We start from the raw sequence: 102,500 nt of genomic DNA, 5'->3' as shown, positions 1-102,500 counted from the left end.
CCCTGCAGGACGAGGAGGGCATGTCCGTCCTCTTCATCACCCACGACATGGGCGTCGTCGCCGAGATCGCCGACCGCACGGTCGTGATGTATAACGGCCAGGCGGTGGAGACGGGCGCGACCGAGGACATCTTCGCCCGCGCCAAGCACCCCTATACGCGCTCGCTGCTCTCGGCCGTGCCGAAGCTCGGCTCGATGGGCGGGCACAAGCGGCCGATGCGCTTCCCGGTCGTCGACCGCGCGACGGGCCTTTCGGACGTGCCGACCGAGACCTCAGACACGGTGGCGCCGGCCAGCGAGCGGCCGGTGCTCGAGGTCAGCGGGTTGACGACGCGCTTCGAGATCCGGGCCGGGCTGCTCGGCGGCGTCAAGGGCCGCGTGCATGCGGTCGAGAACGTCGCCTTCAGCCTGCAGGCCGGCGAGACGCTGGCGCTGGTCGGCGAGTCCGGCTGCGGCAAGTCGACGACGGGGCGTTCGGTGATGCGGCTGATCGAACCGCTCGCCGGCTCGGTGCTGCTCGATGGCGAGGACGTGCTGAAGCTCGACCAGCGCACCCTGCGCGACCGGCGCAAGCGCATGCAGATGATCTTCCAGGATCCCTTCGCCAGCCTCGACCCGCGCATGAATGTCGGCGCGGCGATCGCCGAGCCGCTGCTGATTAACAAGCTCGCGAACCGCACCCAGGCACGCGAGAAGGTCGCCGAGCTGCTGCGCCGGGTCGGGCTCCAGCCCGACATGGCGAGCCGCTTCCCGCATGAGTTCTCCGGCGGCCAGCGCCAGCGCATCTGCATCGCCCGCGCGCTCGCGGTCGAGCCACGGCTGATCGTGGCGGACGAGTCCGTCTCGGCGCTCGACGTCTCGGTCAAGGCGCAGGTGATCAACCTGATGCTCGAGCTGCAGGAGCGGATGAAGCTCGCCTATCTCTTCATCTCGCACGACATGGCCGTGGTCGAGCGCGTGAGCCACCGGGTCGCCGTGATGTATCTCGGCGAGATCGTCGAGATCGGCCCGCGCGAGGCGATCTTCGGCAATCCGCAGCACCCCTATACCAAGCGCCTGCTGGCGGCGGTGCCGGTGCCGGATCCGGCGCGCCGGCTCGAGAAGCGTCCGGTCTCCAATGACGAGATCAAGAGCCCGGTGCGTGCGCCCGACTATGTCCCGCCGGTGCGGCAGTACCGCGAGGTCTCGCCCGGCCATGCCGTGATGATCTGGGGCGAGGAATGGGAGAAGCCGGCGCCCGTGGCCAAGGTGGCCTGAGCGACGGGGGCGACCCGCCCCGCAACAAGTTCGCATTCCTGTCGGCATCGTCCTTCATTTGAAGGACGAATGTGGGCGCGTCTCCGCGTTAACCTCCGTCCGAAGCAGACGATCGGACGGAGGAAACGTCTTGGGTTGTCGTCCATCCACGCGCATCTGTTCGGTTGCCGACGGGCGCTGGCCTCAGGCTGGCTCCCGGGAGCGGCTCAGCTCAGCCGTCCTCGCTGTCGCGCACCGGCAGCTCGGCTCCTCGCAGAAGCGCGGCGACCTGGCTCTGCTGCCGCGTGCCGGTCTTCTGGAAGATGCGAGCGAGATGGGTGCGCGCCGTCGACATGCGGACGCGCTGATGATCGGCTGCCTCGGCCAGCGACTGGCCCGAGGCGAGCGCGGAGGCAAATCTCGCTTCCGTCTCGGTCAAGGCGAAGAGCTGTTGCGCGGCCTTGGCCAGATCGGCCGCCGGTTTGAGCGGGCTGACGGCGATCATCGCGCAAGGAGGGCCGTCCGGCATGCCATAATAGCCGGGCACGGGCAGCGGCGACACGCAGAGCGAGAGATTGGGGCCACCTGCCTCCGGGGAGCGGGCCAGGAGACGGCCGCGACCGGAAGCCGGCTCGCAGGAGGGGGCGAACGCCTCCGCGACCAGGCGCTTGAGGACGGTCTGGTCCAGCTGCCTGCGCGCGAAGATGCGGCCGGACTGCAGGCTGAGCGCGCCTTCGGGATCGGCAAGGAGCAGATCGGCGGCCTCGTTGGCATAGGCCAGCTGCATGTTCTGGTCGGTGAGAATGATGCCGACGGACAGGGCGTCGAGCGCGCTGCGCGCCATGTCCCTTTGCAGGGTCAACAGGCCGATCTGACGGCGCATCGCAGCGACGCGCGCCAGGATGGGCCTGAGGCGTGCCAGCAGCGCGGCGTCCTCCGCATCGAAGGTTTCCTGGCGGCGGCCGCGCTGGATGTCGAAGATCCAGTAGGAGGTGTCGGCCTCGAGCAAACGGCAGCCCAGGCCGCCATACATGTCCTGCGGCGCCATCCATTCCTGCCAGAGACGGCTGGCGCGCAGATGCTCGCTGCCGAAGACGGCGTGGTCGCTATAGACCTGGCCCATCGGAACCTGGGAGAGCTGCGCGGCGAAGGTCACGAAGTCATCCGCGAGCTCGCCGGCGCAGAGCTGCTGGAGCGCCGCGTCGGGGTTCGTGGTGATGGCGTCGCTCGGATCGGGATCGGGGCCGATACGAGCGAGGCAGGCCTTCGAGCCGTCGAAAAGCTGCCTCATCTGTTCCACGGCCACGCTCATGCGCTCGGTGTCGTAGGCGCCTGCCAGCAGGCTATCGATCGTCGAGACAACCGCATCGAGATTCGCGCGCGCCATAGCCATCTCCAGGGCCGTGGGATGCCCGGCGGCGTGTCGAAAACGCTCGTTGCACGAGGTTTGACGGTAACCGCCGGCATCACGATCAAGACCGGGCCAGACGCTATCGTTACCGTATTGGAGCTTTTATGGAAAGTCCAAAAACGATCCAATAAATGCCGGCGGCGTCAACCTGCCGCTGCGAGGAAATCATGCAGCTCCGCTGCCGTCGGAAGCACGTCGAAAACGCCCGTGCGCCGCGCCACCATCGCCCCGCAGGCGCTGGCACGCCGCAGCGCCTCCGGGAAGCTCCGTCCTTCGACGAGGCTCGCGGCCAGGCCTGCCGCAAAGGCGTCCCCGGCTCCCAGGCTGTCGACTGCGTCGACGGCAAAGGCGCTCTGCCGGAGAGGGGGTTCGCCGGCGCGAAAGGCGACGGCGCCGGCAGAACCGAGCGTCACGACCAGCGTGTCGGGGCCGCAGGCGAAAAGGGCTCGCGCGAGATCTTCCAGCTTCGCCATGGCGTCGAGCTCCGGATCGGGCCCGGGCCCGGGCATGCCGCTCGACTGCAATGCCAGCGCAAGCGCCTGCGCTTCGTTGGCGTTGACGATCACCGTCGAACTGTTGGCCAGGATGCCGGGAGGCACCGGCCGGAAAGGCGACGGGTTGAGAAGCGTCCTGACGCCGGCTTGCCGCGCCCGCGCGAAGGCCTCGGCGATGGGCGCGTCGCCGATCTCGAACTGCGCCACGACGAGATCGGCCCTGCGGATCGCCTCGGACATCTCGCGGACATCCTCCACGCCGAGCGACAGGTTGGCGCCGGGATTGACCGCGAGACAGTTCTCGCCGCTGGCATCGGTGAAACCGATTCCGCCGCCGGTGGCGCCGGAAAAGCGTTTCAGCATCGTTTCGGGCAGTTCGGCCCGGCACAGGGCCGGAGCGGCGAAGGCGGACAGGAGGTCGTCGCCAATGGCCATCAGGCCGTCGACGGCAATGCCCAGCCGGCGTACGCCCAAAGCGAGATTGAGTCCCTTGCCGCCGGGCTCCACAGTCAGGGCCTCGGCGCGCAGCGATTCTCCTGCGATCGGAAAGCGCGCCACCTTCGCCGAGCAGGCGACGACGAAACTGCCTAGAACGAAGATCATGCCCGCCATGCCGCTCCAGCTCCTGCCTTCCACTCCATGACGTCAACGCCGCGCACCCGCTCGCGCACCCGGTCTGCGCATCCCGCAGTGTCCGAGACGCCGCCTCCGGCCAGGCCCGCCTTGCAGAACCTGCTCGAACTGCGTGACGACACGGCAAAGCCGCTCTACCAGCAGTTGGAAGATCAGTTGGCTCAGCTGATCGGCGACGGCACGCTTCCAGCCGGAACCACCTTGCCGGCCGAACGCCAGCTTGCCGACAGACTCCATATCAGCCGCGCGACTGTCCAGCGATGCTATAACAGCCTGCGCCAGCGCAAGCTCTTGAGTGCGCATGGCCGTCTCGGCTCGATCGTCCAGGGGCCGGGGTCGCGCATGCATTCGGGGATGGACCGCCTGAAGGGCTTCACCGAGGAGATGCGCGAGCTCGGGCGGGTGCCGTCTTCGCGCATTCTGGAAAGCGCCGTGGTCGCGGACAGGTCGATCGCGTCGATCTTCGGCCTCTCGTCCAACGCGCAATTCCTGAAACTGGTCAGGATTCGCAGTGGCGACGGCGTGCCGATGTCGCGCGAGGTCGCCTGGTACAATCTGCAGGTGGCGCCGAGCCTGCCGGATTCCGATCTGTCACAGTCGGTCTACGCGCTCCTTGGCGAGCTGGGGGCACCGCTCGTCCTGTGCGAGCAGATCATCGAAGCGGCGGCGCCGACCGAGGAGGAATGCGCGGTGTTCGGTTTCGCGCAGCCCGTCCCCTGCCTGCTGATCAAGCGCCGCAGCTATGGCCAGGATGGCGAGATGATCGAATATGTCGAAGGCCTCTTCCGGGGCGATGCCTATTCCTACAAGCTCTCGCTCCGGGCCTGAAGCGTCCAGGACGCTCTTCGCAGGTTGCGTCGAAGCGCCGCGTTGCTGTGACTGAAGCGCAATCCGCCCTTGACCTTTGCCGGGCTGATGGTCGAGTCTCGCGGAGTCGCAAAGACAATCGAGGCCGGCGTCGCGGCGGCCCAGTGCTGGTTCGGCACGGCGGCTCGCAACTCCGGCCGGTGCAGACGGACTGCCTCCTTTCGACGAGGCCCGTTGCGCCCGGATCGGCGCATCCATGACGGAATGCCCCGGCGCGGCAAGCGCGCCGAAGGACCGATGAAACGCTGAAGCAGGAGGGCGCACCGTGAAGCGGATCATTGCCATCGCGCTTCTGTTCGCGGCCGGAGCCGCTGCGGACGCGGCGGAAGGACTGCCCGGAGTTCCGCGGTTGCAGGACTACGAGAAGGCGCGCAAGAGCCTGCTGGCGCAGGGCTGGCGGCCGATCACCCTGCCGGAAGCGGACGAGTGCCAGCCGGGCGACCGGCGTTGCGCCGGGCGACCCGAGACCTTCGCCTGCGTCGGTTTCGCCGGCTGCATCTTCACCTGGCGCCGCGGCGGAACGGTGATCGACGTCGTGACGCAGGGCGAGGGGAGCACCGCGGTCAGCGGCCTTCGCTGCCGCGGTGGCTGCCAGTGAGCCGAGCAGGGCGCGCCTGCCTGAACGACTGGCGTCACACCCGCTTGTAGTCGTCCTGCGAGCGGACGATGTCGTCCTCGCCGAGATAGCTGCCCGACTGGACCTCGATCAGCTCGAGATCGATCCTGCCTTCGTTGCCGAGGCGGTGCCAGGCGCCGAGCGGGATATAGACGCTCTCGTTCTCGCGCACGATCTTCGTTGTGCCGTCGATCTCCACCGTGGCCGTGCCGGTCACCACGATCCAGTGCTCGGAGCGGTGGAAATGCTTCTGCAGCGAGAGGCGGGCGCCGGGCTTCACCACGATCCGCTTGACCTGGAAGCGGCTGCCGCGATCGACGCTCTCATAGGAGCCCCAGGGGCGCATGACGCGCGCATGCTCGTCAGCGAACTTGCGGGTGGCTTCCTTGGCGCGCAGCCCTCCGACGAGGGCCTTGAGCTCATGGGCGACGTCGCGGCGGGCCACCAGAACCGCATCCTTGGAGGCGATCACGGCGACGTTCTCCAGACCGACCACGGCGGTATGGATCTCGTCGCTCGCGACATAGGAGTTGCGGGTGCCCGAGAGCGTCACGCCGCCGCGCACGGCGTTGCCTTCGGCGTCCTTCTCCGACATTTCCCAAAGCGCGTCCCAGGAGCCGAGATCGGACCAGCGGTAGTTGGCTTCGACCACCATGGCCTGGGCCGTCTTCTCCATGACGGCATAGTCGACCGATTTGGCCGGAGAGGCGGCGAAGATCGCGCGATCGATCCGCTCGAAGGTGATGTCGCCGGCGGCGTCCACCGCGATCGCCTTGGCGGCCTGCTCGGCAACCGCGGCGATCTCGGGCTCGAAGGTCCGCAGCTCGTTCAGGAAAGCGTCGGCACGGAACAGGAAATTGCCGGAATTCCACAAATAGCCGTCGGCGACGAATGTCTCGGCGGTCGCCCGGTCGGGCTTCTCGACGAAGGCCGTCACCTTGCGCACCCGGCCATCCGCCACCGCGCCCGGATTGATATAGCCATATCCTGTCGCCGGCTGCGTCGGCGTGATGCCGAAGGTGACGAGCCCGCCCGCCGCCGCCGCGGCAAGGCCTGCCTGTGCGGTCGCGGCGAAGGCGGCCTTGTCGGTGACGAGGTGGTCGGCCGCGAGCACGAGCATCACCGCATTCGGGTCGCTCGCCCGCAGGAGCTCGGCCGCGACCGCGATGCAGGGGGCGGTATCGCGCCTCATCGGCTCCAGCACGATGCGGCCGCTCACGCCGGCCCGCGCCAGCTGATCGGCAACGAGGAAGCGGAAATCCTCACCGGTCACGATCATCGGATCGGCGAAGACAGACCGGTCGGAGACCCGCGCCAGGGTATCCTCGAATGTGGAGCGATCGCCGAGCAGCGGCAGGAATTGCTTCGGATAAGCCTCGCGCGAGGAAGGCCAGAGCCTCGTTCCTGCGCCGCCCGAAAGGATGACCGGCACAATCCGAACCGAACTCGACATGGATGGCAACTCCGCGCTTTCCCTTGATCACTGACTTGACCGCAATAGCGGGAGGATCGCCACAAAGCCAGAATGTTCGCTCGTGACATCGGGCATGGCGCGATCGCTCAGACAATTCCGGTCATCTCGCGTTCATGCGGGAACGACCACAAAAAAGCGCCTGTTCCGATGCAGGAGAGCGCCGAAATGCGATCCCACTCGCTCGAGGCGTGCTTGACAAAGCGCCGCGGATGTTGCCGAAACGGGCCAACTGGCCAGGTCAATTACCGGAGATTTTCTTGTCGGATTCTTTGAGATTTTCCGAGGCCGAGATTCGCCTTTTCGAACAGCTGAAGTCTTTCGGCTATGCACCTGAAGTCATTTATGACATCGGCGCGTCAAACGGCATGTGGTCGGCGGTCATCAACCCCGTCTTCCCGAATGCCAGCTATCATCTGTTCGAGCCGCTCGCCGACGCGATGAGCACCTATAGCGAGTCGCTGGCCAAGGTGCTGCCCGCGCACCCGAATTTCCACCTCCACCGGATCGGACTGGGCGCCGAGAACGAAACCAAGGAGATGGCGATCTTCTCCGGCGGCTTCGGCAGCACCTTCCTCGAGATCGACCGCATCAAGTCGATACAGGACAGCCTCAAGGCGTCGAGCCGCCTCGACGAGATCGCCTCGTTTCCGGTGCGCCGGCTCGATGATTTCGTCGCCGAGAAGCAGATCCCCCATCCCCAGATCGTCAAGATCGACACGCAGGGCTTCGAGGTCGCCATCATCGAGGGCGGTCGCGAGACCATGCGCCGCGCCGATATCCTGCTGCTCGAGACCTGGCTCTATCGCGGCTATGGCGTAACGACCCCGCTCCTGCATGAGCTGATGGAGCCGGTAACCGAGCTCGGCTTCGTCCTGGTCGATTTCGGCGACGTCTACTGGGCCGCCAAGCACAAGCTGACCTCGATCGACGCGATCTTCATGCGCGAGGATTTCCTCGACAAGATCGAAACCTCGACCGACGGCTGGAAGTGGCGGATCTGGAAATAGGAGCGGGCGCTGCGCCGCTGCCAGGGCATCCGGCGGCGGGTCAGGTTTCCGAAATCCCCAGCAGCTCCTCCAGCTCGGCATGTGACAGCCGGGGCTGGCCTCGCCGCCACCATTGCCGGAGATGCAGGCCCGCGCGCGGCTTGCCGAGGAGCGAGCGCAGCATCAGCGCCGTCGCCTGGGCCGGATTTCCGCCGCGATAGGCCGAGGCGGCCCGCTCCATGTCGAGATAGGCCCTGAGGTTGCGAAGCACTGGGGTCGTGACCCGAGCGTCGGTGGCGAACCGCTCGGAGATCCGCCGTGCCGCGGCATCGACGAGCGGCTGATTGTTCTTGGCGCCGTGCCGTATGGCTGCCCCGATCACATCGGCGACCACCAGCTTCCCTCCCGCCAGGCCAAAGCGCAGGAACCAGTCGAGGTCCTCGAGGCGGCGAAGACCGGCATCGAGGGGCCCGACACGGTTCCACGCCTCGCGGCCGATCACGACTGTCGAGCCCGGACAGAACCAGCAGCCGCTGGCGAAGTCCCTTGGCTCGGTAGCGCCGACCGGCATCCGGCAGGCCAGGTTTCGGCTGCCGGGGTGATAATCCTGCCAGCCGGTCGCGACCGCGAGCATGGCGTCGCCGGACGAGAAGAACGGCAATTGCGCCGCAAGCTTGCCGGGCAGCCAGGCGTCGTCCGAATCGAGAAAGGCGATCAGGTCGCCCGTTGCGTGATCCACGGCGGCCTGGCGCGCGCCCGAGGCTCCGACATTCTGCGGCAGCCGCACGAGGCGAACGCGCTTCTTCAGCACCGGGGGCGGGGCGATCTCGACGGGCTCGGGCGAGCCGTCATCGACGACGACCACCTCGTCGATCAGCTCCGCTTCCGGCGCGAGCGAGGCCAGCGCATGGCCGAGCTCCCTCTGCCTGCGATAGGTGGGGATGACGACCGAAAGACGTAGCCTGCCGGTCACGCGACCAGCCGCCCCAGCCGGGCGGCGCGCTCGTTGATATGGCGGGCGAGCATCGGGGGGAGGCGGAAGGGCCAGAGCGGGTCGCGCCCCGTTGCTGCAGCGACCGTGCCGAGCGATTGTCCGGCCTGGCCGCTGCGAGCCTCGAGACCGGCCAAGTAGAACGAGGCCCAGGCGTGCCAGCGGCGATAGGCGGCGCGGAGGGCGGGGTCTTCCGCCTCAGCCATGCCGTCCCTTGCCGCCGCCAGGCATTGCCGCGCATGGGCAAGCGAGGGCGCCTGGTCGTTGAGCGTCAGCGACTGGTCATGGATGTGGTAGCGATAGAGCGGCTTGTCGGTCGTGACATGGCTCCGGCGCGCGAGCTGCGCCCGCAGGAAGAACTGGCGGTCGGAGATGGCGGAGTAGCGTTCGTCGAAGGGGCCGACGCGGTCGAGCAGCTGGCGCGACAGGAAGCGGCCGTTGGTGAGCGGCACGCCCGGCCCGATATCCTGCTCGCGCAAGGCGATCATCGCCGGATGGTCGAGGACGCGAATGGTCCCGGCCGGCGGCCCGCCATTGCGCATGATCTCGACGGCTCCGGAGACCATGTCGACGGCAGGGGCTCCGCGCAGAAGCCCGCGCACGATGTCGAATGCGCCGTCGGGCAGCTCGTCGTCCGAGTTCAGGATGCAGATCAGCGTCCCGGTCGCGCGGCGGATCCCCTTGTTCCAACCCTCATAGAGGTTCCGGTCCGGCTCGCTGACGACCCGCAGATGCGGGAACCCCGCGAGCAGCTCCAGCGTGCCGTCGGTCGAGGCGCCGTCGATGACGATGTGCTCGACACCGTCGAGACCCTGCGCCATGGCGCTGGCGATCGCGCGCGAGAGCATCTCCCGGCGATTGAGCGTCGCTGTGACGATGGAGATCTCGACGCTCACCTCGCCGGCCCTGGCTCAGGCCGCTTCCTTCCAGTTCTCCAGGAACCAGCGATAGGTGTCGGCGATGCCGTCCTCGAGGCCGATCCGGGGCGCCCAGCCCAGGCCGCGCAGGCGGGTATTGTCCGTGCATTTGCGCGGCGTGCCGTCCGGCTTGGTCGAATCGTAGTCGAAGCCGCCCTGATAGCCGACGACCTTGGCCGCGGTCTCGGCCAATTCGCGGATGGTGACGTCCTCGCCGATGCCGACATTCAGATGACCGTGGTCCGAATAGTTCTCGATGATGAAGACGAGCGCGCTGGCGAGGTCGTCGACATGCATGAACTCGCGCCGCGGCGTGCCGGAGCCCCAGATCGTCACCTTGCCGCCGGAGAGCTTGGCGTCATGGACCTTGCGGATCAGCGCCGGCAGGACATGGCTCGACTTGAGGTCGAAATTGTCATGCGGGCCATAGAGATTGGTCGGCATCGCCGAGATGAAGTCGCGCCCATACTGCTTGCGATAGGCCTGGCACAGCTTGATGCCGGCGATCTTGGCAATGGCGTACCATTCGTTGGTCGGCTCGAGCTCGCCGGTCAGGAGAGCGTCCTCGTTGATCGGCTGGGCTGCGAATTTCGGATAGATGCAGGTTGAGCCGAGGAAGAGCAGCTTGCCGACATCCTCGCGATGGGCTGCCTCGATGACATTCGCCTCGATCATCAGGTTGTCATAGAGATAGTCGGCCGGATAGGTGGCGTTCGCGAGGATGCCGCCGACCTTGGCTGCGGCGAGGATGACGGCGTCCGGCTTCTCGCGCTTCATCCAGGAGCGCACGGCGGCCTGATCCTTGAGATCGACCACGTCGCGCCCGGCCTTGATGATGGTGGCATCGCCACGCGCCTCGAGCGCACGCACGACGGCCGCTCCCACCATCCCGCGATGGCCGGCAACCCAGATGCGCTTACCCGTGAGAGAATAGATCGCCATGGTCCTGGTCCTTCGGTGAGAGAAGTGCCGATCAGATGCTGTCGGCGAAGCTGGGTCGCAATGTCGCGAAGAGCAAGGCCCCTGCTGCGCAGAGCAACGCGGCAACAAGAAGGCTGATGCCGGTCGTCGTCGCGTCGAAGGGGAATGTCGAGCCGGTGAGCGCCGTCTTGTAGCCCTCGACGACCACAGCCATCGGATTCAGGCCGACGACCGAGCGCCAGGCCTGCGGCAATTGCGCCGGCGACCAGACGATCGGCGTCAGCCAGAACCAGACGGTGGTGATGAAGGGCGCGGCGGCCTGCGTGTCGCGGACGGAAATATTGAGCGACGAAACGGTTAGAGCAATGCCGGATGAAACCGCGATCGACAGGGCCATGCAGAGCGGCAGGACCCAGATGAAGCGGAGGTCGAGCTGGCCGAGCAGGGCGAGAACCAGCGCCAGGATGGCCAGGATGGCGAGATGGACGATGTAGGCGGCCGCGACCGAGGCGAGAGGCATCAGCTCGATCGGAAACACCATCTTCTTCACGAGATGCGGGTTGCGCAGCACGGAGCTCGTCGAGTCCGAGACGCTGTCGGCAAAGGCCAGCCAGCCGACCATGCCCACGATCAGGGCCGTCCCGAAGCCGGGCCCGGCCGCGGCCCGCATGCCGAGCCCGATATCGAGCGCGAACCACATCGCCCCGATCAGGGCCATCGGCGCGATCACGGTCCATGCCACGCCGCCCATGCTGCCGGCATGGCGTCGCTGCAGTTCCGATCGTGCAAGATAGGCCAATAGCTGCAAGCGGCCGAGCGCCATGCCTGTTCGCGTCGTCCGAAGACGCCCCATAATCAATTGAAAAACCCGGGAGGGTGTATAGATAGGCGGGCGACCAACCGCAAGGCCGGGGCACCGGCGTGGTGGTCGCCCCCCGATATGGAGACTATAACGAGCGATGCAGACCGTCGCGTCAAACGACAGTTCCAGCATGATCCTCGTCGAAGACGTTCGGAAAGTGTATCGCCTCGGACAGACGCCGCTGGACCCGCTGCGGGTTGCGCTGGGCCTGCGCCCGCATCGCGCCCATAGCGAGCATCGGGCCGTCGATGGCATCTCGCTCGATATCAAGAAGGGTGAGACGGTCGGCATTCTCGGCGTCAACGGCGCCGGCAAGTCGACCTTGCTGCAGATGATCACCGGTACGCTGCGCCCTACGTCTGGAAAGGTTCAGACGTTCGGCCGGATCGCGGCGCTGCTCGAGCTCGGTGCGGGCTTCAACCCGCAATGGACCGGCCGCAAGAACGCGGAATTCCAATGCGTGCTGCAGGGCGTCCCGGCGGCGGAGCTCGCCGAGCGCATCGCCGCCATCGAGGCCTTCGCCGATATCGGCGACTATTTCGACGAGCCGACGCGGACCTATTCCAGCGGCATGTATGTGCGGGTGGCCTTCGCCTGCTCGGTCGCCAGCGAACCGGATATCCTCATCGTCGATGAGGCGTTGGCGGTCGGGGATCTCAAGTTCCAGAACAAGTGCTTCAGGCGCTTTGAGGAGATGCAGAAGAGGGGTTGTACCGTCCTGTTCGTGACCCACAGCCCCGATCTCGTCACGCGCTTCTGCACGCGCGGGCTGATCCTCCATCTGGGACAGCTGCTCTTCGACGGCTCGACGGCTGATGCCGTGCGCATCTACATGAACCTGACGACGGGAGCCAATCTCCAGACCGAGCCGGCTCCGGCGGACGAAATTCGGGAGACAGCCGTCGCGCAAGCCGCGGACGTGAAGGCAATGGCGTCCCCTGATGTCGGGGGTCCAATCGCGGCAGACTGGGCGGGGCTCCCCGATCGGCGTGCGCAGTATAACCCGCAAGAGCTGCGTTCGGGGAGCGGAGGGGCAAAATTCACCGATGCGGTCCTGCACCGCGGCGACCGACGCGACCTCGCAAGTCCAGCTAAACCTGGGGAGACCCTGTTCCTGACCACTCGGGTGCAGATTTTCGACAGAGTTGCTGCGCCCGAACTCGGCCTGATCCTGCGCAGCAAGACCAATCAGATTCTCAGCGGAGCCAGCAATCTGATGGTGGGTTCGCCGTTGCCCGTTCTCGAGCCGGGCTCAGCGCTGGATGTGACTTGGTCCTTCAGGGCGCATTTTCTGTCCGGCGACTATTTCATCGATCTCGGCATTGCCGATCTGAGTGAGGGCGACAGGCTGGTCCTCGATCTGCGCCAGTCGATGCTGCATTTTACCATCAGTTCGCCAAAGACGGTGTTTGGACTCGTCGAGGCGGAGATCGATCTTACGGATTTTCAGTGGATCGATCGTCAAAGGCCGCCCGATCTTGAGAGGTCTCGCCTGCAATTCGTCGATCAGGACATCAAAGGGCAGGTGCGGCAGTAATCCACGTCTTTGCGGTTCGTGATGTGGCCGCGGAGATGTTTCCGATAGGGGTGATTATAGATCTCCAGCAGATGCTGGGTGCGAATGTCGCCGTGTCGAAATTTTCCGTCGGCGTCCATGACGCAGAAGGGGTCGGTGCCGTCAGCGTAAAACCCTACCGTGAACCACTGATAGCATCCGACGTCGGGCACGATGCTCGGCGTGGTATTCACCGAACCTGACCATGTTGCGCGTCGATAGACCGAGACGTCGAATTTCGGCCACCGCTCCTTGACGAACGAGATGAATTCCGCGTCATCGCCGTTGTTGTCGGCAACCTTGGTCACGCGAGTCCAGAATGGAAGTCGACCTTCCGCCTTCCTGCGGTGGATGGCATCGAAGCGCTGGATCGCGCGCTCGTAGGAAATCTGCATGATCTCCTCATAGCGGGCTTTCCGATGATCGTTCAGCGAGAGCGAGAGACAGAAGGAGTTAGGCAGTTCTTCAAAGCGGTCCATCGCCGCTTCGTTAAGTGGCGAGCCGTTCGAAAAATAGATAAACTGCACATGCGGAGCGACGTGATTTATCGACTTCGTGATGTCATATATTCTCTTATCAAGAAAAGGCTCGTTGATGCGCGCAATTGTCACAAAAAGCGGAACACTCTGATCGAGATCGCCAATATTGGATACAATTTTTGCAATCAGTTCATCGGACATCTTTTTGCCCTGACGTTCGATCGAAACGTATGGGCAGAAGTTGCATGCAGCATCGCATTTTGCATAAGTTTCAAAAGATACTGTATGCGGAGTCGTCAGATAGCGATCCCGAAGGCCTAAAAAGCCAGCTTGATATGTTTCAATCGCTTCCTGAGAATTGAAATCTTCGGCGATATACTTTTTTTTCATCTGAAATTATCGCCAATTCAAGAAGCGCTTGGGTGCTTCGTCTTTGGTTGAAACCTTCAATTGCAGCCTTGACGTGTTTTTCGGCGTTCAAGGCTGGAGGCGCTTCCGTTCAATATCATCCCCAAGTCTGCGTGTCAGGTAGGCTGTCCAGCAGGTTCGGATTGTCCAAAGCCACATGGGAGCCGACGAAGACGGCGCGCGTGAGCCCGCTCCTGTTGGGCCAGGGCCTGGTCCAGTCGAGCGGGAATTCGTCATGCGCCGGCTGGGTCCGGGTGACATAGGCGTGGGCGAAGTGGCGGGTCAGCGACTCCATCACCCAGGCGCGGGTCGGCCGGCAGCCCTTGCCGTCGAAGGCCTGGGCGGGGTTGGCGGTCGGCTCGTCGATGACATTGATGGCGCTGCCGGCGTCCATCGAGACGCAGGTCTCGAGCACCATGAAGCCCGCGGTGCGGCGCGCGAGCAGTGCGATGGCGGCCTCGGGATCGCCGACATGGTAGAGGAAGCCATAGCAATGGACGAGATCGAAGCGCTCGCCCAGGCCGTCGATGGCCTCGAAAGGCGCCTCGACCAGGGTGACGTTCTCGGCCGTCGGGGACCACGAAGCCTCGATCTGGGCGCGATAGGCTTCGCAGTTCTCCGCGCGCGGCTCGAAAGCCGTCACGCGGCAGCCGCGGTCGAGATAGAAGAGCGAGTGGTAGCCGACGCCGGCTCCCGGCTCGAGAACGCTCTTGCCCGCCAGGTCGAGGCCGAGCGAGGCAAGATGCTCCAGCCGGCGCTGGTTATGGCGAAGGTAGAAGTCGGCGGAGAAAAGCGTCGAGCTGGTCAGATCGATCATGGAGGTCATACGTTTCTTCGCGTGAAAGCCGCGGCTGCACGGCAGCGCAGCGGCATATGGTCCCGCGCGGATCGGGTGGCCGGTTCACGAACCCGCTGGTCATGCAACCGGCGTCTGCCGCCTGCGCCGAGCCGCGACCGGTGCTCAGAACATCGCGGGTTCATGCGCTTTTGCGCGGTTGATGAACCAGACGTCGATCGCAACGGCCTCGGCCTTGTCATTGCGGAAGACATCGCCGAATTCATAGGGCACGAAACCGAGCGGCGAGAGAAAGCTCATCAGCTCGTGGAGCAGGGGGGTGTTGTCGCCGTAGCCCCGCTGAATCCAGGTCTCAAGCATCAGGAACTTCACGCCCGGGAGCGTCTGCCGCGCCCCTTTCAGCGCGGCCAGCTCGCCGCCCTGGATGTCGATCTTGATCAGGTCCGGCGCCGCGCACATCCGCGAGGCGACGATCGAGTCGATCGAGCGGAGCGGGACCTTCGCGGGCTTGATGTGGTCGGCTCCCGCGATCGCCAAGGTCGTGCTGGCGGAGGGGTCGTCATAGACGTTGATCGTGATCGAGCCGTCCTTCTCGCCGATGGCGATGGGATGGATGTAGGATTCCTGGTGCATCCCCTTGAGATAGCCCAGGATCTCGCGATAGCCGGGGTGGAGTTCGGCGAGAGGCTCGAACACCTCGAAGCGCGACTCGGGCAGCACTTTCGACATGATGTTGACCCAGGCTCCGTTGGAGCCGCCAACATCGTAGACGACCGGAAACGTGTAACCCAAAGCCTTGATGGCGCGCCCGACCTGAGCGTCCATATCCCCGTAATTCATGCAAATGATCCCATACAGCGCTTCGGCGCGGCACTCTTGCCTTTAAACGAACGGACTGACAAGTCTGAGGGGTCGCTTGTCGCTAGTCGGGCCGGCCCGCTCGCTCGGCGGGGGCGGATCATAGCGTTGCGCAAGATTCTCAGGCGGCCTGCAGGTATTCCAGCGCCGCATCGGCCTCGGCTACTCCACGCCTCTTCGCCAGCGTGAGGAGTTTCCTGGCCTCCTCGACCTGAGTGGGATCCGTCTTCAGAATGCAGCCCAGGAGATAGTAGCCCATCGGGTCACCGAGCTCGGCGCCCTTTCGGAACAGCTCCTTCGCCTCAGTCACCTTATGGCCCATGCCTTTTCCCTCGATGAGAATGCGTCCGGCCAGGATATAGGCTTGGGCATAGCCGCTTTCTCCCGCCTGTTTCGCGCGTGAAAAGGCAAAGCCGTTGACCAGCCGGCTATTCCACTCGAACAGTGAAAGGGCAAGGCGATAGGAGGCGAGTTCCGAGCGTTTGCGTGAGGCGCGGTAGAGCCAGAGATAGGCGAGGGCGCTGTCCTTGACGAAGCGCATCGTCAGCCGCGACGGGCGTTGGCCGGCCTTTTCCAGAAGACTGTGCCCAAGTGTCCAGAGCGCATCGCGCTGGCCGAGTTTTGCCAGCGCTTCGGTATGTGGCAGGACCACGCCCTCGGGCACCTTGCGATAGACCACCTGCGAAGCCGTCTCCTCGTCCGGCGCCATCCGGGAGCGAATGAAGGAACAGCCGGCTCCCGCGCAGACCGGATGGATGCGGTTCTCGACGATATACTGCCTGAGCTCCTGCATCTCCTTGCCGTTCCAGATTTCCTCCGGCTTGTCGCCGTCCATCACGTTGCCGACGGGCGAGGTCGCATAGCAGCACGGCTTGATGTCGCCATTGGCGTGCAGATAGAGCCGGTTCCATGGCCATCTGCAGTCACGGACTTCATGTGCCATTGCGGACTGTTCCCTAGAGCCGGATGATTTCAGATGGAATCACGAAGTGATCCCATCTGAAATCTGAATCCGTCTCTCATCAAAGAGTTAGAGCAGGATCAATGCGAAAAACCGGTTCCCACTTTTTCGCATCCTGCTCTAGATCGAGCTCGGCGCGAAGGCGCCGGTGCGGCAGCGCCTTTGCTGGTGGCTGACGTTCTCCGGCGACAGCAGCACCTCGTAGCCCTCGATGACGACGCCGAGGCGGTCGGCCTCGTCCATCGCGAGAATGATGTGCTTGTCGGCATAGTCCGGTTCGTCGTGCAGGTCCTGCTCGGCATAGTTGAAGTTGAAATTGCCCCGGCTGACCTTCCAGGTCTCGCGTGCCACATGCGGCTCGGTCAGATGCTCGAAATAGACATGGCGCACGCCCAGTTCAGCCGCCATGCGCACGAATTGCGGCGCTTCCTCGATATTCTCCCGCATCAGGACCATCGAAATGCAAACCGGCGGGGTCTCGCCGGCGAAGCTCGACGCCTGGACCAGGCGTCGAATGCCATCGAGCGTCTTGCGCATCTCCGCACCACGGATGCGCCGATAGGTCATGGGATCGGCGGCATCGACCGAGATATTGACGCGCGCGATCGGCGCCGCGTTCAGCCTCTCGACATTGCGCTCGGTGAGCAGCATCCCGTTGGTGTGAAAGACCAGCTTCGGCGATTCACGCCCGTTCAGGGTGTCGACGATGCGCCAGAAGCCGTCGGCAAGCAGCGGCTCGCCGACCCCCGTCGGATGGATCTCGTCCAGATCGTCCAGCGAGCGCAGCACGGCCTCGATCATCACGTCCGGCGCATCGCGCTTGACCAGCATCCCGTCGGTCAAGCCGTGAGGACACATCACGCAGGTCAGGTTGCAGCGTGTCGTGATCTCGAGCGTCATGGCACGCGGGCCATGCGCCAATGCGTCCGCGGGGCCGCGCTCCATCCATTGCTGCTGCGTGCCCGGCGCATTCGAGGTGGCCAGCTCGAGTTCTGCCAGGGCCTCAGCCGCGCCCTCGACACCAGCATCGATCGCGACGCGCAGATGATGGGCTGCCTGGGGCGGATCGGCGGGCAGGCCGATGCCCCAGCGCAGGCAGTTGGCGAGGAGATAATGCGCCATCGGCTCGTCGGCGCCGGCGGCCGTTCTCAGCCGCGCGACGGCTTCGGTCAAAGCTGCTTCGTCATCCTCGCGCTTCAGCAGCTCCGCTGCGAGCCGTGTCGCGGCCGGGGCATGGCCGGCATCCGCCGCTCGCGCCAGCGCCGCCTCTCCGCCGGAGAGCCCCTGCTCGGCGCAACCATGGTCCAGCGTCAGGAACCCGAGCCAATAATCGGCCTGCGGCGAACCGAGGCGCGCCGCGCGCGTAAAATATGCGACCGAATCCGGAAACCGTTTCTCGAGGAAGGCCTCATAGCCATCCCGAATGAGGGCACCCTCATCCTCCTGCGAGTGGCTGTTCAATCTGGCTTCGCTGCGATCGGATTGTGTCGATAGCATTCGGCAAGCGGTTCCTTTTCAGGCCTGGTCCGAGATTATCCGTGGTTCTCTCATAGCGAGCGCGCATCAGCGCAGACGTGGCGTGGCAATTGAGCCAATCCGCCGTCGAGGAGAACACTATAGACAAACTGGCACCCGAAAGCAGCGACTTTATGGCCCGAGCCTCGGCTCGCCGTCGCGCGCTTCGAAAAGGCGACCGCAGATCGCCCGCGGTCGCTCATGCGCTGGTGGTGTTTTGGCATGGCTCAGGGGACGGCAAAGGGCCCTTGGAAGGCCGTTTGGCGGCACGATCCTGCGGAGGCCTTGAAAACCGCCTCCGCAGGATCGAGGGTTCTGTCCGCTCAGGACTTGGCGTCTACCGACTGTATGGTGCCGCCAAGGCCCTTGCGGACGAAGGCAAGGTCGAGCTGTTCCAGCTCGCCCGAGGACGGAACCCGCCAGCCGCCGACCTGGTCGAAGACGCGGAAGCCGAGTTCGTCCATGCGGTTGCACATCTCGAGCAGCGTCTTGGCCTCCGGATGCACGCGGGTCAGAGTGAGCTCGAGGATGACGACATCGACATTCCGGTCGAGCGTCTTCAGCGCACCCTCGATGGCGAGATGTTCGGCGAACTGCACGTCGATCTTCAGCAGCCCGCGCCCGGCGAGCTTCTTTTCCTTGGCGACGGCGTCAATGGTCTTGATCTGGACTTCGACCTTGTCGACGACCGAGACCACGTCCGAAACGGAGAGCAGGGACGAGCCGTAGAGGTCGCTCGACACCGAGAAGGTCGCCCGCCCGGGCTTGTCGCCGATCGCCACCTCGACGAGTTCGAAACCGGGCTTCGCCCAGACGTTCGGATAACGCTGGAACATCGGATCGCACAGGATGTAGCGCGCCTTGTCGAAGACGCTCGCCACCGCGTTCGACCAGATCGCCGTGGACGCGCCGATGTCGAGGACGAAGTCCGGCAAGAACCCCATCGCCTTCAGGCGGTCGCAAAGCGAGACGACTTCGCCGAAATGGGCCGCGTATTGGGGGGCGACCGGCTTGTCGAAGAAATAGGCGAAGGATTTCGGATCGGTCGGAAAGAGGTTCTCGAAGCGATCATCCGGCCAGCGGCCGCCGGCGAGGATGGTGTCGAAGACGAAATTGTCGACGCCCTCGAAGGAGAATTGCGGGGCAAGCTCCGCCGCGCGCTTCCGGATGGCGTTCTGCGTTTCGGGCTTCGACAGCGCTTCGACGGCCGTTTTGAGCGATTGCGCGTCATAGGGGATGACGGAGCCGATATCGAGCCGCTTCACGAAACCGCCGGCCGCCGTGCCTTCGCGGCCGAGAACGATCATCGGAGTGCCCGCGGTCGCCAGCACGAACGGCATGCGGGTCGGCAGGCTCATGGTGCCGAGCGCCTTCTCGTGCTCGCCGGAGTCGCCGGGATCGCTCGGCACGACCACCGCGGTGGCGGACAGCACGGCCTTGCGAACGACGTCCGGATCATCGCCCTCGATCACGTTCACGCCACGCTTGGTCAGGTCGGAAAGCGGGTGCTGGTTCGTCCAGAGGCCGGGATTGGAAGAGTACCAGTCGACCTTCAGGCCCGCCGCCTCGACGACCTGGCTCAGTCGATCGAGCAGGTCGGCGCTCCAGACATTGCCGATCATCACCAGCCGCTGCTCCGCCGGCGCGGGGCTGGCCTTGGTCCGCACCATGCTCGGCGCGACCAGCGGCGGCAGGACGGCCATGGGCTTGCGGAACTCGACCTGGTAGCGCCGCTTGAGCTCGTTCGAGATGCCGAACAGGGCCGATGCGCGCTCGATGCCCTCGGCCATCACCGCGCGGCGGATGCCGCCGGCCTCCAGGCAGTTGTCGTCCATGATCCAGAGCCCGAGCGGGGCGCCGGTGATGGCCTGGGCGACGATCGCGAGCGTCACGTCGGTCTCGAAATAGGGCACGCAGAGGATCGAGCGGACGTCATAGTCGGCAAGCCATTCGGACACCTGGGCCATGATCTCGCGCCGGTCGGTCATCCCGACCGGCAGCGCGAACATCTCGCGGGCCGAAAGACGCTGGTTTCCGCCATAATTCGTGCGCGAGCGGATCGCGACGATGTCCTTCCGATTCTCCAGAAGCCGCGACAGCAGCACGCCGGTGCCATGCGCGAAGCTGATCTCGTTCGGCGAGATCACGACATCCACGAGGCTGCGCTTGGCGAGCCGAGGGGGGCGTGCAGGGGCCGCTGCGGGGCTCTCCGGCACGACATCCATCGACGGGGCGAATTTTCCGGCCTCGGGCGCGACAGGAGAGGCCGCAGCCGCGGCGACGCGCGCCCTGGACTGCTTGTTCTGCATCTGCAGGTAGGTGCGCAGAAGAAATGCCTTCACCGGTCTGGGAAGACGCCGCGCAATTGGTCGCAGAGCTTCCACGATCGTTGATTTCATAGTCTCGTCTCTCCGCGACATTTCACCAAGGCGCTGCTTCTAGGCGGTCTTTTCGACAATCTTGACACGGCTGGCGCCGTAAGTCTGCCGTGCCCAGGCCAGGACTGCGTCAGTCAAGGTCGGGTTCGACAAGAACAGAATATTCCCCCAGCTGCCCGGTGGCGTTTCTTCGATGCCTGCGGCTACTCCAAAGTTGTCGCGCGCAATACCGCGCCACATCACGATCCAGAAGGGATACTTCTTCCGGTCAATTTCGGCGAGATAGTCCTGCAGGCTGTTGCCCACTGTGCCGACATTGAACACGTAATCCTTGTCCCAGAACTCCACCATCAAGACCGCCGCATTGATCGTGGACGCGCCCTTCAATACCGAAATATCGTTGCCTTCGGTATCCGTCTTGAGAAGTCCGATGGACATGGGCGCCGCATCGCCGAAAACCGTGTCGAGCCGGCGAACCGGCACGGTGATGGAATTCGAGAAGGCGAAGCCATTGAAGCCGGGATGTTCGTTGAGCGTGGAGAACAGGGAGGCATCGATCGTATTGTCGTCAACAGTCGCAAGATGCAGTTCCGCCGAGCCGTCGCTGTCCGAACAGGCCACGGCATGAATCCGCACCTTATCGGCATCGGCCGCGAAGCGCTCCGTCAAATGAGTGTTTAGCGCGGGCAGCGGCTCGAAGGCGTGAACCGCGAAGCCGGCATGACGGAGCGCGGCCGTGAACTCGCCCCGATTGGCTCCGACGTCGAAAGCCACTTTTGGCTCGACGAATTCAGCGATGGTGGGCAATACGGCGACCTCGGGGTTGAACGAGCTCGCCGTATAGAAATGCGGCGGGAAATGCCCGGTCTGGACAGCTTCGATGACGCCGCTCCTGACGGTGTCGGCGTCCCTCTCCATGAGCCGCAGCCGTTCATTCGCGGCCGATAGCTGCGAGGTCAGATTTCGGACCGTATTCTGTTCACGGCCCGCGACGGCTTCGGCGGCGGCGACAGCGGCGGCCGTGAGATTGTCGGTCAGTTCCGCCGGGTCGAGCGGCGGGATGTCCTTGTTGGCGGACGTGATCATCTGCAAGGTCGCCTCGACGCCCGACAGGCGCTTCGAGGAGGTGTTCAGCCGCTTCGCCATTGCCGCCGCCAAGCGGTTGGTCTGCTCGAGGAGAGAGTCGATATCGGCAAAGCGGGTGGCAACGCTCTGCATCGACTCATCCGATGCGCCAGAGGCCTGAGTCAGGCGTTGCTCGATGTCGAGGTGCAAAGCAGCGAGAGCCTTCTCCTGCCGTGCGATGCTCGCCTGCAGGCGCCGATACAGGCGGACGACGAGGACGGATAGCGCGGCCAGGCCGGCCAGGGCGAGCGCGGCGCCAAATCCGACCGAAATCCAGGAAGCGAGGGTGAACACGGCGATACCGCAGATCACACCTATTCCCGCAATATTTATGTTCGTATCCCTGAAATATGACATTCTGCGACGCTAGGTCCGGGCCAACAGATCGGTTCTGACGAATAGGCCATCGACCTGAAGCATGCGCGGTGCCTGCGTGTCGGAAAAGCCCTGCTCGATCCAGATCGGCGTGAAGCCGAGATCGCCGACGGCGGACCAGATCGTCGGCAGCAGTTCCTGACCCTCGTAGAGCGGCACGAGCGACAGCTCCAACTCCAGGAACGCGACGCGATCGAGCCAGCCCGAAGCACCACGCAGCACCGGCAATTCGAAGCCCTGCGCGTCGATCTTGAGGAAGGTCCGCGAGGGCGCGATCGCCAGTTTCGCGAGTTCTTCGTCAAGCCGCGAAATCCGGATGCGCTCGGTCGAGACGATGGCGGATTCGGGCAATGCGGCAACATGGGAATCGAGCATCGGCAGGATCGAGCTCGAGACCGAGTTCCCGGCGATCTGCAGGTCGATCTCGCCCGCGGCTTCGCCGAGCGCCGAGCGGATGCCGGTCCACTGCCCATCTTTGCCCCAGCGCTGCGAGCACGCGCCAAAGGCCGTGGCCTGCGGCTCGAAGGAGACGATGCGCCCGGCATAGCCCCGATCGCGCATCCATCCGACGAACTGCCCTTCATTGGCGCCGACATCGACGACCAGATCGATGTCGAGCGCCCGCAGCCAATGCATGCGGACGTCATGCTGCGTCGCCCCGGTATAAGGGACTACGTCAAATCCGAACCGGCGCAGGAGCCGCCGCACGGGCCGGGCGACGGGCCGAAGCATGGAACGGGCAACAGACACGTCATGCTGCCGGCTTGAGATGCGCATTGGCGACATACCAAGGCGCGATGTCCTCGATCCCCTGAGCGATCGTGATCTTCGGTGCGTAGCCCAGCGCCTCGAGCTTCGTCGTGTCGGGGCAGCGGCGCATCGTCCCGCCCGCCGGCAGCGGGGTGGAGACGAGCTCCGCCTCGCGGCCGAACCAGGCGAAGATCTGCTCGACCAGGGTGCGGATCGTGATCTCTTCCCGGGTGCCGATATGGTAGACGTTGCGGTGCTCGCCCTTCTCGACCATGGCCAGGAGCCCGTCGATGAAATCGTCGATATGGACGAAGGAGCGCGTCTGCGAGCCGTCGCCCTGGATCTCGAAGGGCACCTTCCCGTCAGGGTGCTTGGCGATCTGTTCCTTGGCGCGCAGGATCAACTGCGGCAGCACATGCTCCCAGCCCATGTCGGGGCCGTAGACATTGTGCGGGCGGAAGATGATCGCCTTCTTGAACAGGTCCCGGTTGTAGTTCGCCAGCATGATCTCGGAGATCAGCTTCGACCCGCCATAGGAATAGCGCGGGTTCCAAGGATCCGGAATCGTCAGCGGCACGTCCTCGGGCGTCGGGACGACCGGCGGCGTCTGGTAGGCTTCCGAGGAGGAAGCCAGGACGAATTCGGTGATGCCGTTGCGCTTGGCCGCTTCGAGCGCGCCATACATGCCCCTGACGCCGACATCGAGCACGAGATCGGGACGATTGTAGAAATTCTCGGTGCCGTTGAGCGCGGCAAGATGAAGGATGCTCTCGCAGCCTTTCGCGGCCTCCGTCATGGCGTCGGCATCGCGGACATCGCAAGGGATCAGCGTGATCGACGGCAGGACGTCGGCCAGACGGGCGCTCGAGCCGCGCAGATCGTTGTCGACGACGCGGACGTCATGGCCATCCTTCACCAGGCGCCGAACCAGGGCGGAGCCGATGAAACCCGTACCGCCGGTCACAAGATACTTACGAATGGCCAAATCTCTATCTCCTCAGAGCCGCTCACTGCCGAGCGCGAGCGCCACGACACCGTCGGGCATGGATTCCATGATGTCATCGTGCATGTTCCAGAGATCGTAGACGATCCCCGGCCGGTGCATCGATGCCGCAAGCGCCGCCAGATCCATCTGCTGGAAGGCGGAATGGTTGTTCAGGAGGAGCACGATGTCGGCGCCCTCGAAAGCCGCGGCCAACGTCTTGACCATCGGAAAGCCGAAAAAGGCCGTGGCGGCGGCGGGCTCCACCGCGGCGTCATAGCCGCGGAACGTCGCGTCCGGGAAAGCAGCCTCGAGCTCGCGGAAGATCGGATAGGCCATGGTGCCGCGCAGATCGTCGGTCGGCGGCATTCCCTTGAAGGCCAGCCCGAGCAGGCTGATCACCGGCTTGGCCGGGAAGCCATTCAGGCGGCCGGCCCAGATCCTGGCGATGTCGGCCACGTCGGCGGGCTGCTCCTCGTTGGTGCGGCGGCCGGCGAGCGTGATCGGCATGTCGACGCCCCACTGCTTGGCGGATTCCACCAGGATATGCGGATCCTTCTCGAGGCAGGGTCCGCCGACCGGGCCGGGCAGGGCGACATTCGTGCGCGGATAGCCGAGCTTGCCAGCGCGGATGACCTCGCGGGCGGAGATGCCCATGCGCCCGCAGAGCTTGGCGATCTCGTTGGCGAAGCCGAAGGAGAGGTCGCGATAGGTGTTGTCGACCAGCTTGGTCAGCTCGGCCGCTTCCAGCGAGCCGACGACGACGGTGGTCGGGGTCATCTGGCCGAAGAACTGCTGGCAGCGCCAGCGGACGTCGGGGTCGTCGGCGCCAATGACCTGGGGCAGTTCATGGAGCTCGATCAGGGCGCGCCCCTCGAGCGTGCGTTCGGGGCAGAACGCGATCTGGAAGGATTTGCCGCTGGCTTCCAGGATCGGCTTGACCAGGTTGCGGGTCGTCCCGAGCTTGACCGTCGAACGCAGGATGATCAGGGCGCCGTCCTGCATATGCTCGACGACCTGCCGGGTCGCGTCCTGGGCCATGCCGAGGCGCGCATTGCCGTCCTTGTCGAGCGGCGTGCCGACCGTGATGATGTAGACCGAAGCCTTGACGCTGTCGTCGAGGGTTTTCGAGAAGGTCAGCTTGCCGCGCGCCACGACGCGTTCGAGCTTCTCCTTGAGGCGCGGCTCCCAGAAATGCGGCTCGCCCTTGGCAAGGCCCTCCAGCACCTCGTCACGCACCTCGGTGCCGTGAACCTGGAAGCCGGCATCGGCCATGGCGACCGCAAGGGTCAGGCCGACATAGCCCAGGCCAATCACGCAGACATGTTGGTCGGAAAAGGCTTTGGGGAGCGACACGGCGTTCTCGTCTTCTGGACTCGGGATGCTGACGGGGGAGCGTAAAAGCATTGCCGAGCGGATTTCGCAAGTGCGGTACCATGAAAGGCGGGGGTTGGGAACGAGGGCCGGCCGGCGGAAATCTCCTTGCTGTCCTCCTGCCCGCGCGGGCTCTCCTTGCTCCTTGCCTTGTCGGGTCGCTCGGCGGAGCGGCCCGGCTTCGAGATGTCGATCAGGCCTTGAAAACGTGATCCGCCGAGACTTTGCGGCGGGCACAGACATTGCGGGTATCGACGACCAGCCTGGAATGGCGAACGACGAGGTCGTAGTCGACATCGTCGTGATCGGTCGCGATCAGGACGGCGTCGAAACCTGACAGCGCCTCCTGCGTCAGGGGCACGCTTTCGCGGCCGGTCAATTCCGGGTGCTCGCGCGTCGGCCGAATCACCGGGACATGCGGGTCGTGATACTCGACCTCAGCGCCCCGCTTCTGGATGAGCTCGATCAGCTTGAGGGCCGGGCTCTCGCGGGTGTCCTCGATGTTCTTCTTGTAGGCGACGCCGAGCAGCAGGATCCGGGCGCCGCTGAAATTCTTGCGCAGCCGGATGTCGACCAGCTCGGCCAGCCGGTCGACGACGAGATAGGGCATGCCGGTGTTGATCTGCCCGGCCAATTCGATGAAGCGCGGGGTGATGTCGTATTCCCGCGCCTTCCAGGTCAGGTAGAAGGGGTCGATCGGGATGCAGTGTCCGCCCAGGCCGGGGCCCGGATAGAAGGGCATGAAGCCGAAGGGCTTGGTCTTGGCCGCCTCGATGACCTCCCAGACGTCGATGCCCATCGCCGCGTAGACCTGCTTGAGCTCGTTGGCGAGTGCGATATTGACCGCCCGGAAGATGTTCTCGCTGAGCTTCACGGCCTCGGCGGTGGCGGTGGAGGAGACCGGCACGGTCCTGGTCACGAAGGCGCCGTAGAGAGCATCGGCCATGGCGAGCGCGTCTGCGCCGTCACCGCCGATGACCTTGGGAATGGTCGCGGTGTTGAAGTCGAGATTGCCGGGGTCCTCGCGCTCCGGCGAGAAGGCGAGGAAGAAGTCCTCGCCGCTTTTCAGGCCGCTGGCCTTCTCCAGGAGTGGGCGCAGGACATCGTCGGTCGTGCCGGGATAGGTGGTCGATTCGAGGACGATGAGCTGGTCCTTGCGCAGGCACTTGCCGATCGCCTCCGTCGTCCTGACGACGAAGGACAGGTCGGGCTCGCGATGCCTGGTCAGCGGGGTGGGCACGGCGATCAGCAGCGCGTCGGGCTCCGACAGGCGGTCGAAATCGCTGGTCGCCTGGAACTGCCCGCTGCGCACGCCCTCGACGATCGGGGCGGTCGGGATATGCTTGATCACGCACTGTCCGGCATTCAGCTCGTCGACGCGCTTTTCGTCGATGTCGAAGCCGATGACGCGGATGCCCTGGCGCAGGATCATCAGGGCGAGCGGGATGCCGACATAGCCGAGCCCGACGATGCCGACCACGATCGAACGATCGCGGACGCGATCCGTAAATCGTTGCGCGGCCGGCGAATTCATGGGCAATCCTAACCTTGCGATCCGCCGCAGAATTGTCGGGGCCGTTGGCGCGCCAGCTTGTTCCAGAGTTCCCAAAGAGCGTCAACATGCGCGGACCGCGCCCGCCGTGGCGGTGACCGGAGGGTGGCGGCCGAGGTCAGTGGATCTCCGGCTCGGCGATGCGCTCCGTGCCTTCGAGATAGTCGAAATCGCAGCCCTTGTCGGCTTGGCGGATATGGGCCGCCGACATCTTGCCGTAGCCGCGGGCATAGTCGCGGTTCGGCGGCGACCATCCGGCGAGGCGCTCGGCGATCTCGGCATCCGTGAGCTCGACCGAGATGCTGCGCGCCTCGACATCGACGGCGATGATGTCACCGGTCCGGATCGCGGCGAGCGGCCCCTTGATATAGGCCTCGGGCGAGACATGCAGCACGCAGGCGCCGTAGCTCGTGCCGGACATGCGGGCGTCGGAAATGCGCAGCATGTCGCGCACCCCCTGCTTGAGCAGCTTCTTGGGGATCGGCAGCATGCCCCATTCGGGCATGCCGGGCCCGCCGACCGGGCCGCAATTCTTCAGCACCATGACATGGTCGGGCGTGACGTCGAGGTCCTCGTCGTTCACGGCGCGCATCATCGCGTCGTAATCCTCGAAGACCAGCGCCGGGCCGCGATGCTTCAGCAGCCGCGGCTCAGCGGCCGAGGGCTTGATGACGCAGCCATCCGGCGCGAGGTTGCCCTTGAGCACCGCGAGCCCGTTCGCCGTCGAGACCGCCTTGTCGAGTGGGCGGATGACGTTGTCGTCATAGACCGTGGCGAGCGCGATCGTCTCGGCGAGCGGCTTGCCGGTCACGGTCATGGCGTCGGTGTGGAGCTTGCTTTCGAGCTGCTTCAGCAGCGCTGGCAGGCCGCCGGCATAAAAGAAGTCCTCCATCAGGAATTCGCCCGAGGGGCGCAGGTTGGCGATCACCGGCACCTTGCGCGAGAAGGCGTCGAAATCATCCGGCGTCAGCGGCACGCCGGCGCGCCCGGCCATGGCGATCAGGTGGATGATCGCGTTGGTCGAGCCCGCGACCGCCATGTGGACGGTGAGGGCGTTCTCGAAACTCTTGCGGGTCAGGATCCGGTCGGGCGTCAGGTCTTCCCAGACCATCTCGACGATGCGCTTGCCGGCGGCCGCGGCCATGCGCGGATGGCCGGCGTCGGCGGCCGGGATGGCGGAGGCGCCGGGCAAGGTGAGGCCGAGCACCTCGGCATGGCTCATCATCGTCGCGGCGGTGCCCATCACCATGCAGGTGCCATGCGAGCGGGCGATGCCGCTCTCCATCTCGCGCCACTGCCCGTCGGTGATGTTGCCGGCCTCCTTCTCGGCCCAGTATTTCCAGACGTCGGCGCCGGAGCCCAGCACCTTGCCGGCCCAGTTGCCGCGCAGCATCGGGCCGGCCGGCACGAAGATGAAGGGCAGGCCGGCGCTGGTCGCGCCCATCACGAGCGCGGGCGTGGACTTGTCGCAGCCGCCGAGCAGCACCGCGCCGTCGAGCGGGTGGGAGCGGATCGATTCCTCCGCCTCCATCGCCAGGAAGTTGCGATAGAGCATCGTCGTCGGCTTCTGGTACTGTTCCGAGGCCGACATCACCGGGATCTCGACCGGAAAGCCGCCGGCCGCCCAGACCGCGCGCTTCACCGCCTCGGCGCGGTCGCGCAGATGGGTGTGGCAGGGGTTGATCTCGGACCAGGTGTTGAGGATGCCGATCACCGGCTTGCCCATGAACTCGTCATGGTTGAGCCCCATCTGCAGCGCCCGCGAGCGATGACCGAAGGAGCGCAGGTCGCTCGCCCCGAACCAGCGCCGGCTGCGCAGCGTCTCGGGCGTCTTGCGGGGAGGGGTGGTCATTGGGTGTTTCCTCGAATTCTTGGTGTTCTAACTTGGCAGATGGGCGGGGGCAGCGTCATGGTCGGGCTTGACCCGACCATCTCGGAAACCAGTGCCTTCTTGTCCTAAGATTCTCGGGTCTTCGCTATGCTCCGCCCGAGAATGACGCTCGCCTACTCCGCCGCTGCCCGCTGCGAGCCCCAGCTCCCGACGATCTTGCGTAGTTCGGCGCGCTCGCTCTCGTTCAGTTCGGGCAGGCCAGGCAGGCGCACCGGCCCGACATCCGTCCCGAGCAGGCCGAGCGCCTCCTTGACCACCGTGACATTGGCGCCGTTGCCGTATTTGGTCCGCATCGTCTCGAAACCGGCGATCTCGCTGACCAGGGCGCGGGCGCGGTCATAGTCGTTGGCTTCCAGCGCCTGCCAGATCGCGAGCGAACGCTCGGGCGCGACATTGACGAGGCCGGAGGTGAAGCCGCGGGCGCCGAGCGCGTGGAAAGGCGCGGCCCAGCCCTCGGCGAGGCCGCAGATCCAGTTCGCGCTGGTGCCTTCGGTGGCCCGCACGCATTCGGCCAGCAGCATCACGTTGGTCGAGGCGAACTTGACGCCGGCGACATTGGCGTGAGTGGCGACGCGGGCGAGGTCCTTCACGCCGATGGCGTCGGAGCGGATATAGGCGACAACCGGCACGCTCAGCGTATCGGCGATGGCGATGATGTAGTCCGCCTGCGATTGCGGCGCGGCGAAGGGGTCGAGCGGGTGATGCACCATCGCCGCGTCGCAGCCGGCCTTGGCGGCGAGCCTGCCGGTCGCGATCGCCTCGCGCAGCGAGCGGCCGATGCCGGCGGTGACCAGCGCCTTGCCGGCCGCGGCCTCTGCCGCGACGGCGTGGCTGCGCACCACTTCGTCGGTCGTCATCGGGTAGAACTCGCCGGTATTCCCGGCCGAGACGATGTTGTGGATGCCGGCATCAGTGATGCGGCGCACGATCGCGCCGGTGGTCTTCCAGTCAGCCTCGCCGTCGCCGGCCCAGGCGGTGACATGCACCCCGGAAATGCCGCGCAGGGCTTTGCGCACCGCATCCTGGCGCAAGCGGTCATTCGTCATAGGCCAGTCCCTCCGCATCCGAGCCGAACACCTGGCGCACATGGCTCTTGGCCGAGCGCACGATGTGGCTCCTCATCCTCTGTTCCGCGAGCTTGGGCTTGCGTTCGGCAAGCGCCTCGAAAATTCCCTGATGCTCGACGAAGCCCTGCCGTCGCTCGGCCGGTTCGCCCAGGAGCGCGATGCGCTGGGCGTGATCGTACATGCGCTGCCCGTCGAGCCGGCGCTCGAGATAGGCGCAGCCCGAAATCCGGTGGATCGCGCCGTGATAGGCCTCGTTGAGATTGACCAGGTCCTCGAGTTCGCTGTGCTCGGTGGCATGCGCCATGTCCTCGATCAGGCGCGACATCTCGGCGATCTCGGCATCGCTGATCCGGTTGGCGGCGATATGGGCCATGACGCTCTCGATCGCGGCCCGGCCCAGCGCCATTTCCAGCGCCTGCCGCGCCGAGAACAGCACGAAGACGCCGCGTCGCGCCTCGGTCCGGACGAGACCTTCGCTTTCCAGCTTGCGGATCGCATCCTTGACCGGCGTCGTGCTGACGCCGAGCGTCTCGGCCAGGTTGCGCTCGTTCAGCCTTTCGCCGTTCTGGAAGCGGCCGGCGACGATGGCGCGGCGCAGGCGCTCATGCACATGCTCGCGCAGGCTGCGGAGCAGATGGGGGGCGACAGGCTCGATCGTTGTGGTTTCAGTCATCACGGTCCCGGCATGCGCTGGTGCGAAAGGCCCGACTACCGTTCCTTCCGCGTTCGCGCTGCATCGCCGCACCAATCATCACAAACATCAAGCCCGGGCAAGTCTGAAATTTCAGATTTCAAATCTGGAATCCTGTGCTATGTCCTCTGCCACGAGCCCGGAACGGGCCGAGCCGGCCGCTGAGCCGGTCTGCAGCTTGGGAGGATGAACCTGATGAGAATGACGCGCCGCGCGGTGCTGGCCGCCGCAAGCCTGATGATTGCCCCGGCTGCCCTGGCGCAGTCGGATTATCCGTCGAAGGTGGTCACCATCGTGGTGCCCTTCGCCGCCGGCGGCACGACCGACCTGCTCGGGCGCATCCTGGCCGAGCGGCTCGGTGCACGCATGAACGGTCGCTTCATCGTCGAGAACCGGCCGGGAGCGGGCGGCAATACCGGCGTCGCCGCCGTCGCCCGCGCGCCTGCCGATGGCTACATGCTGACCATGGGCACGGTCTCGACCCATGCGATCAACCCCGGCGTCTACGCCAAGATGCCCTACGACCACATCAAGGATTTCGCGCCGATCTCGCAGGTCGCGAGCGTGCCCAACCTGCTGATGGTGAATGTCGACCTGCCGGCCAAGACGGTGCCGGAGCTGATCGAATTGCTGAAGAAGAACCCGGGCAAATATTCGTTCGGCTCGTCGGGCGCCGGCACCTCGACCCATATGGCGGCGGAGCTGTTCAAGGTCTCGACCGGGACCGACATGGCGCATGTGCCCTACCGCTCGAGCGGGCAGGTGACGCAGGACCTGCTCTCGGGCCAGATCCAGCTCACCTTCGACAACATCACCATCGCCTGGCCGCATGTCGAGGCGGGCAAGATCCGGGCGCTCGCCACGGCGACGCCGCAGCGGCTCGCCATCGCCAAGGACATGCCGGCGCTCTCGGAATTCATCCCCGGCTACGACGCCAGCTCCTGGCACGGCTTCTTCGCGCCCTCGGGCGTGCCGCAGGAGATCGTCGCGCGGCTCTCGAAGGAGACCCAGGAGATCCTGCGCGAGCCGGCGGTGATCGAGCAGCTCAGGAAGCTCGGGGTCGATCCGGTCGGTTCGACGAGCGAGCAGTTCAAGGCCCATATCGCGGCCGAGACCAAGCGCTGGGGCGAGGTCGCACAGAAGGCCGGCGTCAAGATCGAGTGAGGGCTAGCTCGACCGCCGCTTCGCGAGCCCTCATCCTGAGGAGCCGCGAAGCGGCGTCTCGAAGGATGCTCCAGAAGGCTCCGATGACGACTGGAGCATCCTTCGAGACGCGGCCTTACGGCCACTCCTCAGGATGAGGGCTGAGCTTCTTTTCCTCCGACAGCCAGGATTTTCAGAGCCATGACATCGACCGCACTGACGCCCGAGAACCGCAAGAAGCTGGCGCGCGTGTCCAGCGCCACCTTGACCACCGCGCTGTTCAAGCGTGGCTTTCGGAACGTCTTCATCCAGGATGTCAGGCCGCTGAACCCGGCGGCTCCGCGCATGGTCGGCGAGGCCTATACGCTGCGCTACATCCCGGCGCGCGAGGATCTCGACCATCTCGGCGTCTTCGGCGATGTCGAGCACCCGCAGCGCAAGGCGATCGAGGCCTGCCCGCCCGGCCATGTCATGGTGATCGACAGCCGCAAGGATGCCCGCGCCGCCTCGGCCGGCGGCATCCTGATCTCGCGGCTGATGCAGCGCGGCGTCGCCGGCGTCGTCAGCGATGGCGGCTTCAGGGATTCGCCCGAGATCGCGGCGATGCCGTTCCCGGCCTATCACAACCGCCCGAGCGCGCCGACCAACCTGATCCGGCACCACGCCGCCGAAATCAACGTGCCGATCGGCTGCGGCGACGTGCCGGTCTTCCCGGGCGACATCGTCGTCGGCGATGGCGAAGGGGTCTGCGTCATCCCGGCCCATCTCGCCAACGAGGTGGCCGAGGAGGCCTACGAGCAGACCGCCTATGAGGACTATGTCGAGGAGCGCGTGCGCGCCGGCGACGGCATTTTCGGGCTCTATCCGGCGAACGAGGCGACCAAGGCGGCCTTCGCCAAATGGCGGCCGGGCTGGTCCTGAACAAGGCTTCCGGCGCCGCGGGAGATGGTGCCGGCAGCGATCACCGCAACGACAAGATCCTGGGGAGGAAACAAGAATGGACACGTCTCGTCGTCATCTGCTCGGAGGCGGCCTGGCCGCGGCAGCATCCGCGCTGGCCGGGTCGGCTCTCGCGCAGGCTTTCCCGTTCAAGCCGAACCAGCGCTATCCCGATCCCGCGGTCGAGATCCTCGATCCGGGCTTTGCGAAATACCGGATCTATTCGAGCAGCGTCGAGCAGCTCGCGACCGGCATGCGCTGGGCCGAGGGACCGGTGTATTTTCCCGACGGCCGCTATGTGCTGCTGAGCGACATCCCGAACAACCGCATCATGAAATATGACGAGGTGAAGAACAGCTTCACCGTCTTCCGCGAGAACGCGAACTTCGCCAACGGCAACACGCGCGACCGGCAGGGCCGCCTGATCACCTGCGAGCATTCGGTCATGCGCCGCGTCACGCGGACGGAGAAGAGCGGTAAGATCACGGTGCTGGCTGACAAATATGACGGCAAGCGCCTGAACGCGCCCAACGATGTCGTGGTCAGGTCCGATGACACGATCTGGTTCACCGACCCGCTCTTCGGCATCAGCGGCGAATGGGAAGGCTCGCGCGCCAAGCCGGAGCAGGCGACTACCAATGTCTATCGCATCGGCAAGGACGGAAAGCTCACCGCGGTCGTCACCGACCTGGTGAACCCGAACGGGCTGGCTTTCTCGCCCGACGAAAAGAAGCTCTATGTCGTCGAATGGCGCGGCACGCCCAATCGCAGCATCTGGAGCTTCGACATCGATGCGCAGGGCGCGGCGTCGAACAAGACCAAGGTGGTCGATGCCGCCGATTTCGGCGCGCTCGACGGCTTCAAGGTCGATCGCGACGGCAATCTCTGGTGCGGCTATGGCAGCAACGGCGCGCTCAACGCCGAGGCCACCGAGGCGGGCGGGCGCAAGGTCTTCGGCCTGAGGGGCAAGCCCGAGGATCTCGACGGCGTGATGGTGTTCAGTCCGGCCGGCAAGCCGCTCGCCTTCATCCGCCTGCCCGAACGCTGCGCCAATCTCTGCTTCGGCGGACCGAAGGGCAACCGACTCTACATGGCGAGCTCGCACTCGCTCTATGCGCTCTATGTCGAGGCGCACGGGGCGGTGTGAGGGAACAGGCGGGGGTGAGCGCGCACGAGCGCCCGTGCTGCAGGCTCATCTTCCGCGCCTACCCCGCAAGCATGGAGGCAAGCAGGCGTCTGCGGCATGGCGGCCAAACCGGTCCTGAGCCTATCATCCATGCGATGGGGCGAATCGGCTGGAGATCGCCATGCAATCTGCGCTCAAGCTGGTGCTGGCGCCCGTCCTGGCGATCGTCCTGTCGGCAAATGCTCAGGCCGAGCCGGGCAAATCCTGGCAAAGCGCATCGCCCGCCACAGCCGGCTGGGGCTCGGCTGCGCTGACGCTCGGCGAGGATTACTTCAAGGCTCAAAACCCCACCGCGCTGATGATCGTCCAGGACGGGCGCATCGTTGCCGCTCACGGGGATGTCGGCCGCAAGGTCAATCTCGCCTCGGTCCGCAAAAGCCTGCTCGGCGCGCTCTTCGGGATCGCCGTCGCCGAGAAGCAGATCGCCCTCGGCAGCACGCTCGCCGCGTTGGGGATAGACGACAAGCCGCCCGGTCTCTCAGCTGTCGAAAAGCAGGCGACGGTGCGCGACCTTCTGATGGCGCGCTCCGGCGTCTATCACCCGTCGGCTTACGAGACCGGCGCCATGCGCTGGAGCAGGCCCGAGCGCGCCAGCCACGCGCCTGGAAGCTTCTGGTTCTACAACAACTGGGACTTCAACGCGCTCGGCACGATCTACCGGCGGGCGACCGGCAAAGACATCTTCGAAAGCTTCGCGCGCCGGATCGGCGAACCCGTCGGCATGGAGGATTTTTCGGCTCGCGACGGGCGCTATGTCAGCGAGCCGAGCTCGATGCATCCGGCCTATCCGTTCAGCCTGAGCGCGCGTGATGCGGCCCGGTTCGGCCTGCTGATGGCCAATGGCGGACGCTGGCAAGGCAGGCAGATCGTGCCCGAGGGCTGGGTCGCGGATTCGATGACGCCCTATTCGGCGACCGATCGCTCGGACCGTGGCTATGGCTATCTCTGGTGGACGCTTCGGGCAGATCAGTTCGGCCCGCGGGCTGCGATGGCCTCCGGATATGGTGGGCAGGCCATTGCCGTGATGCCCTCGAAGCGGCTCGTCGTCGTCCAGACCGTCGACCTGAAGAGCGGCAAAAAGGCTGTCCGGACGAGCCGCTTCGTGGATTTCCTGGGCAAGCTGGTTGCCGCTGCCCCGTAGAGCAGCGGCATGAGAGGGGTCAGACGGCGGCCTTCTTGATCGCGTCGAGCGTCTCGCTGCCATGCTTGCCGACAAAATCCTTCTCGACCTCGGCGGTGACGAGCTTGGCGAAGGAGTCGCGATCGGGCGCCTCGACGGCCTGCATGCCGGACTTCTTCAGCTCGGCCAGGCTCGAGCCCTCGGTGTCCTCGTTCATCTGGCGCTGGGTCGCGGCGAGCTCGACCGCGATGGTCGCAAGCAGCTTCTGGATCTCGGCCGGATAGGCGTCGAATTTCTGCTTGTTCATCACCACCGGGCCGGTGGTGAAGGCGTGGCGTGTCAGCGAGAGATGCTTCTGCACCTCGAAGAACTTGGCGTTGAGGATCAGCGTCACCGGGTTCTCCTGGCCGTCGACCGTGCCGGTCTCGAGCGCGGTGAAAAGCTCGGTGAAGGCCATCGGCGTCGGTACGGCGCCGAGCAGCTGGAAGGCGCGGATATGGGCCGGGTTCGGGGTGGTGCGGATCTTCAGCCCCTTGATGTCGGCGGCGGTCGCCACCGGGCGGCGGTTGTTGGTGAGGTTGCGCCAGCCGATCTCCCAGGTCGCGAGCGCCTTCAGGTTGGAGCCCTCGAGCTCGCGGCGCAGGCCGTCGCCGATCGGCCCGTCCATCACGACCGCCGCATGCTTGCGGCTCTGGATCAGGAAGGGCAGGTCGAGCACGTTGAGCTTCGGCGCGAGCCCCGTGAAGAAGGGGTTGCCGGTCAGGCAGAGATCGAGCGAGCCGCCGCGCACCGCGCTGATCGTCTGCGCATCGGAGCCGAGCGAGCCGTTCGGGAAGACCTGGACCTCGAAGCGGCCCTCGCTCTCCTTCTTGACGCGTTCGGCGAAGAGCAGCGCCGCCTTGTGCCAGCTGTCGGATTCAGGGTGCGGGTGGGCGAAGCGCAGGCGCGTCGCCTGGGCGAAGGCGGAATTGCCGATCGAGAACAGCGCGATACCGGCGCCGGCGCCCTTCAGGGCGGTTCTGCGAGTGAGCGTCATGATCAAGTCCTCCTCTTGCTTTCGGTTTCTTGCTTGGCTGGCGCCGATCAGCGCCCGTAGAAAAACTTTGCGGGGATGGTGACGATCTCCGGCACGAAGATCAGCAGCGCCAGCACGGCGAGCTGGGCGAACAGGAACGGCATCACGCCGCGAATGACCTTGTCCATCGAGACGTTGCCGACCGCGCAGACGACGTTCAGCACGGTGCCGACCGGCGGCGTCAGCAGGCCGATGGCGTTGTTGATGATGAACATCACGCCGAAATAGACCGGGTCGATACCGGCCTGCTTGACGATCGGCATCAGCACCGGCGTCAGGATCAGCACCGTCGGGATGAAGTCGAGCGCGGTGCCGACGACGACGACCAGCAGCATCATCGCGAGCATCAGCATGGTCTTGTTGTCGATCAGCGGGCCGAGCAGGCGCGAGACCTCGCCCGGGATGTCGGCGATGGTGATCAGCCAAGCCGAGACCAGCGCGGCCGCGACCAGGAACATCACCGCAGCCGAAGTCTTGAGCGCGGCGAGCATGGCCGGGCGCAAATGCTCGAGCTTCAGCTCGCGATAGATGAAGCCGCCGACCAGCGCGGCATAGACGGCAGCGACGACCGCCGCTTCGGTCGGCGTGAAGGCGCCGGCCTTCATGCCGCCGATGATGATGAAGGGCAGGCCGAGCGCCCAGATGCCGTCGAGCGCGGTCTTGCCGATCTCGCGCAGGCTGGCGCGCTGCGTGCGGGCGACCGGTTCCTCCTTGGCCAGGAAATACCAGGTCGCGACCAGGGCAAGGCCCATCAGCAGGCCGGGCACGATGCCGGCGAGGAACAGGCGCGTGATCGAGACGCCGGCGGCGACGCCGAAGACGACGAAGCCGATCGAGGGCGGGATCACGGGGGCGATGATGCCGCCGCCGGCGATCAGCCCGCAGCAGCGGTCGAGCCGGTAGCCGGCTTGGCGCATCATCGGGAGCAGGATCGCAGCCAGCGCCGCAGTGTCGGCGACGGCCGAGCCGGAGATGCTCGCCATGACCAGCGCCGCGATGACCGCGACATAGCCGAGCCCGCCGCGGACATGGCCGACCAGCGTCATGGCGAGCCCGATGATGCGCTTCGACAGGCCGCCGGTATTCATCAGCTCGCCGGCGAGCATGAAGAAGGGCACCGCCATCAGCGGGAAGCTGTCGGCGCCGTTGACGAGGTTCTGGGCGAGGATCTGGGCGTCGAAGGTGTCGAGCTCGATCATCAGCGCGACGCCGCAGACGAGCAGAGCGATCGCGATCGGGACGCCCAGCGCCATCGCGCCGAGCAGCGAGCCGAGGAAGACGAGAACGGTCACGAGCGGCGCTCCTCTGCCTGCTTCGCCTCGAAAGCGGCAAGCTCCTCCGATTCCGTGCCGATGATCAGCTCGTTGTCGGGAATCCGGCCGGTCAGGAGCTTGGCGAGCGAGATCAGGTTCAGGGCGGCGATGCCGGTGCCGCAGACCAGCCCGGCGATATAGGTGATCGCCATCGGGATGCCGGTGACCGGTGCGATATTGTCGATGTTGATGACGCTCTGCTTCCAGCAGCCGATCACCACCAGCACCATGCAGAGCAAGGACAGCCCCTCGGCCGCGAGGCGGCACCACCAGCGGCCGTTGCGGCCGAGCATGGTGACGACCGTCGTCATGCCGAGATGGCCGCCATCCTTGGCGACCAGGAAGGCGCCGCCGAAGGTGAGCCAGACGAAGATCATGCGCGAGGCTTCCTCCGAGACCGTGATCCCGGAATTGAAGCCGTAGCGCAGCACGACATTGCCGAAGACCATGGCGATCATCACGACGAAGCCGGCGATCAGGAGGTTTTCGACGGCACGGAGCAGCCAGGCCTGCACGGTCATGGGCGATGTCCTTTCGAGGCCGGCGGGCTTCGCCGCCGGTGCCTTTGGAAGATCCGGCTCAGTTGCCGGAATTGGCCTTGGCGATCGCGCCGTAGAAGGACGAGACGAGCTCGTCGCCGAACTGCGCGGCGTACTTGTTGATCACCGGCTTGAGCTTCTCGCGCATCAGGCCGCGCTGTTCGGGCGTGACCTCGGTGATCTGCATGCCTTCCTTGGCGAGCGCGGCCTTGAGGTCGCCGTTGAGCCGGCGGCTGGTCTCGCGCTGGAACAGCGTCGCTTCCTTCGCCGCGGCCTCGATGGCGCCGCGGTCGGCCTCGCTCAGCTTGTCCCAGAACGGCTTGCCGGCGAGCAGCACGAGCGCGTCATAGGCATGGCCGGTGGTCGACAGGTATTTCTGCACGTCGAAGAATTTCTGGGCGTGGATCACCGTGAACGGGTTTTCCTGCGCATCGACGGCGCGGGTCTCGAGCGCGGTGAAGAGCTCGTTGACCGCCATCGGCACTGCGTTCGAGCCGAGCCCGTTGAACATGTCGATATAGAGGTTGTTCTGCATCGTGCGGATCTTGATGCCGGAGAAGTCGTCGACCTTCTCGATCGACCGCCGGCTATTGGTCACGTTGCGGAAGCCGTTCTCCCAGAAGGCGAGGCCGATCAGCTTCTTCTCCGGCAGCTTGGCGAGCAGGGCCTGGCCGAAGGGCCCGTCGAGCACCGCGTCGGCCTGCTTCTCGCTGGTGAAGGAGAAGGGCAGGCCGATCACGCCGAAATCCTTGACGAGATTGGCCAGTGTCGCGGTCGAGGGCACGGTGAAGTCGAGCGTGCCGCCCTGCAGCGCCGAGGTCATCTGCACGTCGGAGCCCAGGGTCGCGTTGGAATAGACCGTGACGGTGACGCGGCCTTCGGTCCGGGTGCCGACGAGCTCGGCGAACTTGCGCGCGCCGATGGTCTGCGGATGGGTGTCGGGCAGGCTGGTGCCGAGCTTGGCCTTGACCTGGGCCGAGGCAGGCGACGTCGTCAGTGCGCCGAGCAGCAACGCGCTCGCGAGCGCGCCCCAAAAGCGATTCAGCTTCACGCGGTCTCTCCATTCTGGACTGTCTGAGCGGATGCAGGCCCGTACCAGCGGGCCGCATTGTCGTGGAAAAGGGCGAGCCGCTCCTGCGGCGAGCGCGTGCGTGTCGCCGCCTTGAAGACGCTGAAGATCGTGTCGAAGGAGCCGGTCAGGCTGTCGACCGGGAAATTGCTGGCGAAGGCGCAGCGCTCGACGCCGAACGCGGCGATGACTCCGTCGATCACCGGCTGCTGCAGTTCGCGCGTCCAGGGCTGGCCGGGCACGCCGATGCCCGAGATCTTGGCGGCCGCATTCGGCAGGGCGGCGAAGCGGTCAAGCGCGGCGCGCCAGGCCGTCAGCGCCTCCGGGCTGCGGTCGGACGGCAGGCCGGCATGGTTGAGGATGATCGTCGTGGCCGGGAAGTCGCGGGCGAGCTCGGCCGCCTCACCCAGATGCCACCAGGGCGTCTGCAGGTCGAAATGCAGCCCTGCCGGCCCGAGGCGCGCGAAGCCGTCGCGCCAGCGCGGGTCGCGCATCGAGCCCGGCGCCGCGAAGCGGGAATCGTGATCCTGACGCGAGGTCGCCACCGGCTTGTGGCGGACGCTGCGCACGAGCGGCATCGCGCGATAGGCCGAGACGACATCCGCCACATCCTCGCGATCGAGCCAGATCTGGCCGATCAGCGCATCTGGGAGGCCGGACGCGGCTGCGACCTCGCCGGCCCAGGCCATCTCGCCGACCGGGTCGGCCGGGTCCCACTCGCCCTCCATCAGGACGCTGCCCACGACGTTGTGGCCAGCCGCAACCCGGCGATAATCCGCCGGCATGAAATCACGGCGGATCGCCGAATAATCGCCGTAGCGGAAGCCATCGACCGGGCGGTCGCTCAGCCACGGGTGATAGTTGCGGGCGAGGTCGAAGAAATGATGGTGGGCGTCGATGATCGGCAGATCGTCATCGGCGCCGGATGCGAGGAAGCGGGCGCGCTGTTCGGGGGACGCGATGGCCATGCGTCCTCAACCTCACAGGCCGCGGACCCGGCGGCGCCGGGCATGCGGGGTGGTAGTGGGCAAAGGCATGCGCCATAGCCGTGCGGCGGGGCACGTCATCGCGATCTCCTGGCGGTTTCCTCTGAGGCTTTTCGCAGCGCCGGTGACGTAACGATGCCTGCTTTTTTGTATGCTGCATACTGCACATCAAATGCAGCGAGTCAAAGCAAATGGCGCGCGCTCAGCGGATTTGCTGCGCGCCCGGCCGCCGGGGTCGGGCTACGGCCCGATCGCCGGGCTCAGCCGTAGAAGGCGCGGTACCAGGCGACGAAACGCGCGATACCATCCTCGATCGAGGTGCTGGGGCTGAAGCCGACCCGGGCGGCCAAGGCGCTGACATCGGCATAGGTCGCGACCACATCGCCGGGCTGCATCGGCAAATGGCGCTTGATCGCGGGCCTGCCGCAGGCCTCCTCGATCACCGAGATGAAGCGGTCGAGCCTGACCGGGGTGTGGTTGCCGATATTGTAGATCCGGCAGGGAGCGGCGGCCGTGGCGGGATCGGGCTTCGACGGATCGAAATCGGGAGACGGGGCAGGCGGGCAGGCGACGAGCCGGACGATCGCCTCGCTGACATCGTCGATATAGGTGAAGTCCCGGCTCATCTCGCTCTCGGCATAGACGTCGATCGGCCGGCCTTCGAGGATGGCCTTGGTGAACTTGAAATAGGCCATGTCCGGCCGGCCCCAGGGACCATAGACCGTGAAGAAGCGCAGGCCCGTCGCCGGAATGCCGTAGAGATGGGCATAGGAATGCGCCATCAGCTCGTTGGCCCGCTTGGTCGCGGCATAGAGCGAGACCGGGTGGTCGGCATTGTCATGCTCGCTGAACGGCACCTTGGCATTGGCGCCGTAGACCGAACTCGACGAGGCATAGATCAGGTGCCGGACCGGATGATGCCGGCAGGCCTCCAGCACGGACAGGAAGCCGTCGAGATTGGCGGTGGAATAGGCGCGGGGCTGCTCGATCGAGTACCGCACGCCGGCCTGGGCCGCGAGATGGATCACCGCGTCGGGACGAAACCGGGCAAAGGCAGCTTGCAGGGCGTCATAATCGGCGATGTCGAGCTGTTCGAAGGAGAAGCCGTTGCGCGGTGTCAGCCGGTCGAGCCGCGCCTGTTTCAGGGCGGGGTCGTAATAGGCGTTGAGGCTGTCGATCCCCAGCACCGCGGTCCCCTGCGCGAGAAGCGCCTCAGTGACATGGAACCCGACAAAGCCGGCGGCCCCGGTCAGCAGGACCCGTTGCGGTGAGGCATTCGTCATTCTCGGGCCGCCGGATCGCTGCAATGGTTTGGGGAGAGGAATTCATACCGAGCCCCCCGGGAGCGGACAAGGCGGTTGCCGCGCAGGTGGTGCGGTCAATAACGGGTTAATCCCTATCGCCTCGGCCGGCGCCGGGATCGCAATCTCTCGGCAGGGGCGATCGCGGCGGCCCTGGCGGAGGCTTCCGCGATCATGCCCGATATGTGGAGCGGCATGGCCGGCAACGCTCATACCATGGCAGCGGCTATCGGCGTGGACGCCGATAGCCGAAAGCTTGCGAGGCCTCTACCTCGCTCCGTGATCAGGTCACGGCAACAGCGACATCCCGTTCGCCTTGCCGGCGACACTGGCATTGATCGGCCGCGAGACTGGCTCGAGGCGGTTGATGGCCCAGATCGCGGCCTGGGTCCGGTTCTGGACCTGGATCTTGCGCAGGATCGCCTTGATATGGACCTTCACGGTCGCTTCGACGATATCCAGGCTGCGGGCGATCATCTTGTTGGACTGCCCGCGGACGAGGCATTGCAGAATCTGCATCTCGCGAGCGGACAGGGTGCGTGACGAATGGGATATCGGCGGAATTTCCGCAGCGATTTCGTCGGCGATCTCGATGTCCAGACCGTGATCGTTGACGATGCGTGTCAGGATGGCCGAAGGGAATATACTTTCCCCTAGCATGACCAGTTCGAGCGACTTGATCAAAGTCGAGCTGCTGATGGTCTTCATCAGATATCCACGCGCCGACAATCTGAAGGCGGTATGGACCTGATCGGGATTATATCGATCGGCGAGGACAACGATCTGCGTGTCGGGAAAACGGGTCCGTAGCGCTCGGATGTTCTTTTCAAGCCAGGTATCGTCGTCCTTGGCGCCGACGATGATGAGTTCCGCTTCGACGTCTGGCAAAGTTGCGGCGTCGAGTTCATCGACGCTGGAGGCCATCGCTATCACGAGGAAACCTCTCTTCGCCAGCAGCTTGCACAATCCTTCGCGAAATAGTGTGCTTTGCTCCACTAATACTGTAGGGATGCCACGCATCGATGCCCCTCCTCAACAGAACTATGGGCCAACCGCATCTTTTCGTCGCTATATGTTCTTGGATGGACCAAGGGGAAATAATACATAATTCAAAAGGGAATTCTAGATACATTCTATTAGGAAATCGTGCACCCTAATGTTGTATGGTTTTGATTCTGTCTTTGGTCAATATATTTGTGTTTGTTTTCAGAATTTGGTGCACTTAAAGCTTATTGTATCAATATCGTACTGGTTCTGATGGCTCGTCGTTGCCATTCAACATTAAACAAGATTAATCGATTGCTGTGTCATGAACGCATGACATAATAAAACCTGCATCGATCGGGATTGTACTTTAGAGGGCCTCCAGACTCTGGTGCCGTTCTTGGTAAAATTTTCCATCTGATAGTATACAACAACCGCTGCGAGTAATCGCATGGGTTCGGTTTTTCGTGGGAGTACCTCCAAAGGTGAAGGTCCGAATCCCAGCAAGAATCGGTTCAGGCTAACTCATCACGGGGATGTGAACTCGCCAAGAATCCTTCGGGCCGTGACTGGCCGGACCACAAGCAATTCCTTAACTCAAGGTAGCATTCCCCATGGGAATATCTTGTTTTCCGGCAGCTGGAAGCGCGAGTACGAAGCGCGCCAACAGTGGAGGAAATGGTGGTAGCGGGAGAGGGACTCGAACCCCCGACACGCGGATTATGATTCCGCTGCTCTAACCAGCTGAGCTACCCCGCCCCAAGGACCGGCGCGCCGAACACGGCGTCCCGTCACGGACGGCGCGGTATAGGGGGCCGGCGCCGCTGCCGTCAAGCCTTGCTCCGTCGATTGCGTGCTCCTCCTCGCACCGTGACATGCAGATGACGACGGACTTGCTGTCCGTGGTGGGTTTGCCATGCGCTGGCTGCATTCCTGCGGACTTGAAGCCGGAATGCGGCTCCATAGCTTCGTAGTGCGTCGAGGACGGGGCTGGAACTGACGCGAATGACGATAGGCGTCGTCGCGGATCAGATTCCACTCGGTGCGTTCCGGAGATTGCTCCCATGACGACGTCGATCATATATACTGCCGGCGGCTCCAGCCGCCCGGCTTTTCTCGCAACGCTCGCCGCGACGGCGTTCGCTGCCGTGCTGCTTGGCGGAGGAGCGCCAGCCCGCGCTGCCGAGGCCGCGCAGGAATGCGCCTATCGCTACCCATCCGGCATCATGGGGCAGGGACAGGCGACCGTCGCCGAATACTGCGGCAGGCTGCGTTTCTGCCAGACGATGGCCGACCGGAACGACGGCAGCAATCTGGCGCAGATGGGCTGCTTCGGGTTCGCGTCGGACGGGACCACTGCGGGCAGGCGTCGCTGATCGGTTCGCGCCCGGCCGGTGTCAAGCCGCGTCCGGGCGTTTCCGCAGTCTCACGACCTTGAAATAGCCCTTGCCGACATGGACCGTGTCGTAGCGGTTCGTGCTCGCGGCCCAGTCCGTCAGGCGGCGGACCTTGAAATCCGTGCTCCACCCGACTGCCTTGGCGAGCGGGGCCAGCATGGCCCAGAGCGGAGCCGTGATGGCATCATCATCGACGAGCCGGCTCGAGATGATGATCTCGCCGCCGGGTTTCAGCACGCGGTCCATCTCGGCGAGCGCCTGCTCCGGGTCCGGCACCAGGGTGATGACGAACTGCGCCGTCACCGCATCGAAACGCTCGTCGGCAAAGCCGAGCCGGCAGGCATCCATCACCATCAGGCCGCGGACATGGCCGAGCTTCTGGGCCGCGACCTTGCGGCTTGCGACCTTGAGCATGTCGAGAGAGAGATCCGCGCCGAGCACGCGGCTGCCGGGCGTGAAATAGGGCAGGGTCAGGCCGGTCCCGACGCCGATCTCGAGGATGTCGGGGCCGCAGGCGCAGGCCGCCGCCACCGCCTCGCGCTGCGCGCGGGCGAGCAGGCGCACGTAGATCCGGTCATAGAACTTGGCCCAGGTGGCATAGACCCGCTTCTGGCCTTCCAGGTCATAGGTGACGGGCATCGGGCAGCTCTGTCGTGTCAGGATTGGCTGGGAAGGGCAGGCGGCTGTCGGCGGTGGCGTCAGGAGGTCGCGAGCGCCAGATCCGGGCCGGGTGCCATCATTCGCGTCGCGGGCGAGATGATGGTGCCGCCGCCGAGGACGCGGGCGCCGGGCTCGGCCCGGTCGTAGATCACGCAGGCCTGTCCGGGCGAGACGCCTTCCTCTTCGCCGGCGAGCACCACCTTGAGGCCGGCCTCGTCGCGCAGCAGCCGGGCCTCGCGTGGCGCACGCGTCGAGCGCACGCGCACGGCGATGTCCAGCCCCTCCGCCGGCAAGGCGTCGAGCGCGGTATCGCCGAGCCAGTTCAGGTCGCGCAGCCGGACCTCGCGCACGCCGAGCGCCTCGCGCGGGCCGACGATCACGCGCGCCGCGTCGGCATCGAGCCGGAGCACATAGAGCGGCTCGGCGGTGCTGATCCCCAGCCCTTTGCGCTGTCCGACGGTGTAGCGCAGCACGCCCTCGTGGCGGCCGAGCACGCGCCCGTCGAGATGAACGATGTCGCCGGGGCGGGAGGCGCCGGGCTTCAGCCGCTCGATCACATCGGCATAGCGGCCGTTCGGCACGAAGCAGATATCCTGGCTGTCCGGCTTGTCGGCGATGGCGAGGCCGAGTTCGGCCGCGAGCGCGCGGGTTTTTGCCTTGTCGATCTCGCCAAGTGGAAAGCGCAGCAGGTCGAGCTGCTCCTGGGTCGTCGCATAGAGGAAATAGCTCTGGTCGCGCGCTTCGTCGGCAGCGCGGAAGAGGCCGCGATGGCCATTCTCCAGCGGGCGGCTCGCAACATAGTGGCCGGTGGCGAGCGCATCGGCGCCGAGCTCGCGCGCGAGGCCGAGCAGGTCGCGGAACTTGACGGTGCGGTTGCACTCGACGCAGGGGATGGGCGTCTCGCCAGCGAGATAGCTCTCGGCGAAACGCTCGATCACCGCGTCGCGGAAGCGGCTTTCATAATCCAGCACGTAATGCGGGATCCCGATCGTCTCGGCGACGCGCCTGGCGTCGTGGATGTCCTGGCCCGCGCAGCAGGCGCCGGCCCGGTGCACCGCGGCGCCGTGGTCATAGAGCTGCAAGGTCACGCCGACGACGTCGTAGCCCTCGCGCTTGAGCATGGCTGCGACCACCGAGGAATCGACACCACCCGACATCGCCGCGACGACGCGCGTCGCCGCGGGCGGCTTGGCGAGGTCGAGGGAGTTGCGGGCGGCAGTCATGGCGGTTGCGGTCTTGTCCTGGGCGGAGCGCTCTATGTGGCGGCTCTATATCGGTTTTGACAGGTTGCGACCAGAGAGCGATCGGCAAATCATGCCGACCTGCCGTCGGCACGAGGGTTCTTCTTGCCGATGGCGAACGCCGCTCGGCAAGCTAAGCCATTGAAATGATGATGGCGTCGGTCTGGCGCGGGACTTGCTGGCCGCGTAGCCGGGCGTGCCTTGCGCCTCACCATGGATCGCCTGATGTCAGCCGTATCGTCCTCGACCTCGACGCCCAGTCCGGAGCCGGCGTCGCGCCGCCGTGCCGCGGAGCGGGAGGCGGGCGGCGAGGCCGCGCCGTTCAGCCTGCCGGGGGATGCCGGAGAGGACAAGGGGGCAGCCGCCGGCACCGCAAAGACCGAGGCTGGCGGGCAGCCGGCCGAGCCCGGCAAGGCGCAAGCATCGAAGAATGCGCCTGCCGTGCCGGTCGTTGTGACGCAAGCTACTCCGGCTCCCGGAATCGGCACCGTTGCTTCGCCTCCGGCCGAGGCGAAGCCCGAGCAGACAACCCCGAAGCAAGATGCCGCCACGCTCTTCGCCATCGCCGTGGCGGCGCAGGGGCCGGCCAAGGATGCCGAGGCCAAGGACAAGCCGGAGTCCGCGGAGGCGAAGGAGCCGGTCCCGAACGGCGAGGCCGCGGCGACCGTCGACGCCACCACCCCCGGCACTGCGCCCGCACCCGCGGCGGTTCCGGCTGCGCCTCCGCCAATCGTTGTCGCTGCGACGATCGTCACCGAGGCCGTCGATCCTGTGCCCGCCGCGAAGGCCGCGATCGGCATGGCGGTGGCGGCCCCGGTCAAGAGCGTGCCGGCGGGCGGCGAAAAATCTGCGGTCGCTGCCACCGCGCTGCCGCTGCCGGCAGATGCCAGCGCTATTGCCGTGCCCGAAACCGATAAAAACGCCAAGCCGGGCGCGAAGCCCGATCCCGCTGTCGCGGGCATGGCCAAGGACGCTGCCGTGGCGGCGACCCCCTCGGCTACGGGAGCGGCCGCACCCGACGATTTCAAGCCGCTCGAAGCCCTGCAGCAGGTCCTGGCGCCGATCGACCTTTCGGCGCTGGCCCAGCCGCGTGGCGGCAGGCCGGAGGCGCTGCCTGGCCAGCCGGACCTGGAGCAGGCAGCCGCCGGGGCGCAATCGCCGGCCACGGCGCATCAGCGCGGCATGGCCGACGGCCAGCCGACCCCGCTTCACGTCGTGCCGATCGAGATCGGCCTGCGCGCGCTCGCCGGCAGCAAGCGCTTCGACATCCGGCTCGACCCGGCCGAGCTCGGGCGCGTCGACGTCAATCTCGAGATTTCCGAGAAGGGCGAGGTCAGCGCCCGGCTGGTGGTCGACCGCGTCGAGACCTTGCACCTGCTCCAGCGCGATGCGCGCACGCTGGAGCGGGCCTTCGAGCAGGCCGGCCTCAAGGCGGCCGATGGCGGCGTCGACATCACGCTGCGCGATCCGGCCGATCAATCGGGCTTCCGGCAGAACCGGCACGAGGACGAGGCGTCACGCCGCGCCCTGCCGACGACCGCGTCCGACAGCGGCGAGGACACAGCCATTCCGGCGCAGCCTGCGCCCGTACGCCGCCTGGTCAGGCTCGGCGGCGTCGATCTCAGCATCTGAAGAGGGCCACGGATCATGACCGTCTCGAACACCTCGTCGAGCACCGCCACCAATGGCACGAACTCGACCGTCACCGGCCAGTCGAGCTCGATCGCCAATAATTTCGACCAGTTCCTGACGCTGCTGACGACGCAGCTCAAGAACCAGAGCCCGCTCGACCCGCTCGACACCAACCAGTTCACCGCCCAGCTCGTGCAATTCGCCGGCGTCGAGCAGCAGCTCAAGACCAACGAGACGCTGAGCACGCTGCTCAGCCTGAACTCGGCGCAGATGGCGACCAGCGCGGTCGGCTTCATCGGCTCGACCATCACGGCCGACGGCGCGACCACGAAGCTGACCGAGGGCGCGGCCGAATGGAAGATCAACGTCCCGCGCGGCGGCGCCGCGACGATCACCATCAAGGATGCCAATGGCAGCATCGTGCGGACGGCGACGACGAGCCTCGTCGCCGGCGACCAGAGCTATAAATGGGACGGCAAGACCTCGACGGGCGCTGCGGCGCCGGAGGGCGCCTACACCATCACCGTCGATGCGGTGGACAGCACCGGGCAGGCGATGACGGCCAAGACGCTGATCAGCGGCGTGGTCGACGGCGTCGATTTCTCGGGTTCCGTGCCGGGGCTGAAGATCGGCGGAATCACCGTGCCGATCAGCAATATCAAGTCGGTGGTGCGCACCTGATGCGTGAGGCGCGCGAAGTGGAGACCGGGGCCTGGAAGACATCCTCCGGCTTTGGCCCTTTCGCTTTAGGCAATTCTTAAAGCGCCGGGCTTATGGTCAACTCAACTAGGTCTGTTGAGTTGTGTGAGTGTACCATGACCGAGCCTTTGCGACCGCGGGTGAAGTACGTGATCGGACCGGACGGAAGTCCGCTGACGATCGCCGATCTGCCGCCGATGAATACGCGCCGCTGGGTCATCCGGCGCAAGGCCGAGGTGGTTGCCGCGGTGCGCGGCGGGCTGCTCAGCCTCGAGGAAGCCTGCCAGCGCTACACGCTGACGGTCGATGAATTCCTGAGCTGGCAGATGTCGATCGACCAGCACGGCCTCGCGGGGCTGCGCACCACCCGCATCCAGCATTATCGCCAGTAGCCGCGCCGACGCGGCAATCGCTGCTTTCAACGAAAGGCGCGCCGCAGGGCGCGCCTTTCGCGTTTCAGTCGAGCTCGAAAGCTTCCTTGTAGTCGCGCTTCAGGCTCTGGTCCTGCTCTTCCTTGCGCAGGATGCAGTTGCCGGCCACGAGCAGCTCGATCTCGGAGCCCATGAAGCAGCGGAAGGCGTCGGTCGCGTTGCAGACGATCGGCTCGCCGCGCACGTTGAAGCTGGTATTGACCAGGACCGGACAGCCCGTCAGCGCCTTGAAGCGGCTGATCAGCGCGTGGTAGCGCGGATTGGTGTCCTGATGCACCGTCTGGATCCGCGCCGAATAGTCGACATGGGTGACGGCCGGAATTTGCGAGCGCGGCACATTCAGCTTGTCGATGCCGAACAGGGCCTTCTCGGCCTCGGTCATCTCGCGGCGGAGTTCCTTCCGGACGTCCGCGACCAGCAGCATATAAGGCGAATCCGCGTCGATCTCGAACCAGTAGGCGACGTCCTCGCGCAGCACCGAGGGCGCGAAGGGCCGGAAGCTCTCGCGGTACTTGACCTTGAGATTGAGCATCTTCTGCATCTGTGGCGAGCGCGGATCGCCGAGGATCGAGCGTCCGCCGAGCGCGCGCGGGCCGAACTCCATGCGGCCCTGCATCCAGCCCACGGCCTTGCCCTCCGCCAGGCCGGCTGCGGTGGCCTCGATCAGGGCCTCGTCGTCGAGGACCTCGAAACGGGCGCCCGCTGCGGTGAGTTCGGCCTCGATCTCGGCCTGGGTGAAGCAGGGGCCGAGATAGGCGCCTTGCATGGCGTCGCCGCCTGTGCTCCGGGCGGGGCGCGGCCGGCCGGCGAAGAGGTGGTAGCCGGCGAGCGCCGCGCCGAGCGCGCCGCCGGCATCGCCGGCCGCCGGCTGGATCCAGAGCCCGTCGAAGACATTTTCGCGCAGCAGCTTGCCGTTGGCGACGCAGTTCAGCGCGACGCCGCCGGCGAGGCAGAGGTTCTTTTGCCCGGTCTCCACCCGCACGGCGCGGGCGAGGCGCAGCACGATCTCCTCGGTGACGGCCTGGATCGAGGCCGCCATGTCCATGTGGAACTGGGTCAGCAGTTGCTCGGGCGCACGCACCGGCTGGCCGAACAGCGCGGCGAAGCGCTCGTTCGTCATGGTCAGTCCGGTAGCGTAGTTGAAATAGCTCTGGTCGAGATGGAAGCTGCCATCCGGCTTCAGGTCGACGAGCTTGTCGAGCATCAGGGCGGCGTAGCGCGGCTCGCCATAGGGGGCCAGCCCCATGACCTTGTACTCGCCGGAATTGACCTTGAAGCCGATATAATAGGTCACCGCCGAATAGAGCAGCCCGAGCGAATGCGGGAAATGCAGCTCCTTGTGGATCTTGAGGTCGCTGCCCTTGCCGACCGCCAGCGTCATCGTCGCCCATTCGCCGACGCCGTCCATGGTCAGGACCGCGGCCTCATCGAAAGGCGAGGGATAGAAGGCGGAGGCCGCATGCGAGAGATGGTGCTCGGTGAAGAGCAGCTTCTCCGTGTCGAAGCCGGGCGCGATCTTGCGCAGGTCCTTGGCGATCAGATGCTTCTGGAACAGCTTTTCGCGCAGCCAGAGCGGCATCGCCATGCGGAACGAGGTGAAGCCGCGCGGCGCGAAGGAGAGATAGGTCTCGAGCAGGCGCTCGAACTTGATGAAGGGCTTGTCGTAGAAGACGACTGAATCGAGCTCTTCGAGGCCGCAGCCGGCGACCGAGAGGCAGTACTCGACCGCCTTGTGCGGAAAGTCGGCGTCGTGCTTCTTCCGCGTGAAGCGCTCCTCCTGCGCCGCGGCCGCGATCACGCCGTCGACGACGAGCGCGGCGGCGCTGTCATGATAAAGGCCCGAGATTCCCAGGACGCGCATGCGGGACCGGCTAGAACAGCGTGTAGACGAAGGGCGCCACGGCGCTGCCATGGGTCAGCACCAAGAGGCCGCCGAACAGCAGGCTGATCAGCAGGATCGGGGTCAGCCAGAACTTCCTCCGGGCCTTCATGAATCGGAAGAACTCCTTCAGGAACGACATCAGAACTGGTCCTTCATCGAGGCGGGCTCCGGTCCGGGCGGGGTCCGGGCAATCCAATAGCTTTGCGCCTGCGGCTTGCGGCGCAGCGCCAGGAAATCCTTGCCCAGCAGCCGCGCGAGCAGGCCGATCGGCGTGAAGACGACGAAGAACAGCAGGCCCAGCACGATCGGGTTGACGATGCTGGCGAGCAGCAGTCCGAAGCGGGTCCAGAGCTTGTTCAGCGGCGCGAGCAGTGCGGCGCGCACCAGAGCGACGAGCAGGAACGCCAATGCGAGCCCGGCGAGCCAGGGCCAGGCCCGCCCGTGATGCCAGGCGTTATAGAGCCCGAGCAGAGCGAACAGGCCGGCGAAGACCAGTCCGAAGGACCGGTCGCTCGAGCCCTCGACCGGACCATGTCCGGCGCGGAACTCGTGATGCTCGCCTTTGCCCGCCACCCGGTTCTCCTCCGTCGTCGTGTGCTGTCTAGACGATAACCGGGGCGGGAGGAAACCGGGCTTGCGTGCGCCGAAGCTACAAAGCCGGCGGCGGAGCGGGGTCGGCACCGAGGCCACGCCCCAGTATTCTTTACCGCGCCGCACCGGAAATTAACCGCTTGCTAACCATGCACCGGGAAAAACTTGCCTAGTGAGCCGCGTTGCGCGCGTGGCCGCTGAAGCTTTGTGGAACGGATGGCGGCGTGAACGGACTCGTCGAGCAATTCACCAGATTCGGGGCGGCGCGGCTGGCGGCGATGCTGGCCGTCACGCTGGCGCTCGTCGGCTTCTTCGGCTTCGTGATGCTGCGGATGTCCCAGCCGGCGATGAGCGTGCTGTTCTCCGATCTCTCCAGCCAGGACGTCAACGCGATCCTGAAGGATCTCGACACGCGCGGCATCAAGTACGAGCTGCGCAGCGACGGGCAGACCGTGCTGGTCGCCAAGACCGACGTGCCGCGCCTGCGGCTCGACCTGGCGGGCAAGGGCATCCCGTCGGGCGGTGGTGTCGGCTACGAGATCTTCGACAAGGGCGATGCCTTCTCGTCGACCAGCTTCGTCCAGAACATCAACCATTTGCGGGCGCTCGAGGGCGAGCTGTCCCGGACGATCCGCTCGATCAGCCGGGTCCAGGCGGCCCGCGTCCATCTCGTCATCCCCGAGAAGCGGCTGTTCGAGCGCGACCGCGAAGCGCCGCGGGCCTCGATCGCGCTGAAGCTCGCCGGCGAGCTCGACCCGGCCCAGGTCCGGGCGGTGCGTCATCTCGTGGCCTCGGCCGTGGACGGCCTCAAGCCGGAGCGCGTCTCGATCGTCGACGAGCGCGGCCGTCTGCTCGCCGACGGCGCCCAGGGCGAGCAGGGGCTGGTCGGAATCGGGCTCGACGAGCGCCAGATCGCGATCGAGAAGCGGATCAAGACCCAGATCGAGGACATCGTCGCCAGCATCGTCGGGCATGGCCGCGCACGCGTGCAGGTCTCGGCCTTGCTCGACAGCAACCGCATCGAGAGCCGCTCCGAGACCTTCGATCCTGAGAGCAAGGTCATCCGCTCGAGCCAGAACCGGACGGAGAGCGCCACCACCAACGAGGCGCAGAACGGCGCCGTCACCGTCGGCAACGAATTGCCCGGCGCGCAGCAGAATCCGGCCAATCCGGCGCAGCGCGACAGCTCGGCCAAGAACGAGGAGGTCGTGAACTACGAGATCTCGCGCACGACCCGCACCGAGGTCCTGGAAGGCGGCCGCGTCAAGAAGCTCTCGGTCGCGGTGCTGGTCGACGGAACCTATAACCGCCCGCAGGGCGGCCAGGCCGGCGAGGTCGGCTATCAGCCACGCAGCCAGGAGGAGCTGGAGCGGATCACGCAGCTCGTGCGCACCGCGGTCGGCTTCGATCAGGCGCGCGGCGACAAGGTCGAGGTCGTCAACCTGCGCTTCGCCGATGCGCCTGCGCCGGTCGAGGAGCTGAACGAGCAGACGCTGATGCAGCGGCTGACCTCCTTCACCAGGGAAGACATGGTGCGGTTCGCCGAAATGGCGGTGATCTCGCTGCTGACGCTGATCGTGCTGATGGTGGTCGTGCGTCCGCTGCTCAAGCAGGTGCTGGCGAGCGACCGTGCGGTGCGGCCGATGCCGTCCTTCATGCGCAATGGCGTGGCGGTGATCCAGGACGAGGGCACCGGCGATCCCGCCAGCCCGCGCGCGATCGCGGCCGGCAGCAGCGAGCCGCCGATGGTGGAAGTGGAGGCGCCCTCGGAGCGGATGCTGGCGATCGCGCAGATCAAGGGCCAGCTCAAGGCGCAGTCGGTCGAGAAGATCGGCGCCATGGTCACGCAGAACCCGGCCGATTCGGTCGCCGTGCTGCGCGGCTGGATCCACGAGAAAGCACCGGCATGACGGGTCTCTGAGCCATGGCCGCGACCCGTTCCATCGCGACGCGCAACTCCGGGCAGGAGGGACGCGACTACGACACCGATCAGGTGCCGATGACCTATGCCGGCCTCACCGGGCCGCAGCGCGCCGCCGTGATCCTGCTCGTGCTCGGCGAGGACCATGGCCGCTCCATCTGGCAGGAGTTCGACGACGAGGAGATCCGGATCATCACCCGCGCGATGGCCGAGCTCGGCACGGTCGATTCGGACATGGTCGAGCGGCTGATGCTGGATTTCGTCAGCAAGCTGTCGAGCGCCGGCGCGATCACGGGATCGTTCGACCGCACCATCTCGCTGCTCGAGAAGATCCTGCCGTCGGACCAGGTCGCGCTGATCATGGAGGAGATCCGCGGGCCGGCCGGGCGCAACATGTGGCAGAAGCTCGGCAATATCGATGCGGTGGTGCTCGCGAACTTTCTCAAGAACGAATATCCGCAGACCATCGCCGTGATCCTCTCCCGGATCCGGCCGGAGCATTCGGCGAACGTGCTGCGCAACCTGCCCAACGAGCTGTCGATCGAGGTGGTCGGCCGGATGCTCCGCATGGAATCGGTGCAGAAGGAGGCGCTCGACCATATCGAGAACACCTTGCGCTCCGAATTCGTCGCGACCCTGACCCAGACCCGCCGGCGCGACCCGCACGAGATGATGGCCGAGATCTTCAACGGCTTCGACCGGCAGACCGAGATCCGCTTCCTGTCGGCGCTCGACGAATCCAACCAGGATTCGGCCACCCGCATCCGCGCGCTGATGTTCACCTTCGAGGATCTCGCCAAGCTCGACCCGGCCGGGCTGCAGACCCTGATGCGGCAGGTCGACAAGGACGTGCTGACCCGGGCGCTCAAGGGCGCCGGCGAGGACATGCGGGCCTTCTTCTTCGGCGCCATGTCGCAGCGCGCCGCCAAGAACATGCAGGACGACATGCAGAGCCTCGGCCCGTTGCGGCTGAAGGAAGTCGATGAGGCCCAGATGAAGATGGTCACCCTGACCAAGGATCTGGCGGACAAGGGCGAGATCGTCCTGTCCAAGGGCAATGCCGAGGACGAGCTGGTCTATTGACGATGAGCACCGCCAAGAAATTCATGTTCGGCACCGATTTCCGCGAAGGCGGCCGACGCGCCGTCGGCGACGCGGACCTTGCGGCTGCGCGCGCCGAGGGCTTCAAGGCCGGGCAGGATCAGGGCCGGCGCGAAGCCGAGACGCAGCTGAACGGCCTTCTCGGCCATCTCGTGCAGGCGACCGAACGCCTGCTCGCCGAGGAGGACAGGCGCGCCGCCGCGATCGAGGAACAGGCGGCTCGTGTCGCCATCGTCACCGCACAGGGGCTGGCGCGCGCCGCGGTGGCCGAGCGGCCGCTCGCCCAGATCGAGCGCGCGGTGCGCGAATGCCTCGGCCATGCGCGGCTGGCTCCGCATCTGGTCGTGCGGGTCAATGAAAGCGCCGTCGAGGCGGTGGAGCAGATGCTGGCGGGGCCGGCGCGGGAGGTCGGCTTCGCCGGCCGGCTCGTCGTGCTCGGCCAGCCGGATATCGCGCCGGGCGACGGCCGCGTCGAGTGGGCCGATGGCGGCATGGTCATCGACAGCACCCGGATCGAGCAGCTCGTCGAACAGGCCGTCCGCAGCGTCTTCGGCCATTCCAATCAATTCAACCCCAGCGAGGGAGGCCCGGCATGAGCCAGGAAAACGACCTCAACCTGCCACCGCTGAACCCAGCCGACCTCTCTTTCGACCATAACTCGGCCTCGGTGGCCCGTTCGGGGCCGGTGCCGGTGAAGACGGCGGAGGACCTCGAACAGGTCTTCGACGTGCCCGTCACGGTCTCGGCGGTGCTCGGCTCGTCGCGGATCGCGGTCGGCGACCTGCTCCAGATCGCGCCGGGCACGGTGCTCGAACTCGACCGGCGCGTCGGCGAGGCGATCGACATCTTCGTCAACGAGCGGCTGGTCGCGCGCGGGGAGGTCGTCGTCGTCGAGGATCGCCTCGGCGTGACCATGACCGAAATCATCAAGGCCGACCGGTGAGCCGCGTCCAGCCCGTCACGCATTCATTCGGAAAGGCCTGAGCCATGCGCCTCATCATCGTCGGCGGTCTCAAGGGACAGATCATCGCGGCGGCCAGGATCGCCATGTCGCATGGCGCGGCCGTGACCCATACCGAAGGCCTCGACCAGACGCTTGCCGTGCTGCGCGCCAAGGGCGCCGATCTCCTGATGATCGACGTCGCCCAGCCGATCGCGCAATTCGTCGCGGCGCTGGAGGCCGAGCGCATCCGCACGCCGATCGTCGCCTGCGGTACCTCCACGGATGCACGCGCGGCGGTAGCCGCGATCCAGGCCGGGGCCCGCGAATATGTGCCGCTGCCGCCCGATCCGGAGCTGATCGCAGCGGTGCTGGAGGCCGTGGCAGCCGACCAGACCAGCCTGATCTGGCGCGATCCGGCGATGGAGCGCGTGGTCCAGCTCGCCGGGCAGATCGCGCGTTCCGAGGCGCCGGTCCTGGTGACGGGCGAGAGCGGCACCGGCAAGGAGGTGATCGCGCGGCACCTGCACCAGAAATCCCTGCGCAAGGACAAGCCCTTCGTCGCGGTGAACTGCGCCGCCATCCCCGACAACCTGCTCGAATCGGAGCTGTTCGGCCACGAGAAGGGCGCCTTCACCGGCGCGATCGCCCGGCGCATCGGCAAGTTCGAGGAGGCGCATGGCGGCACGCTCCTGCTCGACGAGATTTCCGAGATGGATGTGCGCCTGCAGGCCAAGCTGCTGCGCGCTTTGCAGGAACGGATGATCGACCGCGTCGGCGGCACCCAGCCGGTGAAGGTCGACCTGCGCATCATCGCGACCTCGAACCGCAATCTCGGCGAGGCGGTGCGCGAGGGTTCGTTCCGCGAGGATCTGTTCTACCGCCTGAACGTCGTGCATCTGCGCTTGCCGGCGCTGCGCGAGCGGCCGGGCGACATCCTGGCGCTGGCCGATCATTTCGCCAAGAAATACGCCGAGCTCAACGGCTTGCCGTTGCGGCCGATCGCGGCCGAGGCGCGCAAGGCCCTGCTCGGCAATGCGTGGCGCGGCAATGTGCGCGAGCTCGAGAACACGGTGCACCGCGCGGTCCTGCTGGCGCAGGGGTCCGATATCGGCGTCGATGCGATGGTGACGCCCGAGGGCGAGACGCTGGGGCCGGCGGCAGGGCGGGACATGGCCGCGCGCGTGGCGCAGACGGCCGAGGCGGTGACGCGCGGGCTCGTCGGCCGGACCGTGGCCGATGTCGAGCGCGACCTGATCCTGGACACGCTCGACCATTGCCTGGGCAACCGCACCCATGCGGCCAAGATCCTGGGGATCTCGATCCGCACCTTGCGCAACAAGCTTGGGGAATACAGCTCCGCCGGCATCGCCGTGGCGGAGCCGGGTCAGGCCCGCGTCAGCGCAGCCTGACCCGGCGTCGGGATATTACCAATAGCGCCGGCGATACGGGCGGTAATAGTAGGGCCGCGGCCGGTAGTAGTAGCGCGGCCGATAATAGCGCGGCCGGTAGTAGCGCGGGCCGTAGAAATAGCGCGGCCGACGGCGATAATAATAGTACTGGCTGAATTCGGCGTCGGCCTTGTCCAGCGCCTCGGCCTTATCGGCCGCGAGGGCTTCATTGCCCTTGGCGGGCTCTGGTGTCGGTGCAGGCTTGGGCTGGGCAGCCTCTGCGACGGCGACGCCGCCTAGGCTGGCAGCGGCCATGCCACCGATCAGGGTCATGATGAATGAACGTCTATCCACGGCGTCCTCCGGACATGGTTTCGACCACGTTCTCGCGCCGTCGGGACGGAGCGCTAAACGGCCTGTGACAATAACGCATTTTACGGCGATTTTGTTTCAATCCATCGGAATTCTCGGCTTATGGCTAAAACGGATAGCAAGAGCTTCAATCGGCCGCGTTGAGCGGTCGCGCCACCTCCTCCAGCGCGCGCCGTTCCGCCCTCACGGCGTAGAGCGCCGCGACGATCGCGGCGATCAGCATCAGCGCGGCGCCAAGCAGATAGCCGCCGAAGACGCTGCCGCGCGAGCCGGTGTCGATCAGCGCGCCGAACAGCCAGGGGCCGGCGATTCCGCCCGCGCCGGTGCCGATCGCGTAGAACACGGCGATGGCGAGCGCGCGCATCTCGACCGGGAAGGTTTCGCTCACCGTGAGATAGGCCGAGCTCGCGGCGGCGGAGGCGAAGAAGAAGACCACGCTCCAGCACATGGTGAGCTGGGTTGCGGTGACGGCGTCCTGCGCGAAGAGATAGCCGGTGCCGGCGAGCAGGAGCGCGGATATCGCATAGGTCGCGGCAATCATGACGCGCCGGCCCAGCGTGTCGAAGAGGCGGCCGAGGATGAGGGGGCCAAGGAAATTTCCGGCGGCGAAGGGCAGGATGAACCAGCCGATCATCTGCGACGGCACCTGGTAGAAATCGGTGAGGATCAGGGCGTAGGTGAAGAAGATCGCGTTGTAGAAGAAGGCCTGCGAGACCATCAGCGTCAGGCCGACGAGCGCGCGCGGGCGATGCGTCACGAACAGCGAGTGGAAGACCTCGCCGAGCGGGGTCGCCGCGCGCGGCCGCAGCCGCATCTGCGGGAGGCCCTCGTCGACGTGATAGGTGACGCCGGCCTGCGCCTCGATGCGGGCGACGATCTTCGCGGCCTCGTCGGCCCGGCCATGGCTGATCAGCCAGCGCGGGCTCTCGGGAATCCAGCGCCGCAGCACGAGGATGATCAGGCCTAGCGCCGAGCCGGTGAAGAAGGCGAGCCGCCAGCCGAGCTCTGGGTCGATGATCGCAGGGTCGAGCAGGATGATCGCGCCGATGGCGCCGAGCGCCGCGCCGACCCAGAAGGAGCCGTTGATGACGAGATCGACCCAGCCGCGGACGCGCGCCGGCACCAGTTCCTGGATGGTCGAATTGATCGCGGTGTATTCACCGCCAATGCCCATGCCGGTGAAGAAGCGGAAGATCAGGAAGCTCGTGACATTCCACGAGAAGGCGGTCGCGGCGGTGGCGCTGAGATAGACCAGAACGGTGATCGTGAAGAGCTTCTTGCGGCCGAGCCGGTCGGTCAGCCAGCCGAAGAACAGGGCTCCGAGCACGGCGCCGGCGATATAGGCCGCGCCGGCCAGCCCGATCTCGGTGTTGGTGAAGCGCAGCGTCGGGCTTTCCTTGAGGGCGCCCGATATCGAGCCGGCGAGGGTCACTTCCAGGCCGTCGAGAATCCAGGTGACGCCGAGCGCGACGACGACGAGCGTATGAAACCCGGACCACGGCAAACGGTCGAGCCGGACGGGGATATCGGTGATGATGACCTCGGGTGGGGCCGCTTGGGGCGGCGTCATGGCGCTCCCTCTTCAAGGCTCTGGGTGGCCGCAAGGGGAACGGCCCGAAAAAAGGAAAGGCGGCGTTCGCAAACGCCGCCTTTCCGGAACGGTTCGTGCCTCAGCGCACGATCACGCGGCGGCGGACCACCACGCGGCGGCGGGGCAACGGACGCGGACGGCGGACGACGACGCGCTCACGGACCACGACCGGACGGCGGTGGACCACAGGGCGGGGCCGGCGCACGACGGTGCGCTCACGAATCACGACCTGGTTGAAATCGGCATCGGCCTGATCGAGCGCGGCCTTGGTGGCCGCATCGAGCTCGCCGGAGGCCGGCATCGCCGGAGCCAGGCCCGGCTTGCGCGTGGCGGCCTGGGCGATCGCCGTGCCGCCCAACCCGGCCGCGGCAAGGCCGCCGAAAAGGCTCATCATAAAAGAACGTCTATCCACGAAATTCCTCCAAATAATCCTGGCTAAAGAACCAGTCTTGTCGACCCGCGCCAAGTTGGGCGACTGAATAAGGCCACAACACGGCAGATCGATAACCATCTGTTCATCGAAAGGTTCCGGGCGCAATTTTTCTGCCCGGTTTAACCACTCGTTCACCATGAGCCCGGCAAGAATTGCCGGGTACCGTCGCGTCAGCGGGGTGGCGCGGAATGCGCCCCAAGCGCCGGTCGGCGAGGGATGGGCGGGTCGATGACGGATGTGACGGCAGGCGCGGGCGGCGGCTTCAGGATGCCCAATAGCGGCGTCATGGGAAAGCTGTTCAACAGGCCCGACCTGTTCCTGGCCATCGGCGTGATGGGCATCCTCGTGGTGCTGATCTTTCCGCTGCCGGCGATCCTGCTCGATCTCTTGCTGGCGCTCTCGATCATCCTGTCGGTTCTGGTGCTGATGACGGCGCTGTTCATCGAGGAGCCGCTGGAGTTCTCGGCCTTCCCGACGGTGCTGCTGATCGTCACCATGTTCAGGCTGGCGCTCAACCTCGCCTCGACCCGCCTCATCCTGTCGCACGGGCATGAGGGCGGGGCGGCGGCCGGGCACGTCATCGAGGCCTTCGCCAATTTCGTGATGAGCGGCAATTTCGTGATCGGGGTGATCGTCTTCACCATCCTGATCATCGTCAATTTCGTCGTGATCACCAAGGGTTCGGGCCGTATCGCCGAGGTCGCCGCACGCTTCGCGCTCGACGCGATGCCGGGCAAGCAAATGGCGATCGACGCCGATCTCTCGGCCGGGCTGATCGACCAGGAGGTCGCCAAGGTGCGGCGCAAGGCGCTCGAGGACGAGGCCAATTTCTTCGGCTCGATGGACGGCGCCTCGAAATTCGTGCGCGGCGACGCGATCGCCGGCCTGCTGATCACCTTCATCAACGTGCTGGGCGGCATCATCATCGGCGTGGCCCAGCAGGGCATGAGCTTCGGCAACGCGGCGCATGCCTATACGCAGCTCACCGTCGGCGACGGGCTCGTCAGCCAGATCCCGGCGCTGATCGTCTCGACCGCGGCCGGCCTGCTCGTCTCGAAATCGGGCGTGCGCGGCGCCGCCGACAAGGCGCTCGGCAAGCAGCTCTCGGGCTATCCGAAGGCGCTTGGCATGTCGGCGGCGGTGATGCTGCTGATCGCGATCCTGCCCGGCATCCCGATGCTGCCCTTCCTCGTCCTCGCCGGCGGCTCCGCCTGGCTGGCGCATCATTTCGGGCGGCTCGCCAAGGCCCGCGAGGTCGAGGCGGCAGCGGTCGCGCAGGCCGCCTCGCCGCTGGAGGCCGACGGCACGCCGAAGGAGGAGACGCTCAACGACCTGCTCAAGCTCGACGAGCTCAAGATCGAGATCGGCTACGGCCTGCTGCCGCTGGTCAATGCGGCGGGCGGGGCGGACCGGCTGACCGACCAGGTCCGGGCGCTGCGCCGCCAGCTCGCGGCCGAGCTCGGCTTCGTCATGCCGGCGGTGCGGATCGTCGACAACGTCCAGCTCGAGGCGAACCACTACTACATCAAGATCAAGGAGATCGATGCCGGTCACGGCATCGTCTATGCCGGCCAGTACATGGCGATGGATCCGATGGGCGGCAGCGTCAACCTGCCCGGCCACAACGTGCTGGAGCCGACCTTCGGCCTGCCCGCCACCTGGATCGACGCCTCGCTCCAGGACGAGGCGCAGCTGCGCGGCTTCACCGTGGTCGACGCCGCCACCGTGATCTCGACGCATCTGACCGAAGTGCTCAAGTCGCACATGCCGGAGCTGCTCTCGCATGGCGAGGTCCAGAAGCTCCTGCGCGAATTGCCCAAGGACCATGCCGATCTGGTCAAGGAGATCGTGCCGAGCCAGATCTCGACGACCGGCATCCAGCGCGTGCTGCAATTGCTACTCGCCGAGCGCATCTCGATCCGCGACCTCGCCACCGTCGTCGAGGGCATCGCGGAGGTTGCGGGCGGGCTCAAGAACCCGCGCGAGATCGCCGAGCATGTGCGGGTGCGGCTGGCGCGCCAGATCTGCGCCCAGTTCTCCAATCAGCAGGGCCATCTGCCGATCATCACGCTCTCGCCGGCCTGGGAGAGCATCTTCGCCGAATCGATCGTCGGCCAGGGCGAGGACCGACACCTGGCGATGCAGCCGTCACGCCTGCAGGATTTCGTGCATCAGGTGCGCGACAAGTTCGAGGAGGCGGCGCGCCTCGGCGAGATGCCGGCGCTGGTCACCTCGGCCATGGCCCGGCCCTTCGTGCGCCAGATCATCGAGCGCTTCCGGCGGGAGACGCCGGTGCTCTCGCAGGCCGAGATCCACCCGCGCGTCAGGCTGAAGACGGTCGGCAGCATTTGATGCAGTGATCAGGGGCGGGGCCAGTTCGCGTCATTGCGAGCGAAGCGAAGCAATCCAGGGGCCTCACCCAGTCCCTCTGGATTGCTTCGTCGCTTTCGCTCCTCGCAATGACGATGGAGCCGCAGCGGGTTCTGCCTAGCGCCGCACCACGACCACCAGATAGCGCACCGGCTCGGTTCCGGGATTCGTGAAGCTGCAATCGCTGGGCGGCCCGAGCTCGAGGCAGTCGCCGGCCTCGAGGCGGCTGGTCGCCTCGCCCTCGCGGAAGTCCAGCGTGCCGGACTGCACCCAGATCTGCTGGCGGATGAAGCTGTAGGAACTGGCCGGATAGGAGATGCAGGCGCCGGGCGGCAATTCGGCCGCGACCAGCTCCAGCCCGGCCTCGCCCGCCGGAGAGACGGCGCGGCGCGTGAAGCCGGTCTCCGGATCGCGCCAGAGCGGCTGGTCGGCGGCGCGCCTGAGATATTCGCCGGGCGCCTCCGCCCGCGCAAGCAGGCTCGACAGGGTCAGCCCGAAGGCACCCGAAAGGCGCCCGAGCAGGATCGCAGTCGGGCTCGCCTCGCCGCGCTCGATCTTGCTGATCATCGCCCGGGAGACGCCGGACTTGTCGGCGAGATCGCTCAGGCTCCAGGCGCGGCTCTCGCGCTCGATCCGCACCCGCTCGGCCAGCCTTGACGTCAGATCGTCCATTATCATAGCGTCATATCTTCTATAGTAGATGAGCGAGATCGCAAGCCCGCGATGCCGCCGAATACCTCCCTCCCTGCGCTGCGCCCATGATGACATCGCCAATCGCGCATTGGCCGTGCCGCATGCGCGAGGCTAAGGCCTGACCATGTCGCGCAACGCTTTCTACTTCATCATGATGTGCCTGGTCTGGGGCCTGACCTTCCTGCCGGTGAAAATCGGCTCGACGCATGTCCCGCCGGTCTTCTTCGCCGCGGCGCGCTTCGTGATCGCGGGCGCGATCATGCTGATCTGGGCGGGGCGGGACGTTTTTGCGGTGCCGCGCGCGGCCCGTGCCCGGCTGCTGGTCACGGCGCTTCTGGTCAATACCGGCAACTACGCCTTCCTGTTCTGGGGGCTGGCGCATGCGCCCTCGGGGCTCGCGGCGATCGTCAACATGGCGACGATCCCGATCTACACGCTGATCGCGAGCCGGCTGATCGAGGGGCAGCCGATCACCGGCCGGCGTGTCGCGGCGATCGCGCTCGGCATGGCAGGGCTGTGCTTCCTGTTCGCGACGCGCCTGAGCGCCGGTCTCGGGGCTTTCGGCAACCCGCTCGAGCTCTGGGGCCTTGCCGCGGTCGCCTTCGGGACGCTGCTCTATTGCTTCGGCGCGGTGCTGTCGCGGCGGATCGCCGGCACGATGCCGACATTGACGCTGGCGGGCTGGCAGACGGCGATCGGCGGCGCTGGCCTCGCCGCGATCTCGCTGGCCTGGGAGCCGGTCGGCCTGCCGCAAGTGCAGGCGCTGGCGCAGTGGCCGGTCTGGCCGGCACTGGCATTTCTCGTCATCGGCGGCTCGCTGACCGGCTTCACGATCTATATGCGGCTGCTGCGCGACTGGGGCGCATTCCATGCCGGGCTCTACGCCTTCGTCAGCCCGGCTATCGCGGTCGCCGCCGGCGTCGTCGTGCTGGGTGAGCCGTTCGGCTGGCCCGAAGCCGTCGGCGCCGTGATGATGTTCGCCGCCGCCGCGATCGCGCTCAGGCGATAGAGCATTTTCGAGCGAAGTGGCCGCCGGTTCGCGTGAAGAAAATGCGTCCACCAAAAGACGGAGCAAAGTTCGATCCGGCCGGATCGAACTTTGCTCCGGCCCGTCAGGGCGGCGGCGCGATGCGGGTGTGCTTCTTGAGCTGGCCGCGCTCGAAGGCGAGCACGATCGGCAGCGAGATCACCAGCGGCAGGATCAGGTAGAACAGGCGCCAGATCAGCAGCGCGGCGAAGACAGCAGGCGCCGGCACGCCGGGCATCACCGCCAGGAACACCGCTTCCATGACGCCGACCCCGCCCGGCACCTGGCTCAGCAAGCCGGCGGAAAAGGACAGCAGGAAGGCGCCGAGCACGATGAAGAAGCCTGGATTGCCCTGTTCCGGCAAGGCGAAATAGATGATGCCGGCCGCGCCCATCAGTTCGAGCGGCGCGGCGAGATACTGCCGGAAGACGATCGGCAGGCGCGGATAGATGACCTCGAACTTGCCGAGCTTGAGCGGCCGGAACTTGAGCCAGGCGCCGATCGTGTAGAGGGCGACGAAGGCCAGCATGGCGAAGCCGATCAGGCGCGCGGTCCTGTCGCCGATGGCGAACCAGTGCGAGAGCCGCCCGAGCGGGCGCAGGATCTGCGGCTCGCCGACGAGGACGAGGCCGAGCAGCAGGATCGTGCCGAAGGCGAAGGTGAAGGAGCAGAGCGCCACAAGCACCGCGACCTCGCCCGCGGTCAGTCCCTTCGCCGTATAGGCCCGGAAGCGGACCATGCCGCCGGAAAACACCGAGGCGCCGATGTTGTGCGAGAGCGCATAGGTCACGAAGGAGCAGAGCGAGATATAGGGCCAGGAGATGCCCTTCTCCTTGCCGAGATGGATCAGGGCGATGCGATCGTACCAGGCGAGCGCGGCATAGGCGACGAGGGTCGCGAGGCCGGCATGGAGGAAGGCGTCGGGCGAGATCAGCGCGATCTTCTCGCCGATCCCGGAGGCGACGATCTTGATCGATTCCCACAGCCCGGCCTGCTCGAGCCTGGCGCTGACGGCCTCGTTTGTCAGCGCCTCGGCCTTGAGTTTGTCCCAGAGCAGCTCGACCGACCAGATGACCGCGACGAGGCCGATGACCGGCCAGAGATAGTCGAGATAGCGTTTCATGTAACCCGCAGGCGGCGAGAAGGCATCAGGGACTGCATCGCGGCGCGCAGGGAAAGCCAAAATGCCGGCCGAAGCGAACCTTCATCTGTGTGCCAGCAGGGGAAGGCAAGGGCAAGCGGCGTTGCCGCCGCTTACCGGGGGGAAAAGTGTTACTTCCCGTTCTTCTTGAGCCAGTCCCGCATGAAGGCGATCTCCTTCTCCTGATCGGCGATGATGCCGGTCGCGAGCTTCTTCAGCTCCGGATCCTTGCCATGGGCGAGCATGACCTTGGCCATGTCGATCGCGCCCTGGTGATGCGGGATCATGCCGCGCACGAAATCGGCGTCGGCATCGCCGGTGAAAGCGATGCCCATGTCCTTGTGCATCTTGTCGTTGGCCGCCTTGTAGGCGGTCGTCGCCGGGGTGTCGCCCGCAGTGGCGGGCGCTGCGCCATGAGCGCCGTGGCCCTGATGCTGCTGCGCCAGGGCCACGCCCGCGAGCGCCACAAGGCCAAGCAGGCCGGCGGCGAGTTTCAGGCTTGTTTGTCTGATCATCGAGATAATCCTTGGATAGAGACAGGCCTCGGCGGCGCAGCGCCGTCACGGAGGGCGTCCCGTTCGTTGCGAATCGTCCGTCAGCCGAGACGGGGCGGGCGCCCCGCAGGCCGCGGCGGCCCGCATGGCGAATGACGGTGATGAATCATCGGCGGTGATCTTGCGGCCGCGATCATGTCATGATCGCGGCGAGGCGGACAACCGCCGCTGAAAACGCGCCCCCGCCGCCGAAGCCGCGGCCGGGTCGAAGCAGAAACGGATCATGAGCGAGAGCCTTTCCATCAGCCTCACAGGCATCACCGATCTGCCGCCCGGCAAGATCGCGGCCATCGTCACCTCGCTGGAGATGTTCGCGCCGCCGCCCGAGAGACCCGATCCGCCCGGCCTGTCCGGCTTCTCGCTGGAGCCGATCGGCCGGACCGACGCGGTGCGCTATCTCGCGATCTACCGCGTCCTCGGCGAACGCTGGATGTGGTTCAGCCGGCTGGTCAAGCCGCTCCCCGAGATCGAAGCGATCCTGGCCGATCCCGCCGTCGAATTCTTCGCGGTGCGCAGCGAGGGCCGGGATGTGGGTCTGCTGGAGCTCGATTTCCGCATCGCCGGCGATGGCGAGCTCGCCTTTTTCGGCCTGACGGAACCGGTCCTCGGCAAGGGCGCCGGCCGCTGGCTGATGAACCGGGCGCTAAAGCTGGCGTGGTCGAAGCCGATCTCGCGCTTCTGGGTGCATACCTGCACGCTCGACCACCAGGGCGCTCCGGAATTCTACCAGCGCTCGGGCTTCCGGGTGTTCAAGCGCAGCGTCGAGGTCGATGAAGACCCGCGCCTGAACGGGCACATGCCACGCGACAGCGTGGCGCATCATCCGGTGATCGAACGGGAAAGGGCGGAAGGTCCGTGACCTCCCGCCCCTGATGTCGCATCGCCAAGTTAGGTCTCAGGCGCGGGAGCGCAGCCCGATCGAATCCATCATCGCCTGATCGCGGGCGGCTTCCGCCGCGCGTTCCGAGGCGCGCTCGCGGTCGTCGAGGATCTCGACCTTCTTCATTTCCTCGAAGGCTTCCTGAAGCTCGGCCTTGGCCTCGTCGAGCTGGCCGTTCAGGTTGTCGGCCGACTGGCGCAGGTTGTCGCGCCGCCCCAGCGCCGCCTTGGCGTAGGTGGGATAGGCGAAATGAGCGGGGTCGGTGATGCCGGCCCGTGTCTCCTCGCTCTGGATCTCGCGATCCAGATCCGTCGCCATGCGATGGAATTCCGCAATCATCATCTCAATCTGGCTTACCCGGCGGCGTTTTTCGTCCACCTGGAAGCGCTTGAGACGCAAAAGGGTCTCTCGCGACTTCATGTCGTGTCCAACTCCTGGTTACGCATGGCGACGAGCCGACCCCTCGGTTCGCCGCCGGAACTCGATCCGCGAGACAAGCGCACAATGGACCAAGGAGGTTGATCGTTTCTTACCGAAATCGCCCGCTTTCGACGCATATTGAGCCCGCGTTGCGGCTGCTGACGCCGCTTGACGGCCCCATGTAGAAGCTCTGCTGTCTAGGGGCGCCCGCCCGTCAAAGCCTGCCCGGACCGCTCCCCTTGCCCGTTTCCTCGCGCCTTCCCGAGCATTGGCCGCTCTTGAGCGGCCTCGTGCTCACACGCATCATCGGCTGGGGCTCGACCTATTACGCACCCTCGGTGCTCGCCGCCTATCTCGACCGGGAGCTGGGGCTCGGCGGCGAAGTGATCTTTGGCGGGATCACCATCCTGCTGGTGACCGGAGCCGTGCTGGCGCCCGCGATCGGGCGCCATCTCGACAGCCATGGCACGCGCCGCTCGATGTGCATCGGCGCCGTGATCTGCGCGCTCGGCCTCGCCTTGCTCGCCGCCGCACAGGGGCCGATCAGCTATCTCGCGACCTGGTTCGTGATCGGCATCGGGCACGCGATGACGCTCGCCAATGTCGGCAATGTCACGGTGGCGCAGCTCATGGGCGAGCGGACGCGCCGCGTCATCGGCGTGATGATGCTCGCGACCGGGTTCGCCTCGAGCGTGTTCTGGCCGCTTGCGGCGACGCTGTCGGCGGCCTTCGGCTGGCGCGTGGCCTGGCTGGTCTTTGCCGCCATGCAGATCGTGATCGTCCTGCCGATCCATCTCGCCATTCCGGCCGCCGCGACGCGCCTGCCGGCCGCCGACCGCCCGGCTCCCGCGACGGTCGACGAGGAGGGGAGGGTGCCACCGGGACAGCGCCGGTCGGTGTTCTGGCTGCTGGCCTTCGCCTTCTCCGCGAGCGGACTGGTGTCCTGGGGCGTGCCGCTCCACCTCATCGGCCTGCTCCAGAGCGCGGGGCTGAGCAGTGCCACGGCGGTCACGATCGCCTCGCTCGGCGGGCCGGCGACGCTGCTCGCGCGCCTGGTCGATGTCGTCGCGGGCGAAAAGCTCGCCGTCGAACGGGTGGCGCTGGTCGGGCTGATGCTGGGGCCGCTCGCCTGCCTGTTCATGGCGCTCGTGCCCGGCTCGACGCCCGCGGCGCTCGGTTTCGTCGTCGCCTTCAGCGCGGCGATGGGCGTGATCTCGGTCGCGCGCGCCACCTTGCCGCTCGCCCTGTTCGGACGCCGCGGCTTCGCCACCATGCTCGGCCGGCTGACGGTGCCGCAGAACCTGACCTTCGCCGCCGCCCCGTTGCTTTTCGCCATGCTGATCGAGCGCTTCGGCAGCAGCGGGACACTGATGATCTCGGCCGGCATCCAGGTCGCGGCGCTGCTGGCGCTGCTGGTGCTGGTGCGCCGTCTCGGCCGCCCGGAAGGGCAGGGTCGCTAGCTCTCGCGATCGACGGCCGGCTTCAATCGGCCAGCGACGAGGCGGGTGAGCACGTCGTAGCCCTGCTGCGAAAAGTGAATATGGTCGGGATGGTAATTCGGGCTGCGCGGGTTGAACCCCCCGGTCATCTCCTGATCGATGTTGAGCGTGTCGTGGGACGCGCGCAGCAGCCGGTTCGCGAGGAAGCGCGTGTGCGCGTTGAAGCGGAACTCCGGTCCGCAGGGCGGTATCTCGATCGTCAGGACCTGAGCAGACGGCCAGATATCGCCCAGCCGGCGGACGATGGCGGTGATGCCGGCAGCGATCGCGGCCGGATCGTCGCCGCTGGCAAGATTGTTGGTTCCGACCATCACGACGACATGGGCCGGGGCGAGCCGGGCAAGATTGGCGGTCCCCAGCCGCCAGAGCACATGCTGGGTGCGGTCCGCTGCGACGCCGAGATTGAGCTGCCGCTGCGGGAAACTGGTCGCCGGCCAGTACTCGACCAGCGAATCGCCGATCAGCACCAGCTCGGCGGAGCTGCCGGCGGTTTCCTTGCGATGGGCGAGATGCCGCTTCCAGCCGGCGACGAATTGCGGCCGCGCCGGTGTGGTCGTCAGCCGCTTGCGGATGGTGGCTGGATCTCGCCCTGCAAGCGGCGATTTGCCACGCAGGAGCGCGCCGGCGCGGAAGATCGAGTGCGACAGGCCGCCTGCGAGGCCGAACAAGCCCGAACGCGCGTTCCGCTGCGGTGCGACGCGCAGCGTGGCGTCGAGCTCGGCATGTTTCTGTCGCTTCTGGCGGATCGTCGCCAGCTGGGCTGCAAAACCGGCAATCCCGGGCGCGTCGGCGACCAGTCGGGCGGCGATGGCCTCCGCCTCGTCGAGGCGCTCGGTTATGGTGAGATACCAGGAGTAGCGATGCAGGATGATCGGAGTGGGCGCCCCGTGGGACATGATGCGCTCGTGGAGCGCGCCGGCCTCTTCAAAGCGCTGGGCGTTCAGCAACAGATCGGCCAGCTGGCTCGCATATTCCAGATTGCCCGGAGCCAGGGCGACTGCGCGGTGGGCGAGGTCGATCTTCAGCTTCGACCGCTGCCGCGACGTCTTGTGCGCGAGCGTCATCCAGTAGGTTGGCGTGTCGCGTCGACGTTCCCGGGCCCGCCGCTCGAAGACGGCAGGATCGAACGCGTCGTCGACGATCTGCAGCACTGCATCCTGCAATTGGCCGAGCTCGGCGAGATATCCCCCTGTCGGGTGGCCGGCATAGGGCAGTCGAACGCCGATGACCCGGCAGGTGTTCGCCATCAGCGAGAAGTGACGGCGATCATCGTCGTGCGGATCGTAAAAGACGTAGCCGACGCAAGCCGGGGCCGGGGCATGCCCATCCCAGATGAAGGAGAGCCGCTGCGCTGCTTCGTGCCAGCGTTGCTCGAAAGGCACGACTGCTGGATCGAGCGTGAATTGTGGCGAGAGGGCGATGAAGCTGTCCGCCTCCAGCAGGCCGGCAAAACGGAAGGCGGCATAGCCGCCCATGCTCGACCCATAGGCGACGACGCGGTCATATCGCGTCGTGAGCTGGCGGATCGTCGCGATGACGTCCGGCATCTCGGCATATTGATACCAGTCATTGTCGCGGCTCAGCACATGGATGGCATCGATGCGGCGATCCCTCAGGAAGGCCTCGCCGAAGCCCGGTCTTTCGAGGGTGCGGTGATCGGTGAAGGAATCAAAGGTGACGACGCATGTCTTCGAACCATGCCCGGTCACGTCGCGGACAAGAATATCGCGCGAGCGGTACAGCTCCCGGCAGGCATCATCTGTTTCGATCAAGGTCAGAATCTTCAAGAATGCACTATTGCCATGGAGAGGCTTCTAACGTGGACTGAGGCAGGGCGAAAGGGAGCGGCCCCGTACCAGGTTCAACCCGCCATGATGGCGGCGAGCCTTGCATAACTCTCCGGCATCGAGGTCGCCTCGTCCTTGGCCTGTTTCAGGAAGGCCTCCAGGTCGGGATTGAGGCGGATCGCCTCATCGACCTCGACTGATGCGCCCTGGCGATAGGCGCCGAGCCGGATCAGCTCCTCCATGTCGGCATAGGTGGCCAGCGTCGCACGCGCCTTCTGGACGACCGGGTAATAGGCCGGGTCGCAGGAGCGCGGCATGGTGCGCGACACCGACTTGAGGACGTTGATCGCGGGATAGCGGCCGCGTTCGGCGATCGAGCGCTCCATCACGATATGGCCGTCCAGGATGCCGCGCACGGCGTCGGCGACCGGCTCGTCATGGTCGCCGCCATCGACCAGCACGGTGAACAGGCCGGTGATCGCGCCTTCGGCCACGCCGGGGCCGGCGCGCTCAAGCAGGCGCGGCAGCTCGGCGAAGACCGTCGGCGTATAGCCCTTGGTGGTGGGCGGCTCGCCGGCAGCCAGCCCGATCTCGCGCATCGCCATGGCGAAGCGGGTGACCGAATCCATCAGGCACATCACCTGCGCGCCCTGGTCGCGGAAATATTCGGCGAGGGTCAACGTGGTCAGCGCCGCCTGCTTGCGCATCAGGGCCGGCTCGTCGGAGGTCGCGACCACCACGACCGAGCGCGCCAGGCCCTCCTCGCCGAGATCGTCCTGCAGGAACTCCTGGACCTCCCGCCCGCGTTCACCCACGAGCCCGATGACGTTGACGTCGGCACGCGCATAGCGGGCCAGCATCGAGAGCAGGACCGACTTGCCGACGCCCGAGCCGGCGAAGATGCCCATGCGCTGGCCGAGACAGCAGGTCAGGAAGGCGTTGAGCGCGCGCACGCCGAGATCGAGGGGTGCGCCGACGCGCTGCCTGGCATGGGCGGGCGGCGGATCGCCGCGGAAGGGGCAGAGATGCTCGCCCTGCGGCAAGGGCGGGCCACCGTCGACAGGCCGGCCGAGCGCATCGACGACGCGTCCCAGCCAGGCCGTCGTCGGCCGGATGCCGGGCGCCGCCTTGTCGACATGGGCCGGGCAGCCGCGGCGGACGCCGTCGAGGCCGCCATAGGGCATCACCAGCGCCTTCTCGCCCGAAAAGCCGACGACTTCGCACGGTACGCGTGTGCCGGGCGCGATCTCGATCTCGATGCGCCCGCCCAGACTCATCGCGCCGATCGGGCCCGCGACCTCGACCATCAGGCCGCGGACGCCGGTGACGCGGCCGTAAACGGTCACCGCGTCGAGATCGCCGATCGTGGCGGCGAGATCCGAAAGCCTTCGCGAGCCGTGCCTTGCGCCTGTCATGAGGGCGTCCGTCAACCTTTCATTTACCTCTGTGATTAACACTGTGTTTCGAGGCTGCGTCGCGTTGCGGGGGCATTTTGTCCCTGTTTCCCGAAACTGTCCTCCGCGAAAGGTGTATTCGCGGGAGAAGGTCTACCGATCCGTGTCAATTTAGACTCACATGGACAAGGATCGTTCACTCTCTCCCATGAAGCGCTTGCGCTCGGGAATCACGGTTTGTTAACCATTTCCTCGTAGCGTGTCGCGTGGCGTTTCATCGGGCAAGCGCCTCGGCGTCCAGGGCCATGCGGGTTCGGACGGATAGTGTGGTCGAGCTTGCCTCGGGGCGAAATTGGGGACGTGACATGCGGGTTCTGCTGATCGAGGACGATAGCGCAACCGCCCAGAGCATTGAGCTGATGCTCAAATCCGAGAGCTTCAACGTCTATACGACCGATCTGGGCGAAGAGGGTGTCGATCTCGGCAAGCTCTACGATTACGACATCATCCTCCTCGACCTCAATCTGCCGGACATGTCCGGCTACGAGGTGCTTCGCTCGCTGCGCGTCGCGAAGGTCAAGACGCCGATCCTGATCCTGTCGGGTCTGGCGGGCATCGAGGACAAGGTGAAGGGGCTGGGCTTCGGCGCCGACGATTATCTCACCAAGCCGTTCCACAAGGACGAGCTGGTCGCGCGCATCCACGCCATCGTGCGTCGCTCGAAGGGCCATGCCCAGTCGGTGATCACCACCGGCGACCTCGTCGTCAATCTCGACACCAAGACCGTGGAAGTGGACGCCGCGCGCGTGCATCTCACCGGCAAGGAATACCAGATGCTGGAGCTGCTCTCGCTCCGCAAGGGCACGACCCTGACCAAGGAGATGTTCCTCAATCATCTCTATGGCGGCATGGACGAGCCCGAACTCAAGATCATCGACGTCTTCATCTGCAAGCTCCGCAAGAAGCTCGCCAATGCGTCGGACGGGAAGAATTACATCGAGACCGTCTGGGGCCGCGGCTATGTGCTGCGTGAGCCGAACGAGGTCGAGGAGCGCATTCCGGCCTGATGCTGTCATCCGCCCGTCATGGCGCGATGAGATACGGAACTTGGCCTGATCGTCGGATGTACACGACAGGTTGACGGGGACCCCGCCGAGAGGCGGGGTTTTTGTTTGTGGTGGGTTGAAGTCAGAGGCGCGGGCCTGACTCAACCGGCAGGCGCGGCCGGTCGAAGGCGAAGCCGAGCCCGGGCTGGGCCTTGCTGGAGCGGCCGTCGCGATAGAGCCCGCGATGCTGCTTGTCGGGCACGATCGTGGTGGTGATGCCGATCACGGTCTCGGCCGCGCCGAGCACGAAGGCGCCGTCGGGAACGAGGCGCTGCGCCAGGGCGCCCATGACCTTCGCCTTGGTCGGCACGTCGAAATAGATCAGCACGTTGCGGCAGAAGATCACGTCGAACTGGCCGAGATGGCCGTTCGGCTCGAGCAGATTATGCGGCCTGAGCTCGACCATGTCGCGGATACGCTCCGACAGGCGCCATTTGTCGCCTTCCTGGCGAAAATATTTCAGCAGGAGCTGGATCGGCAGGCCGCGCTGGATCTCGAACTGGGTGTAGAGTCCGGCCCGCGCCCGCGCGAGGACCTCGGGCGAGATGTCGGTGCCGATGATCTCGATCTTCCAGCCGGCGAGCCGCCCGGCCATCTCGTCGAGGATCATGGCCAGCGAATAGGCCTCCTGACCGGTCGACACCGCCGCGCACAGGATACGCAGCGTGCGCTGGCCCGCGTTGGCGGCAAGCCGCTCGGGCAGGATCACGTCGCGAAACAGGTCGAACGGCGTCCGGTCGCGGAAGAACAGCGTCTCATTGGTGGTCATCGCCTCGACCACCGCGCCCTCGAGCTCGGCATCGCCATCGAGCCTGAGGCGCTGCACCAGCGCGCTGAGGTCGGCAAGACCGCGCTTGCGGCACAGGATGCCGAGCCGGCTCTCGACGAGATAGCGCTTCTCCAGGCTCAGCGAGAGGCCTGAGCGCAAATGCAGCAGCGTGCGCAGGAAGTCGAAATCGGCCTGCGTCATGAGGTCCGGCCCCCATGCACGAGCGAGCGGATGGCGGGGCCGATATCCTCGAGCGCGACCACCGCGCTGGCATGCCGGGCGCGCACGACCGAGCCGGGCATGCCCCAGATCGTGCTCGATGCCTCGTCCTGGGCGATCACGGCCGCCCCGGTGCGGCGAAGGGCGCCGGCACCCTCGGTTCCGTCGCTGCCCATGCCGGTCATCACTAGGCCGAGCGCGGCCGGGCCGAGATGGTGCGCCGCCTCGCTGAACAGCACGTCGACGGCCGGGCGGCAGAAGCGCACCGGCGGCCCGTCGCTGATGCGTGCGACGATATGGCCGAGCCGGCGGTCGATGCCGAGATGACGCCCGCCTGGCGCGATATAGACGGTGCCGCGGCTGAGCCTTTCACCATCATAGGGCTCGCGCGCGGCGACCCCGACCTGGGCTGCGACCTGCTCGGCGAAGGAGGCCGTGAACAGCGGCGGCATGTGCTGGACGACGAGCGTGGTCAGGTCCTGCAGCCCGTCGCCGATATCGGCCAGGACTTTTGCGACGGCGCGCGGGCCGCCGGTCGAGGCGCCGACGACGAGATAGCGCGGCATCACGGAGATCAGCGGCCTGAGATCGACGCCGTCCGGCAGGGCGGGAACCGGCTCGTCATCTGTGGCCGCGGCCAGCGTGCTGTGCGCGGATTGGGCGATGCTGGCGAGCTTGAGGAGGAATTCGCTGCGGAAATCGAGCGACAGCGTCATGCCGCCGCGGCTTTCCGGCTTGGGCAGCACGTCCATCGCGCCCATGGTCATGCATTGCAGCGCCAGTCTCGCGTTGCGCTCGGTCAACGTGGTCGCGAGCAGCACCGCCGTTCTCGGGCTTTCCCGAACGATCTGCGGCAGCGCGGCGAGCCCGTCGACGCCCGGCATGTCGAGGTCGAGCACCATGATGTCGGGCCGGTAGCGCATGGCGTGCTCCACGGCCATCTCGCCGTCGCCCGCCACCGCGACGACATGGAACCGGCCGCTCTCCCCCAGCCAGCGCGCGAAAAGCCCGCGCACGACGACGGAATCGTCGGCGATGACCACGGTTTTCGGGCGTGCGGCGCTGGCGCCGGGGCCGGAGGAGCGCAGGCCCATCATGCGGAAGCTCCCCCGCATGCCAAAACGACGGCTCGGCGGGCGGGCGGCTGCCCGTCCGTCAGCACCTGCGCGACAGCCTGGGCCGTCGCGGCGTCTCTCACAACAGGCCGACCTGGTGGAACTTGGAGGCGACGATCTCCTTGTCGAAAGGCTTCATGATGTATTCGTCGGCGCCGGCATGCATGGCGCGGGCGATATGGGCGATGTCGTTCTCGGTCGTGCAGAAGACGACCTTGGGCCGCTTGCCGCCCGGCATCTGCCGCAAGGTGCGCAGGAAGTCGTAGCCGTCCATGATCGGCATGTTCCAGTCGAGCAGCACCGCGTCCGGCATCTCGCCCTTGCAGGCATCGATCGCGCGCGCGCCATCCTCTGCTTCCGAGATCCGGAACTGCAGCCCTTCGAGAATGCGGCGGGCGACCTTGCGGATCACCGCTGAGTCATCGACGACGAGGCAGTATTTCATGATCGTTCTCCAGAGCGGGCAGGGCGCCTGTCAGGCGGCCAAAGGCAGGTTGATTCTGAGGACGGCATCGACGTCGAGCACGACGAGAAGACGGTCATCGAGGCGATGGACGCCGGCGGCCAGCGCGGCCCAGCCGCGGTCGAGATGCACCGGCACCGCTTCCAGCGTGGAATGGTCGAGCCGCATCACCTCGCCGACGGAATCGACGATCAGCGCATAGGCCTCGCCGCCATGGTCGATGCCGACGGCCACGAGCTCGCTGTCGCTCTTCTGCAGGGTCGGCTGACCGAGGCGCTTGCGCAGGCAAATGGCGGTCACGACGCGGCCACGCAGGTTGATGAGGCCGATGATCTCCTTCGGCGCCAGCGGCACCGGCGTGATGCGGTTGGTGATGAAGACGTCGTGAACGCGGCCGATCGGCAGGCCGAGCAGCTGCTCGCCGATCAGGACGGTGACGTAGTCCAGCGATTCGGCGAAGCTCGCCTTTTCCGCCACGGGGCTCGTGTTGCCGGGTTCCATGGTCATGCCGCCTGCCTGAGACCGGGCTTATGCTCCGTCAGCTCGGAGAGCAGCGTGCGGCGGTCGAATTTCGCGACGATCTCGTCCATCCGGGCCTGTGCTGCGCGGGCGTAGAGCTCGGGCGTGACGAAGGTGGTCATGCCGAGGCTGCGGAGGTTTTCGCCGCCCTCGCCGGCGCGCAGTTCCGCTGCAAAGGCGAAAGCGCCCTCGATGTCGCGGTCGAGGTCGATGAGGACTGCGCTGATCCCGCCCGCCGCGAGATGATGCCGGGCGCCCGCGAAATCCGCCGCCAGCGTGACCTTGAGGCCAGACGCCTTGAGCACCGGAGCCAGCATGTCGCGCAGGAAATCGGAAGGCTCGATCATCAGCACATGCGCGGGGGAGGCCGCGTGGTCGCGACGGCTGGCGCGAAGCCAGTTGGGGTCGCCCTTGGGCAGGTAATGGGCCAGGTCGAGGATCTCGGTGGCGCGGCCGCGGATGATGGCCGATCCGACGACGCCCTGGTCGAGCATGGCCAGCAATTCGACGTCCAGGACCTCGTCGACGATATCGACGATGGCGTCGACCGCGAGCCCCATGGTCAGATCGCCTTCGGCGATGATGACGAGCGGCTGCAGGCCGCTCGTCCTGATCTGGACGTCGTCGACCGGGACGATCGGCATGAGGCGGCCGCGATAGTTCATCAGGACGCGGCCGCCGCTGCGCTCGAGCTGCTCGGCCTCGACCTCCTCGAGGCGGGTCACCAGCGAGAGCGGCACGGCCTTGAGGCCGGCGGCGCCGGTGCGGAAGACCAGCATGGTGGTGCGCTCGCCGGCCGGGGAGGGACCGGCTTCCGCACTCGGCTCGGCCGCGTCCGCCGATGTCGCGGCCCCGACCAGGGTGGCGACGCCATTGGGGTCGACGATCAGCACGACCGCGCCGTCGCCAAGGATCGTGTTGCCGGAGAAGATCGGAATCTGCCGAAGCTTGGTCGACATCGGCTTGACCACGATCTCCTCGGTATGGAGGACGCTGTCGACCAGGATGCCGAATTGACGCTCGCCGATCTGGGTGACGACGATGAAGCCGTCATCGGCCGCGGCCGCTTCCGTCCCCATCAGGCCGGCGAGCGCGATGATCGGCAGCAACCGGCCGCGCAGGCGCAGCACGGGCGCGCCGTTGATCTGCTCGACGCGGTGGTCGGCGCCGGCCTTTACCCGCACGAGCTCGCGCACGACGATCTGCGGGATCGCGAAACGCTGCTCGCCCGAGGCGACGATCAGCGCCGAGACGATCGCGAGCGTGAGCGGGATCTTGATGGTGATCGTGGTGCCCTGGCCGGCCGTGCTGGCGATGTCGATCAGGCCGCCGATCGTGTCGACATTGGCCTTGACCACGTCCATGCCGACGCCGCGGCCGGAGACGGCGGTGACGCTCTCGGCGGTGGAGAAGCCGGGATGGAAGATGAAGCGGCCGATCTGCGCGTCGCTCATGCGCGCGATCTCGGCCTCCTGGCCCAGCCCCTGCTGGATGGCCTTGCGCCGGATGCGCTCGATATCGAGGCCGCGGCCATCGTCCGAGACGACGATGGTGACCGAGCCGCCCTCGTGATAGGCGGCCAAGCGGATCGTGCCATGCGCGGGTTTTCCCGCGGCCCTGCGCTCGGATGGCGGCTCGATCGCATGGTCGGCGCAGTTCCGGACCATATGGGTGAGCGGATCCTTGATCAGGTCGAGGATCTGCCGGTCGAGCTCGGTATCCGCGCCTTCGACCACGAGCTCGATGCGCTTGCCGAGCTCGCCGCTGAGATCGCGCACGATGCGCGGCAGCTTCGACCAGGCATTGCCGATCGGCTGCATCCGGGTCTTCATCACCCCGTCCTGCAGCTCGGCGGTGATCAGCGAGAGCCGCTGGAGCGGCGCCTTGAGCGCTGCGTCCTCCTGCCGACGCGAGATCTCGAGCAACTGGTTTCGCGTCAGCACGAGCTCCGAGACCATGGTCATCAGATGCTCGATGGTGCCGACATTGACGCGCAGGGTGGCCGGGCCGACCGGACGGTTCTCGCGCGGGCCTGCGTCGTCGCTCGCGGCTTCGGGGGCGGCCGCGGCGACGCGTCCGTCCGGGCCGCGCTCCGGTCCGGGCGCGCTCTGGAAGACCAGATCGAGGGCATCCTCGCTCGGCGGCGCGGCATGGCGGGCGAGATAGGCCGCGACGGGATCGGCCTCGGCGCCGGGAGCGGACTGCGCCAGCTCATGCTTGGCCTGGTCGGCCAGCGCCTGCAATTCGCCGATCAGCACCTCGTCATTGCCGGGCGGCTCCTGGCCCTTGTCGGCCAGCTCCGCCAGGATCTCCTTGACGCGATCGATGGTTTCCAGGATCGCGGTCACCGCGATCGCGTTGACGGTGGCGCCGTCGCGGAACTGGCCCATGACCGATTCCGCCGCATGTGTCAGCGCTTCCAGGCGAGGCAGGCCGATGAAGCCGCAGGTGCCCTTCACCGTGTGCACGAGCCGGAAGATGTTGCGCAGAATGTCGCGGTTATTCGGTTCCCGCTCGAAGCGCACGAGTTCCCGATCGACGGTGTCGAGATGCTCGCTGGTCTCGCCGAGGAACTCTTGCAGCAGTTCGTCCATGCCGACGACCATTACCCACGCAACAACGCTGCGCTCATCTATGCAGCGGAAGGGTTTATGATCGGTTGAGATCGGCCGGAAAGCGCGACGATTCAGCGCTTTGCGCGAAAGACTTTCATTCCGCCTTTTCTGCGGTGATCGTCACTGTCTCGCCGTCGATGGCGAAGGCGATCTTCATGTTCGCGGCGCGCGCGACCATGCCGGCATAGAGCGGCTGGACGGCATGCGCGTCGATGGTGCCGGTCTCGGAGCGGCCGGCGAGCAGTTCCTCGACATGGGCCGGAATGCGGGCATGCGAGCCGGTGGCGTTGATTTCGAAGCGCCCCTGCTCGCCCTCGACCGTCGCGCGAGAGACCAGGCGCCCGCCGCGCGGCACGGCCTGGGCCGCCAGGATCAGCAGGTTGAGCAGCAGCTTGACCTGGTTCTTGGGCAGCAGCGCGCGCGGCGCCTCCCAGTCGAGCGAGAGCTTGTCGTCGTTGAGGAAACCGTTCGCGACCGTGCCGGCGTCGCCGAGATCGATCATCGCGCCGGCCGAGCCGGCGGCGCCGAAGGCGAGGCGCGCGAATTGCAGGCGGGCCGAGGCGCTGCGCGCGCTCTTCTTGATGAGCTCGAGCGCGAAGTCGCGCATCGACGGGTCGTCTTCCTCCAGCACTTCCAATGCGTTGACAATGGCGCCAACCGGGCTGATCACGTCATGGCAGACACGGCTGCAGAGTAGCGCGGCCAGGTCGAGCGGCTCGAGCGAGATGGCGGTCATGGCTTATGTCCTGGAATCAGCGTTTCGGGGCGCTCATGGCAAATGAAGGCCGGTGGAACTAGATATGGTGCTATCTTGGTTTGCATGTGGTTAACCGTATATTCACCGGCAAGACAGCCGGCCGGCACGAGACGATCATGATTGCCCCCGACGATCCGCGCCTGCGCGATCGCAATGCACTGGCCCGGAAACTGGCCGAGGCGGCCCGGCTCAGCGGGGCCGTGCTCCTGGCCATGCGCTCTGCGACGGATGTGCGCGTGAAGGCCGATGGATCGCCGGTCTGCTCGGCCGATCTTGCCGCCGACCGTGCGGCCAAGGCCGCGCTGGCGCGGCTTCTGCCCGACTTCCCCGTGATCAGCGAGGAGAGCGCCGAGGCGGCCGTGACCGCGCCGGTCTTCATCCTGCTCGACCCGCTCGACGGCACGCGCGAGTTCCTGGCGGCCGGCGGCAGCTATTGCGTCGCCATCGCCATCGTGAGCGGCGACAGGCCGATCGCCGGGGCGATCGCCGCGCCTGAGATCGGGCGGCTCTGGTTCTCCGGGGAAGATGCGTTCACGCAAGCCGTCACGGCGGAAGGGGAGGCGATCGGCGAGGCCGTCCGCATCGGCGTGAGGGCCGCACCGAAGGACGGGCTCGTTGTCCTCGTCAGCCGCTTCCACGGCGATGCGCTCAGCACCGGTGTCCTCGCTGCGATGTGCAGCTCCGAACAGATGCCGATGTCCTCGGCCGTGAAGTTTGGATTGATCGCGAGTGGCGAGGCCGACCTGCATGTTCGCGGCGGGCCGACGATGGAATGGGACATCGCGGCCGGCGACGCCATCCTGACCGCAGCCGGCGGTGTCGTCAGGATGCTTGACGGGAGCCTGCCGCGCTATGGCTGCGCCGAGCGGAATTTCCGCAATCCGCCTTTCGTCGCGGCGAGCAGCGAGGCGTTGGCCGAGCGGGCGATCGCCCTGGCGAACGAGATGGCGCCGGGCTGACCCTTAGCGCGCGATCAGGCGGCTGACCGCGGGCCAGTTCGCCTCGGCGAGATGGTGCAGCGAGCCTTCCTTGACGAAGCGCTGCCTGTTCTCGTCCGTCCGGAACAGGAACAGCCGCGAATCAACGATCGCGAAGCGATGCGGGTCGCTCTCGACGGCGCGGCCCTCGGCCACGGCCGACGGGTCGAACCCGGCAAAGGCCGGCTCATAGACCTCCGGCGCATCGCGAAAGGCGGCGAGGTTGCCCGCCGTGCTGAAGCGCCAGATGACGCCGTCATGCAGCAATTCGTATTCGGAGCGGCCGGGAATCGCCCGGCCCTCGGCCTGATAGGCCACGGGATCATAGCCGCGCAGCGCCAGGCCCGAGCGGGCGTCACGCAGCATCGTCTCGCCGAGGACGGGAAGCTCAGGCAGGCCGGCGGGGAGGGCCGCCGGCTGCGCCAGCACGGGCTGGATCGCGAGCATCAGGGCGACGCCGCCGACCGCGATCGAAATCCAGCGCTGCCATTTTACGGCCTTCATCGCAGCAAATCCTTTGCCGATGGCGAGGAGACGGATTCAGCTTTCGGCCGGAGGCGCGGAGCGACCTCCACTGAACGCATCCGGCTCCAGGCGCAATCTTCACGGGTTGGATACTCTTGCGGCGTATCAAACTGGTTACCGAATTGTCGCGCATTTGCGCGATGCCGCGCCCCGCCGCGCATGTGGCCGTCTGGTCGCGATGCGACGCCTAGCCCGGAGTTTCCATGATGAACCTCACTCGCCGTACCCTCCTGACAGGCACGGCCGCCTCGGCTGTCATCAGCGCGAGCGGACTGCCGGCCCTCGCGCAGCGGGCCCCGCAATCCTTCTCGCAGACCGAACTCGTCTCCTCCGGTCACCAGTTCTTCGGCAATGTCTCGCGCGGCCTCGCGCTGACCATCGAGGAAGCCGTTCGCCGCTGGGGCGAGCCGAACGGCTATGTGCTGGGCCAGGAGGCGTCGGGCGCCTTCGTCGGAGGCCTTCGCTATGGCGAGGGCACGCTGTTCACCCGCAATGCCGGCGACCGCAAGGTGTTCTGGCAGGGGCCGTCGGTCGGCTTCGATTTCGGCGGGGAGGGCGCCCGCACCATGATGCTGGTCTACAACCTGCCGGCGGTCGAAGCGCTGTACCAGCGCTTCGTCGGGGTCGATGGCTCGGTCTATTTCGTCGGGGGCTTCGGCTTCACGGCGATGGCGGCCGAGGGCGTGACCCTGGTGCCGATCCGCACCGGCGTCGGCTGGCGGCTCGGCGTCAATCTCGGCTATCTCAAGTTCACGCCGAGCGCGACCTGGAACCCCTTCTGATCGGGGCAGGACCGCTTCTACTGGCCATTCGGGGCCTGCCATGGCAGGCTTCCGCTTGGGGGGCGTTTCCTGACTGGAGCGTCGTGACGTGATCGAAGCCGCCATGCTCATTGCGCTCGGCTTCCTGGCTGCCACCCTGCTGGCGCTGGCGGCCTTGCCTGCGCTCGCCCGCCGCGCCGACCGGCTGGCGCGAAAGCGCGCGGAGGCGGCCTTTCCCCTGTCCCTGGCGGAAATCGCGGCGGATCGCGACCACCTGCGGGCCGAGCTCGCCTTGCGCGAGCGCGCGCTGGAGAAGCGCGCGGAAAGCGGTTTCGCGGCCCGGGCCGACGCCATGGAGGAACTCGGCCGCCGCGACATGACGATCGGCCGGCTGGAGCGGGAGCGCGACGCGCGCGTCGCCGAGCTCGAAGGCGGCCTGACCGCCGCCTGCGCCGATCTGGCCAAGATGCGCGATGCGCACGCGGCAGAAAACGCCGCCCTTGCGCAGGCCAATCTCGCGATCGAGCAGCGCGTCAAGGACGTCACAGCGCTCGAGCATAGCCTGGACGAGGCACGGGCGGCTCTGGCCCAGGGCGCCGCGGAACTGGCGCAGTCCCGGAGCGAGACCGATGCGCAACGCATAGCGCAGGTCGAAAGCCAGACGCAGCTTCTCGTGCTTCAGGGCAAGCAGGACGATCTCGATGACGCGCTCGCCGCCAGCAAGCACGCCCTCGACCAGGTTTCGGCAGGTCTCAGGGCGATGACGGCCGATCGCGACAGCGAAAGATTGCGGGCGGATGGCTTGGCGGCGCGGGCTGCACAGGCGGAAGCCGGCCTCGCTGCCGCCGATTCGCGCAATACCGAGATGACGGCCGAGATCGCGCGCCGCGAGGGCGACGAGAAACCCGCGAGGCCTGCCCGCAAGCGCGCCGAGAATGGTCCAGGGCGAGCCGGCCCCTTCGCCCGACGCGAGGCGGCGGAATAGGTCGCGCGCTTTCGGCGGAAAACCGTTTCCTCCTTTCCCCTCTGATGCTTTAGGAAGGCGCGCCGGCCTAGATCGCCGCGCGTCCGATTGGACGCGATAACGGTGATCTATGCATTTGTTATCGCATCGGATTTTTCCGAAAAGTGGATTCCACTTTTCGGTCCGATGCGGTAGGCCGCGCATATAGGGCTCTCGCGCGGGACGGTGCCGTGACTGACAAAGCGATTGATATCCTCTGCATTGGCGAGCCGCTGGGCGAATTCAACGCGACTCGCGGCGAAGCGGGCGCCTTTCGCTTCGGCCTCGGCGGCGACACCTCGAATTGCGCCATCGCGGCGGCGCGGCAGGGCGCCTCGGTGGCCTATGCCGGTGCTCTTGGCGACGACAGTGCCGGTCGCACGTTCCGGGAAGCCTGGGCCAGGGAAGGGGTCGATGACAGCCGGGTCGCGACCCATCCGAGCGCGCCGACCGGGCTCTATTTCGTCGACCATGGCCCGAGCGGCCATGTCTTCTCCTATTTGCGCGCTGGCTCGGCCGCGAGCCTCTACGGACCGCGCGACCTGCCGCTCGACCTGATCGGCTCGGCCAAGGTGGTGCAGGCGTCGGGGATCAGCCAGGCGATCTCGGCGAGCGCCTGCGATGCGGTCTTCGAGGCCTTCGCGGTCGCCCGCGCGAACGGCGTGACGACGGCCTATGACACCAATCTCAGGCTCAAGCTCTGGCCGCTGGCCCGGGCGCGCGCGATCATCAACGCCGCCTGCGCGATGGCCGACATCGTGCTGCCGGGCTTCGACGACGCGACCCAGCTCACCGGCCTGAGCGAGCCCGACGCGATCGCCGATTTCTATCTCGGGCTCGGCGCGAAGATCGTCGCGCTGACGCTCGGCCATGAGGGCTCGCTGGTCGCGACGCCGCAGCGGCGCGAGCGCTTCGTGCCGATCAAGGTCGATGCGATCGACGCCACGGGAGCCGGCGACTGCTATGACGGCGCCTTCCTCGCCGAATATGTGCGGACCGGCGATCCTTTCGCCGCGGCGGCCTATGCCAATGTCGCGGCTGCGCTTTCGACGCAAGGCTACGGCGCCGTCGCGCCCCTGCCGCGGCGGGCCGAGGTCGAGGCGCGAATGGCCGTTGAGGCGAGGGCATAAGCAGACATGAACGTTCCGATTCTCGACGAGGCGGGCGATCTGCTCGCGGACTACGACGTGCTGATCAGCGACGTCTGGGGCGTGGTGCATGACGGCGTGCTGGCGCTCACGCCGGCCTGCGAGGCCCTGATGCGGTTCCGCAAGGCCGGCGGCGCCGTGGTGCTGCTGTCGAATGCGCCGGGCCCTTCGGAGCAGATCGCTGGCGTGCTCGACGACAAGCGCGTGCCGCGCGAGGCCTGGGACAGGCTGGTGACCTCGGGCGACGTCACCAAGGCGCTGATCGCGGCCAATCCGGCGCGCCGGATCTATCATATCGGCTGGAAAGCCGATTGCGCGGTGTTCGACGGGCTCGATGTCGAGCTTGTTGGGGAAGACCGGGCCGAGCTCGTCGTCGCCACCGAGCTGAACGATTACCGCCGCGAGACGCCGGAGGATTATCGCCCGCTGCTGACGCGGCTGGCGGCGCGCGGCCTGCCCTTCATTTGCGGCAATCCCGATCTCGTCGTGCATGTCGGGCATGACCTGCTGCCCTGCGCCGGCGCGCTCGCGACGATCTACGAGGAGCTCGGCGGCAAGGTCGCCTGGGCCGGCAAACCGCATCGCCCCGCCTATGACCTGGCGCTCGCTGCCGCGCGCGAGGCGCGTGGCGGCCGCGAGATCGATCCGGCGAAGGTGCTGGTGATCGGCGACGCGGTGCGCACCGATCTCGCCGGCGCGCGGATGATGGGTTTCGACAGCCTGTTCGTCGCCGGCGGCATCCATCGCGACGAGACGATCCTCGCCGGCGTGGTCGATCCGGTCGGCGTCGCGCGGGTGCTGGCCGGGCAGCCGGCCGTGCCCGTCGCGGCGATGGCGGCGCTCGCCTGAGCGGCTCAGACCGGAGGCGCCCGGCGCGCCTTCAGCCAGTGGCCGATATCGGCATAGAGCCCTTCCAAGGGCCGAAAGACGAAGCGGATGGTCGAGCGCCCGGGCGGGACGGCCACGGCCCTGAACAGGACATTGGCACGCAGCATCGGCGCCGGCTTGCCGTCGACCTCGACCTGCCACCAGTGATGCCAGACATCGTTGAGCACGACGAAGCCGCCGCGCGGCGCCTCGGCTGCGAGCGCGATCTCGGTCGTGCCGTAATCGACGATCCGCACCGAGCCCGGTTGTGCCGGGCCGGTGGGCAGCGGCGGCGGGTCCTGCTCGAGCAGGACCGTGCTCTTCGGGTCGAAGCCCGCCGGCCATTGGCCGGTTTTCAGAATCGCGTCGAAATCGACCTTCTGCGCCTGGGTCACCAGGAGCACGCGCGGCAATGCGCGCGGGTTCTCGTAGACATAGGCGTCACGGGTACGGGCGATCTGGACGAGGTCGCCGGGCTTCAGGTTCTTGTCGATCTGCTCGACCGGGACGCCGGTCGCGATGAAGCGCAGGCCGAGCATGTCGGCGAGCAGCGAGCGATAGCCCGGCATCAGCGCCGAGAAGGTCCGCTGATCCGGCAGCGCGACATGGTCGCCGGCGCCGGTCGCCTTGCTGTAGAGCCCGAGCCGGAGCGGATTGTAGCCGAGCGTGTTGTCGAGCTCATGGACCAGGCTGGCATTGGGCCAGTGGAAATCGATGCCGGCGAGCTCGATACGGTCGCGCCTGTCCGGCGCTGCGGTGCGCGCCGTCTCGCGCTTCAGCAGGGCGATGGTCTCGTTGCTGCTGTCGGCGCGCAGGACCTCGTAGGTCTCCGAGGGCAGGGCGGTCGATTCGCTCGGGCCGTTATTGACCGAGAGGTCGATCGTCAGGGTCGCCGCCAGCACGATGGCGGCCGCGATGCGCGAGCCACGCAAGGCGAGCCCGCGCGCGGCGACCAGCGCGCCGGCGCTGAGCAGGCCGCAGAGCAGCGCCGTCAGCACGGGAATGACGGCAAGCGGAAGGCGCCCGACCGTCCAGGCGAGCCAAAGGGCGAGACCGAGCGCTCCAACCAGCAGGGCGGTCTCGACGAGCCTGTGCCATAGGCGGGCGCGGGGCGCGGCATCGGTCATGACGAGATGGGTCAGGTAGCCGCCGAGAAGCGCGAGCAGCGCGCCCAGAATGAAGAGCGCGTCGGCGGGACGGCGATAGAGGTTCACGCCCGGCAGCGCCTCGAAGATCAGCCGGAAGCCCGGCGTATAGCGGCCCAGCGCATAGACCAGCACGACCGCGGCAGCGACGGCGAGCGCGACGATCTCGCGCCGGAACAGCGCGCCGCGCACCAGCCCGACCGTCAGGATCAGCAGCATCGGCAGCAGGCCGAGATAGAGATCGCTCATGTTGCGGGCGAGGTAGAGGTCGAGCGGCCCGAAGCGCTGTTCCCAGGCCGGGCTCGGCGGTCCCCAGAAATTATCGAGCGGCCCGGCCGTGCCGTAGAGATTGGCGATCAGGCCGGTGAGGAGCGAGGCCGGATGCAGCGAGCCCTTGCCGGCGCCGAGGAGATCGATCTCGGGCCGGTTGGATTCCTGGGCCAGGAAGGCGGTGAGCAGGATCGGCACGGTCGCGATCAGGACGGCGCCGAGCGTCCCGGCGAGCAGCGGGCCGATGCTGGTGCGAAGTGCGCGGAGCGGATTGCGGGCCATGGCGATCGCGGCGATCACCAGCCCGGCCAGCACATAGACGCCGATCAGCGCGACCTGGTCGCGGCCGAGCACCATGAAGCCCGCGACGATGCCGGCGGCAAAGCCGTAGAGCAGCGAGCTTCGTTCCAGGGTGCGGGCGAGCAGCAGCAGCGTGATCGCGAAATAGCCGAGGCTGAGCACCTGCCCGACATGCTGGATGCGCCAGGCGGCCGACGCGCCGAAGGCGAAGGCGAGCGCGGCGACGACCGCGCCGGCCGGATGCCAGTCGCGATCGCGGAAGATCAGGACGATGGCGAAGGCCCCGGCGAGAAGCGTGCCGAGGACGGCGCCGTCGCTCCAGCGGAAGCTCGGCGCCGGGTTCAGGGCGGCGATCAGGGCGAAGGGCGGCGAGAAGATCAGCGATTGCGGATCGGCGACCTGCGGCGAGCCGGCGAAGACGAAGGGCGTCCAGAAGGGCGAAAGCGCGCGATGCCAGGCTGTCGCCAGGAACTGGAGCTGCGGATGGAAATGCGCCTTGGCGTCCCAGGGGATGGTGACGATGCCGGAGAGCCAGGGCCAGGACAACGCCAGCCAGGCGCAGAACACGATGGCAAACACGCTGGCGAGAGGCCAGCGTGCGGGAAGCGTCTTGGGAGGGCTGGTCTCGGACCCGGACATTCCTACCGTCTGCCCGAAGGGGCTATGACGATCAATCCTTCGGCGCGGCGCGTGCCATCAGCGCGTCCATGTCGATGATGTGGCCGGCCCGGTCGCGCTTGGAGGCGAGGTAGCGCACATTGTGCACGTTCGGCCGGCCGAGCACGCGCTGGGTCGCGGCGACCTCGAGCCCGGCCGCCTTGATGGCGCCGACCTTGAGCGGGTTGTTGGTCAGGGCCGTCACCTGGGTCACGCCGAGCTGCTTCAGCATCGCGGCGGCGAAGTCGAAATGGCGCTGGTCGAGGTCGAAGCCGAGGATCTCGTCGGCGTCGTAGGTGTCCCAGCCCTGGCTCTGCAGGCGATAGGCGCGCATCTTATTGGAGATGCCGTTGCCGCGGCCTTCCTGATCCAGATAGAGCAGGATGCCGCCGTCATTCTCGGCCATCCATTGCACGGTTTCGCGCAGCTGGTCGCCGCAATCGCATTTCAGCGAGCCGAACAGGTCGCCGGTCAGGCAGGCCGAGTGCAGGCGCACGGGCACGGCCGCATCCAGCTTCGGCTTGCCGACGATGATGGCCACCTGGTCACGCAGGCCCTCGCCGCCGCGGAAGACGACGAATTCGGTCTCGGGAGCGCCTTCGAGCGGCACGGGGGCGCGCCCGACAATGGTCAGCGAGGCTGCCTGGGCGGCGCGATAGGCGCCGATCGCGGCGACGGCCACCTCGACCAGCGGCTCGCCCGCGACCGCCTCAGTGGAGACCGGGACCAGGATGGCGGCCGGCAGCACCAGCGAGAGGCGGGCGAGTTCGAGCGCGGCATTGTCGATGTCGCGGGCGGGAGCGACAGGCGCATCGACCCTGGCCTCGGTCTTCAAAGCCAGCGTCTCGATGCGGGCGAGGTCGAGGGTCGGCATGGCGAAGATGCCGGTTTCGCTGCGGCCCTTGGAGCCGAGTCGGCGCAGCCGCGCCGCGGTGAGGACGAGATGGGCCTGTCCCTGGGCGAGATCGTCGAGCCGCTGGGCCAGATCGGCCGCCAGCAGCTCGGCGGAGAGCGCCAGCGCCAGGCTGGCGCCGTCGCGCAGCAGCACGGGCCGGCCGGCCCTGAACTCGGAGATCGCGCGATCGACGGTCACCAGGCTGGTTTCGTTCGGGGGGCCGAAGAGCGTACGCGACCCAGACATCGGCGACTTAGGCATCGAACTGTCCGTCAGATTGCGCCGGGAACCGGCGGAGGAGTATCTGTTCTACGATCGGGACATCGCAGCGGATGCACGACCGGCCCCCGGCTTCCAAACGTACCGGAGGACGGACGGTTCCCGTTGCCAAACCCTTCTCGTCGGCTGAACCTGTCAGCCATCCAATCTGTTGCCGCCCGCTGTATAGGAACGTGACATTGAACACGAGATGAATGGGCGAGGCCAGCGGCCCATCGCGACGAAACCCATGCGCTCAGGAGGGGACCATGCAGGACCACGAACGCATCCGCGAACCCGTCTCCGCAGCCGATGCCCGGCCGGTCTACAGCCCGGCTGCGCGGCGGTTCCACTGGCTGACGGTCGCCTTCGTGCTGGCGCAGATCCCGCTCGGCCTGGCGATGACCTATCGCGGCAACACGCTCGATATCTGGGATGCGCTGACCGACAACCTCTATAGCGCCCACAAGCTGATCGGCTTCCTGCTGCTCTGGCTGATGGCGGGGCGCCTGATCTATCGCCTGCTGCACGGCGCGCCGCCGGACGAGCCCAGCTTGCGCTGGTGGCACAAGGCTGGCTCGCATCTGGTGCATTGGCTGCTCTACGGCCTTCTGCTGGTCGTGCCCCTGCTCGGCTGGATCGGGGTCTCGCTGTTCCCGGCCGTGACGATCTTCGGGCTGTTCGACCTGCCCTCGCTCGCCGCGCCGAACGAGGATATGGCGAAGCGCGTGCTCGATATCCATGGCCGGCTCGCGATCGTCATGGCGCTGCTGATCGCAGTGCATATCGCGGCCGCGCTTTATCATTATCTGATCCGGAAGGACGGCGTGCTGCGCCGGATGCTGCCGGGGTTGAAATAGGGTGTGCCGTGATCTGAGGGAACCAGAACTCCGTCATCCCAGGCAAGCGGCTTTGGCCGCGTAGACCCGGGATCCATGCCGGAGCGCTATTCGTAAAGGTTCCGGCATGGATCCCGGCTCTTCGCTTCGCTCGGCCGGGATGACACCGGTTCCAGCTGAAATCAGCAGGCGGCCTCAGACCGGCCGGGCCCAAAGATCCTGATGGCCGATCAGGCCGGAGGCCTGGCGCTTCGCCTCGAGCCAGGCGGCGATGGCCTCGCTCTCGACATGGCCGGTCTCGCGGACGGCGTCGGCGATGCCCCCGGTGAGCGCCTGCACGAGTTCGGCCTGATCCTCGGCGATCAGCCAGGGGCTCTCGCCGGTCGAGACGGCATAGCCCGACTTGCGGAAGGCCTCGGCCATGGCGTCCGTCGCCTCCGGCCCGGCCGCGGGGCCGAAACCCTTGTCGCCATGCTGGTGGTGGTGGAAGGCGGCCAGCATCTGCGCGTCAGTGGGGTGCTTCGGCTTCCAGCGCTCGCGGCCGTCATAGGTCAGCACCGTGTAGAGCGGCAGGCGCTGGCTGACGAGGGAGGCGACGAAGCGTTCGAGCCAGCGTTTCGAGGTCAGGTCGAACAGGGCGGCGGCCGTCACCAGGTCGGGTTGCCAGCCCAGGATCCATTCGAGATCCTTGGTGAGGTCGGCCTGGCGGACATCGACGCTGATGAGCTTGCCGTCCTTGCGCAGGACGAGCTCCTCGCCCTGCTCGCGGGCCTCGTCGGCCCAGTCGGCGAGGCGATGGCGCGCCGTCTCCAGAAGGCGAGGGTCGGAATCGACGAGGGTCCAGTGCTGCCGGTCAGGCAGGGCGGAGAAGCAGCCGCGCAGGTTGGAGCCGGCGCCGCAGCCGAGATCGACGACCGTCAGCGACGCCTTGTCGGCGAAATGCGCGCCTGCCGCGGCGAGGAGCTGCGGGTTGCGAGCCGCGTGGTCGGCGGGCTCGCGCAAGGCGAGCCAATCCGGGGAGAAGCCGCTCATCAAATCACCTTCCGGCATGTCTCGGCGACGATCGTCGCGGTATCGCGCCAACGCGGCAAGCCGGTCGCGGTAGCCCAGGCGGCGTCGGCCATGCGCGCGCGCAGCTCCGGCGCATCGATCAGATGTTTCAGGCCTTTGGCAAGTGCCGCCGCGTCGCCCGGCGCAACCTTGAGCGCGGCTGCATCCGGCGCGGTCTCGGCCGCCGCGCCACCCGTCGTGCACAGGACGGGCAAACCGCGCGCCAGGGCTTCGGTCAGCACCATGCCGTAGCCTTCGAACAGCGAGGGCATGACGAAGAGGTCGCTGCCGGCATAGGCGCGAGCCAGCTCCGCGTCGGAGACCGCGCCGGCCAGCGTGATCCTGTCCTGCAGCCCGGCCGATGCGATCTGCGCTTCGAGGGCGCGGGCCGTCGCAGGCGCACGGTCGGCGGCGCCGATGATGGTCAGCTGCCAGGGCCGCTCGGCCAGCGAACGCAGGGCCTCGACCAGGAATTCATAGCCCTTGCGCGGCACCAGCGAGCCGACGGCGAGCAGCTGCAGCGGCGCATCCGGGGCGCCGCCCTTGGCGCGCGGGGCGGGATCGACACCCGGCACCGCGACGGTGATCCGCTCCACCGGGACGGCGAAATCCGCGACCAGCAGGTCCCTTGTGGTCGGGCTCGTGACAATGACGGAGCTGGCATAGCGCAGCGCCGCGGTTTCGCGCACGATGGAGGCCCGGGCTTGCTCCTGGCTGAGCCCGGTCTCGAGGCCGAGCGGATGGTGCACCAGCGCGACGACACGGCCCGCCAGTCCGGCCGCGATGCTTTCGGGGAAGGCGCCATAGGCGAGGCCGTCGATCAGCAGCACGTCGTCATAAGGCTGCGACAGGATCAGCCGGCCGGTCTCGGCGAGGTCGGCATCGCTCGGATTTGGAAAAGAGGCCGGCAAAGCGAGGTGGCGGGCGGCGACGCCTATCTCGCGCCATTCGCGCAACAGCCGGCGATCATAGGAATAGCCGCCGGTCGGCAGATCGATGTCGCCGGGAATGGCGAAGGCGATGCCGCTCACGCGAGCGCGCCCTCATAGCTCGCCCGCGCCAGGTCGGTCTCGTGCAAGGTGACGCGAATGCGCGAGAGCCCGGCGCCGTCCTCGCCCAACGCGCCGGATTTCGCAGCGGCTGCCATGGCGTCGAAGATATGCCTGCAGAGGAATTCCGTGGTGGTGAGCACGCCCTTGAATTGCGGGAGCGCATCGAGATTCTGGTAGTTCAGCGGCTTCAGCGTCCGGTTGAGCACCTCGAGCGCCGCGCCGATATCGACGACGACGTTCTGGCGGGTCAGCGTCTCGCGGAAGAAGGCGACATCGACCACGAAGGTCGCACCGTGCATGTTCTGCGCCGGGCCGAAAAAGGGATCGGGCAAGGAATGGCCGATCATGATGCGGTCGCGGACTTCGACGGAAAACATGGCCCAACTCCGGTTCGCCGGGGATTGCCGGCCGCCCTGTCTTGGCCAAAGCCCCAGCGTCAGGTCAATAGCGCAGAGCCGCCGTCAGCCCGGGCCAGCCGGCGGAGAGGATGCCGGGGAGCCTGGCGGGTGCGTCGGAAAAGGCGATCTCCTCGGTGATCAACGCATCGAGCTCCTCATTGGCCAGCAGCGCCATCGCGGCGCGGGCGCGCCTGGCATAGTCCCAGCGCGGACGGCGCGACGGCGCGACCTGGCCGACCTGCGAGGAGACGAGCTGAAGCCGCTTCGCATGGAAGGCGCCGCCGAGCGGGGCCGGCACCATGCCCTCGCCATACCAGCTCAGCTCGACGATGCGGGCCTCGAACCCGGCTGCGCCGATCGCGGTGGCGAGGCCCTGCGCCGAGGCGCTGGCATGGAAGACGAGGTCGGCATCGCCGGGCGCGTCCGCCGGCTGGGCGAAGCCGCAGCCGAGCCGGGCGGCAAGGGTGGCGCGGCCGGGATCGATGTCGACCAGCGTCACCTCGGCGCCCGGCAGCCTGGCGGCGAGCCAGGCGACGAGCAGGCCGAGCACGCCACCGCCGACCACGACGATCCGGTCGCCCGGGCCGGAGCCGGCGTCCCAATGCGCGTTGAGCGCGGTTTCCATATTGGCGGCGAGCACGGCGCGGCGGGCCGGCACGGTGCCCGGCACGATCGTCAGGCTGGCAGGCGGCACGACGAAGCGGTCCTGATGCGGATGCAGGCAGAACACGGTCTCGCCGACCAGTCCGGCCGGCCCGGCTTCGACCCGTCCGACGGCGCAATAGCCGTATTTCACCGGGAAGGGGAAATCGCCGTCCTGGAAGGGCGCGCGCATGCGCAGATGCTCCGAGGGCGGCACGCGGCCCTCGAAGACGAGACGCTCGGTGCCGCGGCTCACGCCGCTCCAGAGCGTTCGGACGAGGCAGTCACCCGGCGTCCGTTCGGGCAATGCGACCTCGTTCAGGGCGCATTCACGCGGGGCCACATACCAGAGTGCCCTCGCCGTCGAACTTGCGCCGGTCGTCAATGCCGGCTTTAGCTCCTGCGCCATCCTGTGCGGACCCTCGCCTAGCCTGATCGCATGACAGAAACTGCCATGAACCAGCGTCCCGCTCCGACCACGTTCCTGCCGGCGACGCAAGGGGCAGCCGATCCGCTGCCGGGGCTGACGCCCGCCGGGCTGCAGACCATCGGCGTGCTGCGGGCACGGCGCCTGCTGGTCCTGACGCTCAATCTCGTCACGCTGGGCGGCCTGCTCTACGGCCTCTCCTGGGTTCTGGGCGCCGGCGGCTGGACGTTGGCCGACGGCGTGATCTTCGTCGCCTTCCTGTTCGGCGCGCCCTGGACGGTGCTCGGCTTCTGGAACGCGGCGATCGGCCTCTGGCTGCTGCATGGCGTCGAGGACGGGCGCCAGCAGGTCGCGCCCTTCGCGGCCGATGGCGACGCCGCCGCGCCGATCGCGATCCGCACGGCGATCCTGATGACCTTGCGCAACGAAGACCCGGCCCGGGCCTTCGCGCGGCTGCGCATCGTCAAGGAGAGCCTCAATGCCACCGGCGAAGGCGGCTGGTTCGACTATTTCGTGCTTTCGGACACGAATGACCCAGCGGTCGCGGCACAGGAGGAGGCGCTTGCGGCCGAACTCGTGCGCGACGCCGGCGAGGATTGCAGCATCATCTACCGCCGGCGCGACGAGAATGCCGGGTTCAAGGCCGGCAATGTCCGCGATTTCTGCGAGCGCTGGGGCGAGCGCTACGAGGCCATGCTGCCGCTCGACGCCGACAGCGTGATGTCGGGCGAGGCGATCGTGAAGCTGACCCGGATGATGCAGGCGCATCCGCGGCTCGGCATCCTGCAGAGCCTGGTCGTCGGCATGCCGAGCCGCTCCGCCTTCGCCCGCATCTTCCAGTTCGGCATGCGCCACGGCATGCGGCCCTACACGATGGGCTCGGCCTGGTGGATCGGCGAATGCGGCCCGTTCTGGGGCCATAACGCCATGGTCCGGATCGCGCCGTTCCGCGATCAGTGCCACCTTCCGGTGCTGCCCGGCGGGCCGCCGCTGGGTGGCGCCGTGATGAGCCATGACCAGGTCGAGGCGACGCTGATGCGCCGCGCCGGCTACGAGGTGCGCGTGCTGCCGGAGGAGATGGGGAGCTGGGAGGAAAACCCGCCGACCATGCTCGACTTCGCCAAGCGCGACCTGCGCTGGTGCCTCGGCAACCTGCAATATCTCAAGCTGATGGACCTGCCCGGCCTGAAGCCGATGAGCCGCTTCCAGCTCGTCTGGGCGATCCTGATGTTCCTCGGCCTGCCGGCCTGGACACTGATGATCGCGCTGCTGCCGGTGAAGGTGATGCAGGATGCCGGCATTCCTGACTATCCGGCCGGGCTGGCCGCCTTCCTCTATGTGCTGTTCTTCGCGATGTATCTCTCGCCGAAGCTTGCCGGCTTTGCCGATATCCTGCTGACGCGCGGCGGCACGAAGCGCTATGGCGGCACCGGCCGCTTCATCGCCTCCTCGCTGATCGAGATCGTCTTCGCCTTCCTGCAGGGGGCGGTCTCGAGCTTCCGCACGACGCTGTTCGTGATCGGCCTGGTTTTCGGGCGGGCGAAGATCGGCTGGAACGGCCAGTCGCGCGATGCCCATGCGCTCTCCTTCGCCACGGCCTTCGCGGGGCTGTGGCCGCATCTGCTGTTCGGGATCTACATCTTCGGCACGCTCCTCGCGCTCTCGCCCACCGTGCTGCTCTGGTCGCTGCCGCTGACCGCCGGTTATGTGCTGGCGATCCCCTTCGCGATGCTGAGCGCTTCGCCGGCGCTCGGCGAGTGGTTTGCGCGCCGCGGGCTCTGCGGCATCCCGGAGGATTTCGACCCGCCGGCGGAGCTCGTCGCCATCCAGGCCGGGCCGCGCGCGTGAACGGCGTCGCCTATCCGAAAGGGACGGCCAAGGCGCTGGCGCGCTCGCTGCGCGTCTATCATGGCGACGCGGCGCGCAACGCGGCGATGGACGCGCTCTACGCGCGCTTCCTCAAGCCGGGCGATCTGGCCTTCGATATCGGTGCGCATGTCGGCGACCGGGTCTCGTCCTTCCGCCGGCTCGGCGCGAGGGTCGTGGCGCTCGAACCGCAGCCAGGTCCGGCGCGGGCCATCAAACTGATCCATGGTCGTGATCCGCAGGTGACGCTGGTCGAGGCGGCCTGCGGCGACCATCGCGGGATGGCCACGCTCAGGATCAACAGCGCCAATCCGACGGTCTCGACCATCTCGGGTGACTTCGTCGGCGCTGCCCGGGATGCGGAGGGCTGGCGCGAGCAGGTCTGGGATCGCGAGCTCACCGTGCCCTGCACCACGCTCGACAGCCTGATCTCGCGCTACGGCATGCCGGACTTCGTCAAGATCGATGTCGAGGGTTTCGAGGCCAATGTGCTGGCCGGGCTTTCGCGGCTGGTGCCGGCGATCTCCTTCGAGTTCACCACGATCCAGCGCGATGTCGCCGAGGCCTGCCTTGTCCTGCTCGAGACATTGGGGCCCTATCGCTTCAATGTCGCGCTCGGCGAATCCCAGACGCTCGAGCTCGACGAGGAGGCAGGCGCCGAGGCGATGGGCGGTTTCCTGCGCGACCTGCCGCACGAGGCGAACTCCGGCGACGTCTACGCGGTGATGCAAGCCTGATTCACGCCCACACGTTGGCTAGGTCAGATATGGGTTCAGAAGCCGCTCGGGAATCGTGAGCTGATCGCGTCGGCGCGCTCATGTCCCGGACGACGGCGGATTTCCCCGTCGAATTGCTCGCGCGATAGACCTACATCCTTGAGCTGCTCGTCAGTCAGTTCAAGCACTGCGAGCCGGCCGCTTGCTCTTTCCGCCGGCAGGCCGAACCAGCCGATTATCGTGAGCAGTTGCCCGAGCGGCGATTGCAGCAGAGCGATCCCGTCCGACGCTCCGGATTTGCGCCTGCCGTGTTCGCTGTCGGGCATGTCGAATGGTCCCATGGCACCAGCTGCATCGCCCTCGTCGAGCATGCGCCAGCAGCCCGCTTGCAACGTCGGTAAGCTGTGAGTGCGAAAGGGATGGCGCGGTCAGAGAACCTCAAAGACCTCGTATTCAACGCCACCCGGACACCGACCCCCTTTCGCGACGGCGACAATGCCGTTGAGCCATGCATGCGCGGGTGCGGCGGTTTCGAAATATGGCGTCGTGCGCAGATAGTACTCGGAGGGGTCGACCGTTTCACCGCGCGCCAAACGCTCGGCCACGACCTGCGACGCACGCCTGATCCCGCGATAGGTCATGAGGATCAGGCCTCCGTCCCCGGCGACCAGAAGCAGCCTGACATCCTGCTGAAATGTCCCATCGGCGCGAGCGAGCAGGAGATCGGAGCCGGCGAGCGGCGATACCTCCCCCTTCAGCCGCTCGCCTTCGAAACGCCCTCCCGAGACCGAGAAGATGCGCCGGCCGCCGGCCGGGGTCTGCCCAAGCTCCAACGTCGGATGAAGCGAGATGAAGAGCGTAAAAAGGTGCTGCGATTGCAGGGCCACGGCAAATCTCCTAATCTTCGGCCCAACACTGCATCCGAGCGCTCCGTCTCCAAAACGCGCTTTGCTTGTCGTCATCACAAGAGAAACTGATCATGCGGCCCTCCCTGGAGTCTCTGCGGGTCCTGGAAACGTGCGTCTCGGCTGGCAGCTTCGCGCGCGCGGCCGAACGCCTCTTTCTGACGCCGGCAGCGGTCAGCCTGCGCATCCGCACGCTGGAGCTCGAACTCGCTCAGCCACTCTTCGTGCGCGTCGGCCGGCGGGTCGTCCCGACAGAAGCTGCTTCCGAGCTGGCAGACCGGGTTCGAGAGGCGTTGGCCAGTATCAGCGCGGCGCTCGACGACTTTCGGGCTGCTCTGCCGCCACTCAGGGTCACGGCGCCGCCGACATTCGCCTCACGCTGGCTTGCACAGCGGCTGGCGCGCTACCCTGCGCCGGGAGTTCTCGGCATCGAGCTCGACGTCTCGACGGATATACGTGACCCGAATGCATTCGATGTCGCCATAAGAACGGGCCGCGGCGGATGGGCCGGGCATGAAGAGTATCCGCTCTCTCCCGTGGAAGTGACGCCGATGCTGGCACCTTCCCTGCTCGGGACGCGGGCCCTTTCCGCGCCCGGGGCGCTGGCCGACTTCGAGCTCTTGCCGCACCGCGACTGGGAGCGATGGTTTGCGGCGGCCCAGGGCGACGTGCCGAGCGGCCTGCGTTTTGCCGCGATCGATTATCCGACGCACGAGCTGAACGCCAACGCTGCGCTGACCGGCGCGGGCGTGGCGCTGCTGTCGCCCACGTTGTTTCAGCCGCTTTTGCGCGCGGGCCTGTTGATCGCGCCGTTCGGCTGTGTGCTAAGCGGGCCGGCTTGGCATTTTGCGCTGATGCGCGCGAACGACTCCCGCCCGGCCCCGCGGCATTTCTGTACATGGCTCTGCGAGCAGGCGCGCGAAGTCGCATGATCCGGGCCGGCGATTGCATTGACCACGCCTACCGGTCCGGCAAAGTGCGCGACTGGCGGCACTCCCGCGATGCCTGTGCCGCGCTGCAGGGCTGAAGCACTGCGGCGACCCACCTTTAGCAAGCTCCTCCGTTGCCGCAGTACCCGATCATGTGTGCTGCGCCACGCTTGCCACGCGCTTTCATCGGCGCGTGGCCCGTTCTATTGAGGTGGCCAGCTTGCGTTCATCTGGCCTTCGCCACCATGGCCAGGACAACCGCTTCTCGAAGGATGGACATGCTCAGCCTCGCCCGCCCGTTCGCCGTTTGGTTCGCCTTGCTCATCTCCGCTGCTACCGGCCACGCCGCCAGCGACGTCGCGGTCGAGATCAAGAACGAATCCGAACCCGTGCTCTGCGCCGAAAAGGACAACGTCACCATCAAGGCGATCTCGCCCGAGGTGCGCCGCTTCCAGATCGAGGCGGCCCATCCGGCCTATATCTCCGGGCTGGTGAAGGACAATTGGGAGGCGGACTGGACCGCCTGCGACATGACGGGCGATCCCGTCTTCAAGGCGCCGGTGCCGCCGCGGCGCGTGACCTTCTACGAGAGCATCGAATACTGGCTGGTCGGCTACACCTTCGAGAGCTTCTGGCGCCCGACTGAGACCACCTTCAAGGTCGGCGACCGGGTCGAGAAGGGCCTCCACCTCGTCCAGCTCTGGAAGCTCGGCAGGGACAAGTCCTACGAGGTGCTGGTGGTCTATCCGCAGGATGGCTACTGGCGCGCGCGGCCGATGCCGCCCCAGCATCTCGGCTTCTCCTCCTATGGCTCGTCCTTCCTGTTCGGGCCGATCGAGCAGGACGGGGCTCGCCCGGTGGTCAACATCAAGGAGATCGAGTTCGATCCGAAGACGCTGTCGTTCAAGATGAACTTCAAGGACGGCTCGGCCGGAACGCTCAAGCTCGACAGCGTCGACGAGAACCACATGGTGCTCGACGCCGTGCTCGACAGGCCGGTGACCGGCGGCAAGGGCTTCCTCGCCCTGCGCTCGATGTATGTCACCGAGTTCAACAACGACGTCGCCCGCATCGCGATACGCGAGCCGGGCGCGAAGGGCTGGCGCGAGGAGCCGCTGATGCCGTTCGACGGCGGCAAGGCGACCGACGTCTGGATGGGCCGCACCACCCATTCGCGCCACAACACCTCCTCGCCCGACATGGTCTTCCGGAATTTCTCGAAGGACCCGAACCCGCCGCCGAAGCCGGAGAAGAAGTGAGCACCGCTATCTGTGCTCGTCCGGCGACCAGGCGCTGAGCCCGCCGATTGGCGGGCTGATGACCGTGCCCTATCGGGCGATCCGGTTCGGCCGCAACGTCGGGATTGAGCTCAACCCCGGCTATTTCATGGACGGCGCGCTGCACTGCGCCGCCGCGGAAGAGAAGATCGCTGCCGAGCCTGTTCGATCTGCTCGACGCGGCCAGCGAGACGGCGCTTCAGGCGGCGGAATGAGGGAATGCTTGTGCATTCAAGACAGGGCAAGCTCGGTCGCGAGGCCGATTTGCGCAGAGAGTTTGCTCCTCCGGTCTTCGCCGGCCTGGCAGGCTTCGCGAAGCGCCGCGATCAGAGCTTGGTGTTGAGCAGCAAAGCGACCAGAAACTTCGGAGATGTCTCGATCGAATTGTGCCTCGGAGATGGCTTCAACCCTGCGCGCATCCCCGATAGTTCGAAGGTCGTTGACGGTAGTGATGATAAGTCTGGAGAGGGTAACGACCTGCTTCCGTTGCTCGTCAGCAATCAGTCCGCGTGGGTTGGCCGTGATGTGTTTCGAGTAATGATCGATATTACCTACAAAATTAAGTGTGATACTGGAGATTGACATGGCCATATTAAAATACTGTAGGGCGCCCTGATCGTTCAAGGCGAAGAAATCTTTAATAGTTTCTAGATTTCTTTCTATGAGTTTTCTTTTTTCTTCCTCAGTTTCTTCGGCGGTGATCATTTCTCGCAACAGCGGCAGGGCGAGCAATGCGGTTTGACGCTCGCTTACGCGCAATTGTTGAACGACAGGGGCGGCGGCAATCATGGCGGCCGCGAGGGCCATCCCCCCTGCGATGACGCCGCCCAGGAGAGCAAGCAGGCCGCCAATTCCGGATTGATATCGATTGGTCCAGAATTCGACGCAGCCCGCGGCTTCTCTAATCCTCAGCGCCTCGCGGTGGCGCGGGATATGGCATGCCGCGTCGCCGAAATACCAGGCCACGCCCCCCACGATCGCCAGCAACAACATCACGGCGCCTGTGTATCGGAGCAGTCTTCGCTTCAAAGTCCCCTGCATCACTCGAGGCTGACGCTACGTCGCGTTCGGTGCAAGGCCGGGGGATCGCATGTCCACAGTATTGCGAGAGTAGCCTGAACCGGCGCGCCCAGGCTCTGGCGCGTGTCGTCGCCGGCCATCCAGTTTCCCCTGCAAAGCGACAACGGACAAGACGGCCGCCTCTAAGGCTCCGCATCTGCCCCCGGGGGATCTCAGCCCGGCGCGCGTGATGGCGGGCCACGGCGGGAACGCATCGTCCCCCTGCCACGTTGGGCCATGACGCGGCCGCCTCTTCGCGCTAGCCTGCCGCGCTCCGGACCAGCCTTGAGGACGACATGCCGCGTTTTGCCGCCAATCTCTCCATGATGTTCACCGAATGGGACTTCCTCGACCGCTTCAAGGCGGCGGCGGAGGCGGGATTCGAGGCGGTGGAGTTCCTGTTCCCCTATGAGCACAACTCCGAGAAGATCAGCCTGGCTCTGGCCGGCGCGGAGCTGGAACAGGCACTGTTCAACCTGCCGCCCGGCGACTGGGCGAAGGGCGAGCGCGGCATGGCCTCCCTGCTGGGCCGCGAGGAGGAGTTCCGCGCCTCGGTCGAGACCGCGCTGGCCTATGCGCACGCGACGGGCGTCAAGCGCCTGCACATGATGGCGGGCCATGCCGATCCGCAGGACCCGGCCGCGCAGAAGGCTTATCGCGCCTCGATCGCCTATGCCGCCGACAAGCTCGCCGAGCACGAGATCGACCTCCTGCTCGAGCCGATCAACGGCAAGGACATGCCGGGCTATTTCCTCAATGATTTCGACGCGGCTGCCGCCTATGTCCGCGAGGCGAACCGGCCCAACGTCAAGCTCCAGTTCGACATGTATCATTGCGAGCTGATCCATGGCGATGTGTCCGGGAAGCTGAAGGCGCTCTATCCGCTGGTCGGCCATGTCCAGATCGCCAGCGCCAATGGCCGGCACGAGCCGGACGCCTTGGGCCCGGACTATCCGCGCCTCTTCGCCGAGCTCGACGCGCTCGGCTATGACGGCTTCGTCGGCTGCGAATACCGGCCCAAGGCCGGCACGCTCGAAGGGCTCGGCTGGTTCTCCGAGTGGAAGAAGCATGACTAGCGCCATGCCCGCCGGGGCATTTCCCCACCCGGTCCTCGTCGCCGATATCGGCGGGACGAATTCGCGCCTGTCGCTGGTGCCCAATCCGGGCGCGCCGCCCGAGCCGCTGGCGCGGATCCATACCGGCAGCCATCCCTCGCCGGAGGAGGCGCTCGGCTCGGTCCTGGCGACGCTCGCCACGAAGCCCCGCTCGGCGGTCCTCGCGGTCGCCGGGCCGCTGGACGGCCGCAAGGCGCAACTGACCAATGCCAACTGGCAGTTCGAGGGGGGGCGGATCGCCAGGGCGCTCGGCTTCGAGCAGGGGCTGCTGGTCAATGACTACGAGGCGCTCGCCGCCTCGCTCGCCGTGCTGGGCGAGAAGGACGTGGTCACGCTCGTCGCCGGGAAGCCGGAGCCGGATGGCTTGCGCCTGGTGCTCGGGCCGGGCACCGGCTTTGGCGCGGCGGCGCTGGTCAGGCGTGAGGGCAGGGGCGTGCTGGTGCCGACCGAGGCCGGGCATATCGGCATCGGGCCCGAGGATGCCGCGGAGGAGAAGATCTGGCCGGCGCTGGCCTCCGGCCTGCCGCGCGTCACCGTCGAGGCGCTGCTCAGCGGCGACGGGCTGGTGCGGCTGCATCGCGCCGTCGCCAACGAATCCGGCATGCTCGAGGCTAGGGTCAGCGCCGCCGACGTGACGACGCTCGCGCTCGACGGCAATCCGGGAGCGCTGATGGCGGTGGTCTGCTTCTGGCGCCTGCTGGCGCGCGTCGCAGGCGATCTCGCGCTGGCCTTCAAGGCGACGGGCGGGGTCTATATCGCCGGCGGCATCGTGCCGCGCCTGCTGCCGCTGGCGGATAGGGCGCGGCTCAAGGTGGTTTTCGCCGGCAAGCCGCCAATGGAGGAGCTCGCCGCGCGCTTCGCCCTCCACGTCATCACGACGAAGGATGCCGCCGAGCAGGGACTGGCCGCGATCGCGGCCGCGCCGGCGCGTTTCGGCCTCGACGATCGGTCCCGGTTGTGGTTTGCGTGACGGAACCGACCCTGCTCGCCTGAGCGCCTGCCGACACTGCGAGCCCTCATCCTGAGGAGCCGCGCAGCGGCGTCTCTTAGGATGCTCCCGTACGCGCTGGAGCATCCTTCGAGACGCCGTTCCTGTCGGACCGGCTCCTCAGGATGAGGGCTGGGTTTTCTTTGATCTGACCTCGAGGCGTCGCCCGCTTGTCCCAACTCTACGGCATCCAGGTCCTGCGCGCCTTCGCGGCTTTCATGGTCGCGGTGCATCATGTCCAGCCGGATGCCGTCGTGCTGGCGCAGCGCTCCGGCGCGAGCTTCGCGCCCTCCAACCTCCTGCCCTGGATGGCCGGCGTCGACATCTTCTTCGTCGTCTCCGGCTTCATCATGGTGCACTCGTCGGAAGCGCTCTTCGACAGCAAGGACGGGCCACGGCTGTTCCTGCTGCGCCGGCTGGCGCGCATCGTGCCGCTCTACTGGGCCGCGACGACGCTGTTCCTGCTGGCCGCGCTGGTGCTTCCGGGCGCGCTCAATTCCGGCCCGCCCGATGCCGGGCAGGTGCTCGGCTCCTATCTGTTCTGGCCGGTGCTCTCGACCTCCGGGCTGGTCCAGCCGATCTATTCGCTCGGCTGGACGCTCAATTACGAGATCCTGTTCTACGCCCTGTTCGGCGCAGCTTTGTTCCTGCCGCGGCCTGCCGTCGTTCCGGCGGTCACGCTGGCGCTTGCCGCGCTTGTCGCCGCGGAACTCCTGGCCGGGCCGCTGCCGCTGCCCTTCGGCTTCTGGGGGCAGCCGATCGTGCTCGAATTTGCCGCGGGCATGGCGATCGCCCTGCTCAGGCGGCGCGGCTTCCGCCTCGATGGCGGTGCGCGCTGGCTGGTCGCCGGGGTCGGCGTCGTGATCCTGGTGCTGGCCGCGCATCTGCCCGGCACTGAGACGCCGTGGACGTCCTTCGCGCTGCGCGGCTCGGCTGCCGCGCTCCTGGTCATGGCGGCCGCCTCTGGCAGCGGGCGCTCGGCGCCCTCGGCGCTGGTGCGCGGGCTCGCACATGTCGGCGATGCCTCCTACGCGCTCTACCTCGTCCATCCCTTCGCGATCAGGGGCCTGCGCGAGGTTTTCGCGCGCCTTGCGCCGGGCTGGCCGGGACTGTTCGTGCTGGCGGCGCTGGCGGCAGCGGTCCTGGCCGCGATCCTGGTCTATCGCTGGTTCGAGCGCCCGACGACGCGCTGGCTCAGGCGCCGGCTGGGGGCTTGAGCCGGCAAGCCGACCTCGTCAGCGCTTCAGCCGCTTGCCCTTCAGCGACTGGCCGACAATGCCGCCGGCTTTCCGCCGCTCCCCGCGCTTCGCGACGATCGCCTCGACATGCTCCGCTTGCGGAAAATAGCCGCGCTCCAGCACTTCGAGCGAGTATTCCTCATAGGTCAGGCCGAGCTCCTCGGCGCGCTCCTGCCGGCGGAGCGCAATCGGGGCCGGCTTCTTCCAGGCCTTTCGCGAGGCGGTGCGCCAATCGAAATAGCGGTCGATCCGGCCCTTGCCCCATTCCGGCTCGCGCCGTGGCTCTTTCAGCGGCGGACCGCCATTGTCACCGATGCGGGCTTTGCGAGGGGTAGGGCGGCTCATCGGATAATCCATTAAGCGATACAATTCGTATCCTATAGTGGACGATGGCCTATGCAAGAGGCTTTGAGGCAAGGGCGGCGTGACAGGCCGTCGCCGCCGGTCTATCCCGGCCCCTCGATAATCAACGGATGTTTCATGGCCCCCTTGCTCCACCTGCGCGACGTCGCCCTGACCTTTGGCGGCCAGCCCTTGCTCGAAAGCGCGGAGATCGCGGTTTCGCCGGGCGAGCGGGTCTGCCTGGTCGGGCGCAACGGCTCGGGCAAGTCGACGCTGCTCAAGATCGCGGCCGGGCTGGTCGAGCCCGACAGCGCCGAGCGCTTCCTGCAGCCGGGCGTGACCGTGCGCTATTTGCCGCAGGAGCCGGACTTCACCGGCTTCAGGACGTCGCTGGCCTATGTCGAGGCGGGCCTCGGGCCGGGGGACGACGCCTATCGCGCGCGTTATCTCGTCGAGGAGCTGGGCCTGACCGGCGAGGAGGACCCGGCGACCATGTCGGGCGGGGAATCGCGCCGGGCGGCGCTGGCGCGCGTGCTCGCGCCCGAGCCGGACATCCTGCTGCTCGACGAGCCGACCAACCATCTCGACCTGCCGGTGATCGAATGGCTCGAGGGCGAGCTGAAATCGCTGCGCTCCGCCATGGTGCTGATCAGCCATGACCGGCGCTTCCTGACCTCGCTGTCGCGCGCGACGATCTGGCTCGATCGCGGCCAGACGCGGCGCATGGATCGCGGCTTCGGCGAGTTCGAGGCCTGGCGTGACGAGGTGCTGGCGCAGGAGGAGCTCGACCGCCACAAGCTCGACCGCAAGATCGCGCGCGAGGAGGACTGGCTGCGCTACGGCGTCAGCGCCCGGCGCACCCGCAACCAGCGCCGGCTCGGCGAGCTCCATGCCCTGCGCGACCAGCGCCGCACCGCCAAGCAGGCCGTGGGCTCGGTCCGGCTTGAGGCGAGCGAGGCCCAGACCTCCGGCAAGCTGGTGATCGAGGCGGTCGATATCGCCAAGGCCTATGGCGACACCACCGTGGTCAGGAACCTCTCGCTGCGCGTGGCGCGCGGCGACCGGATCGGCATCGTCGGCCCCAATGGCGCCGGCAAGACGACCCTGATCAACCTGCTGACCGGTGCGCTGAAGCCCGATTCCGGCAAGGTGAAGCTCGGCGTCGCGCTCGAGATGGTGACGCTCGACCAGCGCCGCGAGAGCCTCGACCCGGCGACGCCGCTCGGCGATGCGCTGACCGGCGGCGGCTCGGATCAGGTCATGGTCGGCGGCCAGCCGCGCCATGTCGTCAGCTACATGAAGGACTTCCTGTTCCAGCCGATCCAGCGCGGCACGCCGGTCGGTGCGCTCTCGGGCGGCGAGCGCGGCCGGCTGATGCTGGCGCGGGCGCTGGCGAAGCCGTCGAACCTGCTGGTGCTGGAC

96 protein-coding genes and 1 tRNA gene (1 of these 97 cut by a window edge) are annotated in these 102,500 nt (G+C 66.7%); 37 read left to right on the top strand and 60 right to left on the bottom strand.

Going from position 1 to position 102,500, the window contains the following annotated elements; translation table 11 throughout:
• On the top strand, positions 1-1,256 hold a 1,256-nt coding region (locus ACTIF2_RS14835), incomplete at its 5' end, for a dipeptide ABC transporter ATP-binding protein (RefSeq protein ID WP_439497855.1).
• Between the two features lie 211 nt (positions 1,257-1,467).
• Here ACTIF2_RS14835 and ACTIF2_RS14830 read toward each other — a convergent pair.
• Positions 1,468-2,622 carry a helix-turn-helix transcriptional regulator gene (locus tag ACTIF2_RS14830; protein ID WP_439497854.1) on the bottom strand — a complete coding sequence of 385 codons (1,155 nt, stop codon included), beginning with the start codon at positions 2,620-2,622 and terminating at the stop codon, positions 1,468-1,470.
• A 167-nt stretch (positions 2,623-2,789) separates the two neighbouring features.
• Positions 2,790-3,752, bottom strand: a complete 963-nt coding sequence (locus ACTIF2_RS14825; protein ID WP_439497853.1) for a PfkB family carbohydrate kinase — start codon at positions 3,750-3,752, stop codon at positions 2,790-2,792.
• Between the two features lie 78 nt (positions 3,753-3,830).
• Here ACTIF2_RS14825 and ACTIF2_RS14820 point away from each other — a divergent pair, with 78 nt between their 5' ends.
• Together ACTIF2_RS14820 and ACTIF2_RS14815 are read left to right on the top strand one after the other, a co-directional pair.
• Positions 3,831-4,601 (top strand): GntR family transcriptional regulator, encoded by a 771-nt coding sequence (locus ACTIF2_RS14820; protein WP_439497852.1) that lies wholly within the window; start codon positions 3,831-3,833, stop codon positions 4,599-4,601.
• Positions 4,602-4,905: 304 nt separating this feature from the next.
• Complete coding sequence (locus ACTIF2_RS14815; RefSeq protein WP_439497851.1) at positions 4,906-5,238, top strand: hypothetical protein; 333 nt, start codon at positions 4,906-4,908, stop codon at positions 5,236-5,238.
• Positions 5,239-5,272: 34 nt separating this feature from the next.
• Here ACTIF2_RS14815 and ACTIF2_RS14810 read toward each other — a convergent pair whose 3' ends face one another.
• Positions 5,273-6,709, bottom strand: a complete 1,437-nt coding sequence (locus ACTIF2_RS14810) for a mannose-1-phosphate guanylyltransferase/mannose-6-phosphate isomerase (RefSeq protein ID WP_439497850.1) — start codon at positions 6,707-6,709, stop codon at positions 5,273-5,275.
• Between the two features lie 134 nt (positions 6,710-6,843).
• Between ACTIF2_RS14810 and ACTIF2_RS14805 the strand changes: the two genes are divergently transcribed.
• Complete coding sequence (locus tag ACTIF2_RS14805) at positions 6,844-7,737, top strand: FkbM family methyltransferase (protein WP_439497849.1); 894 nt, start codon at positions 6,844-6,846, stop codon at positions 7,735-7,737.
• A gap of 40 nt (positions 7,738-7,777) precedes the next feature.
• Here the strand turns inward: ACTIF2_RS14805 and ACTIF2_RS14800 are convergent, their stop codons facing one another.
• From ACTIF2_RS14800 to ACTIF2_RS14785, 4 genes are read right to left on the bottom strand one after another with little or no spacing between them, the layout of a single operon-like run.
• Positions 7,778-8,689, bottom strand: coding sequence for a glycosyltransferase family 2 protein (locus tag ACTIF2_RS14800; RefSeq protein WP_439497848.1), 912 nt, complete (start codon positions 8,687-8,689; stop codon positions 7,778-7,780).
• Entirely contained in the window at positions 8,686-9,603 is a 918-nt protein-coding gene (locus ACTIF2_RS14795) for a glycosyltransferase (protein WP_439497847.1), read from the bottom strand. The genes ACTIF2_RS14800 and ACTIF2_RS14795 overlap by 4 nt, the downstream gene beginning before the upstream one ends.
• Before the next feature lie 15 nt (positions 9,604-9,618).
• Positions 9,619-10,566, bottom strand: a complete 948-nt coding sequence (gene fcl / locus ACTIF2_RS14790; protein ID WP_439497846.1) for a GDP-L-fucose synthase — start codon at positions 10,564-10,566, stop codon at positions 9,619-9,621.
• Positions 10,567-10,597: 31 nt separating this feature from the next.
• Positions 10,598-11,368 (bottom strand): ABC transporter permease, encoded by a 771-nt coding sequence (locus ACTIF2_RS14785; RefSeq protein WP_439497845.1) that lies wholly within the window; start codon positions 11,366-11,368, stop codon positions 10,598-10,600.
• A 136-nt stretch (positions 11,369-11,504) separates the two neighbouring features.
• Here ACTIF2_RS14785 and ACTIF2_RS14780 point away from each other — a divergent pair, with 136 nt between their 5' ends.
• The gene (locus ACTIF2_RS14780; RefSeq protein ID WP_439497844.1) at positions 11,505-12,944 is read left to right on the top strand and encodes an ABC transporter ATP-binding protein; all 1,440 of its coding nucleotides are present in this window, start codon (positions 11,505-11,507) and stop codon (positions 12,942-12,944) included.
• Here the strand turns inward: ACTIF2_RS14780 and ACTIF2_RS14775 are convergent.
• The 14 genes from ACTIF2_RS14775 to ACTIF2_RS14710 all read right to left on the bottom strand — a co-directional run bounded on the left by ACTIF2_RS14775 (position 12,914) and on the right by ACTIF2_RS14710 (position 30,146).
• The gene (locus tag ACTIF2_RS14775) at positions 12,914-13,831 is read right to left on the bottom strand and encodes a radical SAM/SPASM domain-containing protein (protein WP_439497843.1); all 918 of its coding nucleotides are present in this window, start codon (positions 13,829-13,831) and stop codon (positions 12,914-12,916) included. The two genes, ACTIF2_RS14780 and ACTIF2_RS14775, sit on opposite strands and share 31 nt — an antisense overlap.
• Before the next feature lie 115 nt (positions 13,832-13,946).
• A complete protein-coding gene (locus tag ACTIF2_RS14770) occupies positions 13,947-14,666 on the bottom strand; it encodes a class I SAM-dependent methyltransferase (RefSeq protein ID WP_439497842.1) in 720 nt (239 codons plus the stop codon).
• Between the two features lie 144 nt (positions 14,667-14,810).
• Complete coding sequence (locus ACTIF2_RS14765) at positions 14,811-15,485, bottom strand: FkbM family methyltransferase (protein ID WP_439497841.1); 675 nt, start codon at positions 15,483-15,485, stop codon at positions 14,811-14,813.
• 139 nt (positions 15,486-15,624) lie between these two features.
• Positions 15,625-16,446, bottom strand: coding sequence for an SPASM domain-containing protein (locus ACTIF2_RS14760; protein ID WP_439497840.1), 822 nt, complete (start codon positions 16,444-16,446; stop codon positions 15,625-15,627).
• 138 nt (positions 16,447-16,584) lie between these two features.
• A complete protein-coding gene (locus tag ACTIF2_RS14755) occupies positions 16,585-17,925 on the bottom strand; it encodes a radical SAM protein (RefSeq protein ID WP_439497839.1) in 1,341 nt (446 codons plus the stop codon).
• 377 nt (positions 17,926-18,302) lie between these two features.
• Positions 18,303-20,321: an FkbM family methyltransferase gene (locus ACTIF2_RS14750; RefSeq protein WP_439497838.1), complete on the bottom strand. Its 2,019-nt coding sequence runs from the start codon at positions 20,319-20,321 to the stop codon at positions 18,303-18,305.
• A gap of 96 nt (positions 20,322-20,417) precedes the next feature.
• Positions 20,418-21,839: an FkbM family methyltransferase gene (locus ACTIF2_RS14745; protein WP_439497837.1), complete on the bottom strand. Its 1,422-nt coding sequence runs from the start codon at positions 21,837-21,839 to the stop codon at positions 20,418-20,420.
• Between the two features lie 9 nt (positions 21,840-21,848).
• Positions 21,849-22,493, bottom strand: coding sequence for an FkbM family methyltransferase (locus tag ACTIF2_RS14740; protein ID WP_439497836.1), 645 nt, complete (start codon positions 22,491-22,493; stop codon positions 21,849-21,851).
• A gap of 115 nt (positions 22,494-22,608) precedes the next feature.
• Positions 22,609-23,592 carry an NAD-dependent epimerase/dehydratase family protein gene (locus ACTIF2_RS14735; RefSeq protein WP_439497835.1) on the bottom strand — a complete coding sequence of 328 codons (984 nt, stop codon included), beginning with the start codon at positions 23,590-23,592 and terminating at the stop codon, positions 22,609-22,611.
• 12 nt (positions 23,593-23,604) lie between these two features.
• Entirely contained in the window at positions 23,605-24,945 is a 1,341-nt protein-coding gene (locus tag ACTIF2_RS14730) for a nucleotide sugar dehydrogenase (RefSeq protein ID WP_439497834.1), read from the bottom strand.
• Between the two features lie 211 nt (positions 24,946-25,156).
• Positions 25,157-26,497: a nucleotide sugar dehydrogenase gene (locus tag ACTIF2_RS14725; protein WP_439497833.1), complete on the bottom strand. Its 1,341-nt coding sequence runs from the start codon at positions 26,495-26,497 to the stop codon at positions 25,157-25,159.
• A 136-nt stretch (positions 26,498-26,633) separates the two neighbouring features.
• Complete coding sequence (araD, locus tag ACTIF2_RS14720) at positions 26,634-28,367, bottom strand: L-arabinonate dehydratase (RefSeq protein ID WP_439497832.1); 1,734 nt, start codon at positions 28,365-28,367, stop codon at positions 26,634-26,636.
• A 152-nt stretch (positions 28,368-28,519) separates the two neighbouring features.
• Positions 28,520-29,452: a dihydrodipicolinate synthase family protein gene (locus ACTIF2_RS14715; RefSeq protein ID WP_439497831.1), complete on the bottom strand. Its 933-nt coding sequence runs from the start codon at positions 29,450-29,452 to the stop codon at positions 28,520-28,522.
• Positions 29,442-30,146 (bottom strand): GntR family transcriptional regulator, encoded by a 705-nt coding sequence (locus ACTIF2_RS14710; protein WP_439497830.1) that lies wholly within the window; start codon positions 30,144-30,146, stop codon positions 29,442-29,444. Before ACTIF2_RS14710 ends, ACTIF2_RS14715 begins: the two co-directional genes overlap by 11 nt.
• Before the next feature lie 213 nt (positions 30,147-30,359).
• Between ACTIF2_RS14710 and ACTIF2_RS14705 the strand changes: the two genes are divergently transcribed.
• From ACTIF2_RS14705 to ACTIF2_RS14690, 4 genes are all read left to right on the top strand, one after another.
• Positions 30,360-31,328, top strand: a complete 969-nt coding sequence (locus ACTIF2_RS14705) for a Bug family tripartite tricarboxylate transporter substrate binding protein (RefSeq protein ID WP_439497829.1) — start codon at positions 30,360-30,362, stop codon at positions 31,326-31,328.
• Between the two features lie 180 nt (positions 31,329-31,508).
• A complete protein-coding gene (locus ACTIF2_RS14700) occupies positions 31,509-32,228 on the top strand; it encodes a ribonuclease activity regulator RraA (protein WP_439497828.1) in 720 nt (239 codons plus the stop codon).
• Positions 32,229-32,304: 76 nt separating this feature from the next.
• Positions 32,305-33,393, top strand: a complete 1,089-nt coding sequence (locus tag ACTIF2_RS14695) for an SMP-30/gluconolactonase/LRE family protein (RefSeq protein WP_439497827.1) — start codon at positions 32,305-32,307, stop codon at positions 33,391-33,393.
• A gap of 160 nt (positions 33,394-33,553) precedes the next feature.
• Positions 33,554-34,573 carry a serine hydrolase domain-containing protein gene (locus tag ACTIF2_RS14690; protein WP_439497826.1) on the top strand — a complete coding sequence of 340 codons (1,020 nt, stop codon included), beginning with the start codon at positions 33,554-33,556 and terminating at the stop codon, positions 34,571-34,573.
• A gap of 19 nt (positions 34,574-34,592) precedes the next feature.
• On the opposite strand, the gene ACTIF2_RS14685 is transcribed toward ACTIF2_RS14690, so the two are convergent.
• The 8 genes from ACTIF2_RS14685 to ACTIF2_RS14650 form a co-directional block, all read right to left on the bottom strand.
• Entirely contained in the window at positions 34,593-35,588 is a 996-nt protein-coding gene (locus tag ACTIF2_RS14685) for a TRAP transporter substrate-binding protein (protein WP_439497825.1), read from the bottom strand.
• A 47-nt stretch (positions 35,589-35,635) separates the two neighbouring features.
• Positions 35,636-36,919: a TRAP transporter large permease subunit gene (locus ACTIF2_RS14680; protein ID WP_439497824.1), complete on the bottom strand. Its 1,284-nt coding sequence runs from the start codon at positions 36,917-36,919 to the stop codon at positions 35,636-35,638.
• Entirely contained in the window at positions 36,916-37,461 is a 546-nt protein-coding gene (locus ACTIF2_RS14675; protein ID WP_439497823.1) for a TRAP transporter small permease, read from the bottom strand. Before ACTIF2_RS14675 ends, ACTIF2_RS14680 begins: the two co-directional genes overlap by 4 nt.
• Positions 37,462-37,519: 58 nt before the next feature.
• A complete protein-coding gene (locus tag ACTIF2_RS14670; protein ID WP_439497822.1) occupies positions 37,520-38,530 on the bottom strand; it encodes a TRAP transporter substrate-binding protein in 1,011 nt (336 codons plus the stop codon).
• Entirely contained in the window at positions 38,527-39,516 is a 990-nt protein-coding gene (locus ACTIF2_RS14665; protein WP_439497821.1) for an amidohydrolase family protein, read from the bottom strand. The genes ACTIF2_RS14670 and ACTIF2_RS14665 overlap by 4 nt, the downstream gene beginning before the upstream one ends.
• A gap of 278 nt (positions 39,517-39,794) precedes the next feature.
• Entirely contained in the window at positions 39,795-40,817 is a 1,023-nt protein-coding gene (locus ACTIF2_RS14660; protein WP_439497820.1) for an NAD-dependent epimerase, read from the bottom strand.
• A gap of 306 nt (positions 40,818-41,123) precedes the next feature.
• Positions 41,124-41,855: a LuxR C-terminal-related transcriptional regulator gene (locus ACTIF2_RS14655; RefSeq protein ID WP_439497819.1), complete on the bottom strand. Its 732-nt coding sequence runs from the start codon at positions 41,853-41,855 to the stop codon at positions 41,124-41,126.
• A gap of 646 nt (positions 41,856-42,501) precedes the next feature.
• Positions 42,502-42,578, bottom strand: a tRNA-Met gene (locus tag ACTIF2_RS14650).
• 305 nt (positions 42,579-42,883) lie between these two features.
• Here ACTIF2_RS14650 and ACTIF2_RS14645 point away from each other — a divergent pair.
• A complete protein-coding gene (locus ACTIF2_RS14645) occupies positions 42,884-43,195 on the top strand; it encodes a hypothetical protein (RefSeq protein WP_439497818.1) in 312 nt (103 codons plus the stop codon).
• 21 nt (positions 43,196-43,216) lie between these two features.
• Here the strand turns inward: ACTIF2_RS14645 and ACTIF2_RS14640 are convergent, their stop codons facing one another.
• Together ACTIF2_RS14640 and mnmA are read right to left on the bottom strand one after the other, a co-directional pair.
• Positions 43,217-43,855 carry a class I SAM-dependent methyltransferase gene (locus ACTIF2_RS14640; protein WP_439497817.1) on the bottom strand — a complete coding sequence of 213 codons (639 nt, stop codon included), beginning with the start codon at positions 43,853-43,855 and terminating at the stop codon, positions 43,217-43,219.
• A gap of 59 nt (positions 43,856-43,914) precedes the next feature.
• Positions 43,915-45,099, bottom strand: a complete 1,185-nt coding sequence (gene mnmA, locus ACTIF2_RS14635) for a tRNA 2-thiouridine(34) synthase MnmA (RefSeq protein ID WP_439497816.1) — start codon at positions 45,097-45,099, stop codon at positions 43,915-43,917.
• Positions 45,100-45,342: 243 nt separating this feature from the next.
• Between mnmA and ACTIF2_RS14630 the strand changes: the two genes are divergently transcribed.
• The 3 genes from ACTIF2_RS14630 (at position 45,343) to sciP (ending at position 47,840) form a co-directional block, all read left to right on the top strand.
• A complete protein-coding gene (locus tag ACTIF2_RS14630; protein ID WP_439497815.1) occupies positions 45,343-46,749 on the top strand; it encodes a flagellar hook-length control protein FliK in 1,407 nt (468 codons plus the stop codon).
• A 15-nt stretch (positions 46,750-46,764) separates the two neighbouring features.
• Positions 46,765-47,430: a flagellar hook assembly protein FlgD gene (locus tag ACTIF2_RS14625; protein ID WP_439497814.1), complete on the top strand. Its 666-nt coding sequence runs from the start codon at positions 46,765-46,767 to the stop codon at positions 47,428-47,430.
• A 134-nt stretch (positions 47,431-47,564) separates the two neighbouring features.
• Positions 47,565-47,840, top strand: coding sequence for a CtrA inhibitor SciP (sciP, locus tag ACTIF2_RS14620; RefSeq protein WP_038359348.1), 276 nt, complete (start codon positions 47,565-47,567; stop codon positions 47,838-47,840).
• A 64-nt stretch (positions 47,841-47,904) separates the two neighbouring features.
• On the opposite strand, the gene ACTIF2_RS14615 is transcribed toward sciP, so the two are convergent.
• From ACTIF2_RS14615 to ACTIF2_RS14605, 3 genes are read right to left on the bottom strand one after another with little or no spacing between them, the layout of a single operon-like run.
• Complete coding sequence (locus ACTIF2_RS14615) at positions 47,905-49,740, bottom strand: carbamoyltransferase family protein (RefSeq protein ID WP_439497813.1); 1,836 nt, start codon at positions 49,738-49,740, stop codon at positions 47,905-47,907.
• Positions 49,741-49,750: 10 nt separating this feature from the next.
• Complete coding sequence (locus ACTIF2_RS14610; RefSeq protein ID WP_439497812.1) at positions 49,751-49,900, bottom strand: DUF5989 family protein; 150 nt, start codon at positions 49,898-49,900, stop codon at positions 49,751-49,753.
• Positions 49,900-50,334, bottom strand: coding sequence for a hypothetical protein (locus ACTIF2_RS14605; protein WP_439497811.1), 435 nt, complete (start codon positions 50,332-50,334; stop codon positions 49,900-49,902). The genes ACTIF2_RS14610 and ACTIF2_RS14605 overlap by 1 nt, the downstream gene beginning before the upstream one ends.
• Before the next feature lie 242 nt (positions 50,335-50,576).
• Here ACTIF2_RS14605 and fliF point away from each other — a divergent pair, with 242 nt between their 5' ends.
• From fliF to flbD, 5 genes are all read left to right on the top strand, one after another.
• Complete coding sequence (gene fliF / locus ACTIF2_RS14600) at positions 50,577-52,262, top strand: flagellar basal-body MS-ring/collar protein FliF (RefSeq protein WP_439497810.1); 1,686 nt, start codon at positions 50,577-50,579, stop codon at positions 52,260-52,262.
• An 89-nt stretch (positions 52,263-52,351) separates the two neighbouring features.
• Positions 52,352-53,356: a flagellar motor switch protein FliG gene (gene fliG, locus ACTIF2_RS14595; protein WP_439497863.1), complete on the top strand. Its 1,005-nt coding sequence runs from the start codon at positions 52,352-52,354 to the stop codon at positions 53,354-53,356.
• Entirely contained in the window at positions 53,353-53,970 is a 618-nt protein-coding gene (locus tag ACTIF2_RS14590; protein ID WP_439497809.1) for a FliH/SctL family protein, read from the top strand. Before fliG ends, ACTIF2_RS14590 begins: the two co-directional genes overlap by 4 nt.
• Complete coding sequence (fliN, locus tag ACTIF2_RS14585) at positions 53,967-54,317, top strand: flagellar motor switch protein FliN (protein ID WP_439497808.1); 351 nt, start codon at positions 53,967-53,969, stop codon at positions 54,315-54,317. The genes ACTIF2_RS14590 and fliN overlap by 4 nt, the downstream gene beginning before the upstream one ends.
• 44 nt (positions 54,318-54,361) lie before the next feature.
• Positions 54,362-55,726, top strand: a complete 1,365-nt coding sequence (gene flbD / locus ACTIF2_RS14580; protein WP_439497807.1) for a sigma-54-dependent transcriptional regulator FlbD — start codon at positions 54,362-54,364, stop codon at positions 55,724-55,726.
• Between the two features lie 15 nt (positions 55,727-55,741).
• Here flbD and ACTIF2_RS14575 read toward each other — a convergent pair whose 3' ends face one another.
• From ACTIF2_RS14575 to ACTIF2_RS14565, 3 genes are all read right to left on the bottom strand, one after another.
• Positions 55,742-56,059, bottom strand: coding sequence for a hypothetical protein (locus ACTIF2_RS14575; protein ID WP_439497806.1), 318 nt, complete (start codon positions 56,057-56,059; stop codon positions 55,742-55,744).
• 145 nt (positions 56,060-56,204) lie between these two features.
• Complete coding sequence (locus ACTIF2_RS14570) at positions 56,205-57,647, bottom strand: MFS transporter (RefSeq protein WP_439497805.1); 1,443 nt, start codon at positions 57,645-57,647, stop codon at positions 56,205-56,207.
• Between the two features lie 100 nt (positions 57,648-57,747).
• Positions 57,748-58,239, bottom strand: a complete 492-nt coding sequence (locus tag ACTIF2_RS14565) for a hypothetical protein (RefSeq protein WP_439497804.1) — start codon at positions 58,237-58,239, stop codon at positions 57,748-57,750.
• 129 nt (positions 58,240-58,368) lie between these two features.
• Here ACTIF2_RS14565 and flhA point away from each other — a divergent pair, with 129 nt between their 5' ends.
• Positions 58,369-60,453, top strand: coding sequence for a flagellar biosynthesis protein FlhA (flhA, locus tag ACTIF2_RS14560; protein ID WP_439497862.1), 2,085 nt, complete (start codon positions 58,369-58,371; stop codon positions 60,451-60,453).
• 135 nt (positions 60,454-60,588) lie between these two features.
• On the opposite strand, the gene ACTIF2_RS14555 is transcribed toward flhA, so the two are convergent.
• Positions 60,589-61,143, bottom strand: a complete 555-nt coding sequence (locus ACTIF2_RS14555; protein WP_439497803.1) for a helix-turn-helix domain-containing protein — start codon at positions 61,141-61,143, stop codon at positions 60,589-60,591.
• Positions 61,144-61,288: 145 nt separating this feature from the next.
• On the opposite strand from ACTIF2_RS14555, the gene ACTIF2_RS14550 reads away from it, so the two are divergent.
• Positions 61,289-62,173, top strand: a complete 885-nt coding sequence (locus tag ACTIF2_RS14550; protein ID WP_439497802.1) for a DMT family transporter — start codon at positions 61,289-61,291, stop codon at positions 62,171-62,173.
• Positions 62,174-62,276: 103 nt separating this feature from the next.
• Here the strand turns inward: ACTIF2_RS14550 and ACTIF2_RS14545 are convergent, their stop codons facing one another.
• The gene (locus ACTIF2_RS14545; RefSeq protein WP_439497801.1) at positions 62,277-63,314 is read right to left on the bottom strand and encodes a lysylphosphatidylglycerol synthase transmembrane domain-containing protein; all 1,038 of its coding nucleotides are present in this window, start codon (positions 63,312-63,314) and stop codon (positions 62,277-62,279) included.
• A 149-nt stretch (positions 63,315-63,463) separates the two neighbouring features.
• Positions 63,464-63,847, bottom strand: a complete 384-nt coding sequence (gene copM / locus ACTIF2_RS14540; RefSeq protein ID WP_439497800.1) for a CopM family metallochaperone — start codon at positions 63,845-63,847, stop codon at positions 63,464-63,466.
• Positions 63,848-64,109: 262 nt separating this feature from the next.
• Here copM and ACTIF2_RS14535 point away from each other — a divergent pair, with 262 nt between their 5' ends.
• Complete coding sequence (locus tag ACTIF2_RS14535) at positions 64,110-64,745, top strand: GNAT family N-acetyltransferase (RefSeq protein WP_439497799.1); 636 nt, start codon at positions 64,110-64,112, stop codon at positions 64,743-64,745.
• Positions 64,746-64,781: 36 nt separating this feature from the next.
• Here the strand turns inward: ACTIF2_RS14535 and fliJ are convergent, their stop codons facing one another.
• Positions 64,782-65,186 (bottom strand): flagellar export protein FliJ, encoded by a 405-nt coding sequence (gene fliJ, locus ACTIF2_RS14530; RefSeq protein WP_439497798.1) that lies wholly within the window; start codon positions 65,184-65,186, stop codon positions 64,782-64,784.
• Between the two features lie 290 nt (positions 65,187-65,476).
• On the opposite strand from fliJ, the gene ACTIF2_RS14525 reads away from it, so the two are divergent.
• Positions 65,477-66,646, top strand: coding sequence for an MFS transporter (locus ACTIF2_RS14525; protein WP_439497797.1), 1,170 nt, complete (start codon positions 65,477-65,479; stop codon positions 66,644-66,646).
• Here the strand turns inward: ACTIF2_RS14525 and ACTIF2_RS14520 are convergent.
• Entirely contained in the window at positions 66,643-68,457 is a 1,815-nt protein-coding gene (locus ACTIF2_RS14520; protein WP_439497796.1) for an alpha/beta fold hydrolase, read from the bottom strand. The genes ACTIF2_RS14525 and ACTIF2_RS14520 overlap by 4 nt on opposite strands.
• 89 nt (positions 68,458-68,546) lie before the next feature.
• Entirely contained in the window at positions 68,547-69,887 is a 1,341-nt protein-coding gene (gene fliI, locus ACTIF2_RS14515) for a flagellar protein export ATPase FliI (protein ID WP_439497795.1), read from the bottom strand.
• Between the two features lie 344 nt (positions 69,888-70,231).
• On the opposite strand from fliI, the gene ctrA reads away from it, so the two are divergent.
• Positions 70,232-70,933 carry a response regulator transcription factor CtrA gene (ctrA, locus tag ACTIF2_RS14510; RefSeq protein ID WP_043237919.1) on the top strand — a complete coding sequence of 234 codons (702 nt, stop codon included), beginning with the start codon at positions 70,232-70,234 and terminating at the stop codon, positions 70,931-70,933.
• A gap of 121 nt (positions 70,934-71,054) precedes the next feature.
• Here the strand turns inward: ctrA and ACTIF2_RS14505 are convergent, their stop codons facing one another.
• The 6 genes from ACTIF2_RS14505 to chpT all read right to left on the bottom strand — a co-directional run bounded on the left by ACTIF2_RS14505 (position 71,055) and on the right by chpT (position 77,408).
• The gene (locus ACTIF2_RS14505; protein ID WP_439497794.1) at positions 71,055-71,942 is read right to left on the bottom strand and encodes a CheR family methyltransferase; all 888 of its coding nucleotides are present in this window, start codon (positions 71,940-71,942) and stop codon (positions 71,055-71,057) included.
• Positions 71,939-73,057 carry a chemotaxis-specific protein-glutamate methyltransferase CheB gene (gene cheB / locus ACTIF2_RS14500; protein WP_439497793.1) on the bottom strand — a complete coding sequence of 373 codons (1,119 nt, stop codon included), beginning with the start codon at positions 73,055-73,057 and terminating at the stop codon, positions 71,939-71,941. Before cheB ends, ACTIF2_RS14505 begins: the two co-directional genes overlap by 4 nt.
• Positions 73,058-73,154: 97 nt before the next feature.
• Positions 73,155-73,520 carry a response regulator gene (locus ACTIF2_RS14495; protein WP_439497792.1) on the bottom strand — a complete coding sequence of 122 codons (366 nt, stop codon included), beginning with the start codon at positions 73,518-73,520 and terminating at the stop codon, positions 73,155-73,157.
• A 30-nt stretch (positions 73,521-73,550) separates the two neighbouring features.
• Positions 73,551-74,039 carry a chemotaxis protein CheW gene (locus ACTIF2_RS14490; protein ID WP_439497861.1) on the bottom strand — a complete coding sequence of 163 codons (489 nt, stop codon included), beginning with the start codon at positions 74,037-74,039 and terminating at the stop codon, positions 73,551-73,553.
• Positions 74,040-74,041: 2 nt separating this feature from the next.
• Positions 74,042-76,651, bottom strand: coding sequence for a hybrid sensor histidine kinase/response regulator (locus ACTIF2_RS14485; protein WP_439497791.1), 2,610 nt, complete (start codon positions 76,649-76,651; stop codon positions 74,042-74,044).
• A gap of 115 nt (positions 76,652-76,766) precedes the next feature.
• The gene (chpT, locus tag ACTIF2_RS14480; RefSeq protein WP_439497790.1) at positions 76,767-77,408 is read right to left on the bottom strand and encodes a histidine phosphotransferase ChpT; all 642 of its coding nucleotides are present in this window, start codon (positions 77,406-77,408) and stop codon (positions 76,767-76,769) included.
• A gap of 137 nt (positions 77,409-77,545) precedes the next feature.
• On the opposite strand from chpT, the gene ACTIF2_RS14475 reads away from it, so the two are divergent.
• Complete coding sequence (locus ACTIF2_RS14475) at positions 77,546-78,388, top strand: 3'(2'),5'-bisphosphate nucleotidase CysQ family protein (RefSeq protein ID WP_439497789.1); 843 nt, start codon at positions 77,546-77,548, stop codon at positions 78,386-78,388.
• 3 nt (positions 78,389-78,391) lie between these two features.
• On the opposite strand, the gene ACTIF2_RS14470 is transcribed toward ACTIF2_RS14475, so the two are convergent.
• Complete coding sequence (locus ACTIF2_RS14470) at positions 78,392-78,910, bottom strand: YHS domain-containing (seleno)protein (RefSeq protein WP_439497788.1); 519 nt, start codon at positions 78,908-78,910, stop codon at positions 78,392-78,394.
• Positions 78,911-79,134: 224 nt separating this feature from the next.
• Between ACTIF2_RS14470 and ACTIF2_RS14465 the strand changes: the two genes are divergently transcribed.
• From ACTIF2_RS14465 to ACTIF2_RS14450, 4 genes are all read left to right on the top strand, one after another.
• Positions 79,135-79,713, top strand: coding sequence for a DUF1134 domain-containing protein (locus ACTIF2_RS14465; RefSeq protein WP_439497787.1), 579 nt, complete (start codon positions 79,135-79,137; stop codon positions 79,711-79,713).
• Between the two features lie 88 nt (positions 79,714-79,801).
• Positions 79,802-80,677 carry a coiled-coil domain-containing protein gene (locus ACTIF2_RS14460; RefSeq protein ID WP_439497786.1) on the top strand — a complete coding sequence of 292 codons (876 nt, stop codon included), beginning with the start codon at positions 79,802-79,804 and terminating at the stop codon, positions 80,675-80,677.
• A 209-nt stretch (positions 80,678-80,886) separates the two neighbouring features.
• The gene (locus ACTIF2_RS14455; RefSeq protein WP_439497785.1) at positions 80,887-81,825 is read left to right on the top strand and encodes a sugar kinase; all 939 of its coding nucleotides are present in this window, start codon (positions 80,887-80,889) and stop codon (positions 81,823-81,825) included.
• 6 nt (positions 81,826-81,831) lie between these two features.
• Positions 81,832-82,692, top strand: coding sequence for a TIGR01459 family HAD-type hydrolase (locus tag ACTIF2_RS14450; protein WP_439497784.1), 861 nt, complete (start codon positions 81,832-81,834; stop codon positions 82,690-82,692).
• Between the two features lie 5 nt (positions 82,693-82,697).
• Here the strand turns inward: ACTIF2_RS14450 and ACTIF2_RS14445 are convergent, their stop codons facing one another.
• Positions 82,698-85,064 carry a glycosyltransferase family protein gene (locus tag ACTIF2_RS14445; protein ID WP_439497783.1) on the bottom strand — a complete coding sequence of 789 codons (2,367 nt, stop codon included), beginning with the start codon at positions 85,062-85,064 and terminating at the stop codon, positions 82,698-82,700.
• Positions 85,065-85,095: 31 nt separating this feature from the next.
• Positions 85,096-86,223: a GTP cyclohydrolase II RibA gene (ribA, locus tag ACTIF2_RS14440; protein WP_439497782.1), complete on the bottom strand. Its 1,128-nt coding sequence runs from the start codon at positions 86,221-86,223 to the stop codon at positions 85,096-85,098.
• Between the two features lie 281 nt (positions 86,224-86,504).
• Between ribA and ACTIF2_RS14435 the strand changes: the two genes are divergently transcribed.
• Complete coding sequence (locus ACTIF2_RS14435; RefSeq protein WP_439497781.1) at positions 86,505-87,095, top strand: cytochrome b; 591 nt, start codon at positions 86,505-86,507, stop codon at positions 87,093-87,095.
• A gap of 174 nt (positions 87,096-87,269) precedes the next feature.
• Here the strand turns inward: ACTIF2_RS14435 and ACTIF2_RS14430 are convergent, their stop codons facing one another.
• The 4 genes from ACTIF2_RS14430 to ACTIF2_RS14415 all read right to left on the bottom strand — a co-directional run bounded on the left by ACTIF2_RS14430 (position 87,270) and on the right by ACTIF2_RS14415 (position 90,625).
• The gene (locus ACTIF2_RS14430) at positions 87,270-88,106 is read right to left on the bottom strand and encodes a class I SAM-dependent methyltransferase (RefSeq protein WP_439497780.1); all 837 of its coding nucleotides are present in this window, start codon (positions 88,104-88,106) and stop codon (positions 87,270-87,272) included.
• The gene (locus ACTIF2_RS14425) at positions 88,106-89,155 is read right to left on the bottom strand and encodes a glycosyltransferase family 4 protein (protein WP_439497779.1); all 1,050 of its coding nucleotides are present in this window, start codon (positions 89,153-89,155) and stop codon (positions 88,106-88,108) included. The genes ACTIF2_RS14430 and ACTIF2_RS14425 overlap by 1 nt, the downstream gene beginning before the upstream one ends.
• Positions 89,152-89,553, bottom strand: a complete 402-nt coding sequence (locus tag ACTIF2_RS14420) for a 6-pyruvoyl trahydropterin synthase family protein (RefSeq protein WP_439497778.1) — start codon at positions 89,551-89,553, stop codon at positions 89,152-89,154. The genes ACTIF2_RS14425 and ACTIF2_RS14420 overlap by 4 nt, the downstream gene beginning before the upstream one ends.
• A gap of 64 nt (positions 89,554-89,617) precedes the next feature.
• Positions 89,618-90,625 carry a zinc-dependent alcohol dehydrogenase gene (locus ACTIF2_RS14415; RefSeq protein ID WP_439497777.1) on the bottom strand — a complete coding sequence of 336 codons (1,008 nt, stop codon included), beginning with the start codon at positions 90,623-90,625 and terminating at the stop codon, positions 89,618-89,620.
• A 45-nt stretch (positions 90,626-90,670) separates the two neighbouring features.
• Between ACTIF2_RS14415 and mdoH the strand changes: the two genes are divergently transcribed.
• Together mdoH and ACTIF2_RS14405 are read left to right on the top strand one after the other, a co-directional pair.
• On the top strand, positions 90,671-92,491 hold the full coding sequence (mdoH, locus tag ACTIF2_RS14410; protein WP_439497776.1) for a glucans biosynthesis glucosyltransferase MdoH: 1,821 nt from the start codon (positions 90,671-90,673) through the stop codon (positions 92,489-92,491).
• Positions 92,488-93,246 carry an FkbM family methyltransferase gene (locus tag ACTIF2_RS14405; RefSeq protein WP_439497775.1) on the top strand — a complete coding sequence of 253 codons (759 nt, stop codon included), beginning with the start codon at positions 92,488-92,490 and terminating at the stop codon, positions 93,244-93,246. The genes mdoH and ACTIF2_RS14405 overlap by 4 nt, the downstream gene beginning before the upstream one ends.
• Before the next feature lie 35 nt (positions 93,247-93,281).
• On the opposite strand, the gene ACTIF2_RS14400 is transcribed toward ACTIF2_RS14405, so the two are convergent.
• Positions 93,282-93,596, bottom strand: coding sequence for a DUF1127 domain-containing protein (locus ACTIF2_RS14400; RefSeq protein WP_439497774.1), 315 nt, complete (start codon positions 93,594-93,596; stop codon positions 93,282-93,284).
• Between the two features lie 57 nt (positions 93,597-93,653).
• Positions 93,654-94,112, bottom strand: a complete 459-nt coding sequence (locus ACTIF2_RS14395; RefSeq protein ID WP_439497773.1) for a DUF3237 domain-containing protein — start codon at positions 94,110-94,112, stop codon at positions 93,654-93,656.
• Between the two features lie 92 nt (positions 94,113-94,204).
• Here ACTIF2_RS14395 and ACTIF2_RS14390 point away from each other — a divergent pair, with 92 nt between their 5' ends.
• Both ACTIF2_RS14390 and ACTIF2_RS14385 read left to right on the top strand, forming a co-directional pair.
• Positions 94,205-95,062: a LysR family transcriptional regulator gene (locus ACTIF2_RS14390; RefSeq protein WP_439497772.1), complete on the top strand. Its 858-nt coding sequence runs from the start codon at positions 94,205-94,207 to the stop codon at positions 95,060-95,062.
• 275 nt (positions 95,063-95,337) lie between these two features.
• Positions 95,338-96,318: a hypothetical protein gene (locus ACTIF2_RS14385; protein WP_439497771.1), complete on the top strand. Its 981-nt coding sequence runs from the start codon at positions 95,338-95,340 to the stop codon at positions 96,316-96,318.
• Positions 96,319-96,567: 249 nt separating this feature from the next.
• Here ACTIF2_RS14385 and ACTIF2_RS14380 read toward each other — a convergent pair whose 3' ends face one another.
• Positions 96,568-97,329 carry a hypothetical protein gene (locus ACTIF2_RS14380; protein WP_439497770.1) on the bottom strand — a complete coding sequence of 254 codons (762 nt, stop codon included), beginning with the start codon at positions 97,327-97,329 and terminating at the stop codon, positions 96,568-96,570.
• A gap of 362 nt (positions 97,330-97,691) precedes the next feature.
• Here ACTIF2_RS14380 and otnI point away from each other — a divergent pair, with 362 nt between their 5' ends.
• The 3 genes from otnI (at position 97,692) to ACTIF2_RS14365 (ending at position 100,715) form a co-directional block, all read left to right on the top strand.
• Positions 97,692-98,471, top strand: a complete 780-nt coding sequence (otnI, locus tag ACTIF2_RS14375; RefSeq protein ID WP_439497769.1) for a 2-oxo-tetronate isomerase — start codon at positions 97,692-97,694, stop codon at positions 98,469-98,471.
• Positions 98,472-98,475: 4 nt separating this feature from the next.
• Positions 98,476-99,480: a glucokinase gene (locus ACTIF2_RS14370; RefSeq protein ID WP_439497768.1), complete on the top strand. Its 1,005-nt coding sequence runs from the start codon at positions 98,476-98,478 to the stop codon at positions 99,478-99,480.
• Between the two features lie 188 nt (positions 99,481-99,668).
• Positions 99,669-100,715: an acyltransferase family protein gene (locus ACTIF2_RS14365; protein ID WP_439497767.1), complete on the top strand. Its 1,047-nt coding sequence runs from the start codon at positions 99,669-99,671 to the stop codon at positions 100,713-100,715.
• 18 nt (positions 100,716-100,733) lie between these two features.
• Here ACTIF2_RS14365 and ACTIF2_RS14360 read toward each other — a convergent pair whose 3' ends face one another.
• Positions 100,734-101,081 (bottom strand): hypothetical protein, encoded by a 348-nt coding sequence (locus tag ACTIF2_RS14360; protein ID WP_439497766.1) that lies wholly within the window; start codon positions 101,079-101,081, stop codon positions 100,734-100,736.
• A gap of 135 nt (positions 101,082-101,216) precedes the next feature.
• Between ACTIF2_RS14360 and ACTIF2_RS14355 the strand changes: the two genes are divergently transcribed.
• A protein-coding gene (locus ACTIF2_RS14355; protein WP_439497765.1) for an ABC-F family ATP-binding cassette domain-containing protein crosses the window boundary here: on the top strand, positions 101,217-102,500 show its 5' portion. Its footprint extends 525 nt past the window's final position; only the first 1,284 of its 1,809 coding nucleotides appear in the window; the start codon lies at positions 101,217-101,219; the stop codon falls past the right edge of the window.

Source organism: Allobosea sp., from assembly GCF_051860145.1.
GTDB lineage: Bacteria > Pseudomonadota > Alphaproteobacteria > Rhizobiales > Beijerinckiaceae > Allobosea.
Note: the sequence above shows the minus strand (reverse complement) of the source record. Positions and strands in the feature narration are given on the sequence as shown.

What these genes read in the sequence shown, in the direction of transcription:
- ribA (WP_439497782.1), bottom strand. Translation starts at nt 86,223, where the DNA reads ATGTCTGGGTCGCGTACGCTCTTCGGCCCCCCGAACGAAACCAGCCTG.
- ACTIF2_RS14570 (WP_439497805.1), bottom strand. Translation starts at nt 57,647, where the DNA reads ATGACGCCGCCCCAAGCGGCCCCACCCGAGGTCATCATCACCGATATC.
- ACTIF2_RS14805 (WP_439497849.1), top strand. Translation starts at nt 6,844, where the DNA reads ATGCGGGAACGACCACAAAAAAGCGCCTGTTCCGATGCAGGAGAGCGC.
- ACTIF2_RS14475 (WP_439497789.1), top strand. Translation starts at nt 77,546, where the DNA reads ATGATTGCCCCCGACGATCCGCGCCTGCGCGATCGCAATGCACTGGCC.
- ACTIF2_RS14765 (WP_439497841.1), bottom strand. Translation starts at nt 15,485, where the DNA reads ATGAATTACGGGGATATGGACGCTCAGGTCGGGCGCGCCATCAAGGCT.
- ACTIF2_RS14745 (WP_439497837.1), bottom strand. Translation starts at nt 21,839, where the DNA reads ATGTCATATTTCAGGGATACGAACATAAATATTGCGGGAATAGGTGTG.
- ACTIF2_RS14715 (WP_439497831.1), bottom strand. Translation starts at nt 29,452, where the DNA reads ATGACGAATGACCGCTTGCGCCAGGATGCGGTGCGCAAAGCCCTGCGC.
- ACTIF2_RS14675 (WP_439497823.1), bottom strand. Translation starts at nt 37,461, where the DNA reads ATGACCGTGCAGGCCTGGCTGCTCCGTGCCGTCGAAAACCTCCTGATC.
- ACTIF2_RS14655 (WP_439497819.1), bottom strand. Translation starts at nt 41,855, where the DNA reads ATGCGTGGCATCCCTACAGTATTAGTGGAGCAAAGCACACTATTTCGC.
- ACTIF2_RS14630 (WP_439497815.1), top strand. Translation starts at nt 45,343, where the DNA reads ATGTCAGCCGTATCGTCCTCGACCTCGACGCCCAGTCCGGAGCCGGCG.
- ACTIF2_RS14685 (WP_439497825.1), bottom strand. Translation starts at nt 35,588, where the DNA reads ATGACGCTCACTCGCAGAACCGCCCTGAAGGGCGCCGGCGCCGGTATC.
- ACTIF2_RS14435 (WP_439497781.1), top strand. Translation starts at nt 86,505, where the DNA reads ATGCAGGACCACGAACGCATCCGCGAACCCGTCTCCGCAGCCGATGCC.
- ACTIF2_RS14495 (WP_439497792.1), bottom strand. Translation starts at nt 73,520, where the DNA reads ATGAAATACTGCCTCGTCGTCGATGACTCAGCGGTGATCCGCAAGGTC.
- ACTIF2_RS14450 (WP_439497784.1), top strand. Translation starts at nt 81,832, where the DNA reads ATGAACGTTCCGATTCTCGACGAGGCGGGCGATCTGCTCGCGGACTAC.
- ACTIF2_RS14760 (WP_439497840.1), bottom strand. Translation starts at nt 16,446, where the DNA reads ATGGCACATGAAGTCCGTGACTGCAGATGGCCATGGAACCGGCTCTAT.
- ACTIF2_RS14505 (WP_439497794.1), bottom strand. Translation starts at nt 71,942, where the DNA reads ATGACGCAGGCCGATTTCGACTTCCTGCGCACGCTGCTGCATTTGCGC.
- fliN (WP_439497808.1), top strand. Translation starts at nt 53,967, where the DNA reads ATGAGCCAGGAAAACGACCTCAACCTGCCACCGCTGAACCCAGCCGAC.
- fcl (WP_439497846.1), bottom strand. Translation starts at nt 10,566, where the DNA reads ATGGCGATCTATTCTCTCACGGGTAAGCGCATCTGGGTTGCCGGCCAT.
- ACTIF2_RS14545 (WP_439497801.1), bottom strand. Translation starts at nt 63,314, where the DNA reads ATGAAACGCTATCTCGACTATCTCTGGCCGGTCATCGGCCTCGTCGCG.
- araD (WP_439497832.1), bottom strand. Translation starts at nt 28,367, where the DNA reads ATGACCACCCCTCCCCGCAAGACGCCCGAGACGCTGCGCAGCCGGCGC.
- flhA (WP_439497862.1), top strand. Translation starts at nt 58,369, where the DNA reads ATGCCCAATAGCGGCGTCATGGGAAAGCTGTTCAACAGGCCCGACCTG.
- ACTIF2_RS14550 (WP_439497802.1), top strand. Translation starts at nt 61,289, where the DNA reads ATGTCGCGCAACGCTTTCTACTTCATCATGATGTGCCTGGTCTGGGGC.
- ACTIF2_RS14610 (WP_439497812.1), bottom strand. Translation starts at nt 49,900, where the DNA reads ATGTCGTTCCTGAAGGAGTTCTTCCGATTCATGAAGGCCCGGAGGAAG.
- mdoH (WP_439497776.1), top strand. Translation starts at nt 90,671, where the DNA reads ATGAACCAGCGTCCCGCTCCGACCACGTTCCTGCCGGCGACGCAAGGG.
- flbD (WP_439497807.1), top strand. Translation starts at nt 54,362, where the DNA reads ATGCGCCTCATCATCGTCGGCGGTCTCAAGGGACAGATCATCGCGGCG.
- ACTIF2_RS14810 (WP_439497850.1), bottom strand. Translation starts at nt 6,709, where the DNA reads ATGTCGAGTTCGGTTCGGATTGTGCCGGTCATCCTTTCGGGCGGCGCA.
- ACTIF2_RS14400 (WP_439497774.1), bottom strand. Translation starts at nt 93,596, where the DNA reads ATGCTCGACGAGGGCGATGCAGCTGGTGCCATGGGACCATTCGACATG.
- ACTIF2_RS14695 (WP_439497827.1), top strand. Translation starts at nt 32,305, where the DNA reads ATGGACACGTCTCGTCGTCATCTGCTCGGAGGCGGCCTGGCCGCGGCA.
- ACTIF2_RS14370 (WP_439497768.1), top strand. Translation starts at nt 98,476, where the DNA reads ATGCCCGCCGGGGCATTTCCCCACCCGGTCCTCGTCGCCGATATCGGC.
- sciP (WP_038359348.1), top strand. Translation starts at nt 47,565, where the DNA reads ATGACCGAGCCTTTGCGACCGCGGGTGAAGTACGTGATCGGACCGGAC.
- ACTIF2_RS14390 (WP_439497772.1), top strand. Translation starts at nt 94,205, where the DNA reads ATGCGGCCCTCCCTGGAGTCTCTGCGGGTCCTGGAAACGTGCGTCTCG.
- ACTIF2_RS14700 (WP_439497828.1), top strand. Translation starts at nt 31,509, where the DNA reads ATGACATCGACCGCACTGACGCCCGAGAACCGCAAGAAGCTGGCGCGC.
- ACTIF2_RS14705 (WP_439497829.1), top strand. Translation starts at nt 30,360, where the DNA reads ATGAGAATGACGCGCCGCGCGGTGCTGGCCGCCGCAAGCCTGATGATT.
- ACTIF2_RS14565 (WP_439497804.1), bottom strand. Translation starts at nt 58,239, where the DNA reads ATGGTGAACGAGTGGTTAAACCGGGCAGAAAAATTGCGCCCGGAACCT.
- ACTIF2_RS14690 (WP_439497826.1), top strand. Translation starts at nt 33,554, where the DNA reads ATGCAATCTGCGCTCAAGCTGGTGCTGGCGCCCGTCCTGGCGATCGTC.
- ACTIF2_RS14555 (WP_439497803.1), bottom strand. Translation starts at nt 61,143, where the DNA reads ATGGACGATCTGACGTCAAGGCTGGCCGAGCGGGTGCGGATCGAGCGC.
- ACTIF2_RS14830 (WP_439497854.1), bottom strand. Translation starts at nt 2,622, where the DNA reads ATGGCGCGCGCGAATCTCGATGCGGTTGTCTCGACGATCGATAGCCTG.
- ACTIF2_RS14625 (WP_439497814.1), top strand. Translation starts at nt 46,765, where the DNA reads ATGACCGTCTCGAACACCTCGTCGAGCACCGCCACCAATGGCACGAAC.
- cheB (WP_439497793.1), bottom strand. Translation starts at nt 73,057, where the DNA reads ATGATGGGCCTGCGCTCCTCCGGCCCCGGCGCCAGCGCCGCACGCCCG.
- ACTIF2_RS14470 (WP_439497788.1), bottom strand. Translation starts at nt 78,910, where the DNA reads ATGAAGGCCGTAAAATGGCAGCGCTGGATTTCGATCGCGGTCGGCGGC.
- ACTIF2_RS14420 (WP_439497778.1), bottom strand. Translation starts at nt 89,553, where the DNA reads ATGTTTTCCGTCGAAGTCCGCGACCGCATCATGATCGGCCATTCCTTG.
- ACTIF2_RS14640 (WP_439497817.1), bottom strand. Translation starts at nt 43,855, where the DNA reads ATGCCCGTCACCTATGACCTGGAAGGCCAGAAGCGGGTCTATGCCACC.
- otnI (WP_439497769.1), top strand. Translation starts at nt 97,692, where the DNA reads ATGCCGCGTTTTGCCGCCAATCTCTCCATGATGTTCACCGAATGGGAC.
- ACTIF2_RS14660 (WP_439497820.1), bottom strand. Translation starts at nt 40,817, where the DNA reads ATGACGAATGCCTCACCGCAACGGGTCCTGCTGACCGGGGCCGCCGGC.
- ACTIF2_RS14415 (WP_439497777.1), bottom strand. Translation starts at nt 90,625, where the DNA reads ATGGCGCAGGAGCTAAAGCCGGCATTGACGACCGGCGCAAGTTCGACG.
- fliI (WP_439497795.1), bottom strand. Translation starts at nt 69,887, where the DNA reads ATGACAGGCGCAAGGCACGGCTCGCGAAGGCTTTCGGATCTCGCCGCC.
- ACTIF2_RS14780 (WP_439497844.1), top strand. Translation starts at nt 11,505, where the DNA reads ATGCAGACCGTCGCGTCAAACGACAGTTCCAGCATGATCCTCGTCGAA.
- fliJ (WP_439497798.1), bottom strand. Translation starts at nt 65,186, where the DNA reads ATGAAGTCGCGAGAGACCCTTTTGCGTCTCAAGCGCTTCCAGGTGGAC.
- ACTIF2_RS14825 (WP_439497853.1), bottom strand. Translation starts at nt 3,752, where the DNA reads ATGGCGGGCATGATCTTCGTTCTAGGCAGTTTCGTCGTCGCCTGCTCG.
- ACTIF2_RS14615 (WP_439497813.1), bottom strand. Translation starts at nt 49,740, where the DNA reads ATGCGCGTCCTGGGAATCTCGGGCCTTTATCATGACAGCGCCGCCGCG.
- ACTIF2_RS14535 (WP_439497799.1), top strand. Translation starts at nt 64,110, where the DNA reads ATGAGCGAGAGCCTTTCCATCAGCCTCACAGGCATCACCGATCTGCCG.
- ACTIF2_RS14740 (WP_439497836.1), bottom strand. Translation starts at nt 22,493, where the DNA reads ATGCATTGGCTGCGGGCGCTCGACATCGATCTGGTCGTCGATGTCGGC.
- ACTIF2_RS14380 (WP_439497770.1), bottom strand. Translation starts at nt 97,329, where the DNA reads ATGTTGTTGCTGGCGATCGTGGGGGGCGTGGCCTGGTATTTCGGCGAC.
- ACTIF2_RS14775 (WP_439497843.1), bottom strand. Translation starts at nt 13,831, where the DNA reads ATGAAAAAAAAGTATATCGCCGAAGATTTCAATTCTCAGGAAGCGATT.
- chpT (WP_439497790.1), bottom strand. Translation starts at nt 77,408, where the DNA reads ATGACCGCCATCTCGCTCGAGCCGCTCGACCTGGCCGCGCTACTCTGC.
- ACTIF2_RS14465 (WP_439497787.1), top strand. Translation starts at nt 79,135, where the DNA reads ATGATGAACCTCACTCGCCGTACCCTCCTGACAGGCACGGCCGCCTCG.
- ACTIF2_RS14770 (WP_439497842.1), bottom strand. Translation starts at nt 14,666, where the DNA reads ATGATCGATCTGACCAGCTCGACGCTTTTCTCCGCCGACTTCTACCTT.
- ACTIF2_RS14725 (WP_439497833.1), bottom strand. Translation starts at nt 26,497, where the DNA reads ATGAATTCGCCGGCCGCGCAACGATTTACGGATCGCGTCCGCGATCGT.
- ACTIF2_RS14485 (WP_439497791.1), bottom strand. Translation starts at nt 76,651, where the DNA reads ATGGACGAACTGCTGCAAGAGTTCCTCGGCGAGACCAGCGAGCATCTC.
- ACTIF2_RS14645 (WP_439497818.1), top strand. Translation starts at nt 42,884, where the DNA reads ATGACGACGTCGATCATATATACTGCCGGCGGCTCCAGCCGCCCGGCT.
- ACTIF2_RS14490 (WP_439497861.1), bottom strand. Translation starts at nt 74,039, where the DNA reads ATGGAACCCGGCAACACGAGCCCCGTGGCGGAAAAGGCGAGCTTCGCC.
- ACTIF2_RS14445 (WP_439497783.1), bottom strand. Translation starts at nt 85,064, where the DNA reads ATGTCCGGGTCCGAGACCAGCCCTCCCAAGACGCTTCCCGCACGCTGG.
- ctrA (WP_043237919.1), top strand. Translation starts at nt 70,232, where the DNA reads ATGCGGGTTCTGCTGATCGAGGACGATAGCGCAACCGCCCAGAGCATT.
- mnmA (WP_439497816.1), bottom strand. Translation starts at nt 45,099, where the DNA reads ATGACTGCCGCCCGCAACTCCCTCGACCTCGCCAAGCCGCCCGCGGCG.
- ACTIF2_RS14665 (WP_439497821.1), bottom strand. Translation starts at nt 39,516, where the DNA reads ATGGCCATCGCGTCCCCCGAACAGCGCGCCCGCTTCCTCGCATCCGGC.
- ACTIF2_RS14385 (WP_439497771.1), top strand. Translation starts at nt 95,338, where the DNA reads ATGCTCAGCCTCGCCCGCCCGTTCGCCGTTTGGTTCGCCTTGCTCATC.
- ACTIF2_RS14785 (WP_439497845.1), bottom strand. Translation starts at nt 11,368, where the DNA reads ATGGCGCTCGGCCGCTTGCAGCTATTGGCCTATCTTGCACGATCGGAA.
- fliG (WP_439497863.1), top strand. Translation starts at nt 52,352, where the DNA reads ATGACCTATGCCGGCCTCACCGGGCCGCAGCGCGCCGCCGTGATCCTG.
- ACTIF2_RS14430 (WP_439497780.1), bottom strand. Translation starts at nt 88,106, where the DNA reads ATGAGCGGCTTCTCCCCGGATTGGCTCGCCTTGCGCGAGCCCGCCGAC.
- ACTIF2_RS14710 (WP_439497830.1), bottom strand. Translation starts at nt 30,146, where the DNA reads ATGACTGAAACCACAACGATCGAGCCTGTCGCCCCCCATCTGCTCCGC.
- copM (WP_439497800.1), bottom strand. Translation starts at nt 63,847, where the DNA reads ATGATCAGACAAACAAGCCTGAAACTCGCCGCCGGCCTGCTTGGCCTT.
- ACTIF2_RS14360 (WP_439497766.1), bottom strand. Translation starts at nt 101,081, where the DNA reads ATGAGCCGCCCTACCCCTCGCAAAGCCCGCATCGGTGACAATGGCGGT.